104 protein-coding genes, 1 tRNA gene, 2 pseudogenes and 1 riboswitch (2 of these 108 cut by a window edge) are annotated in these 112462 nt (G+C 62.8%); of the genes and pseudogenes, 39 read left to right on the top strand and 68 right to left on the bottom strand.

All coding sequences use genetic code 11. The features are described 5' to 3' along the window. Positions 1 to 1135, top strand: partial view of a SulP family inorganic anion transporter gene (locus tag ACF3ND_RS08215; RefSeq protein WP_394065586.1) — the 3' portion only. The gene continues 326 nt to the left of window position 1, outside the view; 1135 of the gene's 1461 nt are visible here — the last part of the coding sequence; its start codon lies beyond the left edge, outside the window; the stop codon is at positions 1133 to 1135. A 6-nt stretch (positions 1136 to 1141) separates the two neighbouring features. Here ACF3ND_RS08215 and ACF3ND_RS08210 read toward each other — a convergent pair whose 3' ends face one another. The 3 genes from ACF3ND_RS08210 to ACF3ND_RS08200 form a co-directional block, all read right to left on the bottom strand. After that, the gene (locus tag ACF3ND_RS08210; protein ID WP_394065802.1) at positions 1142 to 2422 is read right to left on the bottom strand and encodes a serine hydrolase domain-containing protein; all 1281 of its coding nucleotides are present in this window, start codon (positions 2420 to 2422) and stop codon (positions 1142 to 1144) included. Between the two features lie 96 nt (positions 2423 to 2518). Next, positions 2519 to 2707 carry a hypothetical protein gene (locus ACF3ND_RS08205; RefSeq protein ID WP_394065585.1) on the bottom strand — a complete coding sequence of 63 codons (189 nt, stop codon included), beginning with the start codon at positions 2705 to 2707 and terminating at the stop codon, positions 2519 to 2521. A 126-nt stretch (positions 2708 to 2833) separates the two neighbouring features. Beyond that, positions 2834 to 3076, bottom strand: a complete 243-nt coding sequence (locus tag ACF3ND_RS08200) for a DUF333 domain-containing protein (RefSeq protein ID WP_394065584.1) — start codon at positions 3074 to 3076, stop codon at positions 2834 to 2836. Positions 3077 to 3222: 146 nt separating this feature from the next. Here ACF3ND_RS08200 and ACF3ND_RS08195 point away from each other — a divergent pair, with 146 nt between their 5' ends. Continuing rightward, positions 3223 to 3972: an SDR family NAD(P)-dependent oxidoreductase gene (locus ACF3ND_RS08195; RefSeq protein WP_394065801.1), complete on the top strand. Its 750-nt coding sequence runs from the start codon at positions 3223 to 3225 to the stop codon at positions 3970 to 3972. Between the two features lie 150 nt (positions 3973 to 4122). Next, positions 4123 to 4383, top strand: coding sequence for a hypothetical protein (locus ACF3ND_RS08190; protein ID WP_394065583.1), 261 nt, complete (start codon positions 4123 to 4125; stop codon positions 4381 to 4383). 14 nt (positions 4384 to 4397) lie between these two features. On the opposite strand, the gene ACF3ND_RS08185 is transcribed toward ACF3ND_RS08190, so the two are convergent. The 5 genes from ACF3ND_RS08185 to ACF3ND_RS08165 form a co-directional block, all read right to left on the bottom strand. After that, entirely contained in the window at positions 4398 to 4988 is a 591-nt protein-coding gene (locus ACF3ND_RS08185) for a hypothetical protein (RefSeq protein WP_394065582.1), read from the bottom strand. Between the two features lie 518 nt (positions 4989 to 5506). Beyond that, the gene (locus tag ACF3ND_RS08180) at positions 5507 to 6604 is read right to left on the bottom strand and encodes an Ldh family oxidoreductase (RefSeq protein WP_394065581.1); all 1098 of its coding nucleotides are present in this window, start codon (positions 6602 to 6604) and stop codon (positions 5507 to 5509) included. Continuing rightward, positions 6601 to 7782, bottom strand: coding sequence for a UxaA family hydrolase (locus tag ACF3ND_RS08175; RefSeq protein ID WP_394065580.1), 1182 nt, complete (start codon positions 7780 to 7782; stop codon positions 6601 to 6603). The genes ACF3ND_RS08180 and ACF3ND_RS08175 overlap by 4 nt, the downstream gene beginning before the upstream one ends. After that, positions 7779 to 8081 (bottom strand): UxaA family hydrolase, encoded by a 303-nt coding sequence (locus ACF3ND_RS08170; RefSeq protein WP_394065579.1) that lies wholly within the window; start codon positions 8079 to 8081, stop codon positions 7779 to 7781. The genes ACF3ND_RS08175 and ACF3ND_RS08170 overlap by 4 nt, the downstream gene beginning before the upstream one ends. Before the next feature lie 35 nt (positions 8082 to 8116). Then, positions 8117 to 9094, bottom strand: a complete 978-nt coding sequence (locus ACF3ND_RS08165) for a tripartite tricarboxylate transporter substrate binding protein (RefSeq protein ID WP_394065578.1) — start codon at positions 9092 to 9094, stop codon at positions 8117 to 8119. 111 nt (positions 9095 to 9205) lie between these two features. Here ACF3ND_RS08165 and gcvA point away from each other — a divergent pair, with 111 nt between their 5' ends. Then, the gene (gcvA, locus tag ACF3ND_RS08160; protein ID WP_394065577.1) at positions 9206 to 10093 is read left to right on the top strand and encodes a transcriptional regulator GcvA; all 888 of its coding nucleotides are present in this window, start codon (positions 9206 to 9208) and stop codon (positions 10091 to 10093) included. A gap of 27 nt (positions 10094 to 10120) precedes the next feature. Here gcvA and ACF3ND_RS08155 read toward each other — a convergent pair whose 3' ends face one another. Continuing rightward, positions 10121 to 10906, bottom strand: coding sequence for a hypothetical protein (locus tag ACF3ND_RS08155; protein WP_394065576.1), 786 nt, complete (start codon positions 10904 to 10906; stop codon positions 10121 to 10123). Positions 10907 to 11120: 214 nt separating this feature from the next. Between ACF3ND_RS08155 and ACF3ND_RS08150 the strand changes: the two genes are divergently transcribed. Further along, positions 11121 to 11450: a DHCW motif cupin fold protein gene (locus ACF3ND_RS08150; protein ID WP_394065575.1), complete on the top strand. Its 330-nt coding sequence runs from the start codon at positions 11121 to 11123 to the stop codon at positions 11448 to 11450. 292 nt (positions 11451 to 11742) lie between these two features. After that, positions 11743 to 13161 (top strand): hypothetical protein, encoded by a 1419-nt coding sequence (locus ACF3ND_RS08145; protein WP_394065574.1) that lies wholly within the window; start codon positions 11743 to 11745, stop codon positions 13159 to 13161. Positions 13162 to 13168: 7 nt separating this feature from the next. Here ACF3ND_RS08145 and ACF3ND_RS08140 read toward each other — a convergent pair whose 3' ends face one another. Next, positions 13169 to 13585 carry a GNAT family acetyltransferase gene (locus ACF3ND_RS08140; RefSeq protein WP_394065573.1) on the bottom strand — a complete coding sequence of 139 codons (417 nt, stop codon included), beginning with the start codon at positions 13583 to 13585 and terminating at the stop codon, positions 13169 to 13171. Between the two features lie 349 nt (positions 13586 to 13934). Here ACF3ND_RS08140 and ACF3ND_RS08135 point away from each other — a divergent pair, with 349 nt between their 5' ends. Genes ACF3ND_RS08135 through ACF3ND_RS08125 form a run of 3 tightly spaced genes read left to right on the top strand, consistent with a single transcriptional unit; the run spans position 13935 to position 17413 of the window. Beyond that, positions 13935 to 15278, top strand: coding sequence for a uracil-xanthine permease family protein (locus ACF3ND_RS08135; RefSeq protein ID WP_394065572.1), 1344 nt, complete (start codon positions 13935 to 13937; stop codon positions 15276 to 15278). A gap of 12 nt (positions 15279 to 15290) precedes the next feature. Continuing rightward, entirely contained in the window at positions 15291 to 16709 is a 1419-nt protein-coding gene (locus ACF3ND_RS08130) for an amidohydrolase family protein (protein WP_394065571.1), read from the top strand. Next, the gene (locus ACF3ND_RS08125) at positions 16706 to 17413 is read left to right on the top strand and encodes a sulfite exporter TauE/SafE family protein (RefSeq protein ID WP_394065570.1); all 708 of its coding nucleotides are present in this window, start codon (positions 16706 to 16708) and stop codon (positions 17411 to 17413) included. The genes ACF3ND_RS08130 and ACF3ND_RS08125 overlap by 4 nt, the downstream gene beginning before the upstream one ends. On the opposite strand, the gene ACF3ND_RS08120 is transcribed toward ACF3ND_RS08125, so the two are convergent. Beyond that, positions 17410 to 18438, bottom strand: coding sequence for a LacI family DNA-binding transcriptional regulator (locus ACF3ND_RS08120; protein WP_394065569.1), 1029 nt, complete (start codon positions 18436 to 18438; stop codon positions 17410 to 17412). The genes ACF3ND_RS08125 and ACF3ND_RS08120 overlap by 4 nt on opposite strands. Before the next feature lie 172 nt (positions 18439 to 18610). Between ACF3ND_RS08120 and ACF3ND_RS08115 the strand changes: the two genes are divergently transcribed. Continuing rightward, positions 18611 to 18763 carry a hypothetical protein gene (locus ACF3ND_RS08115; protein WP_394065568.1) on the top strand — a complete coding sequence of 51 codons (153 nt, stop codon included), beginning with the start codon at positions 18611 to 18613 and terminating at the stop codon, positions 18761 to 18763. A 132-nt stretch (positions 18764 to 18895) separates the two neighbouring features. Here ACF3ND_RS08115 and ACF3ND_RS08110 read toward each other — a convergent pair whose 3' ends face one another. Next, complete coding sequence (locus ACF3ND_RS08110) at positions 18896 to 20620, bottom strand: methyl-accepting chemotaxis protein (protein ID WP_394065567.1); 1725 nt, start codon at positions 20618 to 20620, stop codon at positions 18896 to 18898. Between the two features lie 929 nt (positions 20621 to 21549). Here ACF3ND_RS08110 and ACF3ND_RS08105 point away from each other — a divergent pair. The 3 genes from ACF3ND_RS08105 (at position 21550) to ACF3ND_RS08095 (ending at position 23387) form a co-directional block, all read left to right on the top strand. Then, positions 21550 to 21720, top strand: coding sequence for a hypothetical protein (locus ACF3ND_RS08105; RefSeq protein ID WP_394065566.1), 171 nt, complete (start codon positions 21550 to 21552; stop codon positions 21718 to 21720). A 476-nt stretch (positions 21721 to 22196) separates the two neighbouring features. Next, the gene (locus ACF3ND_RS08100; protein WP_394065565.1) at positions 22197 to 22865 is read left to right on the top strand and encodes an SOS response-associated peptidase; all 669 of its coding nucleotides are present in this window, start codon (positions 22197 to 22199) and stop codon (positions 22863 to 22865) included. 120 nt (positions 22866 to 22985) lie between these two features. Further along, positions 22986 to 23387 (top strand): GFA family protein, encoded by a 402-nt coding sequence (locus ACF3ND_RS08095; protein ID WP_394065564.1) that lies wholly within the window; start codon positions 22986 to 22988, stop codon positions 23385 to 23387. Positions 23388 to 23497: 110 nt separating this feature from the next. Here the strand turns inward: ACF3ND_RS08095 and ACF3ND_RS08090 are convergent, their stop codons facing one another. Further along, entirely contained in the window at positions 23498 to 23707 is a 210-nt protein-coding gene (locus ACF3ND_RS08090; RefSeq protein ID WP_394065563.1) for a hypothetical protein, read from the bottom strand. Between the two features lie 408 nt (positions 23708 to 24115). After that, positions 24116 to 24961, bottom strand: a complete 846-nt coding sequence (locus tag ACF3ND_RS08085) for a hypothetical protein (RefSeq protein ID WP_394065562.1) — start codon at positions 24959 to 24961, stop codon at positions 24116 to 24118. Positions 24962 to 25312: 351 nt separating this feature from the next. On the opposite strand from ACF3ND_RS08085, the gene ACF3ND_RS08080 reads away from it, so the two are divergent. From ACF3ND_RS08080 to ACF3ND_RS08070, 3 genes are all read left to right on the top strand, one after another. Then, a complete protein-coding gene (locus ACF3ND_RS08080; RefSeq protein WP_394065561.1) occupies positions 25313 to 25849 on the top strand; it encodes a GNAT family N-acetyltransferase in 537 nt (178 codons plus the stop codon). A 168-nt stretch (positions 25850 to 26017) separates the two neighbouring features. Beyond that, a complete protein-coding gene (locus ACF3ND_RS08075) occupies positions 26018 to 26419 on the top strand; it encodes a hypothetical protein (protein WP_394065560.1) in 402 nt (133 codons plus the stop codon). A 131-nt stretch (positions 26420 to 26550) separates the two neighbouring features. Then, on the top strand, positions 26551 to 26910 hold the full coding sequence (locus ACF3ND_RS08070) for a hypothetical protein (RefSeq protein ID WP_394065559.1): 360 nt from the start codon (positions 26551 to 26553) through the stop codon (positions 26908 to 26910). A gap of 221 nt (positions 26911 to 27131) precedes the next feature. Here the strand turns inward: ACF3ND_RS08070 and ACF3ND_RS08065 are convergent, their stop codons facing one another. The 4 genes from ACF3ND_RS08065 to ACF3ND_RS08050 form a co-directional block, all read right to left on the bottom strand. After that, positions 27132 to 28379, bottom strand: a complete 1248-nt coding sequence (locus tag ACF3ND_RS08065; RefSeq protein ID WP_394065558.1) for a hypothetical protein — start codon at positions 28377 to 28379, stop codon at positions 27132 to 27134. 301 nt (positions 28380 to 28680) lie between these two features. After that, positions 28681 to 29769, bottom strand: a complete 1089-nt coding sequence (locus ACF3ND_RS08060; RefSeq protein WP_394065557.1) for a hypothetical protein — start codon at positions 29767 to 29769, stop codon at positions 28681 to 28683. 501 nt (positions 29770 to 30270) lie between these two features. Beyond that, the gene (locus tag ACF3ND_RS08055; protein ID WP_394065556.1) at positions 30271 to 31545 is read right to left on the bottom strand and encodes a hypothetical protein; all 1275 of its coding nucleotides are present in this window, start codon (positions 31543 to 31545) and stop codon (positions 30271 to 30273) included. Between the two features lie 393 nt (positions 31546 to 31938). Next, positions 31939 to 32397: a hypothetical protein gene (locus tag ACF3ND_RS08050; protein ID WP_394065555.1), complete on the bottom strand. Its 459-nt coding sequence runs from the start codon at positions 32395 to 32397 to the stop codon at positions 31939 to 31941. Between the two features lie 318 nt (positions 32398 to 32715). On the opposite strand from ACF3ND_RS08050, the gene ACF3ND_RS08045 reads away from it, so the two are divergent. After that, positions 32716 to 33156 (top strand): hypothetical protein, encoded by a 441-nt coding sequence (locus ACF3ND_RS08045; RefSeq protein ID WP_394065554.1) that lies wholly within the window; start codon positions 32716 to 32718, stop codon positions 33154 to 33156. Positions 33157 to 33629: 473 nt separating this feature from the next. Here ACF3ND_RS08045 and ACF3ND_RS08040 read toward each other — a convergent pair. Continuing rightward, positions 33630 to 33706 (bottom strand) — tRNA-Val (locus ACF3ND_RS08040). Between the two features lie 380 nt (positions 33707 to 34086). On the opposite strand from ACF3ND_RS08040, the gene ACF3ND_RS08035 reads away from it, so the two are divergent. The 5 genes from ACF3ND_RS08035 to ACF3ND_RS08015 all read left to right on the top strand — a co-directional run bounded on the left by ACF3ND_RS08035 (position 34087) and on the right by ACF3ND_RS08015 (position 40427). Continuing rightward, entirely contained in the window at positions 34087 to 34581 is a 495-nt protein-coding gene (locus ACF3ND_RS08035) for a YkgJ family cysteine cluster protein (protein ID WP_394065553.1), read from the top strand. Between the two features lie 192 nt (positions 34582 to 34773). Further along, entirely contained in the window at positions 34774 to 35820 is a 1047-nt protein-coding gene (locus tag ACF3ND_RS08030) for an NADP(H)-dependent aldo-keto reductase (RefSeq protein WP_394065552.1), read from the top strand. A 318-nt stretch (positions 35821 to 36138) separates the two neighbouring features. Beyond that, on the top strand, positions 36139 to 37272 hold the full coding sequence (gene nadA / locus ACF3ND_RS08025) for a quinolinate synthase NadA (RefSeq protein ID WP_394065551.1): 1134 nt from the start codon (positions 36139 to 36141) through the stop codon (positions 37270 to 37272). Then, entirely contained in the window at positions 37272 to 38744 is a 1473-nt protein-coding gene (gene nadB, locus ACF3ND_RS08020; RefSeq protein ID WP_394065550.1) for an L-aspartate oxidase, read from the top strand. Before nadA ends, nadB begins: the two co-directional genes overlap by 1 nt. Positions 38745 to 38850: 106 nt before the next feature. After that, positions 38851 to 38938: riboswitch (glycine riboswitch) on the top strand. 127 nt (positions 38939 to 39065) lie between these two features. Beyond that, positions 39066 to 40427: a D-amino acid dehydrogenase gene (locus ACF3ND_RS08015; RefSeq protein ID WP_394065549.1), complete on the top strand. Its 1362-nt coding sequence runs from the start codon at positions 39066 to 39068 to the stop codon at positions 40425 to 40427. Here the strand turns inward: ACF3ND_RS08015 and ACF3ND_RS08010 are convergent. From ACF3ND_RS08010 to ACF3ND_RS08000, 3 genes and pseudogenes are all read right to left on the bottom strand, one after another. Then, positions 40372 to 41811 (bottom strand): annotated as a pseudogene (locus ACF3ND_RS08010) (ATP-dependent DNA helicase); the annotation flags it as partial. The gene ACF3ND_RS08015 and the pseudogene ACF3ND_RS08010 sit on opposite strands and share 56 nt — an antisense overlap. A 734-nt stretch (positions 41812 to 42545) precedes the next feature. Next, positions 42546 to 44219, bottom strand: a complete 1674-nt coding sequence (locus tag ACF3ND_RS08005) for a VRR-NUC domain-containing protein (protein WP_394065548.1) — start codon at positions 44217 to 44219, stop codon at positions 42546 to 42548. A 40-nt stretch (positions 44220 to 44259) separates the two neighbouring features. Then, positions 44260 to 44775: a MarR family winged helix-turn-helix transcriptional regulator gene (locus tag ACF3ND_RS08000; protein ID WP_394065547.1), complete on the bottom strand. Its 516-nt coding sequence runs from the start codon at positions 44773 to 44775 to the stop codon at positions 44260 to 44262. 84 nt (positions 44776 to 44859) lie between these two features. Here ACF3ND_RS08000 and ACF3ND_RS07995 point away from each other — a divergent pair, with 84 nt between their 5' ends. Then, entirely contained in the window at positions 44860 to 45729 is an 870-nt protein-coding gene (locus tag ACF3ND_RS07995) for an EamA family transporter (RefSeq protein ID WP_394065546.1), read from the top strand. 50 nt (positions 45730 to 45779) lie between these two features. After that, the gene (locus ACF3ND_RS07990; protein ID WP_394065545.1) at positions 45780 to 46397 is read left to right on the top strand and encodes a nitroreductase family protein; all 618 of its coding nucleotides are present in this window, start codon (positions 45780 to 45782) and stop codon (positions 46395 to 46397) included. A gap of 9 nt (positions 46398 to 46406) precedes the next feature. On the opposite strand, the gene ACF3ND_RS07985 is transcribed toward ACF3ND_RS07990, so the two are convergent. Further along, on the bottom strand, positions 46407 to 47303 hold the full coding sequence (locus ACF3ND_RS07985; protein WP_394065544.1) for a LysR substrate-binding domain-containing protein: 897 nt from the start codon (positions 47301 to 47303) through the stop codon (positions 46407 to 46409). A 142-nt stretch (positions 47304 to 47445) separates the two neighbouring features. On the opposite strand from ACF3ND_RS07985, the gene ACF3ND_RS07980 reads away from it, so the two are divergent. Next, positions 47446 to 48051, top strand: a complete 606-nt coding sequence (locus ACF3ND_RS07980; protein WP_394065543.1) for a short chain dehydrogenase — start codon at positions 47446 to 47448, stop codon at positions 48049 to 48051. Positions 48052 to 48098: 47 nt separating this feature from the next. Here the strand turns inward: ACF3ND_RS07980 and ACF3ND_RS07975 are convergent, their stop codons facing one another. Next, the gene (locus ACF3ND_RS07975; protein ID WP_394065542.1) at positions 48099 to 49406 is read right to left on the bottom strand and encodes an aminotransferase class I/II-fold pyridoxal phosphate-dependent enzyme; all 1308 of its coding nucleotides are present in this window, start codon (positions 49404 to 49406) and stop codon (positions 48099 to 48101) included. A 74-nt stretch (positions 49407 to 49480) separates the two neighbouring features. Here ACF3ND_RS07975 and ACF3ND_RS07970 point away from each other — a divergent pair, with 74 nt between their 5' ends. The 5 genes from ACF3ND_RS07970 (at position 49481) to ACF3ND_RS07950 (ending at position 51971) form a co-directional block, all read left to right on the top strand. Next, positions 49481 to 50281 (top strand): YggS family pyridoxal phosphate-dependent enzyme, encoded by an 801-nt coding sequence (locus tag ACF3ND_RS07970; RefSeq protein WP_394065541.1) that lies wholly within the window; start codon positions 49481 to 49483, stop codon positions 50279 to 50281. After that, positions 50278 to 50550, top strand: a complete 273-nt coding sequence (locus tag ACF3ND_RS07965; protein ID WP_394065540.1) for a hypothetical protein — start codon at positions 50278 to 50280, stop codon at positions 50548 to 50550. The genes ACF3ND_RS07970 and ACF3ND_RS07965 overlap by 4 nt, the downstream gene beginning before the upstream one ends. A gap of 109 nt (positions 50551 to 50659) precedes the next feature. After that, positions 50660 to 50974, top strand: coding sequence for an ArsR/SmtB family transcription factor (locus ACF3ND_RS07960; protein WP_394065539.1), 315 nt, complete (start codon positions 50660 to 50662; stop codon positions 50972 to 50974). After that, entirely contained in the window at positions 50971 to 51318 is a 348-nt protein-coding gene (locus tag ACF3ND_RS07955) for an SRPBCC domain-containing protein (RefSeq protein ID WP_394065538.1), read from the top strand. Before ACF3ND_RS07960 ends, ACF3ND_RS07955 begins: the two co-directional genes overlap by 4 nt. 38 nt (positions 51319 to 51356) lie before the next feature. Next, complete coding sequence (locus ACF3ND_RS07950; RefSeq protein ID WP_394065537.1) at positions 51357 to 51971, top strand: ATP-dependent Clp protease proteolytic subunit; 615 nt, start codon at positions 51357 to 51359, stop codon at positions 51969 to 51971. 132 nt (positions 51972 to 52103) lie between these two features. Here the strand turns inward: ACF3ND_RS07950 and ACF3ND_RS07945 are convergent, their stop codons facing one another. Next, a complete protein-coding gene (locus ACF3ND_RS07945; RefSeq protein WP_394065800.1) occupies positions 52104 to 53426 on the bottom strand; it encodes an MFS transporter in 1323 nt (440 codons plus the stop codon). A gap of 282 nt (positions 53427 to 53708) precedes the next feature. Next, positions 53709 to 54848, bottom strand: coding sequence for an FAD-dependent monooxygenase (locus ACF3ND_RS07940; RefSeq protein ID WP_394065536.1), 1140 nt, complete (start codon positions 54846 to 54848; stop codon positions 53709 to 53711). Between the two features lie 417 nt (positions 54849 to 55265). Between ACF3ND_RS07940 and ACF3ND_RS07935 the strand changes: the two genes are divergently transcribed. From ACF3ND_RS07935 to ACF3ND_RS07920, 4 genes are all read left to right on the top strand, one after another. Then, positions 55266 to 55742, top strand: coding sequence for a MarR family winged helix-turn-helix transcriptional regulator (locus ACF3ND_RS07935; protein WP_394065535.1), 477 nt, complete (start codon positions 55266 to 55268; stop codon positions 55740 to 55742). Positions 55743 to 55820: 78 nt separating this feature from the next. After that, complete coding sequence (locus tag ACF3ND_RS07930; protein ID WP_394065534.1) at positions 55821 to 56984, top strand: NnrS family protein; 1164 nt, start codon at positions 55821 to 55823, stop codon at positions 56982 to 56984. A 173-nt stretch (positions 56985 to 57157) separates the two neighbouring features. Beyond that, positions 57158 to 59098, top strand: coding sequence for a PIG-L family deacetylase (locus ACF3ND_RS07925; RefSeq protein ID WP_394065533.1), 1941 nt, complete (start codon positions 57158 to 57160; stop codon positions 59096 to 59098). A 264-nt stretch (positions 59099 to 59362) separates the two neighbouring features. Further along, positions 59363 to 60796, top strand: coding sequence for a hypothetical protein (locus tag ACF3ND_RS07920; protein WP_394065532.1), 1434 nt, complete (start codon positions 59363 to 59365; stop codon positions 60794 to 60796). A gap of 181 nt (positions 60797 to 60977) precedes the next feature. Here ACF3ND_RS07920 and ACF3ND_RS07915 read toward each other — a convergent pair whose 3' ends face one another. From ACF3ND_RS07915 to ACF3ND_RS07885, 7 genes are all read right to left on the bottom strand, one after another. Further along, positions 60978 to 61868, bottom strand: coding sequence for a dihydrodipicolinate synthase family protein (locus ACF3ND_RS07915; protein WP_394065531.1), 891 nt, complete (start codon positions 61866 to 61868; stop codon positions 60978 to 60980). A gap of 153 nt (positions 61869 to 62021) precedes the next feature. After that, a complete protein-coding gene (locus ACF3ND_RS07910; RefSeq protein ID WP_394065530.1) occupies positions 62022 to 62903 on the bottom strand; it encodes a helix-turn-helix domain-containing protein in 882 nt (293 codons plus the stop codon). Between the two features lie 216 nt (positions 62904 to 63119). Further along, the gene (locus tag ACF3ND_RS07905) at positions 63120 to 63890 is read right to left on the bottom strand and encodes an aldolase (RefSeq protein ID WP_394065529.1); all 771 of its coding nucleotides are present in this window, start codon (positions 63888 to 63890) and stop codon (positions 63120 to 63122) included. Positions 63891 to 63987: 97 nt separating this feature from the next. After that, complete coding sequence (locus ACF3ND_RS07900) at positions 63988 to 64389, bottom strand: RidA family protein (RefSeq protein WP_394065528.1); 402 nt, start codon at positions 64387 to 64389, stop codon at positions 63988 to 63990. Beyond that, positions 64386 to 65837 carry an aldehyde dehydrogenase family protein gene (locus ACF3ND_RS07895; protein ID WP_394065527.1) on the bottom strand — a complete coding sequence of 484 codons (1452 nt, stop codon included), beginning with the start codon at positions 65835 to 65837 and terminating at the stop codon, positions 64386 to 64388. The genes ACF3ND_RS07900 and ACF3ND_RS07895 overlap by 4 nt, the downstream gene beginning before the upstream one ends. After that, on the bottom strand, positions 65837 to 67369 hold the full coding sequence (locus tag ACF3ND_RS07890) for an FAD-dependent monooxygenase (RefSeq protein ID WP_394065526.1): 1533 nt from the start codon (positions 67367 to 67369) through the stop codon (positions 65837 to 65839). The genes ACF3ND_RS07895 and ACF3ND_RS07890 overlap by 1 nt, the downstream gene beginning before the upstream one ends. Before the next feature lie 125 nt (positions 67370 to 67494). After that, a complete protein-coding gene (locus tag ACF3ND_RS07885) occupies positions 67495 to 68187 on the bottom strand; it encodes an ArsR/SmtB family transcription factor (protein WP_394065525.1) in 693 nt (230 codons plus the stop codon). 144 nt (positions 68188 to 68331) lie between these two features. On the opposite strand from ACF3ND_RS07885, the gene ACF3ND_RS07880 reads away from it, so the two are divergent. Then, on the top strand, positions 68332 to 69693 hold the full coding sequence (locus tag ACF3ND_RS07880) for an MFS transporter (RefSeq protein ID WP_394065524.1): 1362 nt from the start codon (positions 68332 to 68334) through the stop codon (positions 69691 to 69693). A gap of 23 nt (positions 69694 to 69716) precedes the next feature. On the opposite strand, the gene ACF3ND_RS07875 is transcribed toward ACF3ND_RS07880, so the two are convergent. The 19 genes from ACF3ND_RS07875 to ACF3ND_RS07785 form a co-directional block, all read right to left on the bottom strand. Beyond that, on the bottom strand, positions 69717 to 70520 hold the full coding sequence (locus ACF3ND_RS07875) for an APH(3') family aminoglycoside O-phosphotransferase (RefSeq protein WP_394065523.1): 804 nt from the start codon (positions 70518 to 70520) through the stop codon (positions 69717 to 69719). A 204-nt stretch (positions 70521 to 70724) separates the two neighbouring features. After that, positions 70725 to 71870 (bottom strand): YncE family protein, encoded by a 1146-nt coding sequence (locus ACF3ND_RS07870; protein WP_394065522.1) that lies wholly within the window; start codon positions 71868 to 71870, stop codon positions 70725 to 70727. Between the two features lie 66 nt (positions 71871 to 71936). Further along, entirely contained in the window at positions 71937 to 72245 is a 309-nt protein-coding gene (locus ACF3ND_RS07865) for a DUF3325 domain-containing protein (RefSeq protein WP_394065521.1), read from the bottom strand. Continuing rightward, positions 72242 to 73885 (bottom strand): PepSY-associated TM helix domain-containing protein, encoded by a 1644-nt coding sequence (locus tag ACF3ND_RS07860; RefSeq protein ID WP_394065520.1) that lies wholly within the window; start codon positions 73883 to 73885, stop codon positions 72242 to 72244. The genes ACF3ND_RS07865 and ACF3ND_RS07860 overlap by 4 nt, the downstream gene beginning before the upstream one ends. Next, positions 73882 to 74154 carry a DUF3649 domain-containing protein gene (locus ACF3ND_RS07855; RefSeq protein ID WP_394065519.1) on the bottom strand — a complete coding sequence of 91 codons (273 nt, stop codon included), beginning with the start codon at positions 74152 to 74154 and terminating at the stop codon, positions 73882 to 73884. Before ACF3ND_RS07855 ends, ACF3ND_RS07860 begins: the two co-directional genes overlap by 4 nt. Positions 74155 to 74159: 5 nt before the next feature. After that, positions 74160 to 76565, bottom strand: coding sequence for a TonB-dependent siderophore receptor (locus ACF3ND_RS07850; RefSeq protein WP_394065518.1), 2406 nt, complete (start codon positions 76563 to 76565; stop codon positions 74160 to 74162). Positions 76566 to 76760: 195 nt separating this feature from the next. Continuing rightward, positions 76761 to 77750, bottom strand: coding sequence for a FecR family protein (locus ACF3ND_RS07845; RefSeq protein WP_394065517.1), 990 nt, complete (start codon positions 77748 to 77750; stop codon positions 76761 to 76763). A 75-nt stretch (positions 77751 to 77825) separates the two neighbouring features. After that, entirely contained in the window at positions 77826 to 78329 is a 504-nt protein-coding gene (locus ACF3ND_RS07840) for a sigma-70 family RNA polymerase sigma factor (protein ID WP_394065516.1), read from the bottom strand. 345 nt (positions 78330 to 78674) lie between these two features. Further along, a complete protein-coding gene (locus tag ACF3ND_RS07835; protein WP_394065515.1) occupies positions 78675 to 79445 on the bottom strand; it encodes a DUF72 domain-containing protein in 771 nt (256 codons plus the stop codon). Between the two features lie 66 nt (positions 79446 to 79511). Next, a complete protein-coding gene (locus ACF3ND_RS07830) occupies positions 79512 to 80117 on the bottom strand; it encodes a GrpB family protein (protein ID WP_394065514.1) in 606 nt (201 codons plus the stop codon). A gap of 77 nt (positions 80118 to 80194) precedes the next feature. After that, complete coding sequence (locus ACF3ND_RS07825; protein WP_394065513.1) at positions 80195 to 80284, bottom strand: hypothetical protein; 90 nt, start codon at positions 80282 to 80284, stop codon at positions 80195 to 80197. A gap of 54 nt (positions 80285 to 80338) precedes the next feature. Further along, on the bottom strand, positions 80339 to 81250 hold the full coding sequence (locus ACF3ND_RS07820; protein WP_394065512.1) for a LysR family transcriptional regulator: 912 nt from the start codon (positions 81248 to 81250) through the stop codon (positions 80339 to 80341). Between the two features lie 73 nt (positions 81251 to 81323). Continuing rightward, positions 81324 to 82334 (bottom strand): xylose isomerase, encoded by a 1011-nt coding sequence (locus ACF3ND_RS07815; RefSeq protein WP_394065511.1) that lies wholly within the window; start codon positions 82332 to 82334, stop codon positions 81324 to 81326. Positions 82335 to 82378: 44 nt separating this feature from the next. Further along, positions 82379 to 83422 carry a Rieske 2Fe-2S domain-containing protein gene (locus tag ACF3ND_RS07810; RefSeq protein WP_394065510.1) on the bottom strand — a complete coding sequence of 348 codons (1044 nt, stop codon included), beginning with the start codon at positions 83420 to 83422 and terminating at the stop codon, positions 82379 to 82381. Between the two features lie 39 nt (positions 83423 to 83461). Then, positions 83462 to 84439, bottom strand: coding sequence for a PDR/VanB family oxidoreductase (locus ACF3ND_RS07805; protein ID WP_394065509.1), 978 nt, complete (start codon positions 84437 to 84439; stop codon positions 83462 to 83464). Positions 84440 to 84828: 389 nt separating this feature from the next. Continuing rightward, the gene (locus ACF3ND_RS07800; RefSeq protein WP_394065508.1) at positions 84829 to 85206 is read right to left on the bottom strand and encodes a DUF4148 domain-containing protein; all 378 of its coding nucleotides are present in this window, start codon (positions 85204 to 85206) and stop codon (positions 84829 to 84831) included. A gap of 134 nt (positions 85207 to 85340) precedes the next feature. Further along, positions 85341 to 86864: an MFS transporter gene (locus tag ACF3ND_RS07795; protein WP_394065507.1), complete on the bottom strand. Its 1524-nt coding sequence runs from the start codon at positions 86862 to 86864 to the stop codon at positions 85341 to 85343. Between the two features lie 8 nt (positions 86865 to 86872). Next, the gene (locus ACF3ND_RS07790; RefSeq protein WP_394065506.1) at positions 86873 to 87961 is read right to left on the bottom strand and encodes an HlyD family secretion protein; all 1089 of its coding nucleotides are present in this window, start codon (positions 87959 to 87961) and stop codon (positions 86873 to 86875) included. Between the two features lie 20 nt (positions 87962 to 87981). Continuing rightward, on the bottom strand, positions 87982 to 89418 hold the full coding sequence (locus ACF3ND_RS07785; RefSeq protein ID WP_394065505.1) for an efflux transporter outer membrane subunit: 1437 nt from the start codon (positions 89416 to 89418) through the stop codon (positions 87982 to 87984). An 81-nt stretch (positions 89419 to 89499) separates the two neighbouring features. Between ACF3ND_RS07785 and ACF3ND_RS07780 the strand changes: the two genes are divergently transcribed. Next, on the top strand, positions 89500 to 90144 hold the full coding sequence (locus tag ACF3ND_RS07780; protein ID WP_394065504.1) for a TetR/AcrR family transcriptional regulator C-terminal domain-containing protein: 645 nt from the start codon (positions 89500 to 89502) through the stop codon (positions 90142 to 90144). A 353-nt stretch (positions 90145 to 90497) separates the two neighbouring features. Here ACF3ND_RS07780 and ACF3ND_RS07775 read toward each other — a convergent pair whose 3' ends face one another. Next, a complete protein-coding gene (locus ACF3ND_RS07775) occupies positions 90498 to 92000 on the bottom strand; it encodes a peptide MFS transporter (RefSeq protein WP_394065503.1) in 1503 nt (500 codons plus the stop codon). A gap of 47 nt (positions 92001 to 92047) precedes the next feature. Then, positions 92048 to 93439, bottom strand: a complete 1392-nt coding sequence (locus ACF3ND_RS07770) for an OprD family outer membrane porin (RefSeq protein ID WP_394065502.1) — start codon at positions 93437 to 93439, stop codon at positions 92048 to 92050. A gap of 1011 nt (positions 93440 to 94450) precedes the next feature. Here ACF3ND_RS07770 and ACF3ND_RS07765 point away from each other — a divergent pair. Both ACF3ND_RS07765 and ACF3ND_RS07760 read left to right on the top strand, forming a co-directional pair. Next, positions 94451 to 94594 carry a GrpB family protein gene (locus ACF3ND_RS07765; RefSeq protein WP_394065501.1) on the top strand — a complete coding sequence of 48 codons (144 nt, stop codon included), beginning with the start codon at positions 94451 to 94453 and terminating at the stop codon, positions 94592 to 94594. A 49-nt stretch (positions 94595 to 94643) separates the two neighbouring features. Next, positions 94644 to 94970: pseudogene (locus ACF3ND_RS07760) on the top strand (GrpB family protein); the annotation flags it as partial. Positions 94971 to 95036: 66 nt separating this feature from the next. On the opposite strand, the gene ACF3ND_RS07755 reads toward ACF3ND_RS07760, so the two are convergent. The 11 genes from ACF3ND_RS07755 to ACF3ND_RS07705 form a co-directional block, all read right to left on the bottom strand. After that, positions 95037 to 95609: a hypothetical protein gene (locus ACF3ND_RS07755; protein WP_394065500.1), complete on the bottom strand. Its 573-nt coding sequence runs from the start codon at positions 95607 to 95609 to the stop codon at positions 95037 to 95039. A 56-nt stretch (positions 95610 to 95665) separates the two neighbouring features. Next, a complete protein-coding gene (locus tag ACF3ND_RS07750) occupies positions 95666 to 96889 on the bottom strand; it encodes a hypothetical protein (RefSeq protein WP_394065499.1) in 1224 nt (407 codons plus the stop codon). Positions 96890 to 97318: 429 nt separating this feature from the next. Further along, complete coding sequence (locus ACF3ND_RS07745) at positions 97319 to 98542, bottom strand: hypothetical protein (protein ID WP_394065498.1); 1224 nt, start codon at positions 98540 to 98542, stop codon at positions 97319 to 97321. 421 nt (positions 98543 to 98963) lie between these two features. After that, on the bottom strand, positions 98964 to 99164 hold the full coding sequence (locus tag ACF3ND_RS07740; RefSeq protein ID WP_394065497.1) for a hypothetical protein: 201 nt from the start codon (positions 99162 to 99164) through the stop codon (positions 98964 to 98966). Positions 99165 to 99278: 114 nt separating this feature from the next. Next, on the bottom strand, positions 99279 to 102284 hold the full coding sequence (locus ACF3ND_RS07735) for a type III restriction-modification system endonuclease (protein ID WP_394065496.1): 3006 nt from the start codon (positions 102282 to 102284) through the stop codon (positions 99279 to 99281). Between the two features lie 84 nt (positions 102285 to 102368). Continuing rightward, positions 102369 to 102983: a hypothetical protein gene (locus tag ACF3ND_RS07730; RefSeq protein WP_394065495.1), complete on the bottom strand. Its 615-nt coding sequence runs from the start codon at positions 102981 to 102983 to the stop codon at positions 102369 to 102371. After that, positions 102980 to 104134, bottom strand: a complete 1155-nt coding sequence (locus tag ACF3ND_RS07725; protein WP_394065494.1) for an AAA family ATPase — start codon at positions 104132 to 104134, stop codon at positions 102980 to 102982. Before ACF3ND_RS07725 ends, ACF3ND_RS07730 begins: the two co-directional genes overlap by 4 nt. A gap of 11 nt (positions 104135 to 104145) precedes the next feature. Further along, positions 104146 to 106065 (bottom strand): site-specific DNA-methyltransferase, encoded by a 1920-nt coding sequence (locus ACF3ND_RS07720; RefSeq protein WP_394065493.1) that lies wholly within the window; start codon positions 106063 to 106065, stop codon positions 104146 to 104148. A gap of 41 nt (positions 106066 to 106106) precedes the next feature. Continuing rightward, positions 106107 to 106907: a DUF4391 domain-containing protein gene (locus tag ACF3ND_RS07715; protein WP_394065492.1), complete on the bottom strand. Its 801-nt coding sequence runs from the start codon at positions 106905 to 106907 to the stop codon at positions 106107 to 106109. Then, on the bottom strand, positions 106904 to 110137 hold the full coding sequence (locus tag ACF3ND_RS07710) for a DEAD/DEAH box helicase (RefSeq protein ID WP_394065491.1): 3234 nt from the start codon (positions 110135 to 110137) through the stop codon (positions 106904 to 106906). Before ACF3ND_RS07710 ends, ACF3ND_RS07715 begins: the two co-directional genes overlap by 4 nt. A gap of 12 nt (positions 110138 to 110149) precedes the next feature. Continuing rightward, a complete protein-coding gene (locus tag ACF3ND_RS07705) occupies positions 110150 to 110734 on the bottom strand; it encodes a recombinase family protein (RefSeq protein WP_394065490.1) in 585 nt (194 codons plus the stop codon). Positions 110735 to 110866: 132 nt separating this feature from the next. On the opposite strand from ACF3ND_RS07705, the gene ACF3ND_RS07700 reads away from it, so the two are divergent. Then, positions 110867 to 111196, top strand: coding sequence for a transcriptional regulator (locus ACF3ND_RS07700; RefSeq protein ID WP_394065489.1), 330 nt, complete (start codon positions 110867 to 110869; stop codon positions 111194 to 111196). Positions 111197 to 111293: 97 nt separating this feature from the next. Here ACF3ND_RS07700 and ACF3ND_RS07695 read toward each other — a convergent pair whose 3' ends face one another. From ACF3ND_RS07695 to trbL, 3 genes are all read right to left on the bottom strand, one after another. Next, on the bottom strand, positions 111294 to 111524 hold the full coding sequence (locus ACF3ND_RS07695) for a type I toxin-antitoxin system ptaRNA1 family toxin (RefSeq protein WP_394065488.1): 231 nt from the start codon (positions 111522 to 111524) through the stop codon (positions 111294 to 111296). A gap of 64 nt (positions 111525 to 111588) precedes the next feature. Beyond that, a complete protein-coding gene (locus tag ACF3ND_RS07690; RefSeq protein ID WP_394065487.1) occupies positions 111589 to 111828 on the bottom strand; it encodes a hypothetical protein in 240 nt (79 codons plus the stop codon). A gap of 4 nt (positions 111829 to 111832) precedes the next feature. Then, positions 111833 to 112462: the end of a P-type conjugative transfer protein TrbL gene (gene trbL, locus ACF3ND_RS07685; RefSeq protein ID WP_394065486.1), read on the bottom strand. 804 nt of this gene lie beyond the right edge of the window; only the last 630 of its 1434 coding nucleotides appear in the window; the start codon falls outside the window, past its right edge; the stop codon is at positions 111833 to 111835.

Raw genomic sequence — 112462 nt, 5'->3', positions numbered from 1 at the left:
CCTGATGCGTTTCGTCTCGCGTTCCGTGGTGACGGGCTTCGTCAATGCCCTGGCCATCCTGATCTTCATGGCGCAGCTTCCGGAGCTGACCAACATGCCCTGGACGGTCTACGCCCTGTGCGCCGCCGGCCTGGCCATCATCTACTTGTTGCCGCGCCTGACCACCGCCCTGCCTTCGCCGCTGGCGGCCATCGTGGTCCTGACGCTGGCGACCCAATGGCTGCAGATCGACGTGCGCACGGTGGGCGACATGGGCCAGTTGCCCGATACCCTGCCCGTCTTCCTGTTCCCCGATGTGCCCTGGAACCTGGAGACGCTGCGCATCATCGCCCCGTACTCGCTGACGCTGGCCGTCGTGGGCCTGCTGGAATCGCTGATGACGGCCGCCATCGTGGACGACATGACCGACACCCCCAGCGACAAGAACCGCGAATGCCTGGGCCAAGGGGCGGCCAACCTCGCCACGGGGCTGCTGGGCGGCATGGCCGGCTGCGCCATGATAGGCCAATCCGTCATCAACACCCGCGCCGGCGGCCGCGGCCGCCTCTCCACCCTGACGGCGGGCGTGATGCTGCTGGTGCTGGTGGTGTTCCTGGGCGATTGGGTGCGGCGCATTCCCATGGCGGCGCTGGTGGCCGTGATGATCATGGTCTGCATCGGCACCTTCGACTGGCGTTCCATCCGCAATCTGCGCATCATGCCCTGGAGCTCCAGCGTCGTGATGCTCAGCACGGTCGCGGTCACGGTCTGGACCCATGACCTGGCCAAGGGCGTGCTGACCGGCGTGCTGCTCTCCGCCCTGTTCTTCGCGCACAAGGTCAAGGACGTGCTGTCGGTGCAGCGTCGGGTCTCGGCCGATGGCCGCCACGAAACCTATGCGGTGCGCGGCCAGTTGTTCTTCGCCTCGGCCGGGCAGTTCATCGACTCGTTCGACTTCAGCGCCGCGCCCGCCGCCGTCGACATAGACCTGGACCGCTGCCACGTCTGGGACATCACCGCCGTGGAGAGCCTGCACAAAGTGCTGGAAAAATACGGCCAACACGGCGCCCAGGTCCGCCTCCAAGGTCTGAACGACAAGAGCCGGCAACTGATCGCCCGACTGTCGGACCAGCCCGAGCGCGTGCTGCAGCCCTGATCGCCGTCAGGGACGATCCGGCATTTGGCGCAGCATCCGCGCCAAAGCCTCGAAGGCGGGCAATGTCACGGGATCATTGGCGGCATTGCCCGCGACCGGATGCGAGGCATAGCGCGCGATCACCATCTGCGCCGCGGGGTCGACATGAAGACGCTGGCCATGCACCCCGCGTGCGCTGAAGGCGCCGCCTTCCTTGTCCGTCACCCACCACATGTCCTTGTAGCTCCAGCCTTTGAGCAAGGGATAGTCCGCCTTGGCGAAGACCTTCCGGTCGCCCCCTTCGCGGATCTGCCTGACCACCTGTGCGGGCAGTATCTGCCGGCCGTTGAACCGGCCTTCGTTGCGCAGCATCTCTCCGAAGCGCGCCAGATCGCGCAGACCGGTATTCAAGCCGCCGCCGGCAAAGGGCGTGCCGATGGAGTCCACCGTCATATAGGCGTCCTGTTCGGCGCCCAGGCGGCTCCAGATGCGCTCGGACAGCAGCTGCGCCACATTCCTGCCGGTCACCCGCGCCATGATCCAGCCCAGCACATCGGTATTGACCGTTTTGTAGGCAAAGGCTTCGCCGTGCCTGCCTTGCGGCTTCACGGTCTGAAGGAACTCGTAGTAGGAGCGCGGCCCCCGGTAATCGGGCGGCGGCGGCAAGGGGCTGCCCGCACGCGCGTGCGCCCATACCTGGGCGTGGGGGTCGGCATAATCCTCGCTGTAATCCAGGCCTGTGGTCATGTCCAGGATCTGGCTCACCGTGGCCGAGCCAAAAGCCGATGCCGCCAGCTCAGGCACGTAGTCGGCCACCTTACCGGCCGGGTCGAGTCGCCCTTCGGCCACCAGCAGGGCCCCCAGCGTGCCCATGACGGATTTGGTGACCGACATGGCGGCGTGCTGGCCGGCTTCGGTCAGTGAGCCGAAATAACGCTCATAGACGATGCGCCCGCGATGCAGCACCACGATGCCGTCGGTGTAGGTCGCATCCAGGGACTGCGCCCAGCTCATGGGCTCGGACGCGCCCAGCGGCGTGAACATCAGGGAATCGATGTCGCTGCGTTCGGCGCGCGGCAAGGCGACCGGCGCGCCCAAACCCCGGGACACATTGATGGTGGGCATCAGCTCGCGGAAATGCGATACGCTCCAGCGCAAGGCGGGAAACTGGAAATAGCTGCCGTCGGCAAAGCGGATGATGCGCTCGGCCGGCGGCGGAAAACCCTGCATCCAGCCCAGTCGGGCGGGATCGCTTGCGGCGGCGCCCGGAGGCGCGGCTGCCGCCGCTGCGCCCAGACCGAACGCCATCAGAACACCGGCGGCCAGAGTCCTCCGGGCTCCATATGCGATCTGCTTCATGACTCGCTCCTTTGCCGGGCATAAGCGCCGGTCGGCACGCTTTCCTCAATACAAGGTCTGCCGCAGGCGCTCGGGCAGTTCGGCGTCATAGCGCCGCCCGTCGATGCGCGCCTGGCTCAGCGCCTCCAGTATCGTTCCCGCGCTCGGCAGGCTGCCCGGCTGCGCATGCGCGTGGCTCTTCCACAAGCGGGCGCGCAAGGTCGCGCGCGAGCACTGGAAGAACACCGTCTCCACCGCATCTCCTTGCGCAACGACGCTTTCGCCGGCTCGCCGTACAACTGTAGCAGGGCTTCATGCGTCCTCACCTCGAACTCGTCCTGGAGGCGGCCAGCCGCCGATGCTTCCTTCATGGCGCGCCCCTCATCCATGCCGGGCGGGATGATCGCGGCGCATCAGCTCCCATTCCTCGACCACCGTGCCATCCGGCAGCGTGCACATGCCCACCTGGCCTTGCGGCCTGGTCACGATCTCCAGGCTGCCTCCCTGCTCCAGGCAATAGGCCGAGGCCGGGTTGGGCATGCCGATCGGGGCAGGCGCCGCGGATTCGCTGCTCGCACAGGCGGTCAAGGCCGCCGAAAGACACACGATTCCCCACTTTGTCATGGCATTCTCCTGGCTGATCACTGAAGGCCAGTGTACTGCGACCGGGCCTGGACGACAGCAAATTCGGGCAATGACGTCTCGCCAGCCCGGCGCAATGCGATAATTTCGGTTTGTCCATTCATGCATCAAGGAGTCTTGCCTTGGATATGCTTCAATCCAGCCAGTCCGTCATCATCGTGACCGGCGGCAGCCGCGGCATAGGAGCGGAAATTGTCAGGACCTTGCACGAAAGGGGACATCCGATCCTCTTCACCTATTCCAGCGCCGAGAGCGATGGCCCTGAACTGGCGGCCCGGCTGAACAACCAGGGGCCGGCCTGCCGGAGCCTGCGCATCGATATACGCCAGGCGCAGGCGCCGGACCTCATTTTCGATGCCGCCCAGGAAATGGGCCATGTCGGCGGACTGGTCAACAATGCCGGCATCACCGGGCCTCTGGGACGCCTGGAAGCGCTGCAGGACGCGGACCTGGCCGGCATCCTGGACATCAACCTGCTGGCGCCTATCCGTTTGTGCCGTGAAGCCGCCCGGCGCTGGAAGGGCCGCACGCAGCGCTCGCATATCGTGAATATCTCATCCATTGCGGCCCGGCTGGGCGCGCCTGATGAATACGTGGCGTATGCAGCCAGCAAAGGCGGGCTCGAATCCTTCAGCACGGGCCTGGCCAAAGAGCTGGCCCAGGAGAACATCCATGTGAACGTGGTCGCCCCGGGGACCGTGCTGACCTCCATCCATGCCCGCGCCGGCGAACCAGGCCGCCCCGAGCGCGTCGCCGCCCGCATACCGCTCAAACGTCCGGGACAGGCGCAAGAAATCGCCCAGGCTGTCGCCTGGCTGATGTCGGGGCAGGCGTCCTACGTGACCGGCACAGTACTGACCGTATCCGGCGGACTCTAGGCGCGACGGAACATCGGCCTTTCTGATCGCGATGCGCCCGGCCTGCCGGCGCGTGCGCCGTCCTCCCCCAAACGGGGGAGGCGCAAACATGGACATCCCAGTTGCGGGGCATAGAATGGAATCGTTCGCCCCCATACCAGATCGCGGATCATGGCCAAGCTCAGAACCCCCATCAAGACCGTCACGATAGGCGGCATTCCGGTCATCGTGACGGCCATCACCCGGCGCGCGGAAGGCCCGATAGACGGCTATGCGCTACGCCCCGAGGGCAGAAAGGTCCTGCGCTGGGACCACGGCGGACACGCCTTGTGCGGCGATGCGCTGCTGGATCTGGACATGGAAAAAGAAGAGCACCGCCTGCTGCGCGGCCCCCTGCCTCGATACATGGCGACCTGGCACCCCCGCTTCTGAGCCCTGGCCGCCGCTCAGTCCAGGACGTCATACAGGCGAAAAATCCACAATACTTTGTAGATCAGCGCCAGAAAGACGAAAACCGCCTGGTAGCGCTTGCCCGGCACGACGATTGCCGCCAGGGCCAGCAGGATCAGGGCGCCCTGCTGCAGCGGATACTCTATGCCCAGGCTCAGGAAATAGGTCTTGCCCTTGAGCGCGGTATCCACCACGTCCATGAACTGCACCAGGACGAACAGGATATAGAAGGAGCGTCGGCGGGCTTGGAAATAGTCCTCGAAATCCCGATATTCGTCCATGCTGGACGGAAACAACAGGGACGCCATCAGCGCGAATACGCTGGTAAAGAAGATCAGGAAGAAATACAGCTCGAAGGACCAGACCTGCACCTTGGCCAGGCTGAACTCGTACCACCAGAAATGGATGATGGTCAGAAACAGGTACAGCACCCAGCCCAGATGGATGGGATATATTTTCTTGCGCTTGGGGTGCTGGATGAATTCGGACAGGCCGACGATCAACCGCGAAAGACTGATGCCGAGCACCATGCCGATGATGATGCGAACGTGGACGAAGTGTTCGGGATGGCTCAACTCTACGGGCACGGGCGATCCTTGCGAAGTAGCGGTCCCGGTCCACCTTACCAGAGGCGCCCGCGCAGTCCAAGAGTGGTCTTCCCTGCCCGGAGCGCTTCCATAGAAACAAAAAGGTTCCTCGAAGAAATCCGGGGGCCGATTGCCCGGTCAATGCCGAACTGTTTTTTTGAAGACGCCGTTCAAGGCGCAGAAAGAGCGGTCGGGGCTGATGGCTTGCCGGCGCGGCGGGCCGGCGGGCGAGTCAGGGCCTTCGCCGCAGGCGGGATGCGGGGGGCGGGAGGCAAGGGGCGTGCTGATCAAGCAGGACGCTTGTGATTCGTCCAGTGGACGAATCACCCTGCGAGTTTACGCCCCGCCCGCCCCAGTATCCTGACCAGGGAACCCGCGCGCAGCGCGGGCGAAAGACCCAGCCAAGCCGGTCTGCCCCGGCCTGCCTTGCGAGAATCCGAGTTTCTCTCTGCTTGGCCCAAACGGCTCGCCAAACACGGAGGCCCCCCCCGAATTCCTCGAAAGACCAATAAAAAGCCCTAGCCGGCCAGGCCTAGGCGGTCATCGCAAACACTGGCGGAGGCTGGAACGGCAGCCGGCAGGGGCACGCGGCGGCTATGCGCCAGCAAGACCAGTTCCTCGTAGATGCTGGCATGTATCGGCAACAGGCCGCTGGCCCGCACCCGGGCTTCCAGCCGCGCTCCGCGCTGGCCGGGCAGGCGCGCCTCCCCGCCGCCCTGGCGACGGTAGCTGTCCGCCCAAGCCCCCATGTATGCATCGAACATCCCCTGGCTCAGGCCTTGCGGATCGATCAACAGCATCCAGGCGCTTTGCCGGCCCATGGCGCCGGCCGTCGGAATGAAAGCGGGTTGCTCCAGGGCTGCAACGCTTGCGGCGCTGGCGGCCAGGCCGCCTGCCAGGCACTCCACCAGCATGGCCAGACCCATGCCCTTGTGCATGGCGCTGGGCAGCAAGGACCCTTGCAATGCCGCCTGCGGATCGGTGGTCGGCCTGCCTTGGGCATCCAGCGCCCAATCTCCGGGGATGGCGGAGCCCTCCCTGGCCTTGAGCAGGATGTGGCCGCGGGCGGCCACGCTGCAGGCCATGTCGAACACCAGGGGATCGCGGCCGGCGACGGGGCTGGCGTAGGCGAAGGGGTTGTTGCCGATGGCCGGTCCCTGGAACCCAGGCATGCCCATCAGGGGCGGCGTGCGTTGGGCCAGCAGGCAGAAGAAGCCCTGCTCGGCCGCCTCCAGCGCATACATGCCCAGGGCGCCCAGGTGACCGCAAGCCTGGATGCGGATCGCCGCCATGGCCTGCTTGCGCAGAAGCGGCAAGCCGTGATCCAACGCCGCCCGCAGGGCAAGCTGCCCCAGGGCTCCATCCGCCTGCACGAGCAGGCCGCCCGCCTCGTCCGCGCTGACGCGCAGGTCCGGCCGCGCATTGACCTCGGCGCTCTCCAGCTTGTCCAGATAGGACGCCAGGCGGGTGATGCCGTGCGTGGCAATGCCCCGGGCGTCCGTGCGCAACAGGTAATGCGCCGCCACGCGGGCCTGCTCGGCGGGCACGCCCGCTGTCTGAAGCATCCGGGCGCACCAGGTCCGCAAGGGCTCGTACTGAACATGCACGACGCTCATGCCTGGGCCGTCCCGGCATAATGGCGCGCGAAGCCCAGCTCGATGCGCGAGATGGTGATTTCCGTATCGCCCAGCACCTCGCTGCGCGTCAGGCTGCCGCAGGCCACGCGCAAGGCGGCCTGACGCAAACGGTCGGCGGCGCCCTCCAGGGACTGTCCCCGGCTGAGGATGGCGCTGACGTCCACGTCGATATTATCCCGGAAGGCCTCGGCGGTACGCGGGTTTCCGGTGACCTTCAATGCCGGGCTCAAGGCATGGCCGATGGGATTGCCCACTCCCGTGTTGAACACGATCAGGTGCGCCCCGCCAGCCGCGATCGCGCATACGTTCTCCACGCCCGGCGCGGGCGCGTCCATGAAGACCAGGCCTTTGCGGCTGGGCTTCTGGCCATAGTCCAGCACTTCCACCAGCGGGCTGGTGCCGCCCTTGCGGATGGCGCCCAGCGACTTTTCCTCCACGGTGCTCAGGCCGCCGGCGATATTGTCTTCGCCCAGGGGCCACAGCTGCAGGCCCTGGAAATCCGACAAAGCCTCCAGCCGCTTGACGGCGCCCAGCAATTGCTGTGCCACCTGAGGGGTGGCGGCGCGTTCGGCCAGCAGGTGCTCGGCTCCGACGATCTCGTCGGTCTCGGACAGGATCACGGTCCCGCCCTGGCTCACCAGCCAGTCCGACACCAGGCCGGTGACTGCATTGGCGGTCAGGCCCGAGGTGGCGTCCGAGGCGCCGCACTCCACGCCTATCACCAGCTCGCTCAGCGCAAAAGGCTCGCGGCGCTGATGCGAGGCTTCGATCACCAGCTCCAGCGCCTGCTGCACCCCGTGCTGCACCGCCAGCACCGTGCCGCCTGCGTTCTGCACGTCCAGGCTGCGCACGGGACGGCCGCTCAAGGCGATGGCCTGCGCGATGCGACGCGTGGTGACGCTTTCCAGCCCGATCACCAGGGCCGCCGCGACGTTGGGATGCGAACCGTAATTGATCAGGACCCGGTCGTGCCGCTCCAGGTCAACGCCGAACTGGCCGCGCCCGTAGGCGGCGCAGACCGGCACCGTGCCCGCCACCTGTTCACAGATGCGGCGCACCACCGGATTCACGTTGTCCATGACGGCGATCACGGCCACATGATTGCGTATGCCCACGCCGCCATCGGGGCGGGCGAAGCCCAGAAATGTCTCGCTCACGATAAATCTCCCCGGCCGCGCCGGCTTTCCACATTGTGCATATGCACGTGCCGGCCCTGGCCGATCGCCGCCGTGGCCACTCCCATGACGGCGCCGTACTTCAGGATCGGATCGCCCGCCGCCAGATCCGACAAGGCAAACTTATGTCCCATCGGTATATCCTCCATCACCGTCAGGGACGCAGCCCTGTGCGGCGCGGCGCAGGACGCAGGCAGGTCCAGCCGCGTGCCCGCGGCCAGGCGCCGCAAGGCCACGCCGACATTGTCCTTGTCGTCCAGCACCAGAAAACCCGGATTCATGCCATTACTCCTTGATTGAACGCCGCGCGGACAGGTCATTGCGCCCGGGCCGCCAGTTCGGCCGCATCGCGGTAGTACTCGGCCTCGGCGGCCAGTTCCCGGCGGAACGCCGCCGCCTCCAGGAAGCGAGGCTCCAGGCCGGCCTGGAGCAGGCGCTCGCGCACCGGTTCCTGCGCCATCACGGTTTTCAGGGCCGTCTCCAGCCGCGACCGGACCTCGGCAGGCGTGCCGGCGGGCGCCAGCCAGCCAAACCAGGTCAGGGGTATCGCGCCGAAAGACTGGTCCAGCGCCTCGCCGACGGTGGGCACGCCGGGCAGCAGGCCCGATCGCTGCGGATTCAGCACCGCCAGTGCCTTGACCTGCCCGGCCTGGATCTGCCCCATGACGGTTCCCAGCGCGACCACGACCAGGTCGACCTGGCCGCCCATCAGGTCAGCCACGGCGCGGCCGCCGCCGTTATAGGGGATATGCTGGGGCGACATGCCGGCCTGGTCCGCCAGCTTGCTCATGATCAGGTGCATGGGCGTCAGGATGCCCGGAGTCGCATAGGTGACGCGATCCTGCGGGTCGCGACTGCGCTGCCGCCATTGCGGCACGGATTCGGGCCGGTCCGAGCGGGCCACCAGCACCATGGGCGCCACCGCGACCTGGGCAAGCGGCGTCAGGCGCTCCAGCACATCTTGCGGCGCAGGCGTTTTGCCCGTCGCGGCCAAGGATATTTCCGAGCTGCCCGACACCAGGGTGTAACCGTCCGGCTTGGCCCGCAAGGCCGCCTGCACGCCCACCGCGCCGCCGCCGCCCGGACGGTTTTCCACCACAAAAGGCGTTTTCAGCTCCTGGCCCATGGCTTCGGCCACGATGCGCGTGGCGATGTCCGCCGTACCTCCGGCGGCATACGACACGACGACAGTGATGGGCGCCTGCGGATAAGGCGTCTGCGCCATGGCGGATGCGGCGGCCGCCGTCAAGACGGCCAGCCCGCATCGGGCCAGGACCCGTGCAGCTCGGTTCATGATGTCTCCCGGTATGGAATTGTTATGCGCCCATTCTAACGTTTGAAAAACCTTCGGCGAATGCAATTGCCTTTAGAATAGCTAACAACCCGTCAAGCTTACCGAGCCGCCATGAAACGACGCCGCCTGCCCCCCTTGAATGCCGTGCGCGCCTTCGAGGCCGCCGCCCGTCACCTGAGCTTCACCGCCGCCGCGCAGGAACTGCACGTGACCCATTCCGCCATCAGCCAACAGGTCAAGCAACTGGAAACCTGGCTGGACATGCACCTGTTCATGCGCCAGAACAGCACCCTGGCCCTGACGGACAAGGGTCATGCCTACTTGCTGGAACTGCGCCAGGCGCTGGACACCATCGACATTGCCACCCAAGACCTGCAAAGCGCACGCCACAATGCCACCCTCACGCTCAGCGTGCTGCCCAACTTCGCCATGCATTGGCTGGTCCCGCGCCTGCCCTCCTTCCAGCAGCGGCATCCGGACATACGCTTGTGCCTGCTGTCAGGCACGCTGCCCCTGCAGCAGCTTTACGAATCCTGCGACCTGGCCGTCCGCCCCTACGGCCACGCGCCCGAATTCCAGTTCGACCATCTCTGCGGCGCCGACATGCTGCCCGTCATGAGCCCCGCCTTCATCCGGCGCCACGGCATACGCGAACCGGCGGACCTGCAGGCCGCGCCCAAGCTGCACATCACTCATTCACCGCAGGATTGGCCGCGCTGGCTGGGCTCCCTGGGTCTGCAGGACCGCCTGCCGCAGGAAGGCATGCTGTTCGATTCGCACGCCGTCGCCTTGCAGGCGGCCATGGCCGGACTGGGGGCGCTGATGGGACAGACGCCCTTCATCCAGGAAATGATAGAAAAAGGATGCTTGCAGGCGCCGTTCCCGCACCGCGTGCAGACGGAACGGACCTGGTATCTGGTGTCGCCCAAGGGGCGGCTGCCCCACAAGGCCGACTGCTTTCGCCGCTGGCTGCTGGAACAGGCTCGCGGCCCGGCATGAAGCCCTCCCGGGTGGCAAGGCCCGCCCTCAATATCGCGGCGGCTGGGCGTAGCCGCCCTTGGAATCGGCGGGGAAAGGATTGGGGGCGGCGGCGGGTTCATGGGTCCGCAGCTCATACAGCACGACCCCTATCACGCCGATATTGCGGGAATCGCCCGCCAGAGCATGGCTGGCATAAGCCCTGTCCTTGCCGGAAAAGCGAAAAGCGGCGACCTCGTCGGCGCTCTTTCGAAAGCCTTCGATGCGCAGGACCGCGCCGGGCTGCAGCATATAGCCGTTATTGCGCCGGCTGCCCGCCTGCCCCGACAGCACATCCAGGCCGTCTACGGTGGTGACGATCTCGTAAGGCGTGCTGCTGCGATTCTCATAGACCAGCACATAGCGCTCCCCGGCCTTGCCCGCCAGCTGGTAATTCTTTTGGCCGGGCGTGCTGTAGATGGGCAGGGGCAAGCCGCGCGCGTCCTGCACCGACCACTCCACATTGCCCCGATCCAGCAGGATGCTGCGCTGCGCGTCCAGCCCGCTTCCCAAAGTCTGGCGGATGCTGCGCTCATCGGAGTAGCGCAATTGCTGCAGATCCCGTTCCGGCTCGATGCGTTGAGCCTGGACGGTATAAATGCGCGACTCGCGTCCTTCGCCCCATTGCGTTCCCAATGTGGAGGCCGCCTGCGGCGCCATGCTTGGGGCCGCCGCGCCGACCGCCTGGCGTTCCGGCGCATGCGGCGTACTGCAGGCCGACAGGACGGCCGTCAGGCAGAGCAGGCTCCAGCGCTGTTTCCAGCGGCCGGCCAGGAATAGTTCGCGTGCGTTCATGTCCTTCCCCTTTGATGTTCCAACCATGCCATGGCGCCCAAGTCGACGCGCAGGCGCTAGTGTCCAATATGCGCGCCGCCCTGGATAGTCAGCAAATTTCAAAATTGAAATGGCTTGTATCTGCTTAGCCCACTGGGCACGCGGACAAAGGGCCGCTCAAGCCCTGCGACTTGGCCTATCATGCTGACATATCCGCAACTTAGGACACGCTCTGATGAACATCGCCAACCTGCCCTTCTGTACCGTCGACTGGTGCGCCATCGCGCCCACTGAACACAAAGGAGAACACGGCATGGCCTGGTGGCGCACGCAGCAATTCGGCCCCATACGCGTGCGCATGGTGGAGTACAGCCCCGGCTATCTGGCCGATCACTGGTGCGTCAAGGGGCATATGCTGCTGTGCCTGGAGGGCACGCTGGAGACGGAACTGCAAGACGGGCGGCGCTTCACCCTGCAGCCCGGGCAGTCCTATCATGTTGCCGACAACGCCGAGGCGCATCGCTCTTCCACTCTTACGGGTGCGCGGCTGTTCATCGTCGACTGAACACGCTGGCGGCGCCTATCCCAGGGCACGCTGACCGGATCGCGTCACAGCCTGCCCTGGCTCAAGCCGCATTGGGCTTTGCCGACGGCAGACGCCGTCCGGCCAGGGGATGTTCGTTGCCGCCCGGTCAGGGAATGTATCGACCAGCGCGTCTGCATCGGCTTTGCAGGCAACTGCAGCATCTGCTTACCGATCCCTTGCCGCGTCCCATTCCGCACCCGGGCCTGATCGCCTACACTGTCGGCGGTCCTGCGGCCGCCTCTTTTTCAAAAACAACAAACCATTCATTACCGTGAAGCCAGCCATCTTGTTTGCCGCCATCGTCGGCGCCCTTGCCGGCGCGGGCGGCGTCGCCCTGACCCACCTGCAACCTTTCTCTGCTCGCCCCGCGCACGAACTGCCTCGTCTGACCCTGGACCAAGGCGCATCGGGCGAATTGACCAGCCAGAGCCACCTGAACCTGAGCGACGGGCTGCGCAGCATGGCGTTCGAGCTCCAGGCCCAGGCAGGGCAGCTGATTTCCCTGACTGCCAGCGGCCCGCTGCAGTCGCAGATCAGCGTGCTGCGCGATGGGCGCCTGGTGGCGCGCAGACAAGCCTGCGAGTACTGCGACGACGAGCAGCAGAACCAGAATCGGGGCTCCACGCTGGGCTTGCGGATCGACCATACCGGTCCCTACGTGGTCGCCGTCAGCGGCATCGATGCCAGCGCCTACGGCCCCTTCCAGCTGACCGCCCGGGCCTTTCCGGCCTATACGGGCGATCCCCTGCAGCCGGGACAGAATCTGACGGACCTGGCCATGGGCAAACTCAAAGCCTACCGCTTGAATATTGTCGAGGACGGCTTGTACACCATCACCATGGACGCCGACCACGTCTCCCTGGATCCCTACTTGCGCCTGAGGGGCCCCGGCAAACGCAGCGAACGGCTGCGCCTCGAGGATGACGACAGCGGCGGGCGGCAGAATGCCCGGATCCGAGCCTACCTGAAGGCCGGCAGCTACATCCTGCACGCCACCTCCGCGACGGACATGTCCACCTTCCAGGGGCCCTTCACGCTGGGCGTCCAGCGCGAAGCCTTGCCGAAGAACCTGGACCTGAAAGACGGCGCCCGGCTGTCCCTGGACAAATTCTCCTACACCGGCCTGTTGACCGGAGCGGAACAGAATTTCACTGTCGCCCTTGAGCAGCCCACCCTGCTCACCCTGGAAATGGATGCACAAGGGGCCGGCGGCGGCTTTCACATGGGCCTGCATCAGTCCTCCACCAGCCGCAGCGATGATCAGATCCAGGTTCTGCGCGCCGTCGTCCCAGCAGGCACCCATACCGTCACCGTGCCTCAAGGCGCTTCTGGCGGCCTGTTTTCCCTGACCCTGGCCGGCGAGCCGGCGCCCGCGAACGCGGGCGGCGGACCGATAGCGGTCGGCGAACGCCGCCACGCCGTACTGCCGGCCGGCGTCAAGCGCGAAATCTACACTCTGGCGATCGAAGAAGAAGGCGAGTACCTGATCGACATGCGCTCGGAGGCGTTCGACAGCTACCTGGTGCTGAACCGGGACGGCCAGGACATCCATCAGGACGACGACAGCGGCGGCGGCTACGACGCCCGCCTGGAAGCCTTCCTCTTTCCCGGCGAATACCTCCTGCAAGCCGTGAGCCTGGACAACAACGACAGCCCGGCCGAATACGAGCTGCAGGTCCGCAGGAACTGAAGCCCGTTCAATCCGGGATCAAACGGCGCCCCAGGCAGACTACGTCGTCCTGCCGATAACCCAGGCGATGGTAGAAATCCAGCACCTGCCGGTTCGAGCTTCGGACCAGCAGGTTGACCTTGGGGCAGCCGCGCTCGCGCAGCCGTTCTTCTATCCGCTCCATCAAGGCCCTGCCGTACGAGCGCTGACGGTGGGATGGCGCCACCGCCAAGTAATAGACCCAAGCCCGATGCCCGTCGAATCCCGCCATCGCCGTGGCCATGACAGTGCCGTCCAGCTCGCCGATCAGAAACAGCTCGGGCTGCTCGCCCATTTTGCGCTCGATGTCCCGGACAGGGTCATTCCAAGGCCGGAGCAGGTCGCATTGCTTCCATAGCGCGATGACTGCTTCCTCATCCTGCGCGCGATAAGAGCGTATCTTCATGAGCTCTGCATCCTCATCAATCAATTAAAAGCAGCAGGTATCGGCAGAGCAGGCTGCCGCCCGCCCAGCCGCCGCGCATTTCGCCAGCGATGTTCTTCGTCGATTGGAACATCGTACCGGTTCGCCGGCCAGCCCCCCACGAAGCAATACCTCCTCTCTTGTTGCAAACGTGATAGTGACTATCACCGCGACCCAATGCCTGCTCGTTTAGCGAAACTTACACTACCAAAACGTTTTGGTTATCGATAAAATTCAAACCAAAACGTTTTTAACCAAGAACTTCAATGACAAGCCCACAAGGACCGCGCAGCGGCATTCCCAGGCGCAAGGCGCGGCGCAGGAGACAACTATGAAACACACGCAATGCGCGCAGGTGGACGAATTGCATTCGCCCCAGCGCATGATCGCCTTCGGGCTGCAGCATGTGCTGGTGATGACCGCTTCACCCATCGCCGCCGTTTTCCTGATGAGCAAGGCCCTGGGCCTTGACGCTTCCCTGACCACCCAACTGCTCAGCGCCACCTTCCTGGTATGCGGCATAGGCACGCTGATCCAGTCCTTCGGCCCCGGCGGGATAGGCGCGCGGCTGCCCTTCGTGATGCTGCCTGGCGGGGCGCCCATCGTCCTGTTCATCCTGATCGCGCAGCAAAGCGACTTGCCCACCGCTTCCGGCGCGGTGATCCTGGCCGCCGTGCTCTACTTCCTGATCGTCCCCATCTTCAAGCGCTTCCTGCGCTATTTCCCGGCCCTGGTCATCGGGACCATGCTGCTGCTGGTCGCCGTGAACTTGGCCCAGATCTCCGGCAAGCTGATCGCCGGCGCGCCCGGCACGCCGGAATTCGGCAATACCGACAACCTGCTGCTGGCCCTGGTGACGATCGCCGCCACCGTCTTGTTCGCGCGCCTGCTCCAGGGCATGTGCCGCCAGCTGGCCATACTGCTGGGCCTGATCGTCGGCGCTCTGGCCGCGGCGCTGATGGGCCACGTAACGATAGGCGATCCGGGCGCCGGCCCCCTGCTGGCCCTGCCCTCTCCTTTCCCCTTCGGTCCGCCGCGGTTCGACCTGGTCGCCGCCTTGCCGCTGCTGCTCTTCACGCTGATCTCCATGGTGGAGGCCACAGGCCAGACCATTGCGCTCAACGAAGTGCTGGGCAAGGAAAGCGAGGCCGAGCAGCAGCGCGAAGTACCCAACACCATACGCGGCGACGGCCTGGCCTCCCTGCTGGGCGGCATCTTCGGCACCTCCCTGATCATCACCAGCGGCGAGAACATCGGCATCATCCGCGCCACCCAGGTGCGCTCCCGCTACGTCACGGCCGTCTCGGGCCTGTTCCTGATCCTGTTCGGCATTTTCTCGCCCCTGTCCGCACTCATCAGCGTCATTCCCGGCGCGGTGATCGGCGCCACCGGCCTGGTCGTCTTCGCCATCGTGGGGACCATGGGCATAGACATGCTGCGCAAGGTGGACCTGCGCAATCATTCCGCCATGTACGTGGTGGCCACCGCACTGGCCGTGGGCCTGCTGCCCATCGTGGTGCCCGGCATCTACGACCAGCTGCCCTCCCAGTTGCGCCTGCTGCTGGCCAATGGCGTGGCCATGGGCGCCGTCACGGCCGCCGTGCTGAACTACCTGTTCGTCCATCTGGGCCGCGGCGCCGCCCAGCCTTCCGCCGCCCCCGCACCTCACCCTTGATCGAGCTTCACCATGACCATGTCCCCCGCATTTGAACCTGTCTCCCTGTCCCAGGCCCGGATTCTCGAACCCGACCATCTTCTGCTGCCCGAAGGGCCGGTGCGCGGCCACGCCGTGGTGATCGACGCCGGCCGCTTCGCCGACATCGGCCCGGCGCAGGACGTCATCGGGCGCCACCCCGGCCTGCAGCGCCTGGCCCTGCCCGGCCACCTGCTGATGCCCGGCTTCGTCGACGCCCACCACCACCTGACGCAGTCCTATGGCAAATCTCTTGTCTATGGCGAACCCTCCGAAATCTTCCGCCGCGTCTGGGTGCCCCTGGAGAGCACGCTGAACGCGCGCCATCTGTACGTGTCCTCCAAGCTGGCGGCCCTGGAAGCCCTGCGCGGCGGCTTCACCACCGTCTGCGACGCCGGTACGCGTTCAAGCGAAGGTCTGGACGCCATCGTCCAGGCCACGACGGACGCCGGCATACGCTGCGTGCTGGGATTGATCTGCAACGATCGCCAGGGCGACGCGCTGCTGGAGGCCGCCCCCATCCTGTCCCGGGCGCAGACCCATCTGCGCCAGTGGGAACATCACGACCTGATCACCCCCTCGCTGGCCATTTCCATACCCGAAGCGGCCAGCGACGCCATGCTCCATCGCATCTACGCCATGAGCGCGGAGGCCGGCCGCATATTCCAGACTCATGCCAACGAGCACCTGGTGGCAGTGGAGCGCTCCCTGAACGCGCATGGCCGCCGCCCCATCGAGCATCTGGCCCATATCGGCGCCCTGGGGCCGGCCGCCCTGCTGGCGCATGCCACCCTGGTCACGCCAGGCGAGCTGCGCCTGCTGGCCGACCTGGACGCCGCCGTCTCCTACAACCCGGTCGCCAGCGCCTGGAAAGGCAATGCGGTGGCGCCCGCGCAAGCCATGCTGGCCCAGGGCATACGGTTGGGCATGGGTACGGACGGCACCCGCAGCGATGCCTTCCGCATGATGGATTACGCCGAGGCCGCGCAACGCTTTGCTTTCGGCATGATGGTGGGCGACTCCTCCTGCGGCGCGGGCTGGACCTGGCTGGACATGGCCACCCGCGGCGGCGCCCAGGTATGCGGCCTTGGCGCACAGACCGGCCAGGTGCGCGTGGGCGCGCAGGCCGACTTCCTGCTGGTCGACCTGCGGGTGCCGGAGATGACGCCCTCGTGGGACCTGCCTTGGGAACTGGTGCGCGTGGCCGCGCGCGACCAGATACGCGCGGTGGTGGTCCAAGGGCGGCTGCGCCTGTGGGAAGGCCAGCCCGTGGACTGGGATCCTCAGCCCCTGCTGGACGAGGTGCGGGAGCTGGCCCGCCACGCCATCGCGCAGGCGGACATCCGCAAGCTCCATGCGCCGTCCACCGAACACCTGGCGCGGCGCGCTGAACGCGAGCAGGTCTTGGCATGACGGCTGGATTGTTCGCCGCCTTCGCGGCCGTGCTGGCCGGCGCCTTTATCCAGGGCGCCAGCGGCATGGGCTTCGCCCTGATCGTCGTTCCCGTGCTGGCCCTGGTCCACCCGCAGGCCATTCCCGGCGCGCTGCTGTTCCTGATGCTGCCCCTGAACGCCTATGTAGCTTGGCGGGAACGGAGCGCCGTCGACCGCCGCGGCACCGCCTGGATCACGGCGGGACGCTTTGTCGGTACCTTCGCCGGACTGGGCATTCTGCTGGTCCTGTCCACCTACTGGCTGAATCAGTTCGTCGGCATCAGCACGCTGCTGGCCGTGCTGGCCTCCGTGCTGGCGCCCAGCTTCACACCTGGCCGCAATGCCTTCATCGCCACGGGCCTGGTCACGGGCATCACGGAGACCGCCACCGGGATCGGCGGCCCGCCCCTGGCCCTGGTCTACCAGCACGCCCCGGTCGCCACCCTGCGCTCGACCGTGGCCCTGTGCTTTCTGGTCGGGGAAGTCATTTCAGTGGTGGTGCTGGGGCTGTCGGGCTCTCTGGCCTGGTCGCACCTGAGCTATGCCTTGCTGTGCGTACCCGCCCTGCTGCTGGGCATGGCGCTCAGCCATCTGGTGCATCATCGGCTGGACCAGCGCCGCCTGCGCCTGGGCGTGCTGCTGTTCGCCACGGTGTCGGGAATTGCCGTGATGGCGGCCGGCTAGGCGGCTGCCTGGGTGGAGGCGCGAGCCCTGAGTTCAGGCTCAGGGCCCGCCGCCCGCAAACGACTAGTATTGCCGGACAGGTGTTCGAAAAGCAGGTCCACCGCCAGGATGGCCACCTGCTCCAGGTGCAGGTCCACCGCCGTCAGCGCCGGTTCCGCCGTACGGGCCCGCAGGCCGTCATAGCGGGTCGCCACCATCACATCCTGCGGCACCTTTCGGCCGGCCTGCCGCAGGGCTGACAGGGCCCCTACGGCGAAGGCGTCCACCGGCACGCACAAGGCGTCCGTGTCCGGGTATCGGGCAAGCAGGGCCGCGCAGGCGGCCCGGCCGCCCTCCTCGCCCTGCGCCTCGTCCACCTCCGCATAACGCGGCGTCATGCCTCGCAAGGCCGCGAACGCGTCATAGACCTTCTTGTGGCTGGCGTAGGAATCCCGCGCCGCACTGCCCTGCACCAGGGCGATATGCCGGCGCCCCTGATCCCACAGATGTTCCAGCAACAGGCGCGCCGTTGCCGTGGACTGAAGATCCACAAAAGGGATCGTATCGGCCGTCCCGCCCTGGCGCCCGATGGACACCAGCGCCACGCCGCGCTCCTGCAGCAGTCGCACGTTGGGATCCTGAGCCAGCGGTTCGATCAGAATGGCGCCGTCGATGTCCAGTCCTTCCAGCAGGGCTTGCGCGCTCTCCAGCGGCGGAACAAACACCAGGGCCAGGCCGCGCCGCATGGCGGCTTCGGCGGCGATGCCGGCCACCTCCATCATGAAGCCCAGCCGCGACACGCCGCCCGACACGGCGAACGGCATGGACGACACCAGCGCAATGCTGTTGGCCGCTCCCGAGCGCAGCCGCTGCGCGCGGACATTAGGCCGGTAGCCCAGCTCCGCCGCCACTTGCTTGACCCGCGCCCGCGTTGCCGGATCGACCACGCCGCGGTCATTGAGCGCATGGGAAACCGTGGTCAGGGACACCCCCGCCGCCTTGGCGACGTCGCGGATGGTGATACGGCGGGAGATGGAAGAAGTCATGTCTGCTTGGGTCGAACAACAGGCAGCCGACGCGGCGGCTGGAAATACACGAATTACGCAAGGTGTCGTATTATCGCTGCTCCGTCGCCAGGCGTGCATTGTCCGCCGCCGCGTCCACGAGCCCAGGCGCCAAAAGCGCAATACCCGTCACTTTACCCCGCCGACCGGAATCATGCCCATTCTCGTCCTGTTGCCGCTCATCACCCTGCTGGCCATCGTCCTGGCCTGGCGCACCCAGGGCGCGAACCGCGCGCTCAGCCTCATCATCGCCGCGGCGGGCCTGGGCGCGAGCGTCTGGTACATGCAGGGCATCCCGGCGCTCTGAGCCGCGGCCGGCTCGTGCCGTGCTCGCCTCCATGCCCGCCGGGGCCCGGGTAGCCAATTCCGCGGCGAAATCGACAGGTGGGCCCGGAACAGCCCCGTCCCCGGCCCCATGCTTAACCTTGGCGCAGCAGGCTCAGAAGCTTTCCCAGTCCTCGTCCGGGGCTCCGGCAAGGGCGGGCGTGGCCGGCGTCGCCTTGGACATGGCGGACATCCTGGAAAGCCGTCCGTGGCCTGACTTGGCCAGGGCATAGGCCCGGGGAGCGCCTGCCTGGGCCTGGGCAGTCACGGCAGCAGCGGGCTTGGCGGCGCCCTCCTGCTGGGCGGCGATGCGAAAGACCGCCACGGCCTCGACCAATTGCTCCGCCTGATCCTTCAGGCTGGCGGCGGCCGCGGCGCTTTGCTCCACCAAGGCGGCGTTCTGCTGGATGGCCTGGTCGATCTGGGCGACGGCCTCGCCCACCTGGGCCACTCCCACGCTCTGCTCGTTGCTGGCAGCGCTGATCTCGCCCACGATGTCCGTCACCCGGCCTATGGCCTGCACCACCTGGTCCATGGTCTCTCCGGCCTTGTCCACAAGCGTCGAACCCTGCTCCACCCGTTCCACGCTGACGGTGATGAGCTGCTTGATCTCCTTGGCCGCCTCGGCGCTGCGCTGCGCCAAAGAACGCACCTCGCCGGCGACCACCGCAAAACCCTTGCCCTGCTCGCCGGCGCGCGCCGCCTCCACCGCGGCATTGAGCGCCAGGATGTTGGTCTGGAAAGCAATGCCGTCGATCACGCCGATGATATCGGCGATCTTGTGGCTGGAGTCATTGATTCCATGCATGGTCTCCACCACCTGGCTGACGACCGCGCCGCCCTGCGCCGCCACCGTGCTCGCCGTCAAGGCAAGCTGATTGGCCTGGCGCGCATTGTCGGCATTCTGGCGCACCGTCGCTCCCAGCTCCTCCATGGACGCAGCCGTCTCCTCCAGGGCGCTGGCCTGGCTTTCCGTGCGGGCGGACAAATCCTGATTTCCCTGCGCGATCTGCGCGCTGGCGGAGGCGACGCTTTCGGCATTGGCGCGCACCCCGGCGACCACCTGCCCCAGCCTGCCTTGCATATGCCGCAGCGCATCGAGCAGGGCCGCCGCTTCGTCCTTGCCGCTGCTGCGGATAGTTCGGGTCAGATCCCCTTCGGCGATCCGGCCCGCGCTGTCCACGGCCTGGCGCAAAGGCGTCGTCACCGAACGGCTCAACACAAAAGCGGCGCCAGCCCCGATGAGCAGGGCCGCCACCGTGACCGCGATCAGCACGACCTGGCTTTGAGCCGCTGCGGCGGCCGCCTCCACGCGAGCGTTCTCATAAAGCATCCGCTGGCGCTGCTCCAGCGCCAGCAAGGCTTGGCTGTAGGTCTGCGCCAAAGGTTTCAAGCGGCTCTCCAGCAGCGCCGACACGTCCTCTCCCGTCGCCTTGCGCTTGAACGCCTCGGCGCGGGGCGAACGATACGCTTCCCGGGCCTTGTCGATGTCCTGGAGCATACGCCGGCCCTCGTCGGACTGGATCAGACGCTCGACCGTTTTGCGCGCGTCCTGAACCGCTTCGGACGTCTTGTCCATTTCCGCCTGCCATTGCGCCAGATGGCTGCCATTGCTGTCGAGCAAGGCGGCGTAGGTCCGCACCCAGTTCAGATCGATGGCGTGGCGCCACTGCACCGCAGCCTGCAGGCGCTCATTGTCGGCACTGGTCAACTGCTCCGTGACATCGGCCAGGCTTTGCAGTCGCCAGATCCCGATGGAAGAAATGATCATTGTGATACAGAGCACCAGGCCAAACGCCAGACCAAGGCGACTGCCAACCTTCATGTTGCTGAGAAACATGCGCGTCTTTTTCCTTATTCACATCGTCATGAGCAAGACGCCGGGCAGCACGCGACTGGCACAGCCTGCTCATAAAATGATAAAAACAGCCCAAATTTGAAACTTAAGTATCATATTGTTATTTATTGCGTTATAAAACTGAAACATTGCAAACACCGGAGACCGTGTGGCAAACAGGCACACAAATGCCGCGCATCAGGCGCATCCAAGGGACAAGAGTCGGAATCGCCGCCCACACGCGCTCCCGGTCGGCGGCGCGTCCCGCGTCCCATGAAAAAGCCGCCTTGAAGGCGGCTTTTTCCGTCACAAGCCTACTTTCTCGCAGGCATGTAATCCTCGGGCTTGTCATGCTTGCTTGGAAAATCGCTGGGCCATCTCATTGGTTCCATATCAAACCCTCCTACATTTCCATCCCTACATTAATCACACGGCGAAACGCCTGCCATAGGCCGAACAGCTACCGCCCTGTACAAAATAATGACGGGACCACCGTAAATAGATCCGGCGCATATTAATGAGACCTCCCGCATCCGAAAAAAATCCCTGCCGAAGCCTAATAAGAGCGAGGCATGCGCGTACAAGATGAAACGCGCCTGCAAGCGCTCCTGGATCAGGACAAGCCGACGGCGTCGCACCGGAGGCACCACCGCCCCCTAAAGGAACGCGCTACGGCTACCGTAAAAAAATGAAGGCATTGGGCAACCATGCCGGTTCTCGCTTCTTCCCCGCCATGACCTGGCGCTTCGCTTGATGCAACACAAACACAAGAACCGCAGGCATTCAACTAGCGAGGTGCCCATCAGCATCGTTGCCGATTTGCACATGCGGCCCAATACGCTTTATGAACGTCGTTACCGGATTTGACGCTAAGGAACCATAAGCGCCACCCGGCCAACAGATGAAAAACCATAAATAAGAGGACAAACACCATGATGCGCAGCACTACAGCATTTGATGATCAATTTATTTTGCATCCTGATGATGAGTTGCAGACTCAAGCTTCCATGCCGATGGTCCGGGCCCAGCCGAGCGACGAACACCAGCGCGCGGGCAAAGCGTCTATGGAATGCAAAGCCAATAATTCCAAACGACAGTATTGACCTGTTCGACGGCAGTGCCATCGACGCGCTGCTGAATGCCACTCCGCTGCTGGCTATGACACCGGCCAGCCGGCCACCATAGCCCCCGCCCGCGAGGAGTCCTGTCAGTGACCGAGACCATCATAGCTATGCTTGCCATAACCGCAACAGATTGGAACCTGCCCAGCCCGGTGCCGGGGTTTCAATGGAAAAGATTTCCATTCTACGAAAGAACCACTCAATGGCAGGCAGCTACAGGAGGGCTGTTGCCGTTTATCCCGAAGCGGTCCAGCCTAAGGACGCGCTCTTTGGCCGCGTTTCATTCAACCCGCAGGCTTGGAGGAAATGAAACAACGTCCGCCGCCAGCCCATTCGCTCCAGATGGCGCCAATACGAGAGAATGACTCCGCCATATACAACAGGCCCGCAGCCGAAAGTTGACGCCTGGAATAAGCAGGCATACCGTTTAATACTAGCCCTTTACCAGGGAGAGCGTTATGTGTGGACGTTTCAGTCAGCGAGCCGCGGTCGAGACCTATGCAGCCAAGGCGGGATGGAAGCCCGCGCGGCTAGAAGTGGGAGACGGTCTGAAATACAACATTCCCCCGGGCGCCTGTCCCATCGTCCTGCACCGCTTGGGCAACGGCCACGACCAGGTCGACAGGCTGTTCTGGGGCTATAAGCCGCGCTGGTATTGGCGCGGGCCCGAAATCAACGCGCGCCTGGACAAGATCCTGAAAAAATCGCGGATGTGGCGCAGTTTGCTGAATCGACGCGTCATCGTCCCGGTGGACGGCTGGTTCGAATGGCCTGGAAATCAGAAACGGCGACAACCCTGGTACATACATGCCAAAGACGGGGAGCCGATTTTCTTCGCCGCAATCACGGCCTGGGATCCGGGGGAAAATTACGACGTCAAGCATGGTTTCGTCATCGTCACGGACGACGCCGTGGGCCCGATGCACGGGCGATACAAGCGCCGACCCATGGCGCTGACGCCCGACGCCGTACGCGAGTGGACCTCGCCCGATGTCAGCGTCGAAGCCGCCTTGGAGCTACTCTCGACGGCGCGGCCGGAAACGGCCTTTGAATGGCATCCCGTCACGCCGCAGATGAACAATGCAAAATACCAGGCGCCGAACGCCAATTACCAGATCGTGGACTGAGACTGCGGCAGCGCATCCTTCAAGCGCAGAATCAGCGCAGCGCCAGCCCTCCCTCCACGATCCTTGATGGACTGATGCGTCCCTATGCCATTGAACTCAGTCTTGGTCAGGAGCGTGCTGATGTATGAAGGAAGTTGCCTTTGCCAGGAGGTCCGCTACCGACTCACTCAAGAGCCGGGCGAATTTGGCTATTGTCATTGCGCAAGCTGCCGCAAGGCCAGCGGTTCGAGCCACGCAGCCAACGCACCGGTGAAACGCGAGCACTTTCATTTGCTTGAGGGTGCGGCCCTATTGCGAGAGTTCGAATCTTCGCCGGGAATGTTTCGGGCCTTCTGCTCCAACTGCGGTTCACCTATTTATGCGTTCCGGGCGGAGCGGCCGGAATTGCTGGGCATTCGGCTTGGCTCGCTGGACACGCCCTTTTTTAAACTGGCGAAAGAGCACAGGTACGTGGCCGAGAAAGCGCCTTGGGAAGTGATCACGGACCAGCTTCCACAGTACCCGGGCCCGCACACCGGCTAAAAACCGGCAAAAGCTTGAACCAGGAGCTGTCTGCCACGCAGCAAATGTTCAATACGCGGTACCAGGCATGACCTGTCAACCATCCATTTATCAACCGGCGGTACCGGACTTTAGCTATGACTCATGAGGAACTGCAGACGCTTGCCAGCCTGCTGCGCATTGACCAAGGTGTCATCACGGCCGCGAGCCTTGTTCTGGTCGAAGGCCAGCAGGTGGCTGACGCGGCTCGCGCCCACGGCGTCGACGCCGCCCTGCTCCAGCAAGCCGTCGCCAGTATCGTAGATGCAGAACTTCAAGTTCGCGCTACGTTCGTGTGCCACTCCCCTGGTTGTTGGGAAGTAGTCGTGGGCCATAACGACAGCCACCGAGCTCCTGGGCTGATCTCGCTTGACATTGATGATGAGGTTCGCCTGATATGCGCCAGAGTTGGCGTGATGGTGCCTGTACGGGTCACCCGGCTTCCCGGCACGCCCCGCGGCTACTACAGGGGCGTCGTGCTCGACCTGGAGCACTCGAGCATGCGTTATCGACGAGGCGACGGGGTCATGTTCAGCGACGACCAGGCCGTGCTGCCGGCAGGGGCTCGCCGCTCGCGACGGCCGATACCAGTGTGAACATTTGCTTTTCCAGGCTGGCAGCGGCTGCAGAAGCCAGGTGTGAAGCAGGCCTTGCGGCAGCGGAAGCTGAACGATGCGACCATGCTGTAGCCACAGCCAAATGGATGCCAATCAAATTCCGGCGAACACCGTGGCATCCGCAATCTCTTTCCGTATGGAGGACTCCATGGCCGACTTGCCGATTGCCTCCTCCGAAATTCGGTTTATTGCGTCCATCATCCATAGTGGCGACTGGTAATGCATGACGACATTCTCAACAAGGCGGGACAAATCGACCTGGATCGCCTGTCCGGTCCGGCTTGTTTCTCTCTCTATATCCACATTGGGATTATACAGAATCGCCCTGACCTCTTTTTCCGATTCGAAAGCACGTGACTTCTGCAAGAACAATGTGGCATTACCTTTTATGTCATGGATTGCACTTGATTTATCAACATACTTAACATCCTCCAGAATAATCTCATGATCGACAGGCAGAATCAGGGAGTCTTTAAGCCTGTCCACCGATGACAGCATCATGACAGATCCAGCTCCAGCCCCATAGGCTCTCCACATATCGACTCGCTCATGATCAAACCTGTTCCAGCACCATATATCCACCCAGGATGCCATTCTTTCCACATCTTTTGAATACCCGCTTTTCGGCCTTTCGCCAAAAAGACTCTGATATGAATCTTCTTTCCTAATGATATCTTTCTTGCTGTTTTCGGTTTTTTCCACCGAAGGCCAAAGATAGTCCATTGCCAAATCAAGAATTTCCGCTCCACCATTTCTTAAAAGCAGATCGCAAGGGCTCCACCTTCCTTCCAGTGGATCGCCTTCGTTGCCATTGACATTCCGAAGCCCCCTTATATTCGGAAAAAATGCATAGCCGAACTCCATCAAGTAAAAGAATTTCTCGAAGCTCATGTAGCGAGCCACCCGCGTATCCGACCTCAAGCTGGTAAGAAAAGACATGGACCTGATCCAGTATCAATGGTTTGAGTTCCACACATCACTGCGTGTTTGTGCATAGACCATGGCTGGCCATGACAGCCCCATCCGAACAGCCCCCGGTCCGGCGCATCAACCACAGCCACCTCCAGGATTTTGGGCAAGCCCAAACGGACTGATGCAGCGCCTCCGAGCGCTACAGCGAGGCCATCAATCCGCAGCCCTGCCGGGAAAGAAGTGATGGATGGGTTTGTCTGGGGCGGGCGGTAACAAATTTCATGCCCAAGCGCTCCGGGCCCTGCTTGGGAAAACTGGTCTGCCGATTGTTCAAGCCCGTTAGAATGACGGTTTTAATCGATCAACCAGCACTCCAGCATGAGAATCGAACCCGTTCCTGACTTAGCTTATCCCGGAGTATCACTTCGTCAGCTTGAACGCTCGGATGTGGACGACTGGTATGCATACCTGACATTACCTGCCGTGTTCGAGCACACGAGTTGGGATCTGCAATCCCGAGAGGAACTCTTGGCGATGTTTGACGAATTCGAGGCAAATGCGGCTCAATCCAGCCGGCGGCTGGCAATTGTAGAGAACACTGGCCAAAAACTGATAGGCACGATCGGATTCCATACCATCTCCAATGTGAACCGTACTGCAGAGATTTCTTATGATCTTTCCCCTGCGTACTGGGGTAAGGGAATCGCACGCACTGTATGCGACGCTGTCTCTGCGTGGTCATTTGAAACATACGGTTTTGTCCGCATCCAAGCTACGGTATTGCCCGACAATTCGCGTTCAGTACAAGTTCTACAGCGTTGCCGATATCAATATGAAGGTCTACTCAGATGCTTTCGCATGGTGCGCGGCACGCCCAGGGATTTTGCTTTGTACTCACGGCTCATGAGCGACTGAAGTGAAGCAGCGCCACTCTTTGACGCCAGCTCACAGCAAATGTCATAGGCTTGATTTTCGAACGGAACAGCAGCATTCCTTCGATATTGTTCTGACGAGTACCGAAGTACATCAAATCCGCAAACGCAGGCGCCGGAATCAAGAAAGCCGCCCCTCAGGGCGGCCACGTTGATTGGTTTTACCCGCTCACAAACTGATTGTGATGGTCATGTTTGCCAGGGAAGGCACTGGGCCAATTCATGGGCGTGTCATTCATGTCCTATCCTCCTTCATTCGGTAATCGAGGAAAGCGTAGAACTGAACCTTATCGTAGCAGGGCTGGAAATAAAAAAATACTTAAATCAAAAACAAGCGATAAGCATGCTGTTCCGTCAGACAGAGATCAGCGCACGGCCGTTTGCGCTGTTTGGCGGACACGTCCTGAACAATTGCGTGGAGCTGGCGCGGATCAAAGCGGCAGCCGGATTTGCCAGGAAGATTGTCAGCCGCTCTGGATTGCGGCAGCGTTCGCCACGAACTGCACGCCAAGCGCAAACGCATCAGCACGAACCGGACAAAAAACACGCATAAGCACATGACAGCGCAGGAACTGAAAGCGTTTAAGCGCTACTGAATAGATACATCTCTTTTTCGGGGGTTTTCTTAAGCATTGTCGCCGGCATCGCATTCTGGATCGAAATCATCACTATCTGGAGGCAGTCATGACCACAACGATTTTTGTCAACCTGAATGGCAATACGGTCCGCATTGACCCGCGCCGTGGCTCAACCAGTCACCTACGCTTGACCGTAGCATCCAGGCAGGCATACCGTGAAGACCCTGACGTGCGCATCGTGCGCAGTCAGGTCGACGAACTGGCAAAGCAATCCAGAAAGAGCAGCGCCATGATCGACAGCGAGCTCGGCTTGATTCGTCCCCCACAACGAAGCCCTTATGACGGCGCTGGCGGATGGACGCCCGGCAGCAGCAGGATACCGCGCACAGCGTGGCTCGGCGTCACCCTCTTTCTGATCGTCTTCATCGGCATCTTCGCGAACCTGGGCGCAGCCGCCGGCTTCTGACTTCGCAACCAATTCGCCTAGCACGGCCCCGGGCAAAGGAATTCAACATGACAATCATGCTTCACCTCTTGCCAACATCCGATGGTTCAGACGCCGGAGCGATACGCCCGCCTTCATGACCCGCATTAGCGACGGGAATTCCTGAGCCTGCAGTCATGCGGCTCGCGTTCATCAAAGATGCATTTAAATTGGGGCTGGTCGTTTCTGAAATCGGGGCAAGCTCAGTACAGCTCAGACTCCACCTCCAGCCCAAAGCTGCGCAAGACCGGGAAGGCGGCGCCCAGATTCGCGCGCATGCCATCGTCCAGTCTGCTTAGGGAGTTCCCATTGAGCGGGCCAACCGGATTGGCCTGATGGTCACGAAGCTGGTCCATGCTTTGATCGATCAATTCGCGCACGCGCTGATCCACCAAGTCAGGCAGTGCTCCGTAGGTTGCGAAAGCCTCATTCACCCTGACGCTCAATTGGCGCAAACAATCGCATACGCTGGCTTGATGCCCCATACCCAAGGACATGGTCAAGTTGGTCTCCGCCATATTCATATATGAGTCGACCCGTTCATGAAACTCGTGAGAAAGTGCAGAACGGACACTATCCATGCTGGCCAGAGCCTGCTGTTTGGCACGGGCTTGGTCCGGCGAATGAGCGATGATATCGTCTAGAGCCCGTCGAGCGTGATCCGGACTCCCGGGAAGCAATGCGCGCAGCATCTTTTTGAACTCATCCGCGGGCAGCCTTCTGAAATAAGCCTCCAGCGTAGCGCTATTGTTGGAAATCCTTATCAATTGCGCGCACAGCTTTTGCCCATCCACTCGGCGAACATTCAGCAGATCGACAACGTGCCTCAAAGGCTCATGCACGTAACGTCGAAATATCTGATGAGTCACGGCTTTTTCGACGTCCATCAACGCCCAGTCCGACCGGGCGCGCAACGCATCATAAGGATGAGTCGAAATCCTGTTCAGAACATCTTCGCGAGCTTTCCCGTGGCTAAGTACGGCACGACTCAGCGCAACAATATCGAATTCTTTTAGCTCATCCAGATAAGTATTCAGGCAGTACATCGCACCCTTCAATGAATACAGACTGCCCGTCGCCGGTATGTTCAACCCTCTCAATGCCTGGGCGATTCTGGCCTGGCCCTGGAGATCCGTAGTGGGGGCCGTCAGACTGCCCAGCAAACTGCCGATGAGATGACTATTCATGCGGACCTGGATCAAGTCCTCGCGCTGCGCCCTCGCGTGCGAGGACGTGCATGTGCGAAAAAACGCGTTATCGGCCAGTGTTCGGCGTTTTTCCCACAATAGCACCCTGACACTGCGAGCAGGCGCTGTCCCGCCCTGTTCTACATTGAACTGCAGATTGCCGACGGTCCCCAGGGGACAAGGCGCCAGATCCTTCCGCTGCAGCACCAGCTCCCGCTGCTGGCCTTCCATCCGCTTAGAGGCGTTATGGCTTCGAACATTCATGATCGTCGTCCTCGGTCAAATACGTCCCCCGCACCCAAACCAGGATCAGGAACGGTTATCGTCACAAACCCAAGCACATAGTCGCCACGACACGGTCGCCGACAACTCAAGGAGTCGTGAACGACGAGCGCCCTGTGTTCCTTTGCCAGCATACCGAATGCGTTGCCGGTTCGGGCATGTCCCAAAAGAAACAAATCAGCCTGCAGCGCGCCGCCCGGGTCTACGGCACACGCGCATTCATCCCGCTGGGCCGAACGCCGCCCCCAACCCTGAGTGCTACAGGCTCAAGGAGAATCACCGATCAGCAAACACGCAACTCAGGGTCCAACTCCAACCCGAAGCTGCGCAAGACCGGGCCAGCGGCGCCGAAATTCGCACGAATGTTTTCATCCAGCTTGCGCAGGGAATGCCCGTTGAGTGGACCCTCCGGATTATTCTGCCGATCCCGGAACAGGTCCATGCTGCGCTCGACCAATTGCTGCACGCACTTCATCGTCTTGTCGGGCAGCACCTCCCAGACCTGGCAGGTTTCCTCCACCGCGAGGCTCAAACGATACAAAGCCTCGGACACGGCAAGCCTATTGCCCGCGCGCCAAGCCCTGTCCAAATTCTGTTGTTCGACCCTCAGGCTAAGTGGAGCCCGTCTATAATTGAACTCCCAATCTAAGGCGGATTTCAGTTCTTTGAAAGAATGAGCCTTCAACAGGGCCTTTGGGACGGTCTTCAGATTTTGGGGCTGCAGTGCACCCAGCAGCGCCTTGAACTCGTCCGTGGACAAGCTCTCACAATAGCGCTTCATCGTTATCCAATCGTCGGTGAGCATCAATAACCGCGTATGCAAGTCTTGCTCATTCACTGGATCAACAGCCAACAGCTCGACAATCCTCGTCAAAGGTTCATGCACGGTATAGCGGAGCACTCGTTGATTCACGGCTTCTGCAATATCTCCCAGCAAACGGGATACCTGCATACGCGACGCATCATCAGGACGAGTCGAAATGCACCTCAGCATAAAATCACAATAGCCCTCGCGCCTCAAAACCCCAGAGCTCAAAGCAAGGAGATCACGTTCTGTCAATTCATCCAGATAAGTGTTCAGACAGTACTTCGCTCCCTTTAGCGAGTACCAGTCGCCCGCCAAAGGCAAGTTCAGGGCCATCAACGCATGGATGGGTCTGAATTCGTGCTTCGCAAATTCATCCGGTATCGTCAGACTGCCCAACAGATTGCCGATAAGGCGACTGGTGGCACGGATCTCGTTACTGACCTCGACCCGCTCCCTGCGCTGCGCTCGCGCTTCCGCAGGCTCGCCGGCGAAGTAAGATTTCAAGACGGTTTTCAGATCAGTCCATTTTTCGGCCAGAGCGCGACGAATCTCCGACCAAGCCACGCCAGCGCGGCTGGCGCGAGCCGTACCGCCCTCCTTTACCGTGTAAGTCAGGTTGCCGTGGGTCCCTAGAGGGCAAGACCCCAGGTCCCCCCGCGTGAACGGCAGATCCTGCGGGCTATCCATCGAGCTGAGAGGGCTGAATCGACTCGGGCTAAGGCAGCCAGGGATGGTAAACGGTCTTAGGTTCATGAATATTTTCGTCGAGGCGATTAAGCCCTGGCCTCAAGACCAGGATCAGGAACGCTGACGGGCTTCACCGCGAATCAAAGCGCATGGCTGCCACAACGCAGTCGCCGTCAATTCAAGGTTTGGTAACCAACGAGTATTTGGCGTTCCTTTACCCGCGCGTTGAGCGCGTTGCGGGCTCGGCCATTCCCCTTACCTACAGAAACGAATCGGCCTGCAGCGCACCGCCCAGGTCTACGGCGCACGCGCATTCATCCCGGTGGGCCGAACGCCGTGCGCAATCCTGGCTACTACAGTCTCAAGGAGAATCACCGATTAGCAAACGCGCAACTCAGGCTCCAGCTCCAACCCAAAGCCGCCCAAGACCGCGGCGGCGGCGCCGAGACTTTTGCGCCTGCCGTCATCCAGCTTGCGCAGGGAATGCCCATTGAGCGGGCCAACCGGATTATTCTGATGATCACGAAGCAGGTCCACGCTTGACTCGACCAGCCGCTGCACTCGCTCAACCTCACTTTTGGGCAGCGCTCCCCAGGTCTGATAGGTGTCCTCCACCACGCGACTCAAACGACACAAAACATCGGTTACGGCGAGCACGCTGCCCGCGCCCAAAGCCAAGGTCAGATTGACTTGTTCGTTCCGCAGGCTACGCGAAGCCCGTCTACTAAACTCGAGTTCCAACGAGTGCACCAGCCCGATGAGAGAATTCGCCTGCCGATAATCCCCAGTCTGCCACAGTGCCTGTCGGACGGCATTCAAATTTTTGGAGTGCAATGTGCCCAGCAGTCCCTTGAACTCGTCCGTAGACAACGTCCTGAAATAAAGCTTCTGCGTGTTCCTATCGTCGGAGAGCATCGACAATTGCGCGCCCAGTTCTTGCTTATTCACTGAGTCCGCTGCCAGCAGATCGACAATCCGCAGTAAAGGCTCATGCATGGCATGCCGGGCCGTTTGCTGATTCACGGCTTTTGCAACTTCCTTCAACAATCGGGAGGCCTGCATACGCAACGCATCGTCAGGACGAGTCGAAACCCCGTCCAGAACCGCTTCACAAGCATTTTCATTGCTCAGCACCCCACCGGTCAGAGCCACAAGATCGTATTCCGTTAGCTCCTCCAGATACGTGTGCAGGCAGTACTTCGCTCCCTTTAGCGAATACAGACCGCCCTCTGTCCCGGACTCATTCAGCTCTGTCAATGCTCGGGCGGATCTGGAGCGATCATGGGCATCGACGAACCGGCCTTCCTTATCCACCTTGGCCGTCAGGCTGCCCAACAAATTACCGATGAGCAGGCTGTTGGCGCGGACCTCAGCACGAGCCTCGGTCAATGCCTCGCGCTGCGCCCGCGCTTGCGAGGCCTCGCAGGCGAGGTCAGCGTTCATATCAGCACGTCTGTCGACCAACGACTGGTTCATCTCCGACAATATCCCCCCGACCCTAGGGGCAGGCGCTGTCCCGCCCTGCTCTGCATTGAATTGCAGGTTGCCGACGGTCCCCAGAGAACAAGGTTCCAGATCTTCGCGCCGCAGCTGCAGCACCAACTCCTGCTGGCCATTTATTGGGACAGCAATGTCAGAGATTTGAGTAAACATGATCATCGTCCTCGGTCAAATGAAAGCCCGGCGCTCAAACCAGGATCAGAAATACTAATGGTCTTCTCCACGGATCAAAGCACATAGCTGTCAAGACGCCGTCGCCCTCAACTGAAGGTTTGGTAACCGATGCGTATCCAGCTTTCCTTGACCGGCGCGTTGAGCACGTTGCCCCCTGTAAGAATCGGTCAATTGCCTCCGTGAAAAAGGGCAGAGATTCCTGCCCTTCCTGCAACGTGACCAGATCCTCTGCGATAGTTCGCTTGACGGCATCAGCCTTTGAACGAGTCTGGACTGGGCTTTGGAGCCGCTCGCCAAGGGATGAGACTGCTCAGTAAATTGACGGCGCCAGGGCTGTCCTCGCGGAGCTGAAGCCCATTCCCGCGCCCGGTGTCAGTCCGAGGGCGAGCCGACGAAACATGATTTCAGGATGTCACCTAGTTTGGCCAGCGAACTGCATATGCCCGACGCAATCATACCGACGCGGCTGGAAAAATTCGTGCCGCTCCGCTGCTCCGCAGTGAACTGCGAATTGCTCGTGGTTCCCAGGAGGGGTGTATCGACGCTGCTAGAACAAGTCGTGCCGCTCTGCTCTGTGATGAACCGCAAGTGGTCCAAGGTCTCCAGGTGAGGTTGTCCGACGCGGCTGGGAAAATTCATTGCCATGAACCGCAAGCTGTCCAAGGTCTTCGCGGAAGATGCACCGACGCGGCTGGAAAAATTCGTGCCGCTCTGCTCTGCTGTGAACCGCAAGTTGCCTATGCTCCCCAAGGAACGCTGTGTCAAGCGTGCCGGCACCAGCTCCTGCTGGCCAACTGCTCGGACAGGGATGCCAGAGGTTTGAGTAATCATGATCGTCTTCCTTAAGCAAATTAGACCCCCGCACCTAAACCAGGATCGGGAACGCTAACGGTCTTCGCCACAGGTCAGAGCACTTGGCTGTTCCAACGCGGTCGCCGTCAACTCAAGGTTTGGTAACAGGCGAGCATTGGGCGTTCCTTTGCCCGCGCGTTGAGCGCGTTGCCGGCTCGGCCGTACTCGCTTCCCACAGAAACAGACCAGGCTGCAGCGCGCCAGCCAAGCGTACGCCGGGCTGGCGTTCATTCCGATCACGTCAAAAGCCCCTTTCCACCCCAATTCCAACTAACACCTTCCAAAGGAGAAATGCGGATGAGCAGCATCAACACCCAAGCGCAGGCCTGCGTTGCTTGTGAAGGCCGGCCGTCACCAGAAAATACGCCCTGCGCGGTGTGTGGCGCCGGTCAGCCGGCAGCGAGCGCGGAGCCAGTGGCGTGGTTCATAGACTGGCCAGATGAGCCTGACCTTGCTCATTGCCTGGCCGAAGCGCCTGTTGATGGTGCGCGATGTCGCGCACTTGTTTTCCACGACGCCGCCCCCGTTGCCGCCCAGGCGCAGCAGGAAGCCGACAAGACGGATGCGGAGCGGTATCGGGCATGGGGCGACGCGAGAATCACCGGGAGAACCTCGGAACACGACTTTATTCGCCTGGCGGCCGGCAGCCTGTCGACAAGTGTGGGAATGAGCAGGCGGACGACCGCTGCAGAATGGGACGCCGCCATCGACGCAGCCTGTAAGGGGACAGGCCAGTGACCGGCACCATCGCGGACATGCTCGCCGTGACCGCTAAAGAATGGAATCCGCCCGGCCATGCGCCGGGTTTTTGATGGAGAAAATCACCATGCCACAAACAAATGACTCAATGGCAAGCAGTACCCAAAGCGCACCCACTATTCATCCACGAACTGCACTGGGCGCAGTGGAGTGAGATTGAGCGGCAACTGGCGCACCGCGATAGAAACAAGGTCCGACGCGCATACAACCACGCACTGTACCTGGAGGAGCGCAAAAAGCTGATGCAATGGTAGTCGGATCATCTGGATGAGCAGCTCAAGAAAGCCACTTCAATTCCATGCCCCCATTTCTGTTACACCATACCCCCATCCATACCCCAAAACGGTCTGGGACTGGCTTGGCGCAGCTTGGAAGACGAGCAGCAAAAAAGCCCCAAAGCATTGATCTTTGGGGCTTTTCTTGGCACAGTTTGGAACTGTGCGCATGTATTCTGGTAGGCAGTACTGGATTCGAACCAGCGACCTCTACGATGTCAACGTAGCGCTCTAACCAACTGAGCTAACCGCCTGCTGTGAAGAAATGAAATAGTAGCTCTTCATTGAAGTTGCTGTCAACACCTTTCTGCGTTTTTCTTCAAAAAATGTGAACTTTTTTCTGCCGGCGGTTCGAGCAGGCGCCGGGAAAGACTTGGGAAAACCCCTAGCTCATTGTTAACAAAGGAATATTGAGCAGTTCCGCTTGGACTTTGCTCAGGCGGTGGTTTTTCATGCATCCTGGCCAAAGATACACAAAGACACAATCTACCTGTCTCCGCGCCGCATCATAACGCCGACGGGGCCGCAGATTTTTCTATCCAGGATCGCGGCGCAAAAATAAAATATCTGCTTTACGCTCTGGATGCGTATCGGGCCTGACCGGGTGCGCGTCTGTACCGGGACACCCTCGATCATGACTTCCTCTCATCTGCCCCCTCTCCCGACCGATTTGCGTGATCTGCCCGGCGTGCAGGAAAGCCCCTTGGACGCCGTCCGCTACGACCCGCCCAATGACGAGGTCTTTGACGAAAATCCCTGCCTGAGCTGCGGCGTATGCTGTTCGCATTTTCGCGTATCCTTCTACAGCGGCGAGCTGGCCGGCGAGACCGGAGGTACGGTGCCGGTGGAACTGACCACGAAAATCGGCCCCTTGCGCGCCTGTATGAAAGGCACCGAACAAGGCGGCGGGCGCTGCATCGCCCTGCGAGGCACGCTGGGCCAGCCCGGCATCCATTGCGCCATCTACCCTGACCGCCCCAACCCCTGCCGCGACTATCAAATCTGGGAAGCCGACGGCAGCCCCAACCCGGACTGCCAGCGCCTGCGCGCCAAGCACGGATTGCCGCCCCTGCCCCATCGTCCCGGCCCGCAGGCCCCCGCCGCTCCCGAACATGACAAGGCGGCCTGATCGATGACCACAAGCTCCTGCAACGCCGGCTCGCCAATGAGCCGGTTTTTTTTCGCGCTTCTCCAGGACAAAACGCAGTCCGCAAAAAGCCATCGCGCCCCAGGGACAAGGGCCGGGCAGCTCATGAAACACGCTACCATGGTCCTTTTTGTTGTAGGGCCGCCCGGCCCTGCGTTTTCGGGAGTGGATGCAATGAAATACCGCAAGCTGGGCAATACCGACCTTGACGTCAGCCTGATAGGCCTGGGCACCATGACCTATGGCGAGCAGAACAGCGAGGCCGACGCGCACGCGCAGCTGGACCTGGCCCTGGAACTGGGCGTGAACCTGGTGGACACCGCGGAGATGTATCCCGTGCCGCCATCGGCCGCCACGCAAGGACTGACCGAGCAATACATCGGCACCTGGCTGGCCAGGAGCGGGCGCCGCCAGGACATCGTGCTGGCCAGCAAGGTGGCCGGCCCCCAGCGCGACCCCAAGCGTCCCGGCCATATCCGCGACGGCGCCACCAGCCTGGACCGCAAGAACCTGGAGCAGGCCCTGCACGACAGCCTGCGCCGCCTGCAGACGGATTACCTGGACCTGTACCAGTTGCACTGGCCGGACCGCAGCACCGTCACCTTCGGCCAGCGCAGCTACCCCTGGAAAGAAGAAGACACCGTGCCCATCGAAGAGACTCTGGAGGTGCTGCAGGAGTTCGTGCGCCAGGGCAAGGTGCGGCACATCGGCGTATCTAATGAAACGCCCTGGGGCGTGGCGCGTTTCCTGGAACTGGCCCGCCACCGCTCGCTGCCGCTGATCGCCACCATACAGAACCCCTACAATCTGCTCAATCGAGTGTTCGAGGAAGGGCTGTCGGAGTTCTGTCATTACGATGGCCTGGGCCTGCTGGCCTATTCGCCCCTGGCCATGGGCGTGCTGACCGGCAAGTACGACCACGGCGCGCGTCCCGAAAAGGGCCGCCTGACCCTGTACGAGCGCTTCAGGCGCTACGACGGCCCCAACGCCCGCGAAGCCGCGCTGGCCTACAACGAGCTGGCGCGCCGGCACGGCCTGACGCCCACGCAACTGGCCCTGGCCTGGGTGAACCAGCAGGCCTTCACCAGCAGCAATCTGATCGGAGCCACAACGCTGGAGCAATTGCGCGAGAACATCGCCAGCGTGGACGTGACGCTGGACCACGAGCTGATCGCGGCCGTCAACGACATCCATGGCCGCTACCCGAATCCAGCTCCCTGAGCATGCTTCTTCGTACAAGCCTCGCCGTCCTCGGCCAGGCCTGCGCCCGCAATGTCGATGCCGCTGGGCGCCCCTGCTTCAGGGTGAAGAAACTCCGGCCATACGACCGGGGCATCGTGCCGCTTTCAGCCGCTGCGCTTATGCCCCGCACCGACGGGCTCATTGCCACAATGTATGAAACACCGCTTGCACCGACTGTTTTTTCCATTTATGCTCAAAAAAAGCATAATGAAAATCGGGAAACAGCCACTCTGAAGCGAACTGGTCCGCCGGTTTTTTTTCACTTAATTATGCTCAATTTGAGCATCAAGGAAGAACATGCCTCAGCACTACCCTATCGACGTGTGCCAGCCGGCAAATGGCGCGGCCCTGCACCGTCACACGGCCTGGCAGGCCGTACCGGCCGCGTCCGCCAGCCCCGGGGCCGACCAGCCCCTGAAAGCGGAGCTGATCCGCTTGCTGGACGAACAGGACGCCGTTCTGGTGGCCCATTACTACACGGATCCGCAGCTACAGGACCTGGCGCTGGAAACCGGCGGCTGCGTGGGCGACTCCCTGGAAATGGCGCGCTTCGGCCAGGAGCATCCGGCGCGCACCGTGGCGGTGGCCGGGGTGGGCTTCATGGCCGAATCAGCCAAGATTCTCAGCCCCGACAAGCGCGTGCTGGCAGTGCACGACCAGGCCACCTGCTCCCTGGACCTGGGCTGCGCACCCGAGGATTTCGCTCTCTTCTGCGACGCCCATCCTGACCGCGTGGCGGTGGTGTATGCCAACACCAGCGCCGCCGTGAAGGCGCGCGCCGACTGGGTGGTCACCTCCTCCATTGCGCTGGACATCGTGCGCCACCTGCATGCCCAGGGCCGCAAGATCCTGTGGGCGCCGGACCGTCACCTGGGCGCCTACATCCAGCAGCAGACCGGCGCCGACATGCTGCTGTGGCAGGGCTCCTGCCTGGTCCACGACGAATTCAAGGCGGACGCGCTGCAGGCGCTGAAGCAGGCCCATCCGCATGCCATGGTGCTGGTCCACCCGGAGTCTCCGGCCGGCGTGATCGCCCTGGCCGATGTGGTCGGCTCCACCACCCAATTGATCAAGGCTGCCTGCCGGCATCCCGCCGACACCTTCATCGTGGCCACGGACCAGGGAATCCTGCATGCCTTGCGCCAGCAGGCGCCGGGCAAGACCTTTCTGGCCGCGCCGACCGCGGGCGAGAGCGCCGCCTGCAAAAGCTGCGCGTATTGTCCCTGGATGGCCCTGAATTCCCTGCACGCCCTGAAGGCCAGCCTGTTGCAGGGCGGCCCCGGCATACAGATAGACCCGGCCCTGGCCGCGGATGCGCGCCGTTCGCTGCAGCGCATGCTGGATTTCGCGGCACAGCGCCAGACCAGCTTGCGCGTGCGGGCCGACCTTGCCGAACACGCCGCCCTGTTTCAGGACGTGGGAGCCGCCTGATGCAGACGCACGTACTGATCGTGGGCGCCGGCCTGGCCGGTGTGAGCCTGGCCTTGTCCCTGCCCCGGACCATGGCGGTCACCGTGCTCAGCCAGGCCCCCCTGCCCTGCGGCGCCAGCCCCCAGGCCTTGGGCGGCATCGCCGCCGTCCTGGACGCCGAGGACAGCCTGGAACAGCACGTGGACGACACCCTGGCCGCCGGCGCCTACCATGGCGACCCGCAAGTCGTGCGCCACATCCTGCAAGCCGCGCCGCAAGCCGTGCAATGGCTGCTGGACAGGCAGGTGCCCTTTGACCGCATGTCGGACGGACGGCTGCATCTGACCCGTGAAGGCGGTCATGCGCGGCGCCGGATTGCCCATGCGGCCGACGCCAGCGGCATGGCCATCATGCAGGCCTTGCTGCGCGAGCTGGCGCAGGCCCCGCATATCCGCCTTCGCAGCCACTGCCAGGTGCTGGACTTGCGGCGCGACGAGCAAGGCAGCGCCGCCGGCGTGGACCTCTACGATCGCCGCCTGGGCACCCGCGAAACCCTCAGAGCGGACCACGTAGTGCTGGCGACGGGCGGACTGGGACGGCTTTACGCACACAGCACCAACCCCGCCGGCGCGCATGGCGAGGGCGTGGCCCTGGCCTGGCGCGCCGGCGCCCGCATCCAGGACCTGGAATTCGTCCAGTTCCATCCGACCTGCCTGCGCAGCGACGCCGCTCCTGTGCTGCTGACCGAAGCCTTGCGCGGCGAAGGCGGCCATCTGCTGGATGCCCAAGGACGGCGCTTCATGCCCGACTACGATCATCGCGCCGAACTGGCTCCGCGTGACGTGGTGTCGCGCGCCATCGTCGAACAGATGCGCCGCGACGGGCGGGACCATGTCTGGCTGGACGTGCGCCACCTGGGCGCAGAGATCTTGCAAGCTCATTTCCCCCGCGCTCTGCAACAAGCGCTGCAGCGTCGCCTGGACCTGCGCCGCGACCTGGTTCCTGTCGCACCGGCAGCGCACTACAGCTGCGGCGGCGTATACACCGATCTGCACGGCCGCAGCTCGGCGCCCGGCCTGTACGCGGTGGGTGAAGTGGCCTGCACCGGCCTGCATGGCGCGAACCGGCTGGCCAGCAACTCCTTGCTGGAGTGCGTGGTCATGGGCCGGGCGGCGGCGCGGGCCATCGCCTCCAGCGAACAGAAAGCGCGCGCTCCCCTGACGCCCCCGCCCGCCGCCACGGGAACGGGCCCGCGGCCGCCGACCCTGCCCGCCCTGCAGGCGCTGATGCAGGAACATGTCGGCCTGCGTCGCCGGGGCGCCGGGCTGACCCGGGCCGTGAAGACGCTGCAGGACTGGCGCGCGCTGTTGCAGGAAGGCGCGCCCACGCCCGACCGGCAGGCCATGGCGCTGCGCGTGGACACGGCCTGGCTGCTGGCACAGGCGGCGCTGGAGCGGCCTCTGAGCCTGGGCGCGCATTTCCGGCTGGACTGACTTCGCGGCCTGCTGCCGCGCCGGCAAGGCAGAAGGCGCCGCGGTGCCACCTTGGTTTACCCTGATTGTCCTTAGGGCCGGCCAGGATTAATGTAGCAATGTCATCACAGGCGGTATGAAAGAGACCTGTTCGCTCAGGCGCCGACGGAGCAACCACCCCGGAATCTCTCAGGCAAAAGGATCGTACCAGCCCGACAATCTGGAGAGCGGCGCAATGCGCCCACCGAAGGAGCCCGGCGCCCGGCCGGATAAACTCTCAGGTCACAGGACAGATGGGGTATTGCCGCCGACCGGCGGCAATTCACCTGTCAGGAGCCTGCCATGTCTCACATCGCCGTCATCGGCGCCGGCATCACCGGCGTCACCACCGCTTACGCCCTCGTGCGCCAGGGTTTCCAGGTCACCGTCATCGACCGCCTGCGCTACCCCGCCATGGAAACCTCGTTCGCCAACGGCGGCCAGCTGTCCGCCTGCAATGCCGAAGTCTGGAACAGCCGCGGCACCATCATGAAGGGGCTGAAATGGATGATGCGCAAGGACGCCCCCCTGCTCTTCAACCCTCGCCCCAGCTGGCACAAGTACAGCTGGATGGGCCAGTTCATGCGCGCGATCTCGGGCTACGAGCACAATACGGTGGAAACCGTGAAGCTGGCCATCGCCGCGCGCGAGCACCTGTACCAATGGGCCGAGGACGAGCATATCGACTTCGACCTGGAAAAGCGCGGCATCCTGCACATCTATCACACGGCCTACGGCTTTGAATCGGGCAAGCGGGTCAGCGAACTGCTCAAGCGCGGCGGGCTGGAGCGCCATACCGTCACCAACGAGGAAATCCACCAGATCGAGCCCACCTTGCAAGGCACCTATTATGGCGGATTCTTCACGCCATCGGACGCCACGGGCGACATCCATAAATTCACGCGCGGCCTGGCGCGCGCCTGCGAGCAGCGCGGCGTGCGCTTCCTGCAGGACACCGAGGTGCTGGGCGTGCGCTGCGGCCCGCCCCACCAGATCCAGCTGCGCACCGGCGAAGGCGCCGAAGCGCAGAACCACAGCCTGCAGGCGGACGCCCTGGTGGTGTGCGCCGGCGTGGGCAGCCGCCATCTGGCCAAGCTGCTGGGCGACTACATCAACATCTACCCGGTCAAGGGGTATTCGATTTCCGCGTATCTGGACACGCCCGAAAGCCAGGCGGCCGCTCCCTGGGTCAGCCTGCTGGACGAGGAAGCCAAGATCGTGACCAGCCGCTTGGGCAAGGACAGGCTTCGGGTCGCCGGCACGGCCGAATACAACGGCATGAACAAAGACATCCGGGCGGACCGTATCGCCCCGCTGGTGAACTGGACGCGGCGCAACTTCCGCGACGCGGCCACGGACCGGGTGGTGCCCTGGGCGGGCCTGCGGCCCATGATGCCCGACATGATGCCGCGCGTGCAGGCCGGCAGCCGCCCCGGCGTCTACTACAACACCGGACACGGGCACCTGGGCTGGACGCTGTCCGCCGCCACGGCCCAGCTGATCACCGAGCTGATCGTGCAGCGCCAGCGGGAAGCCGAGCCCGCTCGATCCGCCACCAGTCCGGCAGCAGCTGCTGCACCCGCCGCTGCCCGTAGCGCTCATCCAGCAGATGCACATAGCCCCGATCCTGTTCATCGCGAATCACACGGCCCGCGGCCTGTGTGACCTTGCGCAGGCCCGGATACAAGTAGGTGTAATCGTAGGCCCGGCGTTCCCCGAACAGCCGGGCCATGACTTGCCGCACCGACTCGTTGACCTCGTTGAACTGCGGCAGCCCCAGCGTGGCGATGAACGCCCCCAGCAGGCGGCGCCCCGGCAGATCCACGCCTTCGGAAAATGCGCCGCCCAGCACCGCCAGCCCGATGCCCCGCCCCTGGGGCGTGAAGCGCGCCAGAAAGTCGGCGCGCTGCTCGTCCGTCATGGACGGCGTCTGACACCACAAGGGCAGCTCAGGTGAACGCTGCTGCAGCGCCTGGCGCACCTGGTTCAGGTAGTCGAAGCTGCTCAGAAACAGCAGGTAGTTCCCGGGCTGCTCGGCATAGGCCTGCGCCACGATGCCGCACAGGCTGTCCAGGCTGGCCTCGCGATCGGCATAGCGGGTTGAAAGACCCGCATACTGGCGCACCTGCAACTGCTCGGCCTTGTAGGGCGAAGGCACCTCCAGGATGGGGCTGCGTTCGGGCACGCCCAGGAGGTCGCGGTAGAAATCCACAGGAGTCAAGGTGCCCGAAAACAGCACGACGCCGTGCGCATCGCCATAGCGCTCTTGCAGGAACGGCGCCGGCACGACATTGCGGATGCGCAGCGTGACGCCATCGCGCTCCGCCAGCACATCGAACAGGGAATGAGCGCCGAAGCGCTCCGCCAGGTCGGCAAAGAACAGAACTGAAAAATAGGCTTGCAGCAAGGGGCTGTTCTGCGGCAAAGGATGGTCGGCCACATGGCCGCCCAGGCGCGCCGCCAGCTGCTCGCATTCCTGCAGCAAGGCCGCCGGCACGCTGTCCAGGCCCATCCGGGCGGCGCCCTCTTCCGACAGGCAGTCGTCCATGGCGCGCATCAGGCGGCCGAAATGCCGTTTCAGGGCCGACGGAGCCGCCTTGCGCGCGCTGCGCAGCTCCGCCTGCGACAAGTCGGCCGAATACATGCTGCGCGCCCGATCCAGCAGATTGTGCGCCTCGTCCACGGCCACGGCGCTGCGCCATTGCTGGGCCAGGGTCTGGCCGTGCAGCATGGCGGAAGTGTCGAAATAGTAGTTGTAGTCGCCGACCGCCACGTCCGTCCAGCGCAGCATCTCCTGGCTCAGGTAATACGGGCAGACGGCGTGTTCACGGGCCACGGCCTGCAGGGCATCGCGATCCAGCACGGCCACTTCCACGGCCTGCCGGCGCGCCGCCGGCAGGCGATCGTAAAAGCCTTGCGCCAGGGGACAGGATTCGCCATGACAGGCCTTGTCGGGGTGCACGCATTGCTTGTCCCGCGCCACCAGCTCCAGCACCCTCCAGGGCGCCGGCGCGGCGGGCGCAAGGCGCCCCAGGGCGTCCAGTGCCATCTGTCGGCCGGAATTCTTGGCCGTCAGGTAGAAAAGCTTGTCCAGGCCTGCCTCGGGCATGGCTTTCAATCCGGGAAACACCACAGCCAGCGTCTTGCCTATGCCCGTGGGCGCCTGGGCCATCAGGCAGTGGGCGTCGCGCTGCGCCCGATAGGCCGCCACCGCCAGCTCGCGCTGGCCGGCGCGAAAGCCTTCGAAAGGAAAACGCAGTTCGCGGCAGATCTGATCACGCGCCTGCCTGTGCCTCTGCTCCTGCCGCGCCCACTGCTGGTACAGCCGGCATTGCTGCTCGAAGAATTCCTGCAACTGGGCGCGGTTGGCATACTCCGCCAGCGCCGTCTCCTTGTGCTTGTCCACGTGGTAGTACACCACGCTGACGCTCAGGCCCTGCAGATCGCGCTCCCGGCACAGCATGGCCGCATACATCATGGCCTGCGCGCGGTGCAGGCGCCGATGATGTTCCGGAATGCGCTCGAAGGCGCCCCGGTAGGTCTTGATCTCCTCCAGTCGCAAGGCCTGGGAATCGAAGCCGTCGGCGCGACCGCGCACCAGCAGGCCTTCGAACTCCAGCTCCAGGGGCACTTCGGCCTGATAGTGCTGCGGGCGCTGCAGCCGCACTTGTTCATGACCTTGCATGCCCTCCCGGGCGCTGGGCGCCGGCGTGAAGCGCAAATCCAGATCGCCGCTGCGCGCGGTGAATTCGCACAAGGCGCGCACGCCTACCGCAAGCGCGTTCATGCCTGCGGCTCCCGGCTGACATGACACACCCGCGCGGGAATGCCATGCTGTTCGAAATAAGCCAGCCAGCGGCGCTGGTTGTCCTGGAGGCGATCGCCCGGCCCTTTGACCTCTATCAGTTCGTACCAGCCCTGGGCGGGCAGGAAACGGATCAAGTCCGGGAGACCGGCGCGGTTTTCGCGCCAGTCCAGCAACATGCGCTGGAACACCGCCTTCAAGTGGCGGGCGGGAATGCAGCGCAGCGCCAGCTCCAGTGCGGTTTCTCCCAGGGCCGGCCAGGCCAGCAAGGGGCATTGCATGCCCATTTTCTCCCGCCAGCGCCGCCGTATGCTGTCTTGGTAGGACTGGCCGTCCAGCATGGCCAGGGCCTGGTCGAACAAGTCCTGGCGCCGCGCCACGAAATCGGGACTGCCCCAGTCGGCCGGGCTGCTCTGGTAGGGGTGGAAAAACGCCCCTGGCAGGGGTGCGAACACGGCGTCCCAGCACAAGAGCCCGAACAGGCCCGGCAGCAGCGTGTTTTCAACGTAGTGCACGGGCGCCAGGTCGGAATGAAGGTGCGCCAGGACCTGCCATTCCACACGCTGGCCGTCCTCGGGCAGAGTCAACTGAACGAGCTGCGTGCGCGCCAGCGGCCGGGTCGGCTCCGGAGCCGGTTCCAGTTCGGCCGCCTGCGGCGCCAGCCGGCGCAGGCGCGGCAGCATGCGCGCCAGCTTCTGCGCTTCGGCTTCGCTCTCGGGCTGGGCCCAGGCCTCTTGGAACAAGGGCCAGGCGGCCGCCCCGTCCTGCCGGCGCTCCAGCACCCGCAAGAGCCTGTGCCGCGCCCCCGGCCAGGTGCTGCGCCGGTACGCCTGCTCGGCCAGTTCCCACCAGGCCTGGCGTTCCGCCTCCTGGCCAAGCTGGAACACGGTCTTGTCCTGGCGCCGGCGCAACCAGTCGCTGTCCGTGACGATGTCGAGCACGGCCCGCAAGCGCTCCATCCATTGCTGCGCGTCTGGCTGCTCGGGCGCCTCCCGCAGGCTGGACAGGGTCTCGTACAGGCGCACATCATCCAGGTGCCGGAAGGCGCGGCTGCCTTCATCCAGTACGATGGCCTCGTAGCGGTACAGGCCCAGGTCGCTGAGCACGAACTCCGACCAGTCCTGGTACTGATTGCCGAAAAACAGCAATTGCAGGCGCTGCGCCCATTGCGAGACGGCCTGCGGCAGGCGCAGCAATCCGCCGGCGGGATGAACGGCGCAGACCCATGCCGGATAAGGCCGGGCCTGCATGCCTTGCCGCGCCGCCACCCAGTCCCGGCATTCGCCCTTGCGCGCGCCCGAGGGCAAGGAATCGAACATCGCACGCAACTCCGGCAGGGTATGCAGATGGAAGAGCTCGTCCAGGTCCAGTTGCGGATCGGCCTGGGCCAGGCCTGCATCGGATAGCTCCTGCACGGCCGCGGGCAGATCCGGGATTTCGGCATAGCGCAGCTTGTCGGACCGGAACACGTCCGCCTTGCGCATGATGAGCCGCACCAGCAGCGCCTGCGCCGAAGTCGATACCTGCAGGAAGGCGTCACCGCAGGCCTGCTGGCCGGGTTCGAGCAGGTCCAGGCTGTGCTGCCGCACCCACCGCAGAACCTGGTGGAAATTATGCAGATAGTAAAAAGGAGGAAGTTCGGGAGCGGCCATGGGCTGGACTGGGTATTTATCCAGCCATTCTAACACCGGCTCAGGCGAGACGCGACTCCAGGTGATGCAGCCATAGCCTCAGCAAATCGTTCAAGGACTGTCTTTGAGCCGCATCCAGCCCCGTGAGCAGGCTGTCTTCATTGGCCAGATGGTCAGCGACCACCAGGTCCACCCGTTCCAGGCCCGCGGCGCTCAGGCGCACCAGCATGCTGCGGGCGTCTTCCGGGTCGGGGATGCGTTCCACCAGGCCGCGCTTCTCCAGTCCCTGCAAGCGATGCGTCATGGTGCCCGAGCTGACCATCAACATGGAAAACAAAGCCGTGGGCGCCAGCGTATAAGGTTCGCCGGCGCGCCGCAGGCTGGCCAGCACGTCGAATTCGCCCAGCTGCAGATCATGGCGGCGAAAGCACTCGGCCATTTGCTTCTGTATCAGCAAGGAGCAGCGCGTCATGCGGCCCAGCAGCGCCATGGGCAGCAAATCCGGCAGGTCCGGGCGTTGTTCGCGCCATTGATCCACAATTGCATCAACGGCGTCTCGGTGTTCGGTTCCGGTCACAAATACCTCTGAGATTCTGTTTTACCTTGATATTAAGATATATGCGGCGTAGACTGCGAATTATCTCGACATCAAGATAAAGTCATGACCCGCCTGCAACTCTGGCTCCTTACGCTCCTCACCGCCCTGGGCCCCGCCATCTGGGGCTCCACCTATATCGTCACCACCGAAATCCTGCCGCCGGGCCGGCCATTCATCGCTGCCTTCCTGCGCTGCTTTCCCGCCGGGCTGATGCTGTTGCTCTGGATGCGGCGTGCGCCCGCACGCGGCGACTGGGGCCGGGTGCTGATCCTGGCCGCGCTGAACATCGGCGTCTTCCAGGCCCTGCTCTTCATTGCCGCCTACCGGCTGCCCGGCGGTCTGGCGGCGGTCGTGGGCGCGGCCCAGCCGCTGGTCGTCATCGCCCTGGCCTGGGCCATGGAAGGCAAACGGCCCGTGGCGCTGGCCCTGATCGCCAGCGTGGCGGGCATTGCCGGCATGGGCATTCTCCTGCTGTCGCCGCAAAGCCGGTGGGACGCCTGGGGCATGGCCGCCGCCATACTGGGCGCCCTGTGCATGGCCTGCGGCACGTATCTCTCGCGCCGCTGGCGCAGCGGCCTGCCCGTGCTGGCCTTCACCGGCTGGCAGCTCCTGCTGGGCGGGCTGATGCTGGCGCCGCTGGCCTTATGGGTGGACCCGCCGCTGGACAGCAGCCTGACCTGGTCCCAGGCGGGCGGCTACGCCTATCTGTGCCTGGCCGGCGCCCTGCTGTCGTACGCCCTTTGGTTCCGCGGCATCGCGGTCCTGCCTCCGGTCGCCGTGTCTTCGCTGGGCCTGCTCAGCCCCATCACCGCCGTCATCCTGGGCTGGCTGCTGCTGGGCCAATCCATGACGGGCGCCAGCCTGGCCGGCATCATCCTGGTGCTGGGCAGCGTGCTGACCGTGCAATGGGCCAGCAGTCGCGCCCCTTCCTGACAACTCCTAAAATAAGCCCTCGATTCCTCAAGCAGCATAGGACAGTTTCGATGAGCAACCTTACCCACGACCTGATCAAGCAACGCGTTTCCACGTCCTTCTACGATCGCGACCGCGCCCTGGATCCGTCCGCCATCACCGCCCTGATCGATCTGGCGACCCGTGCGCCGTCCGCCTACAACATGCAGAACTGGAGCTTCGTCGTGGTCCAGTCGGAACAGGCCAAGCAGCGCCTGCTGCCCATCACCTACGGCCAGCAGAAAGTCGTGGACGCCGCCGCCACCATCATCGTCTGCGGCCGCCTGGACGGCCACACCCGCCTGCTGGACAAACTGCAGCCTGCGCTGGATCAAGGCGTGGTCCAGGAGGAAGTGGCCCGCAAATGGGCGGACGTGGCGCACCAGAACTACCACGACAGGGCGCAGCGCCAGCGCGACGAAGCCATCCGCTCGGCTTCCCTGGCCGGCATGACGCTGATGCTGGCCGCGCAGGCCCAAGGCCTGGCCACCGGCCCCATGATAGGCTTCGACGCCGACGCCCTGGCGCGCGAATTCGGCCTGGACGAGCAGGAAGTGCCCGCCATGCTGATCACCGTGGGCTACGCCTCGGAAGGCAACTGGAGCCAGAAACCGCGCGTGGACGTGCAGTCCGTGCTGCGTTTCGTCTGAAGCACAGCCTTACTGGAGCTGCGCCGGCAGATGCCGACGCAGGTGGCGCACCAGCAGGCCCAGGGCCGGCATGCGCCGCAGCTCCGGCGCATACAGCAGATGCACGGGCCGCGCCCGCGGCGTGAAGGCTTCCAGCACCGGCACCAGGCGGCCCGCATCCAGGTCCTGCTGCAGCAGGACCTTGGGCTGCATCAGCAGGCCCGCCCCGGCCACCGCCGCGCGGCGCAGGGCCTCGCCTTTGTTGGCCGCGAAACCGCGGTGCGCCGGCCAGGACACGGGGCCGCCGGGCCCCTGCAGCTGCCAGGCCGAGCGCCCGCTCCACACCTGATGCCACAGGCATTGATGGGCCGGCAGCTCCTCCAGGGAGACGGGCATGCCGCAGCGCTCCAGGTAGGCGGGCGCCGCGCAGATCACCATCTGGTACAGGCCCACGCCATGCGCCACCAGATCCAGCCCGGCGGACGGCTCGCCCACCCGCAAGGCCAGATGCACCTGGCTTTGCCGCAAATCCGTCAGCGCATCATCCAGATCCATTTCGATGCTCACCCCTTCATGCTGCACACAGAAGCGCGCGAGCTCAGGCGCCAGCACGCACTCTCCCAGGGTGACCGCCGCCGAGATGCGCAGCCGTGCCTGCGGACGGTCGCGCCGGCTCTCGACCACGCGCTCGGCGCGGCGCACGCCCGCCAGCACCGCATAGGCTTCGGCCAGGTAGGCTTCGCCCACCTCGGTCAATTGCTGGCGCCGCGTCGTGCGCAGCAGCAAGGGCGCGCCCAGGCTGTCCTCCAGCGCCTTGACATACTTGCCCACCATGACGGCGGACATGTCCAGGCGCGCCGCGGCGGCGGCGAAACTGCCGGCTTCCGCCACGTCCGCCAGCACCTGCATGGCACGCAAGACGTCCATGATGACTCCCTATCAAGAACAAAATCGAAGTAAACAATAGCAATTACTAACTACTGATTAGTAAAACACAAACCGCCGTCTACTGGGCGCTTCTGGCCCGAACGCGCACACTGGGGCTGTCCATCATTGAAAGGAGTTCATCATGAAAATCGTATTAGTCGGCGCCAGCGGCACGCTGGGCAGCGCCATTGCCCAAGAGCTGTCGGGAGATCATGAGCTGATCCGCGCCAGCCGGAGCGGGCAGGATGAGCAGGTCGACATTCTGGACGAGGCCAGCATACAAACCTTGTTCGAGCGCGTAGGCCCCTTCGACGCCCTGATCTCGGCCACGGGCTGGGTGCATTTCGGCTCGTGGGAACAGGCGCAGCCTCAAGATATGGCGGCCAGCCTGGACAACAAGCTGATGGGCCAGATAAGGCTGACGCTGCTGGCCAGGCCCTTCCTGAACCCGGGCGGTTCCGTCACCCTGATCAGCGGCATCGTGGGCGACGGGGCGTACATCCGGGATGGCCTGGAAGCGGCCACGATCAATCAGGCCCTGCAGGGTTTCGTACAGGCCAGCGCCCTGTATTGGCGCGAAGGCCGCATCAATCTGCTCAGCCCTACCGCATTGCGCGAGTCCATAGCCGACTACGGCCCCTACTTTCCGGGCTTTGAGCCCATACCCGCCGCGCAAGCCGCCAAAGCCTGCCGCCGCAGCGTGGAAGGTGTGGAGACGGGACGCATCCTGCGCGTGGGCTATGCCTAGACTTGCCAGGCGTCACCCACGAAAGCCGGCGCACTGAGGACGGCCTCCTAGGCCGCCTCGCCCAGCACCTGGGCCAGATCGGCAGCAAAACGCTGCGCCTGTTCGGCGCCCAGGCTGGCAAAGGTCAGCCTCAGGCCCTGCGCGGGTTGGTCCACGCCGAAGACCTGGCCGGAGCGCACCAGCCAGCCCCGCGCGGCCAGGCCCGCCAGCACGGGCTCGGCTTCACGGTCCAGCGGCACCCACAGATTGAAGCCGTCGTCGCTGTCCCAGAAAGTGATGCGGTGCTTTTTCAGCGCCTGCATCAATTGCTGGCGAGCCTGCGCATAGGCGACCTGCGCGGCTCGAGTCTGCGCCGTGAGGCCGACGTCCGTCAGGCCGTGCACCACCATCTGCTGCAGCAAGTGGCTGACCCATTGGGCGCCGGAAGCCAGCCGCTGGGACAGGCGCTCGGCCGTCTGCGTGTCCGAAGCCACCAGGGCCACGCGCAGATCCGGCCCCAGTCCCTTGGATACGGAACGGATCAGGGCCCAGCGCAGGTGCCCCGGCGGAATCACGTTGCGATAGGGGCTGTTGGCCAGCATCCAGAAATGATCGTCCACCATCAGCAGCACGTCCGGATAGCGCGCCAGGATCTGCTCGATCTGGCGGGCGCGTCCGCGGCTGAGCGAACATCCGGTGGGATTGTGCGCGCGCGGCGTCAGGATCAGGGCGCGGGCGCCGTCGGCCAGCGCCTGCTCCAGCGACTGCGGCGCCATGCCCTCGGGATCCACGGCCACGCCCACCGGCTGCAGGCCCAGGGTGCGCACCGAATTGATGCTGTTCAGGTAACCCGGGTCCTCGATCCCGACCTTGTCGCCAGCCAGCAGGAACGCCTGCAGCAGGCGCTCGATGGCGTCGACCGCGCCATAGCTGACGTGATAGGCCGTATTCAGCGGCGTATCCTTGTGAAAGACCTGCTGGCAGACGGCGCGCAGCTCGGGCATCAGCGGATCGGCGCCATACAGCGACTGGGCGCCGCCGCGCACGCCTTGGACCAGTTGCGCCGGCGTGGGCAGATGCTGAGGCGATGGGTTGCCGCTGGCCAGGTCCTGCAGCACCGAGCTGGCTCCGTGGCCCTCCCGGGCCAATTGGCGTATGGATTCGCGGATGCGCGTGCCGCGCCGGCCCTGGGCGTCCGCCACCCCGGCCGAGACCAGCCGCTTGTAGGCCAGCGCCACCGTGTTGCGGTTCAACCCCAGCGTCTGCGCCAGTTCGCGCACGGGCGGCAGCACCTGTCCCGGCGCGATGTGCCCCAAGGCAACTTGCTGGCGGATATCATCGAAAAGTTCCTTCGCGTTGGTTCCCTGGATATTCATTTTGACCTATGACATAATGGTTGATGCGGCCCTCAGGGTCGTGCCTGTCTTCATTCATTCCCTTCTGGTGCGCCATGTCCGACTCCGCCCCTGCCCTGCTTCATACCGAACATTATCCCACCTCCACCAGTGTAGAGGCATTTCGTCAACGCATTGCCCTGGTACAACAACGAATCGATCAGGCGTGCCTGCGCAACGGCCGCTCCGCCGGGGACGTACGGCTGCTCACCGTCAGCAAGACCTTCGGCACCGACCGCATCCGCCTGGCCTATCAGGCCGGCTGCCGCATGCTGGGCGAAAACAAGGTACAGGAAGCCGAACGCAAATACGAGGAACTGCACGAGGAACTGCCGGACCTGCAATGGTCCGTCATCGGGCACCTGCAAAGCAACAAGGCCAAGTCTGTGGCGCGTTTCGCCTCCGAGTTCCAGGCGCTGGACAAACTGAAGACCGCCGAGATCCTGGACCGCCGCCTTCAGGCCGAAGGCCGCAGCCTGGATGTGTTCGTCCAGGTCAACACCTCCGGCGAAGCCAGCAAGTTCGGCCTGCCGCCCGACCAGGTGCACGCCTTCGTGCGCGAACTGCCGCAATTTTCGGCGCTGCGCGTCAAGGGCCTGATGACCCTGGCCCTGATGGACGCCGACCCCGACCGCGTGCGCCCTTGCTTCGCGCTGCTGCGCACCCTGCGCGACCAGTTGCGCAACGATATCGCCCATGCCGAAGGCATGCGCGAGCTGTCCATGGGCATGTCGGGCGACTACGAAATCGCCATCGAGGAAGGCTCCACCGTGGTGCGTGTGGGCCAGGCCATCTTCGGCGCGCGTTCCACGCCCAACAACTACTACTGGCCTGAAACCCAAGCGGAGACTCCATGAATCCCCTGCGCCTGATCATTCGCCTGAACGGCAAGGAAAGCGGCCGCTTTCAATCCAGCCCTTGCTGCCCGCCGGACCAGTTGCGGCAACTGGCACGCCATCTCCAGACCCTGCCCGGCTGCGAACTGGAACTGCAGCAGTCCTGCGGCGAACGCCGCATCCTGGACAGCGGCCCCGCCGGGCTGCGCGTGCTCAGCGCCGAAATCCTCTACGAAACCGCCGACCTGGACGCCTGGCTGCGGGAAGGCCAGGAAGCCCTGACGGCCTGATCCGGCCCCCGCCGCGCGCGGGCTACGCATTCGGCCATACACGCATCTCGTTTTTCCGGCAAAGCGCACGCTGCTTGCACAATACATAAGCAAATGCTAATGTGTTGTCATGATTGAAAACGACATCTTCAAGGCGCTGGCCGATCCAACCCGCCGCGCCATCTTCGAAAAGCTGGCTCAAGGCAGCATGAACGCGACGGCCTTGCGCGCCGGCATGGATATCAGCCAGTCCGCCATGTCCCAGCACCTGGCCGTACTGCGCAATGCCCGACTGATCCAGGAAGAGCGGCAAGGCCGTTTCGTCAATTACGAAGTCAATCCGGACGGCCTGGCCTCCATCGCGCAATGGCTGTCCCGATACCGCGCCTACTGGCCCGCGCGGGTGGATGCCTTGAAGTCCCTGCTCAAGGACATGGATCAATGACGCCCCCCGTTTCCCCGCCCTTGCACGAGGAGCTCGTGCTCGAGTACGAGCTGGACGCTCCGTCACAAAAAGTCTGGCGGGCGATCAGCATTCCCGAATATCGCGAGGCCTGGCTGCCCGGACGGGCTTTGGCGCAGGCCGAGCCTGTATCCTCGGAGGCTCCCGAACAAATCCGCTACCGGCTGCGCGACCCCGCGCCCCCCTTTCTCGAGAGCCAGGTCACGTTCCAGATCAGGCCCAACGACTCGGGCGGAACCACGCTCACCATCATTCATGAGCCACCCGGCACGACTTCGTCCGCGGCGGCAAACGACGACGCCCCCTATCTTCTGCTCGCCGCCTGATGCCGCAGGCCGCAAACCTTCATTTCCAAGGAAACATCATGAACGACGTCATGCAGCTCGTACCCATGGTCGTAGAACAGACCGGCCGCGCGGAGCGATCCTTCGACATCTACTCCCGGCTGCTGCGCGACAGGATCATTTTCCTGAATGGGGAAGTCAACGACGCCGTCGCCGCCCTGGTATGCGCGCAGCTGCTGTTCCTGGAATCGGAACATCCCGGCAAGCCGATACAGCTCTACATCAACTCCCCCGGCGGAGTCATCACCAGCGGCCTGGCCATCTACGACACCATGCAGTTCATCAGCCCGCCCGTGCATACGCTGTGCATGGGAACGGCCCGCTCCATGGGTTCGTTCCTGCTGATGGCCGGCGAGCCGGGCGAGCGCACCGCCCTGGCCAATGCCAGCGTGCACGTGCATCAGCCCCTGGGCGGGTTCCAGGGGCAGGCCTCGGACATGCTCATCCATGCCGAGGAAATGCAGCGAACCAAGCAGCGCATCACGCGACTGTATGCCCGGCACTGCGGCCGCTCCTACGAGGACGTGGAGCGCGACCTGGACAGGGACCGCTACCTGACCGCCGAACAGGCCCGGGAATGGGGCCTGATAGACCGCATCATCACTCATCGAAGCGGCGTGAACCGGGACCGCTGAGGACCGCGCCCATGCGGCGAACCTTGCGGCCCGTCTTGATCCAGATGCAAAAACACCCCGAAGGCCGGGCTTGCGCCTGCCTTCGGGGTGTGTCGTGCACAGGGCCTGGCCGGCCCCGGCAATGAATGGAACTTAGCGGTTGACCTGCTTGGCGGGCAAGGCGTAGGCCAGCAGGCAGCTCAGCAACAGGCTGCCGGCGAACAGCCACAGCGCGGCGCTTCCCGAACCGGTCAGATCGGTGACCCAGCCGATCAGCGAATTGCTGATCAGGCCGGCGATGTTGGCCAGCGAGCAGGCCAGCGCAAAACCGGTGGCGGCGGCAGTGCCTTTCAGGAAGGTCGCGGGCAGGCTGAAGAAAACCGGCACGGCGCCCATGATCACACCCGAAGCCACGGTGAAGCACAGCACGGTCATCCAGGCGTTGTGCGTCACATAGGTGCTGGCCACCAGGGAAATGGCGCCGATGGTCAAGGGCACGATCAGGTGCCAGCGACGCTCGCGGCGGCGGTCGGAACTGGCGCCGATCCACAGCATGCCGACCACGCCGGCCAGGGACGGAATCGCCGTCATCAGGCCGATCTGGAAGGGATCCTGCACGCCGGCGGCGCGGATGAAGGACGGCATCCAGAAACTGATCGAATACGTGCCCAGCAGGATGGAGAAGTCGATCCCGCCCAGCATCCACACCTTCAGGTTGAAAAAGCCGTCCTTGAAACTGTGCTTGACGCCCTTGCCTTCGGCGTCGTCCGCCTTCAGGTCGGCAGCCAGGCGGGCTTTTTCTTCCGTGCTCAGCCACTTGGCCGAATGATAGTCGTTAGGCAGGGCCCAGAAGGTCAGGATGCCCAGCAGCACGCTCGGGATGGCCTCCAGGAAGAACAGCCACTGCCAGCCGCGCCAGCCGTTCAAGTGGTCGAAATGGCCGATGATCCAGCCCGACAGAGGGCCGCCGATCACGCTGGACAGGGGCAGGCCGATCATGAACAGGGCGATGATCTTGCCGCGCCGGTACGTGGGGAACCACAGCGTCAGGTAGTACAGCACGCCGGGCAGAAAGCCCGCTTCGGCCGCGCCCAGCACGAAGCGCAGGATGTAGAACTGTGTAGGCGTGGTCACCATCATGGTCAGGCCCGACAGCAGGCCCCAGGTGATCATGATGCGGGCGATCCACAGCTTGGCGCCGACCCGCTCCAGAATCAGGTTGCTGGGCACTTCGAACAGGATGTAGCCCAGGAAGAACAGACCGGCGCCCAGGCCATAGGCGGTCTCGCTCCATTGCAGGTCCTCGAGCATCTGCAGCTTGGCGAAGCTGACGTTGATGCGGTCCAGATAGGCGGCCAGATAGCAAAAGCACAGGAAAGGGATCAGCCGCCAGATGATCTTCTTGTACAGGTCCTGATTGTGTGTCGCGTCCACCGCGACCGCAGGACTGGTAATGGATGAATGCACCTTGTAAATCTCCAGATAATTATTGATTTGCCTGGTAAACCAGAAAACTCCGCATGGACAGCGCCACCCATTGACACAGCGCCACACTAAAGCCTTGCCGCCCCCAAGACAGCAAGCAGCATCAACTGCCCGCAACTTCACACTTGCGGCCGGGCCGGCACAGCAGCTGTACCGATCCGGCCAGACGGCTCCATGCCCGGCGCCTCCCCCAAGAAGGACGACCAGGCATGAACCGCGCGAGAATCCCGTGCCGACGGGCGGGCCGCTCCCGCCCCCCGGCACCCATCAGGCTCAGGCGGACTTCAGTTCCTGGCCGTACAGATCGTAGCCATAGACCCAGGCCGGATCTTCCTGCGTGCGCAGGAAGGTATTGGCGTTGGACACGGACTGCACACGGGTGGCGCGCTCCTTGCGGTTGGCTTCGTACAGCTCGAATGCGCTGCGGTAGTCGCCCAGGCCGGTTTCCTGCAGGCAGCGGGTCAGCATGGCGGCATCCTCGATGGCCATGCAGGCGCCCTGGGCCATGTGCGGCTTCATGGGGTGGCAGGCGTCGCCCAGCATGACCAGGCGGCCGCGGCTCCACAGCGGCAGCGGATTGCGGTTGCGCAGCGGCCACTTGGTGATGCTCTCCGTGGACTTGATCAGCTTCTGCACGGTCGGATGGTAGCCTTCGAAGGCGGCCAGCATCTCTTCCTGCGAGCTGTCCACGAACGCGCCCTGGAAGTCCCAGGCTTCGTGCGGAACGCCGGTCACGAAGTAGTATTCGTCACGCTTGCCGGTGGTGTAGTACACCATCATGTGGCGATCGTCCGTCCACCATTTCACACAGTCTTCGAAATCGTCGGCATACTGGGCCAGCTTGTCGCCGCGGATCAGGGCGCGGTGGGCCACCCAGCCGCTGTAGATCGGGTCTTCCACGCCCAGCAGGGTTTCACGAATCTTGGAATGAATGCCGTCGGCGCCGATCACGATGTCAGCCTTGACCCGGGTGCCGTCCGCGAACTCCAGGCGAACGACATCGCCTTCGTCCACGATGGTTTCCAGGCGCTTGCCGAAATGGACCGTACCGGGCTTGATGCTGGAGATCTGCAGGGCGTGCATGTCGCCGCGGTGCACGGTGATGTAGGATGCGCCGTACTCCTTCTTGGCGAATTCACCCAGCGGGATGCGGGACAGGTAGTCGCCCGTCTCGCCGTCGCGGCTGAACCAGAAGTCGGGGTGCGAACCCATGTCGTCCAGGGCTTTTTCCAGGCCCATGCGGCGGAAGATCTTCATGACGTTGGGGCCCACGTGGATGCCGGCGCCCAGACGCGAGAACTCGGGCGCCTGCTCGAACACTTCCACGTCAAAGCCTGCCTGCTGCAGCAGAGTCGCTGCAGCGGCTCCGCCAAGACCTGCTCCCACAATCGCAATCTTGACCGTTTTTTCCATTTATAAGCTCCTGATCACGGCGTCTGGAGAATGACGCCTCATACACGTTTTTTAGTAGTGTACACACTATTTATAGGGATGAAAATAATGTATCGCACTAGGGTTTGCACTAACTTGTCAAGCCACGAAGATTGATTTTTATCAAGAAAATATCTTTCGCTACCCCCTGTAAATCAAGGATAATTCAAAAAAAGCCAGCGCCTGACCCAGGGCCCCACCGCCTTCTTGAGGAATACTGAAAAGTCCCCGTAATTTAAGCGTATAGACTAATTTAAAACGCAGCACACTCTATATAGGAACTTTCCTGGAACAAACGCCGACTGATCTGGACCAAGCGCTGGCACGCCGCGCGCAGTTATACTTGAATATTGGATCAGCGCCAGGCCTGCCCACCATAAAACAACATGCACAATGACTATGCAGCCCAACAACTCCCTCCCGGACGCCGACGCCCTGCCCTATGACGTGACCGAACAGATCGGCCACCTGCTGCGCAAGGCGGGCCAGCGGCACACCGCCATTTTCCAGCAGCACGTAGGCGACAATCAGCTCACCGCGATCCAGTTCGTGACCCTGTGCGCCTTGCGCGATCATGGCGCCAGCTCCCAGACCGAACTGGTCGAGGCCACGGCAGTGGACCAGGCCACCATACGCGGCATCATCCAGCGCCTGAAATCCCGGGACCTGATTGAACTGGCCCCGGACAAAGACGATCGGCGCAAGGTCATCGTGGACCTGACCCAGGAAGGCCGGGCCCTGCTGGATCGCGTCATTCCGCGCGCCAAGAAGATCAGCGAATTGACCATGGGCAACCTGAATCCGGCCGAACGCGTCGCCATCATCTACCTGCTGCGCAAAATGATAGACAGCGACCTGGAACCGCAGAGCGACTGACCCGCGAAACAGCCTTCGGGCTGTTTTTTATTCGCGCCATAAGATATATTTAAAATACATCTTAAATTGCATTCAGCCATGATCCCCCTGCACACCTCAGCCGCATCTTCCCGCCCGCAATGGCGCGCCTTCCTGGAACTGGGCTTTCGCCCCCTGTACCTGCTGTCCACCCTCTGGGGCGCGGTCAGCATCGCCTTGTGGCTGTATGCCCCCGGCTGGCTCGCCCGGGCGCCCCTGCCCGGCCTGTACTGGCACGCCCACGAAATGCTGTGGGCCTTCATCGGCACCATCGCCGTCGGCTTTCTGCTGACCGCCAGCGCCACCTGGACGGGCCAGCGCACGATGCGCGGCCCCGCCCTGGGCATTCTGTGCCTGATATGGATCGCGGCCCGCTTCTGCCTGCTGGCGCCGGGCGGCCTGCCGCTCGCCCTGGTGCTGGACGCCCTGTTCTTTCTGGCCGCCGCCGTGGAACTGGCGCGTGTCATCCTGCTGGCCCGCAACCGCCGCAACTACGGCATCCCCCTGGCCATGCTGGCGCTGGGCGCCAGCCACGCCCTGTTTCTGTACAGCCTGCTGCGGGGGCGGGACCCCATGCCCTACTTCTACAGCGGCTTCTGGACCATGGCCCTGATCACGCTGCTGATCGCGCGCCGCGTCATTCCCTTCTTCGCCATGCGGGCCATCCCGGGCCTGGCCATTCCCATGCAGACGCGCAGCGGTCAGTGGCAGATGGGTCTGAGCGTGCTGGCCATCGCCTTGTCCCTGATGGCCTGGCGTCTGCCTCTGGCCGCCGCGCTGGCCGCGCTGGGGCTGATCGCGCTGGTGCAATGGGTGCGCTGGCGCCCCTGGGCCAGCCGCCGCACGCCGCTGTTATGGATCCTGTACCTGGGCTATGCCGGCCTGGCGGCCGGCCTGCTGTGCGCCGCCGCCTACGAGGCCGGCCTGATGCAGCGCGCCGCCTGGCCCGTGCACGTCCTGGGCCTGGCCGGCTTCAGCGTCATGATCATCGGCATGCTGACGCGCACCGCCCTGGGCCACCTGGGCCGCCCCCTGAAGTCCTCGCCCCGCCTGGTGCTCGGCTATGCCTTGCTGCTGGCCGCCACGGCGCTGCGTCTGCTCGCCCTGGTTCCCAGCGCCTGGAGCCTGCCGCTGCTGCACCTGGCCGGCCTGTGCTGGATCCTGGCCCTGCTCAATTACCTGCTGCAGTTCGCTCCCATGCTGATACGTCCGCGCCTGGCCTGAACGCAGCGCGCACGCCACACCAGAGGCGGCAAGACGGCCGGGCCGCGCGGGCAGACCTTCCTGCACGGCCGGCGCCTGCTTATACTGAACGGGCACGTCGGCCTGCCATTTCCGGTCCGGCCCGACGCGGGAAGGATCCATCCGATCCCTGATTGTCTCCTGCCTGCCCCATCATGCCTGCTTTCACGGCCCGCGCCCGCCTGCGGCGCACTCCGCTTCTGGGCCTTGCCGCCCTGCTGCTTCCCCTGTCCGTCCAGGCCGCCGCGCCCGACTGCCATGCCATCCGGGACCTGGCCTTCGTGGGCCATATGGACGACGACCTGCTGTTCATGAACCCCGACCTGGCCAACGCCATCCAGGCCGGCGGCTGCGTGCAGGTGGTCTACCTGACCGCCAGCGAACGCAAGGACGGCCTGGACTATATGTACAGCCGGGAGCGCGGCGTGCGGGCCGCCTATGCCTACATGGCGGGCCAGCCGGACGAGTGGGACGAAGAACGCCTGGCGCTGGGCCATTACTCCCTGGCCCATTTCACGCTGCGCGGCAATCCCAGGATCCAGTTGAGCCATCTGCGCCTGCAGGACCCCTGGCTGGGCAAGGGCTGGGGCAGCCTGACGCCTCTGAGCCAGGCCGAATCCATTCCCGGACAGGTCGTACGGACGCTGGACGCGCCTGAACAAAGCTACACGCGGGACGATCTGGTCCAGACCCTGTCGGCCCTGATCCGCCGGTATCGCCCCACCACCATACGCTACCTGGACGATACCAACCCCGTCCCCTACACCAAGCTGTGCTGGCGTTGCCCGGGCCATGGCCATCCCGATCACATCGCCAGCGCGCGCCTGGTGCGCGACGCCATGGCCGCCGTGCCCGGCAACTATGCGCAGATCGGCTACCTGGACTATCCCACCCAGGAGCACGACAGCAATCTGAGCGTGGCGGAAATCCAGAGCAAGACGGACATCTTCCGCCGCTATGCATGGAAGGACGGCCACTATTGCAAAGGCCCCGAAAATTGCCAGGAGCCCGCCGGACCAGCCGCCGCCTGGGTGCAGCGCGCCTACTACGCCAGCCGCCACAATTCGGGCGCCGACCTGCTGGTGGACGCCTCCGGCCAATTGTCGCTGTTCGCCGCAGGCGAGCAGAACGATGCCGTCAACCAATGGGATCCGGCGCTCAAGCGCTGGAACACCCTGGGCGGCCGCACCGCCGATGCCTTGACCGCCTTCCACTACCCCGACGCCGCCCCCGGCCTGTTCGCCCGCGACGCCACCGGCGGCATCTGGGTCAACCGCCAGCAAGGCAACGGCCAATGGCTGGGCTGGCAGGCCGTGGCCGGCGCCCGCCTGCTGCATGTTCCCGTCGTGGCCAGCGGCCTGTCCCTGGCGCTGGGCATGGGCACGGACGGCCTGTTCCACTGGAGCGCGCCCAACGGCCTGGACCACGGCTGGACACCCTGGCAGGCCCTGCCCGCGCTGGACCAGGCCTACAGCCAGGCCGCCATCGTGGCCGACGGGAACGGCTTGCCGCACGTCTTCGCCGTCACCCAGAACGGACGCCTGTTCCAGACCCGCCAGAACGAAGATCGCCAATGGCGCCCCTGGCAGGCGCTGGCCGCCCCGCCCAGCAATGGCGGACTGGGCGCCATCCGCAATGCGCAGGGCCGCATCGAGCTGTATCTGCGCGACAAGAACAGCCAGCACCTGTTGCGCCTGACGGAGCAGGCCGGATCGTCGGCCTGGAGCGCCGCCCATGACATGGGCATACGCTACGTGGGCCGCCCGGCGCTGGTCCTGGATGAACACAAAGACGTGGCCCTGGCCGTGCTGGAGTCCCCGGGCGGGGCCATCCTGCTGGCCGACAAAGACGCGGTGACACGCCTGGAAGAGCATGCCGCCTCCCAGCCCGCCCTGTACGAGCAGCACGGCGTGCTCTACCTGGCCAGCCGCCCTGTGGGTCCCGTGCAAAGCTATCGCCTGCAGGCCCGCCGCCACGGCGAATGGTCGCAGACCGCGCTGATCGACAAGCTGCCAAGCGGAGGCGGCGCGTCATTCGCCCCCGTGGCCGAACCCACACTGCGCGCGCAGGCTCAAGCTCCGGTCCGCAACCCTTGAACACGTCCTGACGCCTTGAATATAGTCATTCGTAACAAAAATGCCAGACCTGGGCAGGCGCCCGTCCTCAAGAGGGCTCATAGACAACGGCGGCCGAATGCGGCCCGGCGGCGAGCGGAACGCACAGAGATGTAACAGCGGATCGACGTTTCGGGTTGCATTCTGTTGCCTGCCCCTGCGACGCCAAACGCCACTCCAGTACAATCATGGCCGCCGGCGTCCGTCATTGGGGCCGACCGATTTATTCTTACTCATACAGAAACCATGAAGCCTTCCACTCTATTTGCCGCCATTCTCGGGGTTCTCGTCGGTGCCGGCGGCGCTGTCTATTATTACCAGAACCAGGCCGGCGTCGCTCCCCAGGCCAAGCCGGCCGCCATGTCCGCCGCCGACCCCGCCGCAGCCCTTGTCCTGGACCAGAAGACCGGCGGCGAACTGACCAGCCAGAGCTTCCTGAACCTGAGCGACGGCGTGCGCAGCGCCCTGTACGAGGTCAAGGCCGAAGCCGGCCAGATCGTCAAGATCTCCGTAAGCGGCCCGCTGCGCGCCCAGATCAGCGTGCTGCGCAACGGCGAACTGCTGACCCGCAGCCCACGCTGCGACGAATGCCCGACCAGCGCGGAGAAGGACAAGACCACCACCCTGGGGTTCCGGGCGGATTTCAACGACACCTACCAGATCGCTGTCAGCGGCTACGACACCAGCGCCTACGGCCCCTTCCAGGTCGTGGTCACGACTCTGAAATCCTATGCCGGCGAGCCTCTGACGGCTGGGCAGAATATCAGTGACTGGGCGCTGGGCGGCCAGAAGCGCTACCGTCTGAATATCGAGAAAGAAGGCCTGTACAGCATCGCCATGAAGGCCGAGCAAAGCAGCATGGACCCCTACCTGACGCTGATGGACCGGCGCGGATCCGAGCTGGTATCGGACGATGATGGCGGCGAGAACATGGACGCCCGCATCCAGGCCTACCTGAAAGCCGGCGAATATATTGTTCAAGCCTCCTCCGCCAATGGCGCACAGAGCTTCCAGGGCGGCTTCAGCCTGGAGATCCAGGCTCACGACATCGCGGCCGAGCCGGACCTGAAGAACGGCGACACGCTGAACCTGGACCAAGCCAGCCGCAACGGTCTGTTCACCGGCCAGACTCAGACCTACACGCTGAAGGTGACCGAACCCACGCTGGTCACCCTGCTGATGGATACGCAGGGTTTTTACGCCGACTTGCATATGGATCAACTCAGCGGCGTGCATACCGGGGACAACGCCAACCAGCAGCGCATCCGCGCCGTCCTGCAGCCCGGCGAACACCGCGTCAGCATCTCGGGCTCCATGCAAGCGGGCCTGTTCACCTTGAGCGCCTCGGGCCAGCCGGCGCCGGCCAACGCAGGCGGCGGTACGCTGCGCGTGGGCGAGCCCCGCCAGGCCATCATGCTGGAAGGCGTCACCCGCGATACCTACAAGCTGAACGTGCGCCAGGCCGGACGCTATGTCATCGACATGACCTCGCCGGTCTTCGACACCTACCTGGTGCTGAGCCAGAATGGCCAGACCATCCTGGAAGACGACGACAGCGGCGGTGACATGAACGCGCGCCTGGAAGTGGACCTGCAGCCCGGCGAGTACGAGCTGCAAGCCGTGTCGCTGGGCGACAGCAGCCGCGACATGGAATACGAGATCGTCGCGCGACGCAAGTGATGCCCCTGCCTGGAGCGTCCGAATGAAAAAACGGCCGGAAAGATCTTCTTTCCGGCCGTTTTTCCTATCCGTCGCTGTAACGAAGCCGCCAGGTGCGCGATGAGCCGGCCCTCCGCCTTGCTGGATCGCCATATGCACGAGAACCCCGACACCGAACGAACAAGCCGTTGCGCAAAGCCCGTCAGTATAGCCCCAGCCTCACCAGCACGGCCTTGAGTTCAGCTTGCCCCGGCTCATCCAGGACCTGCAAGGGAGCGGGCAGGCAGGAGGGGCCGGCAAGACCGATCAGCTCGGCCGCCGTGGCCACCACCCGCAAACTGCCATATCGCGCATTCAGATCCCATAGACCCTGCCAACGGTCGGCCAAAGCCTGGGCCTGCTGTCCCCCTCCGGCCTGCGCCACCTTGCAGATGGCCAAGGCGTCCTGCGGGAACAACCCGCCCAGGACCGAGCACCATGCATCGCAGCCAGCCGACAGGCCGACTACGGCCGACGCATCGCCGCTGACGCCAAGGCTGACATCGGCCGGCAGCAAGGCGCGCAGGCGGCCGACCCGTTCCTGCGCCTGTTGGGATTGCAGAGGCACGGCGGGTATCTTGATGGCGCCCACCCTGGACAGGCCGGCCAGCCGGCCGAGCAAATCGTCGCTGCAGGAAAAATGTGTGGTCGACGGATTGTCGTAGATCACCAGAGGCAGGGACGATGCGTCGTTGACCGCCCTGAAGAGTTCGAAGACCTCGTGATCGCGCAGGATCTGGTAGGACATGGGCGAGAGCATCAAGGCGCCGGCGCCCGCTTGCTGGGCGTCTTCCGCCAGCGCCAGCACCTGGCGCGCGGCCAGGGCGCTGATGCCGACGATCACCGGAATCCCATCCGCCGCCTCCACCGCCAACTGCGCAATGCGCCGGCGCTCCTGCCTGTCCATATAGGCGAAATTGCCGGTGGACCCCAGCACGCAGATGGAATCCACCCTCGCCCGCCGCAACCGGTCCACAAGGCGCCCGAACGAGGCCTCGTCCGGCCTGCCCTGGGCAAAGGGCGTCAAGGGATAGGCGCATAAACCCTTCAGCATCTCAGATACTCCATGCATAAACCATTATTTTGTCATAGAACAAAATAAAAAAGCATCTGGGAACCGACAATGCGCGCAGTGCTCGAGCTGATGCGATTTTCGCGGTGCCCGTCGGCGGCCTGCCCGGCGGAAAGCCAACGGCGGCCCCTCGTATCAAGCACGTATCGTCGGCACATGAATTTTGGTAAAAACCTCCGGGATACGCCCGTCCATGTGAATGAAGGCCTGTTCGCTCTTTCTTGCCGGCAGAGTCTGAACTCCGGCCAGGTAACGGGTGGGCGTGGTGCCCAGGGTGCGGCGAAACATCGTGATGAACGCGCTCAGGCTTTCATAGCCCAGATCAATTGCGATATTGGTCACTGACTCACCGCTGGCCAGCTTTTGCAAAGCCAGGCGTATATCCCACTGTTGCAGCCAACGCCCGAACGACATTCCGGTCTCGCGCAAAAACAGGCGGCTCAAGGTACGGTTGCTGACGCCAATCAAGGCCCCCCATTGCTCCATGCTCAGCTTGAGTCCCGGTTTTTCCGTGAGCACATCCACCAGCCGCCTGAGACGCCGTTCGGTAGGTATGGGCAGGTGCAGCGGCTCCCACGGCGCCGCTTCCAGTTCGTCCATCAGTACGGAAACCAGCCGAGTTTCCCGAATGCGGCTTTCAACAGAGCTTTCCGCGGGATGCACCAGACGCAATATCAGTTCGCGCAGCAAGGGCTGGGCAAACAAAATGCCGCATTGGGCCAGGCCAGCACGATGCTGCTGCGGCTCCATGTAAAGATTGGCCACGCTGGCCTGACTGGTAGCCCGGGCAAAATGCATCACCTGACCCGGTATCCAGATGGCGCAATGCGGCGGTACGGTCCACAGGCCCTGCTCGGTCTGTACCGTGATCAGGCCCCTGATCACATACAGCAACTGATCTTTGCGATGCTTGTGGGGTTCAGTATCGCCGACGAAAACCAGCTCAACCTGCAAGCCGGTCACAGGCTGCTGTGCCTGATCGAGATATTCCTGGACGCAGAGAATGGCGTTATTCATAAATCAGTCGCAGGCGTGCACATGAGGCGGCTGAGGCCACGCCGAACAAGAGCCGAAAACCTCAACGTAACACAAGCGTGCCTGCAATCCGTGCTGGATGCCGCCATATGTTGTCGCAATACGGCCATATATCCGCAAGCAGCGCCCCGGAATAGTCAGGCCAGCCTTCCCCGACGCGTCTCCAGGCTGCGGTTGCGCAGGCGCGGGCAGCGACGTTCACAGCAGAACACCGCCGTCCGCGCGCACCGCGCGTCTGGCGAAATTGGCGAATGTCAGCTCCAGCACCTTGGGTCTACGCAGAAAATCACGCGACTCTTGAGCCAGCGCGGCATCGATCGCCTTGACGGGACCCAGCGCCCGGGCGCGCAATTGCATGTCGGCGGCCTGCTCCATCCAGACAGCCAGCATGCAGGCTTCTTCAATACTGCGGCCCGCCGCCAGCAAGCCGTGGTTGGCCAGCAAAATCGCGTGCTTGTCCCCCATGGCGGCGGCAATGATCCGCCCCTCTTCGTCGCCGATGGGCAAGCCCGGCCATTCAGGCAGAAACGCACAGTCATCGAACAGCGGCGTGGCATCCATATGGGCCACGGTCAGCGGCTCGCCTGTCATGGACAAGGCGGCGCATGCGGGCGGGTGGGTATGCACAATGGCCTGAATCTCCGGGCGCTGCGCATAAATCCAGGCATGAAAACGCACTCCCGGATTGGGCATGACACTGTTTCCCAAAGGCCGCAAATCCTGATCGACCCGCGCCAGGCGGCTGGCGCGGGCCTCGTCAAAGCCTACCCCGAAACCCAGCGTCAGCATCTCCGAAGAGCCGTCCACACGGGCTGTCATCTGCCCCGCCAGACCGCGCCAATGGCCTTCTTCATGCAGAATGCGGCAGGCCAGGGCCAGCTTCTGCCTGTCGGACCAGCCTCCGGTATTCAAGGATTGCATCTCTTGGTTCAGGCGCTGGGAAATATGTTTTTTTGCTTGAATCTTCATTGTCTCTCGTTGGGTCGATAGCCCTGGATCAGCCAGGCAGCGGCAGCTGGCCTGGCCGCCACCCCCCCACCCAATCCTCCGTAGGGGCCGGGCATGGTCAAAGAACGGCCACCACTTGTACTTCCACCAGAAAACCATCCGCGAACAAGGACTGCACTCCCACGACCGTACTGCTGGGCGGGACAGAGCCGTCAGGCCTGGCCCGCGTCAATGCCTGGATCAGGTCGGGCGCCTTGGATGCGTCATAGTCGACGATGAAGATCGTTTCATTGATCACCCGAGAGCGGGACGTCCCTGCAGCCTTCAGGACATGGTCCACATTCTGATAGGCGCGCTCCAACTGCGCCGCCATGTCGCCGTCCACCAGCGCTCCGTTTTCATCCCACGATAATTGCCCCGAGGTATACACCAGACCGGCCTTTTCCAGCACCACCCCATGTGAGACCACTCCCGGCAATTTCGGCAAGTTGTCCGGATTGATCGCGTAACTATTCTTCATCTGCACCCTCCTTTTGGATATGCGTTGCCGGCCTCGTTCTTGATATTGATCACTTGCGCTTGAGTGAACTCCAGCAGACCTTCCTCGCCCAGTTCGATCCCGAAGCCAGACCGCTTGGCGCCGGACTGCGGAATATGCGGCCCTAGATCGATGTGCTGATTGATCCACACGGTTCCGGCCACCAATTGGTTGGCCACGGCCACAGCGCGTTCTGTATTGGATGACCATACCGAGGCGCCCAGCCCGTACTGGCTGTCGTTGGCGCGAGCCACGGCCTCGTCCAGATCGGTATAACGGATCAAGGGCAGCACGGGCCCGAACTGCTCCTCGTCGACCAGCCGGACGCCATCCTGGACGTCCGCCACCAGCGCGGGGCGGATGAAATACCCTTGGCTGTCTGGCACAGGTCCGCCGCAGAGAAGCCGTCCGTGCCGGCAGGCATCGCCCAATAGTTCACTGACCTTCTGATACTGCTGCTGATTTTGCAAAGGCCCCTGCATGGTCATCGGATCCAGGCCATCACCCAGAACAATGGCCTCTGCCAGCCTGACCAGTTCTTCACATAAGCGGTCGTAAAGCGAACTGTGCACATACAAGCGCTTCAATGCGATGCAGGCCTGACCACTGTTGAAGAACGCCGCCCGGATGATGCCAGGGGCGATACGGACGGGATCGGCATCGTCCAGCACAATGCCCGGATCGTTTCCGCCCAACTCCAGCGTCAGCCGCTTCAGGGACTTGGCGGCATTGGCCATGACCTTGTAGCCCGTAGCGGTAGAGCCCGTGAACGAGATCTTCGCCACCAAAGGGTGACTGGTGAGCAGGTCGCCCAGGTCGTTTTTATCGCTGACGACATTAATGACGCCCGCAGGGACTGTATCCGCAATCAACTGCCCCAGAAGCAAGGTGCTCAGTGGAGTCGTGGCCGCCGGCTTGATCACTACCGTATTGCCCGCCAGCAAAGCATGGGGCACTTTGAATGCCAGCAGGAGCAAGGGAAAGTTCCAGGGCGTGATCACCGCCACCACCCCGAGAGGCCGACGAAGCAGAACCGCATGCCGGGTGTCGCTGTCCTCCAGCGTACGCGCCCCGAACTGCGCCTGGGCCGCATAGCGGAAAAACGCGGCGCTGCCCTGCACCTCGTCCAAAGCATCCTTCAGGGGCTTGCCCTGCTCTTGGGTCAACAAGCGCGCCAGTTCTCCGGCATGCCGCTCAATCGTATCGGCAATGCGGCGCAGCGTTTCCCGCCGCTGCTCCAACGGAGTCCGCGACCACATGCAGTAGCTGCCGCTGGCTGCCAGAATGGCCTGTTCGACCTGTTCCTCCGAGGCCCGGGGGCTGTGCGCCAGCACCTGCCCCGAACTCGGGTTGATCACCGCCATGGAACTGGCTCCCTCCGTCAGGACGCCGTTGATCAGCATCCTGAAAGGTCCGGTCTTGGTCTGCATCAAGAAGCCTCCGACACGACGGCGGAAGCGCCGGGCAGGTCCGCTTTCGTCCACAGGAAAGCCAGTTCATCATTCATCTGAGTGCGCAGTTCATGCAAGTCCTGCTCATCGCTGGCCCAGGCCACATACCCGTCGGGTCTGATCAGCGCCGCTGTCAGCCCATCCCAGGCCGTACCGGTCGGCGCCAGGCCGGCGCGCTGAACGATCAGGCGCGTCTGTGCGACTGCCCCGGAAGCGGCGTCCGGGCTTGCCCGACCCGTCAGATCCAGCAGCACATGGCGACCAGAGGACAGCAGACTGAACAAGCCCTGCTTCGTGCCGTTGAAGCTCAGCTCCGGAGCCCGTTTACCAACCAGGGGATGCGCTCGCGGATCCAGGGAGGGATAGGCCACATGCAGGCCCGACAAGCGTTCGGCCAGCGCATTTTCCAGAGGCGGCAGCTCCTTGATCAACTTGTTCAAGAAAGCGCGCAGCTCTATCCCTTCCTGGGTGAAACAGCTCATCAGCGCTGTCTGCGCCTGCGTGTGCTCGAGCAGATCCTGGCCCACCGGATGCCGTTCCTGGTGGTAGCTGTCCAGCAAGGAATCCGGCGCCCAGCCATGCAAGGTGGCCGCCAGCTTCCAGCCCAGGTTCATGGCATCCTGGATCCCGATGTTCAAACCGACCCCGCCCGCGGGCATGTGCTGGTGGGCGGCATCCCCGGCCAGCAAGATACGGCCTTTGCGGTAGCTTTCCGCCTGCCGGCTGGCATTGCTGTACCGGGACAGCCACGAAGGGCTGTGCAGGCCGAAGTCCGTGCCGAAAATGGCGATGACTTTGGCGCGGAGCTCGTCCAGAGCCAGTTCACCCGGCCAGGCGCGATTCACATCATCCGGCGAGATGCCGACCAATCTATGCTGGCCATCGGGAAGTTTCGCCACCATGGCCGTGCCGTTCAGGCCCCATTTCCCTATCATGACGCCCTCGGGCGGCTCGGCCAGCGTCGCGTCGCCCAGCCAGCCCAGCACCGTGGCGTCAGTGCCAGGAAAGGGAATGCCCGCCTGAGTGCGTACCGTGCTGCGCGTCCCATCACACCCTGCCAGCCACTGCGCCTCAGCCGTATATGTTCCACTGGGGCCCTCGATGGCGACCGACACCGAATCGGGCCCTTCCTCAAAATGAGAGACACGCTCTCCCCGCCTGATGTCCGCACCCAGGGCGCGGGCCCGTTCCTGCAGGATGGCCGTGATACGGGCCTGTGGAATCGCCAGCGTAAAGGCGTACTCGGTATTCAGGGGTTTGAAGTCCAGCCTGTGGTCCAGGATGCCAAAGTGCCCGCTGGGAATACGCACGGCTTCCCGCAGCATGGCTTCATGGGCCCCGCGCATGGCAAAAACTTCTATCGTCCTGGGGTGGATCGTGAGCGCCCTGGACTGCGGACTGATGGCGGGCGTCTGCTCGATGACCAGGGTCTGGATGCCGGCCAGCTGGAGTTCGCAGGCCAGCCAGCAGCCCACCGGCCCCGCCCCTGAAATAATGACTTGATAGCGCACTGCCGTCTCCTTACTTTTTTGTTCTGTAATGGAGCAGTCATTTTGTCACTCGCGCATCCAGGCTCGTCTTGTCGAAACGGACGACTTATTGCCTGAAACGGCCATATTTCGGACAGAGGGGCTTTCTAGGGCAGCATCACGCCCAGGGTTTCCCTGAGCCCGGCCGCGCCTGCGGGTGTGAGCAGAACGGCGCGCGAAGCGTCGGACCGTCGGAGCCAGCCTCGCTCGCACAGCAGGCTCATGAACTGTACGCCCAAAGGCCCGGCCAGATGCGGTACGCGTTCCGTCCAGTCCAGACATTGCCGCGCCAGGCCGCGGCGAGTCGGCCGTATGGCTTCGACATCCATCCCCAGATCGCTGAACCAGCGCGCGCCGGCCGGCGTGAGGATGAAGCGTCGGTCCTCCCCCGGCCGGAGGTAATCCTGGTCCAGCAGGGCGCAGGTGACAGCCACCCCGACCTGTCCCGCCAGATGATCGTAGCAACGTCGGCAGAATCGCAAACTTCGTTGCTGCGGGCTAAGGGCCATCGGCCTGGGCGTCGCGCCAGGACGGATCGCCGCGAGCTGCTCCAGCGCCTGGGCGACGTGGGAATCGGCCAGACGGTAGTACCGATGCCGCCCCTCGGTCTCGACCAGGACCAGTCCGCCCGCGCGAAGCTTGGCCAGATGCGCGCTGGCCGTCTGCGCACTCACCCCCGCGGCGCGGGCAAGCGCGCCCGCCGGATGCGCGCGTCCGTCCATCAGCATCGTCAGCATGGCCGCCCGGCTTGGATCGGCGATCAGAAAGGCAGTCGCGGAAATGTTGAAGAAAGTAGACATGGCTGTCTCCTGCTCGGCAACTGAATGCTAACCCATCGGCGTTGCCGCATGGTTCGCCACGCATCGAAGCATTGCCCGAGCCGGGCCTGGTACTGTGCTTGCGTACGGACGGCGCCCGTCCATTCGACTCCCACCGAGCCCGCCATGACCTCTTCCCCTCTCCGACTCGTATTGACGACGCTATGCCTGGCCGTCCTGGCGGCCCAGATCGACACGGCCGTGGTCAACCTGGCAATGCGCCCCATCGGCCTGGACCTCGAGGCGGACATGCGCGCCCTGCAATGGGTGCTGGACAGCTACAACCTGGCCTACGCCGCCTTGCTGCTGACAGGCGGCCTGCTGGCCGACCTCTATGGCCGACGCCGGACATTCATCGCCGGCTCGGCAATTCTCAGCGTCGCGACCTTGATGTGCGCCGCCGCGCCGTCTGCGGAAATCCTGATCGCCGCCCGGGCCTTGAGCGGACTGGGCGCCGCCCTGCTCGTACCCGCGTCGCTGGCCATCATCCGCGTGGCATGGCTCGAACCCGCCGAACGCAGCCGGGTCCTCGGGATCTGGGCGGCCTGCAACGGCCTGGCGATGGCGCTCGGTCCGACGCTGGGCGGAATGCTGATCGAATACGCCGGCTGGCGCAGCATTTTTCTCGTCGTCGCCCCCATCGGCGCGACGGCGGGCACGCTGGCCTGGTCCTGCATCCCGGAATCGTCCGATCCGGGGAAGCGGCATTTCGACGGCACCGCCCAGTTGTCCGGAGCCGCCGCCCTGGGCATGCTGGCCTTTGCCGCCATCGAATGCCGCGAAGCGCCGTACAGGGCGTTGGCAGCCTTATTGGCCGGCGCAACCGCCCTGGCCGTGTTCGTCCGCATCGAGGCTCGTCAAGGCTCGAGCGCCATGGTGCCTCCGGCCTTGTTCCGATCCCGCCCATTCCGCGGCGCCATGGCGGCAACGGCGGGGATGACATTCGGCATGTATGGCGCCTTGTTCCTGCTGCCCCTGGCCTGGCAGGACGCCGGACGTTTCGGCCCTCTGGGCGCAGGTATTGCGCTGATGCCCACGGCGTTGACATTTGTCGCCAGCTCGCCCTGGTCGGGCTTGCTGGCCGTCCGGCATGGAACCCGGCCCCTGGCCGCAGGCGGCCTCATGCTTGCCGGAGCAGGCCTGCTGCTCATCGGCGTGGAAGCGCGGTCGCCTTCCATCCTCGCACAGGAGATCGGCCTGGCCCTGACCGGCCTGGGCATGGGCCTGGCCACCGGCCCTTTGATGGGGGCGGCGGTCGGCGCTGCACCTGCGGAACGATCCGGAACCGCCAGCGCCCTGATCAACGTCGCCCGCATGATGGGAGCCAGCCTGGGGGTCGCCTTCCTGGGCGCCCTGTTTGCCATGCCGTCGCATCCAACCGACGGGCTGCGCGCCGCCATGCTGGCCGGCGGCGCCATCCAGATCGCCTGCGCCGTCTTCACCTGGCGCGCCATTCCTGCGCAGGCACGCAGCCCACAGTGCGCCTGAAACACGACGGCGCGGCGCCGGACTCAGAAGAATTCATCCAGCAGGCGATAGAACTCCATCCGGCCTTCATCCGCTTCCAGACCGTATTCGTGGAAGAACACGTCCACCCACTGCGGACCGAAATTGTGCTCGATGCTGCGCGCCGTCAAGGCCAGGTCCTGGAAACGGTCGGCCACGCCCAGGCGGCCGCAGTCGATGAAGCCCGTGAACCATTTGCCTTCCAGCATCAGGTTCGGCAGGCAGGCATCGCCGTGCGTGACGACCAGATCCTGCGTGTCCGGCCGGCTGGCCAGCAGCTCCTCCCACACCTGTGCGGCGCTCCATCCCTGGCGCGGGCCGTCGAAGGCCGACTCGTCCACCAGCCCGGCCTGCAGACGCCGGCCCGCATCGGCCAGCCTATGTTCCAGGCGATGGTCGAAAGGACAATCCTCGATCGGCGTCTCGTGCAGGATGCGCAAGGCCATGGCGGCCACCCGCAGCACCAGGGCCGGCTGCAGGTCGAACGCGGTCGCCATGTCCTGGCCGGGCACCGCGCTCATCAGCAGGTAATGCCGGCCCTCATGCCGCAAGGCATCGAGCACCGCGGGCGCGGGCAGGCCCACCTGGGCCATCCAGCGCAAGCGTTCGATTTCGCCGGGCAGTTCGCTGAGAGCCGTTGCCGGCTCCGTCTTCAGGAAGACATCCGGCTGGCCGGCGCGCACGATGCGGAACACATCCGCTCCCGACGCCCCAATGGTCTGGCGTTCGAAGCAGGCCTGCGTGAATTCCATGCGCCACGGCGGGGGCACATATTCCTGAGCCTGCTCTTGGGACACCCATACGTTCATCTGACTGGATTCCTTCGACGCCGTCACGGCGCCTTGTCGTTCTTCATGCGCCCGGTACCTCGGGCCTTGCCCCCGGAACGAGGCAGTCGAACATGCTATCGCCATGTCATGACGAAAACAAACGATCAATTCTGGGGGTCGTTGAACAGCGCAGCTTATCCATGACGGCCGGCGGCATCGGCCCGGCGACCCGCCCGAGCCGACTCAGAACGACAGCCGGACCACGCTCTCGGGGCTGCCTTTGGGCTGGTCGCGCCCGTTCTTGACGCTGACGTACAGATCGCCGCTGCGCCCATCCAGAGCCAGACTGTTGGGGTGGGTCGGCAAGGATACGGTCTGCAGCAGCTCATAGCGGCGACTGTCATAGACTTGCACCTGGCCGGATTCCCGGCTGGTGACGTACAGGCGTTCACGATCAGGATCGAGCAAGAGCGCAACGGGCCCCTTTCCCGCAGGCAGGCTGCGCAATAGAGCGCCCGTGGCCGCGTCCATGACCAGCACGCGGTGCCCTTCCCCGCGCCGCTGGTAATCCAGACCGCCCTGCTCCTTGCGCATGCCATCGATCAGCGCCTCTCCCTGGTCCGTTGCGAGAATCCTGCTCTGCTTGCGGTCGAACGCCAGGTTCAGCAACTGGTCCCCTCCGGTTTCAATCACGCGCTCCACTGTCAGGCTGCGCGTGTCCACGCGATGCAGCTGTCCCTGCAGATTGGAGACATACAGCACGCTGCCCGAATGATCCAGCGTCACGCCGGCGACCAGGAAGCCAAAGCCCGGCAAGACGCGTTCGAGGGCCAGCGCGCGCGTGTCCACCACGTACAGGGCGCTGTCGGTGAACCAGGCGCCGGGCGCATACAGTCTGTGATTGCGCGTATCCAGCACCAGCTCGCGCAAACTGTGCGCATAACGCTCTTCGAGTTTGCCGTCCATGCCGCGCGCCTGGATCTTCCGGGCCAGCTGGATGATCGCGATCACCTGGTTGCTGCGCGTGTCGATCACGGTAATGGACGCGTCCAGACCGTTGCCCACATAGAGCCGGTCCGCCGCATCATCCAGGGCCACGCCGAAGCCTTTGCGCTCCAGAGGAATCTCGGCCTGCACGGCCAAGGTCCGCGGGTCCAGGCGCAGGACCTTGGAGGACTCCCCTTTTTCGCCCTGACCGCCGGCCGACACCACAAACAGGGCATCCTGACGCTTGGACAAGGCCAGTTCATACAAGGCAGGAGCCAGGACCTGGCGCTGGATCCTGAGCTGGCCGGCCTGCACGCTGTCGCGGGTCGCGCCGGCCTGGTCTCCGGTCGCCGGCGCCTGGGCGCAAGCGGACAAGGCCAAGGCAATTGGAACGATATACATTAGTCTGGACTTCACTTTCATGGTCATGAAACCTCTCTGCTTGAAAAACGAGAACGGCCTGGCTCCTCATTGCCGGAGCCGAATGCGATTGGCCGCCAGCAAACCGACAAATACCGCTGCGGCCGCCGCGCTGGCATGCCCGCTGCAGGCCACCAGGCCGAATCCCCAACCCATGCTCCTCACGGCCAAAGCCATGGCCAGACCCAGCAGCAACCAGCCCGCCCCGCGCAAGAGACCGGCGGCGCGCCGGCTCAATACCCGCCCCCACCTGTCTTGCTGATGCCTGTCCATGGACAGCGCCAGCCCGGTGAAACCCAGGCAGCACGCCAGGAAAATCCCTATGTGATCCAGCCAGGTGATGTTCAACGCGTTCATGACGCCCCCTCGCTCCGGGCGCCGCCTTCGCTCAGCGGCGCGTGGCGCGCCTTCCTGGCCGGCGCGTGGGCTGGGCGATGCCGGGCGACGCGCAGCGCCAGGCAGGCATGCAGGACCGCGAAAGCCCATAAGGCCAAGTCAAAGCCGGCGAACAGCCAGTCGCCCGCCGCCAGGCTCCCGGCCAGGCCGCGTCCGGCGACAAGCATGTTCAGCACGGGCAGCAGCGCCATCAAAAGGCAGGCCAGCCACAGCAGTTCGGTCCAGGCCCGCCGGGCGGACCGCAGCAGGGCCCAGGCCAGAGTCGCGGCCCAGGCGAGGAAGAAGCCGTGAATCTCCCACTCGGCACGCTGCGCCATCGAGACGGGCAGCAGCCGGTTGAACCAGAAGAAAGCAGGCGTGGCCACAGAAAGACCGGCAATGGCGGCGATATTCAGGCGCTCCACCAGCCTGAAGCCGAAATGCGGTTTCCGCGGGTCCGGCAAACGGGCGCGGCGCTTGACCGTCCACAACACCAGCCCGGTGCCCACCATCGCCGTTCCAGCCAGGCTGAGCAGGAAATACAGCCAGCGGGTCGCCGTGTCGGCGAACCTTCCCAGATGCAGGCCGTACAGCACGCCCTGGGTGGCGGCCGCCGGCCCGGAACCGTCCTTGGCGCGCAGAAGCTCGCCCGTGACGCCGTCGAACAGCAGATACTGCGGAGTCGTGGCGATGCGTTGCGATTGCCGGCGCGCAATGGCCACACGCACGGCCGCATCGCCCGGGTGGTTGATCTGGACAATGCCCGCGCCGCCCGGCCCCCAGCGCTGTTCGGCCTGCTGGATCAGGGGCGCCAGGGCCGGCAGCGGCGCGGGCACGCCGGCTGGCTGACCCGCCGGCAGGAAAAACCGCATCTCGCTGGTCACGGCCTGTCGATCCGCCGCCGAGGGCAAGGCTTGAAGGCCGAAGGGCATGTACATCACCATCAGCGTGACCAGTCCGCTCCAGGTGATCATGAAATGAAACGGCAGGCCCAGCACCGACAGCGCGGCATGCGCATCCAGCCAGGAGCGCTGCCCCTTGCCCCAGCGGAACGTGAAGAAATCCGTGAAGATTTTCTTGTGGGTGATCACGCCGCTGACGATCGCCACCAGCATGAACATGGCGCACAGGCCGGCTAACCAGCGCGCCCACAAGGCCGGCATGTAATGGAAATTGAAATGGAAGGCGTAGAAAAAATCGCCTCCGCGCGTCTCGCGGGCCTGCACGGCCTGCCCCGTGGCCGCATCGAATACGCCGCTGCCGAAACCGCGGCCCGGCAAGTCGGGGCTGCTCCAGAACGCGGAGGCGGCGGGCTGGCGCCCGGAAGGCAGGCTGATGCTGATCTGCCGCAGCGTCAGTCCTTGCTCGCGGACGGCATCGAGCACGTTCTGCACCGTCTGGGCCGGCGCGGGCAGACTCGGCGTCCCGACCAGTTCCGGACGCATGTAGCGCGAGACTTCATCGCGGAAATACGAAATCGTTCCCGTCAGGAACATGGCGTACAGGATCCACCCGACCAGCAGGCCGGTCCAGATGTGCAGGTCGGACATGGTCTGGCGTATGCCGCGAGGCTTGCCTTTCGGGGCCCGCCCCTTGGCTTCCTGGTTGACGGCGCGGCTCATGCGGCCTCTCCCAGCCAGACCCAGGCGGCGGCCGGCAGCAGCGCCAGCGCAACCACGCCCAGTCCCAGCCAGGCGCGCACGGCCGAACGCACGGCGAATACCCAGACCACCGCGCCGGCATGGATCAGGAAGCTGCCCGTCATGCCCAGCAGCACCGCCTCCGAAGGAGCCATCGGCAAGGCGATCACCGCGACGCTCGACAAGGCCGCCAGGCCATAGCCGCCTGCCAGGGCGGCCGTAATGCGCATCAACAAGGAAACAGTATTCATCCGGTTCAGAAGTCCATGGTGGCGGAAAGCATGACCGTGCGCGGCGCTCCCAGGCCCAGGCTGGTCCATTGGGGCATGGCCCAATACGCCTTGTTGCCGACGTTGGCCACACTGGCCCGCAAGGTCAGCGGACGGCCGGACACCTTGGTCGCATAGCGCGCGCCCAGGTCATAGATCGTCCGGCCGGGAACGGACTGGGAGTTGTCCGCGTTGATGTATTGTCTGGATACCGAGGTGGCGTTGGCCGTCAGCGTCAGGCCCTGCGCACCCGGCACGTCCCACTCCAGGCCCAGCTTGGCCTGCAGCCTGGGCAGCCCCGCGGCCATATTGCCCTGGTTCAGGCCGCCTGCGCTGCGGGTCAGCTTCGGATCCAGGTAAGCTACCCCGCCCATCAGGCGCAGCCCTGGCGTCAGGGAGCCGAAGAACGTCCACTCCACGCCCCGGTTGCGCTGCTCGCCCCCGAAGGAAAAGACATTGCTGTACGGATCGGTGTAGCTGCTGGGCCGCTTGATCTCATAAAGGCTGAGCGTATGGGCGAACTCGCCCAGGTCCAGTTTCAGGCCCACTTCCTTCTGCCTGGTCTTGAAAGGCGCAAAGACCTCGCCGGCGTTGGCGGCCGTCATGGGCGCCGTGCTCCCCTGGCTCAGGCCCTCGATGTAATTCATGTAGAAAGAAAGCCGGTCCGTCGCCTGGACCAGCAGCGCCACGGCCGGCGTGGTGGCGCTCTGGTCGTAGCGCGATGTGCGATCGCCGGTGCGCACGTCGAACGTGTCGCTGACCACGGTCTGATGTCGCAGGCCCAGCGTCAACTGGACTCTGTCCTGCGCAAAAGACACGGTGTCGGCCAGGCCCACGCTGTTCAGCCGCAGCTTCGTCTTGGAGATCGCGGGCGCGCTGAAGCTTGACGGCGCCGGCCCCCAGGCCGGATCGTAGATATTGGTGACCCAGTCCGCTCCCAGCACATTGCGGCGGCCGAACTGCTCATCCGTATGCGCATAATGCGTGGCGCTCAGCGACCACTGATGCCCGATGGCGCCGGTCTGGAAACGGCCTCGGACGCCCGCTTCGGCGGAACGCTTGTCCACTTCGAAGAGCAGGTCGCTGGCATTGGTCCGATAGTCGCCGGCGGCATTGAACACCTGCACGGTCTGGACGCTGGTCGTCTTGTATTGGGTCTTGCTGGCCCCGGCGGCCGCATAGACCGTCAGGCTTTCGTTCACGTCGAACTCGCCGCGCACCATGGCGCCCTGATCCCTGGTGTCGAAGAAAGCCCAGCTGGGGTTGAGCAAAGTATCAGGCCTGGGCGGCTTGGGAATGTCCACGCCCGGCGCCAGATTGATGCCGCGGGTCGGGCCGTCGACGCGCTCCTCGCTGGCGTAGAGGTCGGCCGAGACACGCGTGCGCTCGCCGCGCCAATCCAGGCCCAGCGAAGCCAGCTGCGTCTTCTTGTCCTGCTGCTTGATGGCGCTTTCCCCTTCGCGGTACACGCCATTGAAACGGATGCCGAACTGCTTGTCCTCGCCAAAGCGGCTTCCCAGGTCGACGTGTCCGCCGAACTGGGAGTTCGCCATGTATGAAGCCGTCACGCTGGCCAGCGGCTCCTCGCCGGCGCGCTTGGGCACCAGGTTGACGGCTCCCCCGACCGAGCCGCCGGGCGGCATGGCATTGAGCAAGGCCGAGGGCCCCTTGAGCACCTCGATGCGCTCGAACATCTCCGGCGAGGCCCGATAGAACGGCGACACGCCGTACAGCCCATTGAAGGACACATCATTGGTGCTGGAACTGAAACCGCGGATCGAGTAATTTTCCGCGATGATGCCCGTCACGCCCGTGGCGAAGACAGCCGGATCCGTGGCGGCGATGACATCCGTGATGTCGCGGGCCTGCCGGTCGGCAATGAACTTTTCCGTGTAGCTGATGGTGCTGAACGGGGTTTCCATGAAGTCCTTGTCCCCCAGCAGCCCTACCCGGCCGCCCGCCGCCACCTGCCCGCCCTCGTAGACCTGGGGGAGGCTGTCGCGCCGGCCATGCACGGTCACGGCCTCCAGCTGGGTGGCGTCGGACGGGCGGGACAGGGATACGTTCCTGCCGGCGCGCCGGAATTCGATCCCCGTGCCGGCCAGCAGGCGGCGCAAGGCCTCATCCGGCGACAACTGTCCCGACAGCGGCCCGGCCTGGCGCCCATCCACATCGGCACGGGAGAAGAAAATCTGCAGATCGGCCTGCTCGCCCAGCTGCAGCAGGGCGCTGGCCAGCGGCTGGGCGGAAATCTGGATAGCCGGCGGCGTCTGGGCCTGCGTCTGGCCTTGATGAGCGCCCAGAGCCAGAGCCACTGCCATGACCAGTGTGGACAGTCCGCCGTCCCGAGCCCTGGCGCACACAGGCGCATGCAGCATTCTTGTCTTCTTCATTTCGTGCTTCTTCCAATAATGAAGGCGCGCCGCGCGCGCCATACGTCCATCCACGGCGCCCTGCCCGCGCGGCAGGCGCCTCCCTTCATAGAGATAGACGATGGCAGGACGTCAACATCGGAATGAAAATGCGAACCATTATCGTAATAAGATGTTACCAATCCCGAGTGGCGCTGATGAACGTTCATGAGATGCTCAGCGCGCCACGATGCGAGCCCGTCCGTCGGACAGACGATAGACCTGCACGGGCGCGAACTCCGGCAACAGATCCAACAGGGACTGGGCGTCATCAATATTGAAAATCCCCGCAATCCTATGCTGGCGCACCGCCGGGGACTCCAGCCGCGCCGGCTGCGGCAGATAGCGGTTGATTTCGGCAATCGCCTGCTCCAGCGTGGCATCTTCGAACACGATCTTGCCGCGCGTCCACGCCAGTTGCGCATCGATGGACACGGGCCGCACGCCGCTCAGCAACTGATCGGCGCGCCCCTCCACGCCCTGCCCCCGGCTCAGACTCTGCCGGCTACGCCGCCACCAGGGTCCGCTGCTGACCTGCACGGAGCCCGATTGCACAATGATCTGCACGTCGCCTTGTTCATGGCGCACATTGAACTGCGTCCCCGTCACCAGCACATCGGCATCTCCCGCCTGCACCCGGAACGGGCGGGACGGATCAGACTGTACGGAAAAAAACACCTCGCCGCGGCGAAGCTGCACCTCGCGCCGGTCGGCATACAGCCGGACCCGGGCCTGGGTCCCTGAATTCAGGAGCAGCACGGAACCATCTTCCAGGGTGACTTCCCGGCGGGCACCCCGCTCCACGACAAGCAACAGCTCCTGACTGGGCGCCTGCAGCCAGCTTGACCGCCAGATCCCTGCTCCCGCCACGGCGGCCGCGCACGCCCCGGCCATGCCCAAGGCAAAGCGCCGCCGGGCCGGTTGCAACACAGGAGGCGGCGCCACCAGGGCGCGCAGCCGCTCCTGGGGCACATCCAGCGTGGCCTGCCAGATCTGCTCCATATTCCGGTACTGCCTGTCATGCTCAGGATGCTGGTCCCGCCACGCCCGGCACGCCTGGCGCCCTTCGGGCGTCGCATCCCCGGACTGCATGTACGCGAACCAGGCCGCCGCCGCATCCTGGACGTCGTCAAGAGTGTCTGAAGAAATATTGACAGAAGGCTTCATGGACAGATACCGGTACGGCTCCATTCCCGTTCGCAAAACCATGCAGAACGGCAAAGCCGGATCGCGCGGGAATGGTCAGGGCGCATACTTCTGCAGCCTCGCATTCAAATGCTTCAGGGCGCGCGTCATGTGTTTCTCCACCATGTCGCGGGAAATGCCAAGCGATCGGGCAATCTCGGCATGCGTCCAGCCTTCCAGGCGGTGTCGGATATAGACCTGCCGGCAGGGCAAGCTCAACTCCTCCAGGGCTGCAGCCAGGTCATGAACCAGGCGCGCCGCGCGGACATGCGCCTCCACGCTGCCGGCCAGGGGGTGCTCGTCCTCCTCCAGCTCGTGCAGGGGCATGGCCTGCGTGCGCTGGCTGCGCCTATGGCGGTCGATCAGGCCATTGCGCACGCTGCCTTTCAGGTAGGCCAAGGGGTCCTCCACCTGCGCTGCGCCATTTTCCAGGATGCGCACCACGGCATCCTGCATGGCATCTTGCGCATCTTCGTTCGCCGCCGGGCGCCTGCACCATGACCCGATCAGCTCGCTGTAATGAGCGAGCCAGGCTTTGACGGGAGAACGACGGCCGGACATGGGAAGGCGAGCATCAAGACGACATGATAAGGGCCCACATAATAGCAATGATTCTCATTTATAAATAGTTATTTTGCCGCTTGACCATATTGCCTCTACGGTTGATCCGCCTGGAGGCGCACCCCGACCACCGTGCCCACGACGGTCGTGCCCATGCCCGGGGCAGCGTGCAAATGCAGGGGAAGAACGGGAAGAAGCCGCCTGCGCCGCCGTGGCAGCAGCGGATGTAGAACGAACCATGACTGATCAGCCTTATCGTTTGCCAGGACGGCAGTCAGGTCGACACGCCGCCCTGTGGTGCAGGATTGCGCGTTGATTGACGTAAACGCTTACGGCCATTTCAGTTCAACGACCCGGCTTCCCGGAGTCCAGCCTGTGCATCAAGGACAAGGCGTTGGGTATGGCTTGTCCCGCCGCGGTATTGTCGAAAATGCACCAGACCCTTTGCCCCGCCCGGCGGGCAGCGGCGATCCGCGCCGCCGCCGCGGCGATGAACGCCTCGTCATACGCCGAATAGTACATTTGGGGCGCGCCGTGCAGGCGCAGGTAGAGGATATCGGCCTCGCCGACAGGCTCGACTCCAGGCACGGGCGCTGGATGCGCATGAACACAGGCAATGCCCTGCTGCCTGAACATCTCCCCCGCCGCCGCGGTGAACCAGCTTGCATGACGCGGTTCGCAGACGATGGGAACGCTGACCTGTCCGCGCAGCAAGGCAAAGAAACGCGCCGCTTCCAATACATCCAGGCGCAGGCTGGGCGGCAGCTGCACGAGCAGGCAGCCCAGCTTCTCGCCCAGCGACGCAAGCTGGTCCACGAACCGGAGCAGGAGGTCGTCGACGTTGCGCAGCCTGCGCTCGTGGGTGATGGTGCGCGGCGCCTTCACGCTGAACCGGAAGGCGTCGGGCACGCTCGCCGCCCAGCGCGCATAGGTCTTGGCCTGGTGCTCGCGATAGAACGAAGAATTGATCTCCACGGCTGGAAACACCTGGGCATAACGCTCCAGATGGGTGCCCTGCGCGGGGAAATGGGCAGCCGTCGTGGAGGACAGCGCCCAGCCGGCGCACCCCACCAGAACCGGCGACTCCGCAGAAAGGTTCTTTTCATACCCAGGCATCCTTCCCTCCTTCACGAACCTCGGCCGCTCGGACTCCATAACCGGGGCAGAGCGCGAATCCGCGGCTTACGCCAGACCATGGAACTCGAACAGCGCCGCATAGATCCGCCGGATCACGGCCTGCTTGTTCTGGTTGTAGTCCAGCACGGTGCCCGCCCCCACCCTGGCCTGCAGCTTGGCCTGGGCATAGGCCTCGCGATCCTGCTCATGCCCGCGCAGCCAGTCGCGAAACAAAAGATGCCGCACATGCTCGGGGCATTCCGGGCCGAACACATGCAGATTCACGCGCGGCGCATGATGGCGCAGCATGCGGTGCCCGTACCAGGAGCGCTCGCGTATCGTCAGCACATAGCCCAGCTCCGCCAGAGCCGGCACGTAGGACTCCTCCTGCTCCGGATCGGCCACGATCAGATCGATGTCGATCACCGGCTTGGCCGCCAGGCCCGGCACCGCCGTGGAACCCACGTGCTCGATCGCCAGCGCCGCCTCGCCCAGAACGGCGCCGATCTGCGTCTTCAAGGTCTCGAAGCGCTGCGCCCAGACGGGATCATACGGCTCGATGGCAATGTCCTCGCGCGTGGGCTTGTCCACCACCCAGGGATTCTCATCGGGGTCGCCAGCCTCGAAATAGGTGATGCCTTCAACGTGGCGCCAGGGAAATTCTTCAGCCATCAACGGTTCCTTTATATCTTGCCCGCCAAAGGGTGTTCGTGTTCATGAAGTTCTTTTCAGAATGCGGCGCGACTCGTTCAACACGCGGGCGGCCAGGCAGGCTGCTGCTGAGTAAGGCAGTGTATGCCGCCCCCGCCATGAGCAAGGTAAGTGATTTTTACCGGCACGATTTCACATGCATCTGCTTATGCCACCCATGCCGCACGATGCTGTCCGGCCAATCAGAACTGCTCCCCCTGCAGCCGCGACAGCTCTTCCCGCAGGATCGCGACCACGGCGTCCACCGCCGGCGGCAGGGAGCGCGCCGAACGTATGCACGCTTGCAGGCGGACCCGAATCACGGGCGCCTTCAAGGGAAGATAGGCGAGCCGCCCCGTCGCACGCATTTTCGCCAGGCCTATGGATGTCTGGAACGCCACGCCATGCCCGCGCATGGCCAGCTGGCGCATCAATTCAATGGAATTGGTCTGCGCGATCAGCCTGGCCTGTGCGCCGTGCTTTTCCAGCAGCGGCGCCACCAGGGCGTGCAGCGCCAGGTCCTCGGAGGCCAGGATCAGCGGATAGGCCGCGCATTGGGCGAATGACACGGAGCGGCGGCCGGCCAGGGGGTGCCCGGCCGCCACGATGGCGCCCAATGTGAACTCCCCCTGGCCGACACTGCTCAGTTCGGGGTGCGCCGGCAAGCCAAAGCCGATGCCGATATCCACGTCGCCGGCGCGGACCTGATCGGCGATGTCCGCCGAACCCATGGTGCAGGTATGGATGGTGATCCCGGGATGCCGCTGCATCACCCTGTCCAGCACCAGGGGCAGGAAATCGAGGCTCAAGCCCTCGACGGCGCCCAGCTTGACCTCGCCGCCCTCGATGCCCATCAGGCGCTCGATTTCCGCTTTTGCCCGCTGCTCGTCCTGCAGCACCGTGAGCACATGCCGGGTGAATATCCGGCCGGCTTCCGTCAAACGCAAACCGCTGGGCAGGCGTTCGAACAAAGGCGTACCGATCTCTTCCTCCAGGTTGAGCAACTGCCGGTTCACCGCCGAGCTGTCCACATGCAGTTGCCGGGCCGCTTCCCGTATCGATCCCGCCCGTCGGATGGCATCAAAATAGCGGATGGATCGGGCATGTATGCTCACGTTGGCGCCTTGTCTGAACAGGGAGGAAGCGGCGGGTCGCTGCCGCCCCATCATTTAACTGCATTGGCGGCGCCTAGTACATCACCGCGGGACCGGCCGCCGCGGTCTGCCTTTCGCGCTTGATCTGCTCCCAGGTGCGCTTGAACCATTCGGCAATGGCCACGTTCTGTTCGAACAAGGAGTACTTCACCCCGCCCCCATAGTCAGGCATGTCTATCATGTCCGTGGTGATGTAGCGCAGCGGACAGTCCGGCGTGTCCCGGTGGTGACGCAACACGCGCCGCACCACTTCCTTGCACGGCTCCACGCGGTAGGCGTTCCAGTGCAGGTGCCACTGGCCCGGCGCGGGCTTGAAGAATGGATACTGGCAGGCCCGCCCGTACGTGCCGCCCTCCTTGAGTTCCCAGGGATTCTTGGGGCCATTGGGCGACACCGGCCGTATCTGGAGCCAATGCGTCATGTTCATGCCTATCCACTCATCGATCACATTGCCTTCCTCGTAAGGATCGATGATGAAGGTTCCGGCTTCTATGTCACCGCGGATGCCGCTGACATCCTGCTCTTCGGGGTTGTCGACCTTCAACAGCACATGGCTGTGGTCCAGCACGAAGTTGAAGGGCGCGCCGCGCCGGCGCACCTGCTCGGCCACCGGACTGATACGCCGCAGATCCTCCGACCACATGTAGATGTGCACTTCGAAGCCGATTTCGATGCCTATCCTGCGGCCCAGATCGTAGGCGTGCAGGTAGAAGTCGACCACCTCCTGGTCGGTGAGCACATGGCCTTGCGCATGGCGCGCGAGCAGCATGATGTTATGGAATTCGCCCCCCGCTTCCTTGCACAGGCGCAGGTTCTTCTCCAGCAGGCCTTCGTCCCGGCCCGCCGTGTAGGACCACAAGCCGGTGCGTATGGGAATGCCGTGCTTGTCGGCGGCCCGCAGGTACTCCTTCTCCGCTCCCGGTTGAGGCATGCGATCGAAGTGATCGAACACTCCCGACTCCTTCAGCATGCGGAACTGCTCATCCACCGACACAGGCTTCGTATGCTGTATGCCCCGGCCATTGCAGCCAATGGAAAACTCCATGCTTGATCTCCTTGAGTACTGGTTTTTTCTTTTGCCGGGACGGACTATGCCCCGGCCTTGTCGGCAGCGCCTTCTTCAGCCTGCAGACGCTCTATCATTTTTCGTATGCGCGCCGGCGCATTGTCTATCCCCAGCCGGGTGTACTCGCGCACGCCGGTGCGCTCCTGCTCGCACTGGATGCGAGCCAGAATCTCGGCGTCCTCCTCGAAGGTCAGCGTCATGAAGCGCACGACATCGTCCGACACCTGCGCATCATCCGGATGATAGTTGCGCACGTGCAACCAGAAATAATGGGTCGTGGACTCTGTTTCCGGAGTCAGGAAATTGAAGCTGTAGGACCGGAAGCCCTGGTCCTTGTTGTCCTCGGTCGGCTCGACGCCGGCATCCACACAACCGAAATCGACACAGGAAACCGAAGGCAGGTGCAGATAATAGTATTGCCAGCGATCCGTCATGCCCTGGAAGTCGGCCATGCGCTCGACCAGCGGCACCGGCGGCGCATTCCTGATCCATCGATAGGCCAGTACATGAGAGTCGCCCTGCTCTATCTTGACGCCGACGTTCTCGCCGGCTGAATTGCCGATGGTTTTCTTGTGCACATACGTCGTATGGGCGGGATCGACCAGGTTGTCGGTGATGTTCAGGTAGTTGGTCTTGAAATGCAGGTACTGCCCGTCCACCAGGCCCCAGCCATCCTCTTTGTAGCGAGGCACGTCGACGATGGCATGATGGTGCGCCAGGGCCGGATCGCCCATCCAGATCCAGACCGCGCCGTACTTCTCCTGCAAGGGGAAGGAGCGCACCCTGGCGGTGGGCGGGATGTTCTGCTGTCCGGGAATGCGCACGCAAGCTCCGGAACAGTCGAACTCCATGCCGTGATAGCCGCATTGCACATGATCGCCCTGCAGCTCGCCCAGCGACAAAGGCGCCAGCTTGTGCGGGCAGCGGTCCGCCAGCGCCGCGGGCGCGCCGTCCTCGCGACGGTACAGCACCACCTGCTCGCCCAGAATGGTGCGCGGCAACAGCCGGCGGCCGACCTCTTTGCTCCAGGCCGCCACGTACCAGGCATTTTTTACAAAAGTCCCCATTCACGTCTCCATTTTTTAGAAAGGCAGAAAAGACCGGACTCACGCATCCAGCACCAATTCGTCGCTTCGAGCCCGGGACACGCACACGCACATCAGGCGGTCCTCTTCGCGATCGCTGTCCGACAGCGCATAGTCGCGGTGCTCGGGCGTGCCGGCCAGCACGCGCACGGCGCACGCGCCGCATTCGCCGCGGCCGCAATCGAACATCGGATCGACGCCCGCCTCGACCATGGCCTCGAGAATCGACTGCCCTGCCGGAACGTCCAGCGTCAAGGCGCTGCGCTGCAGCACGACCCGGCAGGGACGATCCTGCTCCCGGGACGCCGGTGCGCCGAACAGTTCGAAATGCACGTGACTGGACGGCCACTGCAAGGCCTTGGCTGCGGCGATCACCGCATCAATGAGAGGACGCGGGCCGCATACATAGACATGCCGCCGCGCCGCCGGCTCGCCCAGGACCTGCATGACGGACAAGCCTTTGCTTGGTTCGCCCTCATCGAAGTACAAACTGGCGCGCGGGCCGCACAGCGCCTGCACGACCTCCTTGTAGGCCATGCCCTGCGGGCTGCGCGACGCATAATGCAGAACATAGGGCATGCCGCTCGAGGACAGCGCATGCGCCATCGACAGGATGGGCGTGATGCCGATTCCCCCGGCGATCAGGACCGCTTCATGCTCCTGGTCGCACAAGCCGAAGTCATTCCTGGGCAGTCCCGCCTTGAGCCTGTCCCCCACCTGAAGCGCATGCATGAAGCGCGAACCGCCGCCTCCCTGGGCCTCGAGCTTGACGGCAATCTCATACTGGCCGGACTGCCGGGTGCTGTTGATCAAGGAATAAGAACGATGCTTCACCGCGCCGCCGTCCGGCGCCACGTTCACCATGATGTGCGCCCCAGCCGCAAACACGGGCAGGGACCCGCCGCCGGCGGCGCGCAAAGTGATTGCCTTGATCTGTGCAGTCAGCGATTGAACATCGCTCACCACCAGCTCCAGCGGCCACTCAGAAAAACTGGACATGCGTTCTCCCTCGATCCGGTGCACAAGAGCGCCCGGACCCTGCTTCAAAGAAAAATCAAACTCTTGGAAAAAGCCGGCGTTCAATCAAGCGGCAGCGGTGTCTTTCATCATGGGCTCCTTGTGTTTTGCTTCTGATTTTTGTGATCAGTATAGTGAGCCGGATGCGCTGTTCATATTGGCAAATAAACAGCATAGCGCTGCAAATTTTGCAGCATTCGGAACGCGACCTGTTCTTTCGTGTGGCGACGCACGGGGCCGGCCCGCAGGCACAGCTTGCCGCAGCCTGCATAAGAAAACGCCCCGTCACTGTCGAATCGCGGACGGGGCGAAAAAGCGGCGCCCTTGGAGCCTGCGCCAAGCGGCAATGGCGCCCGGGGCGCGCCGCACCCTCAAGGTTCTACATGACGCAGCAAGCCCCGGACGCGAGCCTGTTCGAGTTCACGCAGGACCTCGTCGCGCGACTTGCCCGGCCCTTGTGAAATGACGACGGGATAGTCACTGTCCGCCACGTTCAACAGCCCTTGGGCTCGCGCTTGCTGCAGTTCGCGCTCCACCTGCTCGCGCGACTTCTCCGGCCCGCTCCGATCCAGGATCGGATAGTCGCTGTCTGTCACGGGGATCAGGCCCCGGCTGCGCGCCTGCTCGAGCTCCGCCCTCACCTGCTGGCGCGTCAGACCGTCCTGGCCATCCGTACCGGCAGCCTGTACCCAGCTCGCAGGCAGGACAAGCGCGGCCACCATGCTTGCGGCCATGATTCGTACTTTCATCTTTCAACTCCTTTTAAAAAACGCTTTCGGTCTCGGCGGCTCCAGGACGTTCCTTTCCCGCCCCAACCGTGCGCATGACAAGAAAAACAAACTAACAACGTTAGATTAAAAGCAAAAAAATAGCGGCTGACGGCTCAGGAAACCGGCGCCGCGAACGGCGGCACAATGGGATTGGGCGGCGATGAACGCAGTCCCATTGCCAGAAGCAAAGCCGTCAGGCTGGTCCAGAACACCAGGTTGAAGCCGTCGATATAGGCGATGACCTGGGACTCGCGGGCCAGGACCTGAGCAAGCTGCGCCAGTCCTGCGCCCGCCCTTTCGATCGCCAAGGGCGATCCCGCCTGCACGTGCAAGTCCAGGGAAGCCCGGCTCAGATCGCCGGCGATGCGCAGCCAGGCCGTCATCACGGTGCCCGCCAGCACCGGCGTCAAGACACGCGCCACCGGCACGTAGGCGCCCAGCGCCGCCGCATGGACCGGATTGAGATTGGTGACGAACGCCGCGATCAGACCGATGAGCATGATGCACTCGCCTACGGACTGCAGGATCAGGATTCCGACGAACTGCTCGACCCGCCAGTCATGCGAGAGCTGCGCGCCCATCCGGGCCACCAGCGCAATCACGATCAGTCCGGCCATGATCAGGAACCGAGGCTCGATCCTGCGGCCCAGATAGACCGCAAGCGGCGTGCACGCCAGGTAGGCGGCGAACGCAATCAGGGCGGCCGTGCCCGTCTGCATGGGCTTCAACCCGCCCATCAGGCCCAGAAATGCCGGGATCAGCAGGGAGGTTGGAGTCATCAGCACGCCGAACAGGCAGGCGATGGCCAGGCAGATGCGGATGTTCCTGTTCCCCAGAGGAGCCAGGGCGCCGAACAGGGACGGATGGCGCGCCGCGCGCAGGACGGCGGCCCCGAACAGGATCAGGCCGCCCGCCAGGCTGGATGCCACCAGGCCGGAATCCATCCAACCCAGGCGCTCGGCCGGCTCCACGCCCAGGAAGATCAGCCCCAGGCCGCCGCAGAACAAGGCCATCCCGCCCCAGTCGGTCCGGCTCAAGCCGTCCTGGTCCACGGGCGCCATGGGCACCGCCTTCCAGACCAGCAAAGCGATCAATGGCCCCACACCTGCGGCGGTCCAGTAGATCCAGCGCCAGTCCAGCTCCTCGACGAACCACGCAGACACGCCCATGCCCGCGTCCATGCCCGTCGATACCCGCAGGCTGTACGCCGCCATGACGAGCAGCCACAGTCCGGGCCGCACGCTGCGCAGCGCCAGCGAGGCCGTCAAGGGCAGGTACACCCCCAAGCACAGCCCCGCAAGCAGATGCAGGGCCACCAGGGCGGGATAGTGGTGGGCGCAGAACGGTATGGCCAAGGTTGCGGCCCCCAGGACCAGGCTAGGGATGCACAGCACGCGCGCGGGCCCGATCGTCAGGGCCAGCCAGGGCACGACGGGCATGGTCAATAGCTGCGCCCCGTTCAAGGCCGTTCCCAGCCAGGCGGCTTCCAGCACGTCCAGCCCGAACTGGCCGCGCAGGTCGGGCAGCGCGGCGGAAAACAGCCTGCCCTGCAGCGTGGTGAGCACGGCGCCCAGGAAAATGGCGGCCACGGTCAGGGAGGGGCGCGCAACAGCGGCATTGGCAAGAAGACGAGGCACGCGCGCCATCATCGCCGCCCTCCCGCCGCCGCCTGCGCGAGCGAACCCTGGTAATCGGGGACCACGTCTCCCCGCGTGTCGATACGGGTCTCGACCGACATGCCCGGCCGCAGGCTGTCCAGTCCCTCCTGGCCCGGTTCGAGCTCGATGCGCACCGGAATCCGCTGCACGACCTTGGTGAAATTCCCCGATGCATTATCCGCGGGCAGCAGGGCCGACTTGGCGCCGCTCATGGGCGCCAGCTCCCCCACCCGGCCGCGGAAACGCCGCCCGGGCAAAGCGTCCACCGCAATCTCCACGGGCTGGCCGCGGCGCACATGAGCAAGCTGGGTTTCCTTGTAATTGGCCATCACATAGGCCTGGCCGGACGGCACGATGGACACGACCTGCGTTCCAGGCGACACCAGACCGCCCAGCTGCACATGGCGCCGGCCCAGCACGCCGTCGAACGGCGCCACCAGACGCGTATGCTCCAGCTCGCGCTGCGCCAGCTCCAGGGCCGCCTGCGCCGCCTCCACATCGGCCTGGCGCAGGCTGCGCTGGCCTTGCAGCACCTCCAGGGTCTTGCCGGCCAGCTCCAGCTGGGCCTGCGCCGCATCGCGCAGACTCACGGCATGGTCCAGTTCAGCCTGGGCGCGCTCGAACAGTTGGCGCGACAACGCGCCCTCCCGGACCAGGTCCGCCTGCCGGGCGGGATCGCGGCGATACTGGCGCACGCGCACCTGGGCGGCGCTCAGCCTGGCGCGTTCCTGGGCGACGCCGGCCTTCTGCTGAGCCAGCTCCGCATCCAGATTGTCCAGGCTGGCCTGCGCCCGGTTCAAGGACGCCCGGGCGGCGGACACTCGCGCCTGCGCGTCGCCATCGTCGATGCGCGCCACCAGCTCCCCCGCCTTCACCGGCTGATAGTCGCCCACCGGCAAGGCCCGGACGTAACCGGACACCCTCGCGCTGAGAATCGCCGCGTCCGATTCCACGAAGGCATTCTGGGTTGTCTGGACGGTGCGCCGGCTGGTCCACGCATCCCATTGGCCGGTCGCCGTCGCAACCAACGCGACCATCGCCACGCACGCCGCCCAGGGCGCCAGGCGCCGAATCATCGTCTTTCGTTCCTGCCTACTCATTCTTTTTCTCCTGCCACATCATTCGTGGCGTCAAACCCGCCCCCCAATGCCCGGATCAACTCCACGCCCAGCGCGGCGGAACGGACCTTCAGGTCCAGGCTCCGGCGGCGCTCCTGCAACAGCGCATCCTGGGCGTTGAGCACGGTCAGGTAATTGCTCAGCCCTCTTTCATACTGGCGACGGGCCAGGTCGAACGCCGCCTGGCGGGCGTCCAGCGTTTCTTGCTGCGCCTGTTGCTGCGGAGCCAGGGAATCGAGCGAGACCAATTGATCAGCCACGTCCCGCACGGCGTTCAACAGTGCCCGGTTGTAGCTTTCCACTGCGGCATCCAGTTCCGCGCTGCGCGTCTTCAAACGCGCCCGCAGGCGGCCGGCATCAAAAATCGGCAGGCTGATCGCCGGCTCCACGCCGTAATGGCGGCTGCCGGCGGCCAGCCAGTCCCCCAGGCCCAGGGACAGGCCGCGTCGGGCGAGGCCGGCAAATGCGCGCAGGCTGATATTCGGATAGAAGTCCGCCTTGGCAGCCTGGGCGGACTGCGAAGCGGCCTCGACCCGCCAGCGGGCGGCCACGATGTCCGGCCGCCGGCCCACCAATTGCGCCGGCACCAGCGACGGCGCCTCATCCGCGCGCATCGTCGTCAAGATGGGTGCGGCATCAGACAGAGCGTCGACGGGCAGACCCGCCAGAGCCGCCAGGGCATGGCGCTGCAGGCGCGCCTGTTCCAGCAGGCTGCTGATGTCTCGCCGGCTGGACGCCACGTCGGCCTGCGCCTGCCGGTACTCGACATCCGTGTCCAGCCCGGCTTGCCGCCGGTGTCCCACGATCTGCACAGTCTGCTCGCGCAGCGCCAGCGCCTGCTCCGCCTGGCCCTGCGCCTCCACCAGACGGGCCAGTTCGAACCAGCCCTCCGCCAAGCGGCTGGCCAGGAGCAGCCTTGCCTCATGGACTTCCGCCTCCCGCGCCGCCGCCTCGCCCAAAGCCGCCTGGAACGCCGCGCGCTGCCCGCCCCAGAAATCAAAGCTGTGATGGATCTGGGCGCTGACGACGCCTGTGGTTCCATAAGAGCCCGCCAAAGGGGGGCCCGCATCATATTCTTGCGCGAAGCGCTTGCGCTGCACGCTGCCCGTCGCATCGAGTTGCGGTCCGCGTTCCGCCTGGACCTGATCGGCCAGCGCGGCGGCCTGCGCCAGCCGCGTCTGCGCCATGCCCAGATCCGGACTGTGTTGCAAGGCCTGGGCAATCAACTGGTTCAGCATGGGATCCTCATAGCGCTCCCACCACTGGTCCTGCGGCCAACGGACTGCCGCCTGCCGCCGGGCGCCGAACGATTCGGCGGAATAAATGCCTTTTCGGGGGCCTTTGTCCACATCCCCCATCCCGGCGCATCCCGCCAGCATCGCGCAGAGCAGGCTGGAAAAAATGATTGGCTTCATAGCAACCTAACAGTGTTAGTTTATTTTCAAATGATACACTAACATCGTTAGATTCAAAACTCATTTTCAGGAAGGCGTTGCATGAAAGCACCCAAGATCCAACGCGACCATGTCATCCGCACAGCGCTGAATCTGCTGGACCAGGACGGGCTCGAAGGCCTGACCATGCGCAAACTGGCCCAGGCGCTGCAGGTCCAGGCCCCTTCCCTGTACTGGCACTTCAACAGCAAGCAGGCCCTGATCGACGGCATGGCCGACGCCCTGGTCGACTCCGTCGCCCGGTCCTTCCCAGACGGCCAGAACTGGGATGCGCGCGTGCGGCAGGTGGCCGGCGAACTGCGCCAGGCGCTGCTCAGGCACAGGGACGGCGCGCGGGTCTTCGCCGGGACCTATGTCGTGACGGACAATGTGCTGCGCACGGGCGAAGCCATGATCTCCGCTTTCATCCAGGCCGGCGCCGCTCCTGACCTGGCCGCCGCTTCCAGCTTCAGCGTCACCTACTTCGTGCTGGGCCTGGTCACCGAAGAGCAGGCGCTGGGCCCGGGAAGCACGCTGGACCTGGTCACGCGAAAACAGGCCTTCCTGGCCTGCGCACAGGAAAAATTCCCCCAAAGCTGGACAGCCCGCGACGCCATCTTTTCCGAAGACTTCAACAGCCGCTTCACGACGGGGCTGGACCTGCTGATCAGCGGCTTCAGCCAGCGCATCGCAGAAGCGCAGCCGTAAAGATCCGCTCAAATGGAAAACGCCCGCCGGTTCTTGCCGGCGGGCATTGGGTTTCGAAACGCGCTATCAGGCTGGCTGGCGGAATGCCGCTTCGGTCAAGCCTGTGCTGTATGTCCTTCAGGCAATGAGGCACGGTAATGCGGGAGCATCTGGAGCGCAAGTACGGCCTGCAGGTTCTGGTGCCGGATGAGACGAGTCGGGCCGAAGTGCACCGCATCAATCTATGAAGGATTGTGCACGGGCATGGTCCAGGATGAGTCACGCCGGACCTACCAGCGCGCCAGTCGCCCCCCTGGCCAGAGGCGGGAATGTCCCGTCCAATGGCCGATCATGCAGCGGGGCCCGACCGGGCATCAGGACCCGACCGCCCTTGTCGGTTCCGCCTCCCCTGCCCCATGCCGGGCGGAATAACGGGCCAGAATGGGTAGCAGCGCCACCGCCACCACGGCGCATCCCGTGGCGGCAAGACCCAGGATATTGAACAGGCGCGTATAGACCGGCAGCGTCTGCACCGGATCGGTCAAGGCCGCGGGTATGTGGGCAATATTGGCGACGACGCTGCCAAGATACTGCGCTACCCCTGTCGAAATGAAATAGACCCCCATCATGAAGCCCGACATGCGCGCAGGCACATAACGGGCGATCATGGCCAGGCCCAGCGCACTGACAAGGATTTCTCCCATCGTGTAGAAGAAATAGCCTGCCACCATCAGCCAGGAAGATACCGTGCCTCCGTCGTCCGCCAGATGCTCGGAGGCGCCGAACACGAAGAAACCCACAGCCACGGACACGAAGCCCAGGAAAAACTTCACGGATATCGGCGGATCCATCCGGCGTCGGGCAAGCCAGGCATAGAGTATTGCCATGGGTGGGCTGGCGACAATGATGATGAGAGGATTCAATGCCTGGAACTGGGCTGGCGAGAAGTCAAATAGATGCACGCCCAGAATATCGAAGGCGGGTCGGACATTACGCAGGGCGAACAGCGTCAGCGAGGTCGCCATTTGCTGGTAGAAAATGAAGAAGAAAATACTCTGCAGCGTAAGAATCAGCGCCACCGTCAAGCCTGCGCGTTCAGGTCCCGCCGTCTTGCGGATCATATTGCCGAAAATGAACAGGACGATGACGCCTGCCGTATATATGCATATTGCCGCCAGATCGCCGTGCTCCAGTATGAAGACTACCACGGCGACGATCACTGCGCCGCCGGCCAGCACAGCCGATATTGCCTGAAGGCGCAAGGGCTTTGCGTCCGAAGGAGATTTCACTCGCGCCAGCGTTTGACGCATGAATGCATAATTGACCAGGCCCAGCAACAAGCCGGCCAGGCTTACGGCAAACGCCTGGCGCCAGCCCCAACGCTCCTGTATCCACGGCGTGGCCAACATGGATAAGGTCGACCCGACATTGACCGCCATATAGTAGAACGTGAATGCACTATCCAGCTTTTCAGGCGTGTCGGCAAAAATCTGCCGCACGAGATTGCCCGCATTGGCTTTGAACAGGCCATTGCCCACGACGATGACGCCCAAGCTGACAAAGAGCGCCGTCACGCCGTGGCCGCCGGCAGCGAGCAGAAAGTAGCCAAGGGCAAGGACCATCGCCCCCAGAATCATGGTGCGCCGCGTGCCCAGCACCTGGTCGCCGATCCAGCCGCCCACCGCAGGCATGGCATAGACCAATGCGCCAAACACGCCCCAGGTCAGGTTCGCCTGGATGTCGGGAAAACCCAATCGGCCCACCATGAACAGCACCATCAATGCGGCCATGCCGTAATAGCCGAAGCGTTCCCACATTTCTATGAGCCACAAAGTTGAAAAAGAACGGATTCGTGGTGAAAAAGTGGCAAACAACATGTCTCCTCCATTCTGCCTGGGGCAGTGCAAGCAGCAAACGCCGTGGCTTAGAAAAATTGCAGCGGCACGTTTATCATCAAGCGGACGGAATCGCTCGATGCATCCGAGTAGTGTGCCGAGCCGACGTGATGCATCACGGAAAGCGCCACCGTTGAGCCTTTCAGCGATGACGACTGGACGGTGTAGGCGGGAATCACCCCGACTTCGTAATGGGGTCCATGCACCGGTTCGCCGTTGGACCAGTACAGATCATGTCCCGGAGTCTCGGGAGACATGCGGTACGCGGCATTGCTGGCGTCCGCGCCCCAGCCCTTCACCCCCCAGAGTGTGATGTTCAAGCCCGGCGCGCCGTAAGCCTCCATATCAACGGCATAGCGCAGTTGAATGGAACGCTCATGCGGCGCGTTGTAGTCCACGTCCATGGAGTTGGCCAGACGGATGTCGGCGGTTTCTCCCAGATAATCGAAGAATTGGTCGCTCAGTATCTGCTGGAAGGCCAGCGTCACGGCATGCGCTCGATGGCGGGCTGTCAACGCGATGCTGTAGGCGTCATTGCGGATGTCCCCGCCGCGCGCCTGCCCGGTATCCTGGGTGTGGTAGTAATCCGCGCGCCCCGTCCACTGCAGATCCTCGGGATTGCCAATGCTGTGCTGAGCGCTGACATAGAACCGGTTCCATACGTCGCGGGCCTGATTGGCGCTCACGGTGAACTGGGTATCCTTGCCGGCCTGGTACGTGCCGCCGACATAGGAAAATCGCGAAACAGGCGCCCGGGTATATTCCGTGGTGAGCCGTTGCAGCCTGTCCTGGCCGCGGGGCACGACCCTGTCGACGCTGCCCGCCGTCAACTTCAAGCCCGGAATGTCCTCGCTGACGAAGGAGCCGCCCCTGAATGTCGGAGGCAGAGCGCGGTTGTCATGCGGCGCCAGGTAGTGGGCATCCGCCTCGGGCAGCAACAGGCCGTACTTCAGCAGGCTGTCCTTGGCGCGGGCCTGCACGTCCCATTGCCCGATATAGGCCCACCCACGTTGTTTCCAGCTATCCGGCGAACCGGCGTGCGCCATGTTTCCCGCATGCTTGTCGGCCGCGAGCGTCAGCGCGGAGAACAAGGACGCGCTGGCGGCAAACCCGATCGGCCCTGGGGTCCAGCCGGATGAAACCCACGGCCGTGCGCCGAGCACCGAGGCGCTGCGTTCAGGTTGACCTTTCATGTTCAGGTAGTCGTTGTAGCTGCGCAGCTTCAGGCCGGCGTGGCTGCCCCGGAAGAACCCCTGGTCATCGGCCGGCGGGCCGGACTCCCCTTGCGCTTGCAAGGGCAAGGCCAAGGTCAACGCCCAGAGCGCAAAAGCAAGCGCACACAGACGGCGCCGGTGAAATAAAAAGTGAAAAGGCCAGCAGTGGCTCATAAAGGCCTCCTTGCGCGACTGATCGTCCGTCACGCTTCCAAAACCGGCGGTTCACGGTAACGCCGCCGGAATTTCTGGCAAAGAAATGGCACCTGTTGACGCCAGCATTGGATTGTCATCATTTTTGATGACCATTAATCCATGGAAAGTAAATTTACTCCTAAGCTTTTTTTATGGCACTCTGGATTACCCTGACAATGCAACTTGTTTTTTATTAACCAGCCAAGCTCATCAATAAATTTTCTTTTTCAGCATTAACATCAAAAAAATGAGCTCTCAAACATGAATAGGTCCAATATCTTCCAAATGTAATTTTTGAACGCTGTGTTAGAGCCAACACCAAATCATCTCCGGATATTAACAAGCAAATACATATGAATAAGTTATAAACCCAGAAAAAACCATTCAAGCATAAAAAATATATGGTGTGTACGTTTTTTTGTTATTGATTCGCCTCGGTTGGTGTTTCTGGGCCGCGTCGTGTTCAACATCTTGGCGCCACCCTCGCCGGCCCCTGCCAGATGCAGCCTGTCCGCAAAATATCATGCCCGTCCACGTGTGCTTGAGCAAATTGACTTTGCCTTCAGCCGGCACTCGGCATGTAGCCATCCGAATGATTTATATGCGCATTTGTTGCACTTAACTGCATCCAACTGGAGAAAAAAACAACCATATGGTCTTCAATAGTTTTTTTATAAATTCACAAGAAATAAAAAAAATCAGTGGCAAAGAAAATTTTCATCAAACAAACCCCTGTCATTACAGAGAAAACAGAAAACTTCAATTTGAATATATACGGTTTTTTTAGCCACGAATTCAGATAAATTTACTAATATCCACGAAATAATCGTTAACCCCCAATTCAACCGCCCAAACCCGATCTCTAATTTTTTCCTATTCTTAACCGCACCCATCAATATCAACCAACAATTCAATTAATTTACAAACATCAAGTTTAGAATAACAAATAACTCTCAACGCTCAAGCTCTCCGAGCAAATATTTTCAAGCCGAACGAAGAGCAATTTTTTCATGAGGCTCAACCATGCCGGGAATCGAAGAGTCTGTGCATCTCCTGAGCCACAGGCCTGAATGGCGTATCCAGGCGAAAGCAGAAGCCTTTCGGATCTCCAAGGAATTAGGCATACCCGTTTCAGACATCGAGCACATTGGAAGCACAGCAGTCTAGGGCTTGGTGGCCAAGCCAATCGTCGACCTGATGCTGGGTACAAGAAAACCGCCGACCGAAAAAATTCCACGCTGCGCTCGCGGCGCTGGGCTATGAATGGCTAGGCGACCTTCCTGGACGTTCGTACTTTCGCAAGAGAGGCGAGCGCGGCTTCAATGTGCATGTCGTCATGAAAGATGGCGATCACTGGAAGAACAATCTCCTGTTCCAGGATTACTTGCGTCGCAATGAAGCTGCCCGAGCACGGTACGCCCAGGCCAAGCAGGCCGCCATTTCATCCGGTCACGGCGCGCTGCTGTCTTATTCGGCCGCGAAAGAACCAATACTTTTATCCTTGTTACAAGATGCCCCCGCTCTCCACGAGAAGGACCAGTAACGCCATCTATTCCATCGGTTTTTTGCACAGATGGTGCTTGCCGCGCCAGGCGCTGGCGGAAACGAGCTAGTCCCGCCTCGGTCTCACGTCGACGACCGGTTCCAGCCTCAGTCCTAAAGCATGAAGACTTGATGCGCGACGCAGGTTTCGGGCAATAGCCTCGTCCAGTCTGCGCAAGGACTCCTCATTCAATGGACCATGGGGATTTGAAACAGGATCACGGAACACGTCCAGGCTGACGCTGACCAGCTCCCGCACGTCTTCAGACATTTCCTCGGGCAGCCTTCCATAGATCTGCTTGATACCGACCACCAATTCGTCCAGGTCACATAGAGCCTGGGATGCGGCGACCAGATTCTCGGCGTATACCGCCTGAAGCAGAGAGAGCTCCAGTTTCACCAGCGAAGGCTGAATTCGCAGATAAACCACATGGCCCACTGATGCTCGAAGTCGGTCGACGATGGAACGTGGATAATATTGCTTCAGATCCATTTTGGCCTCCGATGGAGCTTTCTCTTGATTGCTGATAGAGATCCATGGATAGGACACCTGCCGGTGGTCAGCGGATATCGCCTTCAGGCGAATGCAACCGTGGATCGGTGCGCGCCTGACATTCCAGTGGCCGTCGGTCGGGCCCATCCAGCACGTCCGCATTGAACACCTTATTCGTTCATGCCTTCCACGATCTGCCAGCGTCACATTTCAAACAGCCTCCAGCTCGTCTCATTAGCGACATCCAGGACCAGCCCATAACGGCTCAGATGCCAGGCGGCCTCACGTAGGTTCTGCAAGGTGGCGTCATCCAGTTTGCTCAGCGAGGCGGCATTCACCATCCGATACCGATACTTCGGGTCGTCCTGAAATATAGGCAGGCTCTTGAAGATCAGTCTGCGCACTGCTAGAGCCGACTCTCCAGGCAAACAGCCATATGTAAGCTGCGTTTCCTCTACCAGGGAAGCCAGATTGAGCAATTGCCGGGATGCCGCAAACTGATCTTTTGCCAGCCCGGCCTGAAGCAAGGCCTCATTCAAGGTATTCATAAGCGGCTGAAGCCGTGTGTGAATCTCGTGCTCCACTGATTGCTGAATACCGGCCAGCGCCTTAAGTGCCTGTTCCTTTTCCAATTCATTATCGATTCTCCCTATTACTTCTCGGGTAGAGGCCATTGTCGGCAACTTGAACACGAGTGACAAATTCGGCAGGTCAGCCTGTGGCAATGAGCGGAGATAGATTCTCAGCATCTCCTTCTCTGGACCAAGAGTGATCAATAACTTTGCCAGATCCTTAGCAAGCACAACGGGAGCGTCCAGCATCATGGCGCAAAGCTGATGCAGCGGTTCCTGCATGATGCCTTGAGCTAAACGCTGACTCACAGCACTCGAAATCTGATTCAGCACCCCAGCCGCCTGTGCATTCAAGTTCCGCGAAACCTGATCAAGCACAATCGCTCGGGCAGTCCGATGGCCCAGCACCCCGTCCCGCAGGGCGAGAAGATCCACACGCGTCAATTCGCCCACGTAGAAAAGCAAGGCTTGCGTGGCGCCCGGCAGATTGGCCAAATCACCCTGCGCCAGAGCGGCAAGCTGCTCCAGTTCCCGAATGACTCTCGCCTGAGCTCTGGCATCCTTCCTTCGGGCCGTCAGCAGGCCCAGCATATTACCGATGCGACGGCTGTTGTCGAGCCACTGGATCATGTTGTCATGCTGTTCCCGTACCTCAGCAGAGGCGCGATTGAAGCGAAATTTCAATCTGACCCATGCACTGCGCAAGCCCGTTGGTACGGCGCGACGACTGGCACGCGCCGTGCCGCCTTGCTCTGGCTGGAACCGCTGATTGCCGACGGTTCCCAGAGGTCCGGGCGCGAAGGCTTGCAGATGCAGACTTTGAGCAATCGTCTGACTAGTGGGTTGCACATTCATGGTGAGTTCCCTCGAAAAAAATCGCTCTCGCATGAAATCTCAGTAACCAGCCGGCCTGCGATGTTCCCTTGCCCCCGAAGTCTGCATGCCGTCACCTCGACCATGCTACGCGAGTGGTGCGCGCAGGCTCGGCCCGATTCTTAAACCACGGGTGCGCCATGAACTCACCAATCCGCCTTAAGGGACGGACCGTCAAACCCTCCGTGGGGGCCGCGCGTTGCCCCGGCGCGCGTAAAGACCCTTGGCGGCGTTCCACTGATGGAGAGAGACAGGCGTCCGATGGTGTTCAGCAACAAGCGCCGCCGCCAGGCCCATGCATTCTTAAAACGGCGACCGCCTAAGGTTCCGTTGCCCGCAGAACCTGCCCGTCCGCCCCCCATCTTGAACAACTCGTCGAGGCGACCCCTCGGCCATCTGCCAGCGCCAACCTTAGAACAACCGTCTCCTGCGCATGTCGCGAGGCTCGTCCAGTTCCAGTCCGAATCGACCCAGATACCAGGCGGCCTCGCGCAGATTCTCCACGGTGACGTCATCCAGCCGGCTCAGCGATGCGTCATTCAGTGGTCCTTCCGCATTATCCGGAATGTAACGAAACAGAGGCAGGCTCGATTCAACCAAGCCACTCACCTCTTGAATCGTGGTGTCAGGTAATTGCCTATAAGTGCGCCAAGCCGTGCTTATGAAAATGCCCAAGCCGATTAAAGCCTGCGAGGCGGCGAACTGATTACCTGCCTGGCTCGCTTGACGCAAGTTCTTGCGGAGAGCCGTCAGAGGTTCGCTAAGCCGCGCATAAATTTCACGCTTCAGTATTTTGCGGATATAAAGAATCATTTCTTGAACCTGCTTCTTTTCCTTGACGCTAGCGACCTCCTGTACTGCCAAATTAATTCCAACGGCCTCTCCCTGAGAAAACACAAGGGAAAGACTCGCCAAGGAACTTTCGGGCAAAGTCCTAAGATAAATGTGCAGCATGCTCTTTTCATGAAACAGACTGATCAACTGCACTGCCAGCTTCTGTGCAACATCCACCGATAGGGACAATTGCATCAGCTCGTAAATGTTCCACAATGGGCCCTGCACAACTTCTGGAGCCAGACGCTGATTCACCGCATCCGAAATCTGAAACAGCACCCCTGTCGCCCAGGCGCTGGAATCAAACGAAATCCGACTCAGAACTGCCCCTCGGGCTGTACGGTCCCCCAGCACCCCGCCCCGCAACGCATCGAGATCGTTACGCCTCAATGCACCCATGTAGAAAGACAAGGCTTGCATCGCGCCCGGCAGATTGGCCAGATCGCCTTGCGACAGTTCGGCAAGCTGCTCCAGCTCCCGACCGACTCTCGCTTGAGCCTTGAGGTCATTCGTTCGAGCCGTCAGGAGGCCCAGCATGTTGCCGATGCGTCGACTGTTGTCGCGGCGCTGGATCATGTCGTCATGCTGTTCTCGCACGTCAGCAGAGGCGCGATTGAAGCGAAACTTCAATTTGGTCCACGCATCGCGCAGACCTGTAAGCACGGCGCGACGAGGGGCACGCGCCGTGCCGCCCTGCTCTGGCTTGAATCGCAGATTGCCAACGATACCCAGAGCGCCGGGCGCAAAGCCCTGTCGCTGCAGTTCTTGGACATCCGTCTGGCCTGAGGGTTGAATGTTCATGGTGATTTTCCCTTAAAAAAAATCCGCCCCGCATGAAACCTCAGTAACCGGCAAATGCCGCGTGTTCCTCCACTCGGCTTGACGGTGAACGCTTGCCTGTAAAGCCTCGAACTCTCCATGAGCGAGTCATGCAGCGCCACCGACGCAAACGGCTGGAGCGCCACATCAACAGGCATATCGGTGTTCCTGCCTATAACAGCAAGGCTTTTCCAAACAAAAAGCCCGCAGTTACGCGGGCTTGGGGGTCTTTTTGTGCTCTTTGATGCCGGTCTATGCCGGACGCGGGATCATTCCCACTCTATTATCATCAAGAGAAAAATATCTTTATACATCAACATCTTATTTATATTCATGTTTATGATGCCATGAAAAGTACCACGCAACGCCAAGAGAGATTAAAGTAGCCACTCTCTGATGGCGCTCAACCTCCAGCCTTGCGCCGCTTCTCCCGTTCTGCGTGGGCGAGGTCGCCGGGCCACCTCGCCAACTCGTCATCGGTGAGGCCCGCAAGGATTTGCGGCAGGTTCATGGTCCGATACGGAGGGGTCGACAGGTCATTGGACGGCGGGCCGTCGGTGATGAAACACGGCTCGGCCGAGTCGGTTAGATTCAGGTGCGTCATACTCACTCTTCCGGTCTAGTGGCTAGAAAATGTACGCCTCAAGCATCCGTTGCAGGACGCTTGAGGCGCTTGCTGATCGGGTGGTTTCTTCATCTCGCCATGACAGCGAAAAAATTACCCCTTTGCCGCCTCGGCCAAGAGATCACTAACCGAGCGCGCCACTACATATCGGGCTGGGTTCTCACCAACGGCCAGCGCGTTGAAATGCGCCTTGCCGCATTCGATCTTGGCGCTCTCCTTGTCGCGCAGGTCGTCGGTGAACAGGCTGCTCTTGGTTTCCACTACAAAGTACAGGTGCTGGGTGCCGTCCTCTTCCACCAATACGGCCCAGTCGGGGTTGTAGGTGCCCAGTGGCGTGGGCACTTTGAACCAGCCTGGCAGCTTGGCGTAGAGCTTGATGTCGCCGTTCTTCTCCAGCCCATCGGCGAAATCCCGCTCGGTGGACGAGTCGTACACCACATGCTCATAAATTGACTTCTGGGTATCCAACAGCATGTTCTTGAGATAGCCGGTGAGCTCTTCCTTCTCGAACAGCTCCTGCGCATAGACATGCTGGTCGCCGAGCTTCTGGTACTTGATGCCATCGACCAGGGCCAAGCGCTTGCAGCGGTTGATGGTCTCGGCCGTCAATTCGATGAACTGCTGCGGGTTGCGCTTGAAATCATGAAGGCGGCCGCTTCCCGTCAGAATGCTGACGATGGTGCGGCGGGTGAGCTGGGTGCGGTCTTGCAGATCTGTCAGCAAATCCGGCAGCTCGATATCCGCCTCGTCCAGCACCACGGTCGCCGCACCCGCTTTTTCCGTCGCGGCGACACCCGCCTTGCCGATAGAGATGTCGGCCTTGCGCCATTGCAGCCGTGCCTTGGCAATCACCGGGGCCTTCTGCAATGCTGCGATGCAATCCGTCACCAGCTTGGCGTTGTCGAACTGCACGCGGTACGTTGTCTGGTGCTTGATGCGGTCCCACAGTGCCTTGAACTCGTCGCTCAGATAAACGACCTTGCCATCCTTACCCTTGCGCAGCGGCACTTGCCTGCGCTCATCGGCATTCTTGATGTCCAGCCGGCCAGACACCTTGCGCAGCACTTCAGCAATCTGGGCTTTCTGCGCATCAAACTCGGCCGGCAGTTCCAAAGTGCCGTTCTTCAGTGCCGTTTTCAGTGAATCCTGCACCTTGCCCTTGGCGTCAATATGGCCGGCGGCTTTCAAGTGCTCCCACAGTGCCTTCGATTGCTCGATGCCCAGCGGTGCGGCATGCCCATCAGCGCCAGTCACGGCAATGGCGGCAAATTGGTGCTGCTCCACGATGCCAAAGCGGATGCCTGTGTCTTTCTCGATTTCCTTCTGCAGGTTCTCTGCAAACTGTTCGTAGTTTTCCGTGGCCACCACGGTCAGGGTGTTGACCTCGAAGCCACGTACCCGCTCGCCATCCTGGTTGACGCACAGGCGCAGGCCACGGCCAATGGTCTGGCGGCGCTCGCGCTCGGTCTGAATGTCGCGCAAGGTGCAAATCTGGAACACGTTGGGGTTGTCCCAGCCTTCCTTCAGCGCTGAGTGGGAAAAGATGAACTTCAGCGGCGTGCTGAACGACAACAGCTTCTCCTTCTCCTTCATGATCAGGTTGTAGGCGCGCTCGGCATTCTCCCGGTTGCCCGCATTGTTCTCGGCGGTGTCGGTCCAGCCGCCCTTCTTGTCGATGGAGAAATAGCCGTTGTGCACCTCCTCGGCGGCGGACGCCAGGTCGATCTCGGCAAACAAGCTCTGGTAGGCCGGCAATTTGGCGGCACGGCGATATTCCTCCTCGAACATCTGCGCATACACGCCCTTGATCGGCTGGCCGTCCCCATCGTACTGACGGTACTTGTCCACCGCGTCGATGAAGAACAAGCTCAACACCTTGATCCCCAACGGGCGCAGGCGCATCTCCTTGTCCAGGTGCTCGCGGATCGTGCGGCGGATCATCTCGCGTTGCACGGCCAGCGCATCCACATCACCGTGGGCCTGACCTGGCTGCAAAAATACCTCGCCGCCGGGGTAGCGCAGCTCCATGAATTCTTCGCCCTTGGCCGTATTGATCTCGCCCACCCGAAAATCGGCGTAGATCGCGCGGCCATCGGCGCTCTGCTGGAGGTCGTCGCCATCGCTGACCGTCACCTCAACCCTTTGCACGCCAGTGGCGGTCTGTTTATCCAGCTCAACCTTGGCGCTGATGCGGCCGCGCTTGTTTTCCACCTTCACCAGGCGCACGAACGGCTTGTTGTGCGCGTCCTCCACCGTGGCCGAGGCCACCTCGATCTGCTTGACCAGCTTGCGCTCATAGGCATCCACGGCATCCAGGCGGAACACCATGTGATGCTTGTCCACATGGGTGGCGGAGTAGCGCAGCGTGCACAGCGGATTCATTGCGTCCAGCGCGGTCTTGCCCGCCCCCGTCAGGCCGCCGTCCACGCTTTGCGGCTCGTCCACGATCACGATGGGCCGGGTGGCCTTGATCAGGTCGATGGGCTTTTCGCCGCCGGTTTTTTCGCTGTCCTTGTAGAGATTGTTCACATCCTTCTTGTTGATGGCACCGACGGTGACGACCATGATCTGGATGTTGGAACTGGTAGCAAAGTTGCGCACTTGGCCGAGCTTGGCCGAGTCGTACAGAAAGTAATCGAAAGGCACGCCCGCGTAGAGCCCCTTGAAGTGTTCCTCGGTGATTTGCAGGGTTTTGTAGACACCTTCCTTGATCGCCACCGACGGCACCACGATCACGAACTTGCTGAAGCCGTAGCGCTTGTTCAGCTCGAAGATCGTGCGCAGGTACACATAGGTCTTGCCGGTGCCGGTCTCCATTTCCACCGTGAAATCACCGGAAGTCAACGAACCAGAGGGCGGCAGGCCACCACGCAACTGGATGTCCGCAAGATTCTTGAGCAGTTCATCGTCCAGCAGGGTCAAGCGGTTGCCAACGCCCAGGTCGGACTGCGCCACGCCCAGTGACATCTGCGCTTCATCGGGCAGCTTCATGCTCACCGTAAATTCGGTGCGGCAGACCTCCTGACCACGGAACAGGTCACACACGGCCTCGATGGCCTGCATCTGGTAGTCGAGATTGGGTTCAAAGTGCAGCTTCATACGCTTTCCTGTTTTTTGTGGAGTCTGCAACTGACACAAACACATTTGTGGAGTCTGAAACAGATTTCAGACTCCACAAAATGGCTAGTTGGCCTGCATCACTCTATGAGCAGCCTTGCGCATGGCATTTCTGGCCCGCGAAAGGCTTGGTGAGCGGCCCGCGGCTCTTTCCGGAGACCACTCGGCCTGCACCCAGTCCACCAAGCGGCGGTTATAGCCAATCCCCTGCCTGGCAACGGCTCCTTGCTGAGCAACCAAATCTTCCCTAACCGCTCTGGGTGCTCTTTGAGCCAGTCCTAGCAGATGCTGCTTGGGGTCTGGCAGAGTATCCGGTTGTACCGGAAATCGTGCTTTACTGCCCAGCAGCTTTCCAAGTGCTTCGTGATCCGCAAGTAGCCATGACTCAACCTCTCGTTCGGCAATGCGCAACAGCAGATTTTCGGGGTGTTTCCGATCAGCACCCAGCCAGTCGTCAAGCAGTATCAATGGGCAGGCCAGCCTGTCCAAATCGGTCAAAACAACCACAACCTGGCGGTTGGCCATCTGTCGCCAGCTGTCCATGCGTGAGCGCAAGTACCCGAAACCATTTTTTCTCAGCAGCATCGGCGAGGTTTCTGTCAAAACCGGATGTTCTGATAACAGCTTTATACCTACCGCCTCACTGAGTTCATCTTCAGTGGCCAAAGCAACCGATGTCATTCCCACAACCCCAGCTGATTGACAGAACTGGGGCGTGTCTTTGGCAGTACCACCTCGGCTACAGATAGCCCTGCTTCGAGTGCTGACGCTTCATCCTCCTTCAGGGTTCGCCCGATTGAACCATCAGCCGTGGCTTCCAGCAGCAGAACCCCACGGCCATCGATCCCCGGATTACTGAGCAGTGCCTCGCTATGGGTACTGATCAGCACTTGCCGCTTTGGTTTGCGGTTCTTTTGCAGGCGCTGAATGATGAGCGGTATTTCTTTAACTACTGCATCATTGAGTGAGATTTCCGGCTCCTCGAGCAGCAGCATGGAACTTCCATCGAGCAGCGCCCACAACAGCCCAAGCAGCCGCAAGGTTCCATCAGAAAAATGCTCTTCTGATTGCCATCCGGCGTTGGGCCTGTGATGCGAATACAGGGCTTCCAGATGAGGATGACCTGAATCGTCCTTGACGAACCGCAGCTCCTTGAATTGCGGCACGGCCAATGTCAATGCTTCACCGATCTTCTTCAATCGCGTATTTCTGACACGTTCCGTTGTTTTGGAGATCCGCTCCAGAAAACTCTGACCAAACGGATCATTTTCCAAAGGTCGACCACCCAACTGATCCGCGAACTTCAACAGCTGCGGCACCAGATGCAAGTAGGTGATCGAACCGAAGAACTCTGCAAGCTCCCTGAACTCTGCATTGGCAGCAATTTGCTCAAGGCGCGTTTGAGTCAGCAGAACAGAATCCTTGTTGTCGTCCTTATCAGGTCTCGAAAATAACTGCTTACCTTCGCGCCAAACCTCTTCCTTGGATACCAGAATACGTTGCGCACCCTTACCTTCCGATTTGAACCCCAGCACATAACGCCATTTGGGAACTTCATCATCCGGAGAGTCTGACAGCTCCACCTCAATGCATACCTCCGGGTCACGGCGTGCATGAAGACAGCGCAGCTTGCTGATCCCGCCCCGGCCGAGCACCGCAGCCTGAAGCCCACCCCCTGCGGGTTTACTGACATCACGCAAGAAACGGAACACATCCAGTAAGTTGGATTTGCCGGAAGCGTTTGGGCCGAGGATATAAGTTACATCACGCATCGGCGCATCAAATACTCTGAAGTTGCGCCAGTTTTTCAGCTTGATTCTTGTAACTTGCATCGCTGATCTCCTTAAAGACTGCGCACGTTGGCAATGCCGTGCTGCTGCAGGATGGCGGCCATATTGGTTTTGGCTACGTCATCGGCAAAGGCGCTGTCGCGGAACACGCAGGTGCTTTCTTTGCCAGCCGGGCCAGCCGGTGCCAGCTCCTTGTGCCAGGCAATGATGCCTTGGGCGAGTGGCTCCACCTGCTCATGGGTGATTTTTTCGGCCAGGCAGGCCAGCAGCACGCCGCCGCCCACGGCATGCACATCCAGCCATTCGATGCTGCGCTTTTCGATGGGCACGCACAGGTCGAGGCCGAGTTTGAGCAGCAGTTCGTAAAGCACATCAGCCTCGCTGCGGCCTTCGAGCAGGTGATCCTGATGGTCGAGCAGTGTGGCTTCCAGGTCATCCGGCTTCGGATTCCAGGCGCGGATATTGGAGGTGTCGAGCTTGAAGACGCGGAAGCCAGTGTCGCCCTGCCAGTCGGGGTTGTCGGCTTTGACCTTGACTCCGGCGCGGCGCAGACGTTCCTTGGTTAGCTCAGCGATGGTGCGCGGCTTACCCAGCCGGTCGCAGAACTCGGCTGCCACTTTCTGATCCTTATCGTCTGCATCCAGTGGCTCGGGCAACTGTACCAACACATAGCGGCGATTGCCGCCATCGGCAGCGTTTTGTGCCATGACGGCATGACCGGTGGTGCCGGAGCCAGCGAAGAAATCAAGAACTAGGTCCTGCGCTAGAGTGTCTGTCGCTAGTGTGAGAGTCTTCTCACCAAGACTCACAGGCTTCGGTGTATCAAAGGGAACATCCCCGAACAGCTCCTTCAGTTCTCCATTGGCTTGGCGCGTAGTGCCTGCAAACTCGGCCAACCAAAGATTTTCGGGGGTTCTTCCTTCTTGGTCGGCGAGATAGATCTTGCGAATGATCCTAGCTTCGTCGTCCGCAAAGACAATTTCGCCCGACGCAATCTTCTCCTTAATGCTCGCCTCACTCCACCGCCAGCCATTGTCTGGCGGTGGAATCTCTTTGCCAGATGGGGTGACAATAGGAAAGCGCAGCGTTTCCCTATAATTGGGACTTCTTACATCGCCAGCTCGCCACTCGCCTCGCGGATCGTTATCCGGATTTGAGTAATTTCGGTTGTTTTCTTCTGTTCGATCAAACCGAAAGTTCTCAAGGCGCTCGCTCTTGCGAACCACGAGGACTTGATTATGGTGTCTAGAAAAATATCTTTCGTCATTCTTGCTTTGCTTCGTGTGATTCCACACCACGTTAGCAACGAAGTTCTCTTGACCAAAGATTTCATCGAGCATCTGCCGAACATGAAAACCCTCGTTATCGTCGATGGTGATGAAGATCGCTCCGTCATCACGGAGTAGATTTCTTGCCAGCTTCAATCGCGGATACATCATATTCAGCCAATCCGTATGAAACCGCCCACTGGTTTCGGTATTGCTGCTGATTTTCTGCCCGCCTTCAATTTGGCCAGTCAATTCCAGATAGTTCTTGATGTTGTCCTGAAAATTGTCCGGGTACACAAAATCCTTGCCGGTGTTGTACGGCGGATCGATGTAAATCAGTTTGACCTTGCCGGCATAGCTTTTTTGCAGCAGCTTGAGCACTTCGAGGTTGTCGCCCTCGATCATCAGGTTCTGCGTGGTATCCCAGTCCACGCTGTCTTCCGGGCAGGGGCGCAGGGTGCCGGTACTGGGCGTGAGCGCCAGTTGGCGGGCACGACGCTTGCCGTGCCAGTTGAGACCGTACTTCTCGTCGGCATCGGTGACAGTGGCATCGCCCACCAGCGCCTTGAGCACGTCCACGTTCACGGCCACGCCGTTCGCGCCCTCGGTGATCAGCTTCGGAAACAGCGCCTTGAGCTGTTCGATATTTGCTGCCACCAAGTCGGCGGACTGGGCTTCGGGGCTGGCTGCCGTGAGTTTTTCCATGGTCTTCTCCGTCATTCGTTCAATCTTCAACGCTGGCTGTTTCAGAGTTTCAGGCGCGCAGCGGCCAGTTCGGCCTGGATGCGCTTGAGCGTCAGGTTCAGTTCCACCTGGCGCGCCAGTTGTTTTTCCTTGGCGGCTTGTGCTCGCAGGCGGCCGATCTCGTTCTCCAGTCGCTCACAATCAGCCAGCGCCTGCCACCGGGCAGCCGCTTGTTCCGGGGTTGTTTCAGCCTGGTAGGTGCCCATCAGCCGTGCAGCCTGCAAGGCCCACACGCATGCCATCCAGCCCTGGTACAGGGCATGCAGCGTGGTCTGGGGCTGGCGCGCTATCGACAGAGACTGCACGAAGGCGCGCTCGGTCTCGGGGACTATTGAGTCTTCCACTGCGGCGGCATCTTCGGTGATGCGGGACAGCGAAACAGACGCTGGATCGCCATCAAGCACGACCTTGCCTGCCTCGTTCTGCGCCCAGCGTTTGTGCGCCAGCGAAAGGGTAAATAGCGGACCTTGCATCAGCAGCAACACGGGATACGGCACGGCCCGATGCGCCAATTCGGCGAGACGCGAAAGGCTGGCGGGCTTGACGGTGCCACGCAGGGTCACGGCCAGCACGGCGATTTCCAGGTATTCACGCTGCGCGTCCCGGTAGCTGGGTACGCCAATGGTGTTGGGCTTGAGTGCGGCAAGCCACTGGATTTCTTCAATCGCGTCCGTGATCAGACGCTTGTCGGATGCCGTGGGCGCACCGTTCTCCAACAACAGCTTCTTGGGCACGCGCTGATCCACCCGTGCGCTGTCGGGGATTTGCAAAGCAGCGATGACGGTGGCAGTCATTGGTGTCATGCGGCCTCGCTTTCGGGCAACACAATCAGGAATGCAACCACCTCGAAGTCGCCACTTCCGGCGAACTCACCTTTCATGGCGTGCGTGCCGCCAGGTGTGAAGAGGCTGGCAACGGCCCGTTCCTCATGCTTGCCGGCGACGGATGCCACGGCCGCCGCGAGCAGCTTCTGGGCGTGGCGCATGTCCTCGCCGCCTTTGGTTGCCTTATCGAAGCGCGCGCAGGCACTGTCATCCGGCCGTTCGCGCCCCAGCGCCAGGCGCTTGAGGCGATCCAGGATGCGCTTGGCCTGCGGGTAGGGCAGTAATACGTGTCCGTCATCGCCGACATGCACCAGGTAGTGCGGCGCGAGCGGGTAGTCGGACGACGCGGCGGATTTTGCCGTCGGGCCGCAGGCTTGCAGGCAAAAGATCACGCCAGGGGGAATGTCGGCATCCAGCGTGGTGGTGACCGCAAAAGCCCCCAGCGGCTGGGTGTCGAGCTTGCCGGGGTGGCTTTTAAGGAACTGCGCGAGGTCGATGCGGAAGTCGGTCAGGGTGAGGTCGGTGATCGCCACGCCGGTGGACAGATCTTCCATGTCGATCACCGTGTCCTGCAGCTTGAGCAGTTGCTTGCGCCGGTACTCCAGATCGTTCATGGCGTTGCCGGACTGTTGCTCGATCAGGTTTTCTTCGCCGGTGGCCGAGACATCGAGCAGCACCATTCGGCCGCTGACGCGCTGTTCCAGATTGATGTATTCCTCCAGTTCCATGTTGGGCCAGAAGTTCACGAGCTGGATGCGTTGGTTGGGCGAGCCTATGCGGTCGATACGCCCGAAGCGCTGGATGATGCGCACCGGGTTCCAGTGGATGTCGTAGTTGATCAGCCAGTCGCAGTCCTGGAGGTTCTGCCCCTCGGAGATGCAGTCGGTGGCGATCAGCAGGTCGATCTCGCCTTCATCCGCCATCTCTTGCGGACGCTCCTTGGCGCGCGGCGCGAAGGCTGAAAGCACATCCCCCATGTTTTTGCGCAGACCCGGCAAGGTGGCCTGAATGCCGGCACTGCCGGTAACGACCGCCGCGTGCATGCCCTGCGTATCCCTGGCCCAAGAGGCAAGTTGGGCGTAGAGATAGTGCGCCGTGTCCGAGAAGGCGGTGAACACGATGATCTTGCGGTTGGCTTTGCCGTCGTGGGTGTTGATGGGTTCGGCGCATTTGCGGGCAATCATGTCGCGCAAGGCCGCCAGCTTGGCATCACGGGCGGCATCCACTTGGCGCGCTGCAGCCAGCAGAGTCGCCAGGCGGTTGCGGTCTTCCAGTAGGTCCTGCTTCCAGCGGATCAGATCCACGTCGCCCAGCAGCACCTTGACTTTGCGGCCGACCAGCAAGGTCTCAAACGCCGGGTCGTCGATATCGACGTCGGCAATGTCGATTTCCTCCAGTGCTTCGGCATGGGATTCGATGCGTGCCAGCGTGTTCTCTACATCCTTGAGTTGGCGCTGCACGGTCAGGGTGAAGGCCGCCACGCAGCTTTCCATGCGTTTGAGCACGTTCACGCGCAGCAGGTGGATCAGGCTTTCCTCACGATCCACCTGGCGGAAGAAGCTTTCGCCACCACGCACCTGGGTGCTGTACTTGGCGTCGTAGGCGGCTTGCTTGTGAGGCAGCACATAGCGCAGCGGCGCGTAGCTGGCGAGCGTGAGCCGACGGATTTCCTGGTTGATGTCGCGGATGGCACGGAATTCGCCCGCAAGGTCCACGTCGGCCTTGATGTTGATGGGCGGCAGTCGGTCGGGGAAGCGGCCTGTTTCGCTGGTGCCGTAGTACTTCTCCACATGCCGCCTGGAGCGGGCAATGGTGAGATGGTCCAACAGGGTGAAGTAGTCAAAACCCAGCATTTCTACCAACTGACCGGGGGTCTTTTCAGCGTCGTCCAGCGCCAGCCAGCGATTGAATTGCTCCTGCGCCTTGCGGGTTGTGGCCTCGATGCTGGCGATGCCATGCTCCAACAGGGCGGTGTCATCGCCTTCGGTGACAAAGGCAATCTGGTTGCGCAGGTCGGCCAAGCGGTTGTTCACCGGTGTGGCGGAGAGCATCAGCACGCGGGTCTTGACGCCCTCACGGATGATGCGTCGCATCAGGCGGTCGTAGCGCGATTCTTTGCCTTTGTGCGTGGCCTTGTTGCGGAAATTGTGCGACTCGTCGATCACCACCAGGTCGTAATTGCCCCAGTTCACATGAGACAGGTCGATGTCACCCGACAGGCCGCCATCACGCGACAGGTCGGTGTGGTTGAGCACGTCGTAGTTGAACCGATCAGCCGCAAGGATGTTGCGCTTGTCGTTAGCCTTGTAAAGCGTCCAGTTGTCGCGCAGGCGTTTGGGCGCCAGCACCAGCACGCGGTCGTTGCGCAGTTCGTGATATTTGATGATGGCCAGGGCTTCGAAGGTTTTACCCAGCCCCACGCTGTCAGCAATGATGCAGCCGCCAAAGCGGTTCAGCTTGTCGATGGCACCCACCACACCATCGCGCTGAAACTTGAAGAGCTTTTTCCACACCACGGCATTGCGGATGCCGGTGGCAGACTTGACGATGCGCTCCTCATCCATCTCGTCACCGCTGTCCTGAAACAAGCGGTGCAGCATCAAGGTGTAGATGGTGAACGGGTCACGGTGTTCGCCAATGGCTCGCAACGCCTCAAGAACAGATTCGTGCTCTTCTCCCTGACCCTCGGAGTCGGTTGAAGCAGCAGTTTGCAAGGCTGCCCACTGGTGATCGAACCATTGGGCGAGCTGCGCGGCTTCGTCGGCCGTTTCTGATGCCTGGATCAGGTTCAGCGGGTTGCCCGGCGTCAGGCCAAGGCCAGACGTGTTGAAGGCAAAGGAGCCCAGAACCACTTGTGCAGGTACCCCGTCCGGGCCGCGCATGACAGCAGCCCCCTGTGGCACCGACCTTGATGCCCGCCGAAGCTCCACTGTCTCGCTGATCCATTTCGCGCACTGATTGGCCAGCCAACGTGCCTGCAGACGATTGCGCGCAGCACGGTCGCCCTCCGTGCCCAGGAGTTCGAGCGCCTCGTTATCGGGAGGCACGATCAATTGGACTCGATCCAGAGCGGACAACGCCTCCCGGATTTCTGCGAAGGCGTAGAGAGAAAACGAAGGCGTTACACAGTCGAGCCGGTTGCCGTGCTTGAGGTAGGGCCTCATCAAGTCGATGACGCGCTGTGTTCCGGTGTTTTGGATTAGCTTCATGGACGCCTTCGCTCACTTCTGACTATTTTTTTCGCGAGGCTTAATCACCCCTGCATACTTGTAGAGCGTGGTGCGAGAGATTCCGTACCGACGCGCCACTTCCGAGACCTGAATGTCAGGATCGCGTAAAAGGGCTTTGATCTCCCTCACTTGTTTCTCCTCCAGCTTTGGCTTGCGTCCACCGACACGACCTCTGGCACGAGCGGCAGCTAGGCCTGCATGCGTCCTCTCCCGAATCAAGCCACGCTCGAATTCGGCAAGCGCAGCAAACACATGGAAAATCAGCTTTCCCGCCGCACTGCTTGTTTCGATTTTTTCTGTCAAACTTTCAAAACCGACGCCACGCTGCTCAAGATCGTTCACGACATGAACAAGGTCGGGTAGGCTGCGCCCGAGTCGATCCAACCGCCATACCACCAGGGTGTCTCCGACCCGCAGCGCCTTGCGACACTGCTCAAGCTCAGGACGTGCTGCGCTCTTGCCGCTAGCCGCTTCCTCGTAGATCACGCCGCATCCAGCCTGCATGAGCGCGTCGCGCTGCAGATCTAGGTGCTGATCATCGGTAGATACGCGGGCGTACCCTATACGTTGATTCATGGACGCAATCAGGACATTGAAAAATTGACGGTTATATTAACACTCGTTAACGACTTTTCACGATAGAAAAATGCGGTGTGTTCCCCGTTCAGAAAACCACCGTTTGATGAACAGTCACCACAAGGAGCCGACATGGGCAAGAAGGAAACCGAGGAAGCAATTGAAGACAGCCGCGCCGGCCGCGTGACGCGGGCTGGCTCCGTGGCCGAGCTGTTGGTCGAGCTGAACGCGGACGATGTGCTGGCCGAGGCCACGTCCGCCGGCGCGTATCCACTGCCGCCAGAAGAACGCGAATGGGCCGATACGCCAGCCGTTGGCCGCGAATTGTTGGTCGAGGACTTGCAAAGCGCGGAAGCCATACATGCGTATCTGGCCCACGCTGAGGCCACTGGTGACGTGGCCTATGTTGAACACGCCCGCGAAATCGCTGCCCAGGCGAAGATCAGATACGGGATTGAATAGCAGAAAGCGGCCACCTGGCCGCTCTCGTAGTTACTGCCGGGCTGGGTAAGACGGTAAGAATAATAATCTTCTTATTATTCTTACCTGCCCCGCCGGGCTACGCCTGCGGCAAAGATCGGCGAATTGCCTCCAGGGCTTCGCAGAAGTCATTCCGAGTCGCACGGCCTGTTTCGGCCTGGTAGTACACCACCATGAAAGCATTCGCCACGGCCTCGGCCACCGGCCCCATGCGCCGCGCCGCGCCCTGGTCGATGTACTCCAAGGAAGCAAGGATAGCGGCCGCCTGGTGCACGACCTGGCCCGGTTCGATAAGATGCTGTGTTGTCATGATTCACCTCTCAGACAGGTGTTGATTGAAAGTACCGGGCGGGTTACCGGCCCGCCCGGTGCGCCTACAGGTACAGCCCCGCCGCCTCAGCGAATGCTGACCGTTGATTACTGCCGCCCTTTACCTCGATGCTGACCGACTTGGGTTCGATCCCTCGTGCAGGGTCTGGCCGCGCCACAAAAGCCGCTGTTTCTGCTGCCGCATCAACCTCAGTCGATTGATCGCCCAGCGGGGAAACAAATTCCTGAACTTCCTCTTGGCGTTCATCCAAGGCCGCCAATGCGGCCATATAGGGTGTTGTCATGGGTTTAGCTCCTGCCTTCGTTGTTATCGGTGTCACGGTTCACGACTGAGGCCACTTCGTCATTGCCTTGGGTGCCGCCCAGACTGTTGCCCTCGAACTGGCCCGTTTCTTTTGACTCCATGCTTTCGCGGATCGAGGCGGCCACCTTCCCGCCCGCCGTTTCATTCACGCGCTCCTGAAATCCTTGCTTCATTTGGGAGCCGGCACGTTTGGCCAACTCCGATGCCGTGCCTGTGGCCAGTTTCGCGGCCCTGGCAAAACTGCCGCCGCTTGAGCCGGAATCGCTTCCGCCAATGCCGGCGGCCTGTGCAAACGGCGAGCTACCGGCCGTGCCGGCTGCACCACCACGGCTGCCAGCACCCGAGTTGCCACCCATGACCGATCCCATGCTGGGCATATCCCCGCCGGTACTCATGCTGGCCGACGCTTTCTGAAACGCCGCCTGAATGGCTGACGCACCACCCGTAGCACCTGCTGCTCCGCTAATTATGGCCTTGCCAGCCATCGCCGCGCCGCCTGTGGCCATACCTGCCGCTGCCATCGCTGCGCCCATCGCCGCGCCCGCCCCAAAGTTGCCAATGCCGCCAGCACCCCCGACGCCCGATCCGGTAATGATGCCGGCGACCAGAGGGGG

Source organism: Alcaligenes sp. WGS1538, from assembly GCF_043187505.1.
GTDB lineage: Bacteria > Pseudomonadota > Gammaproteobacteria > Burkholderiales > Burkholderiaceae_B > Alcaligenes.
This window is presented reverse-complemented; position numbering and strand designations above follow the sequence as displayed.

What these genes read in the sequence shown, in the direction of transcription:
- ACF3ND_RS08210 (WP_394065802.1), bottom strand. Translation starts at nt 2,422, where the DNA reads ATGGCGTTCGGTCTGGGCGCAGCGGCGGCAGCCGCGCCTCCGGGCGCC.
- ACF3ND_RS08200 (WP_394065584.1), bottom strand. Translation starts at nt 3,076, where the DNA reads ATGACAAAGTGGGGAATCGTGTGTCTTTCGGCGGCCTTGACCGCCTGT.
- ACF3ND_RS08195 (WP_394065801.1), top strand. Translation starts at nt 3,223, where the DNA reads ATGCTTCAATCCAGCCAGTCCGTCATCATCGTGACCGGCGGCAGCCGC.
- ACF3ND_RS08190 (WP_394065583.1), top strand. Translation starts at nt 4,123, where the DNA reads ATGGCCAAGCTCAGAACCCCCATCAAGACCGTCACGATAGGCGGCATT.
- ACF3ND_RS08180 (WP_394065581.1), bottom strand. Translation starts at nt 6,604, where the DNA reads ATGAGCGTCGTGCATGTTCAGTACGAGCCCTTGCGGACCTGGTGCGCC.
- ACF3ND_RS08170 (WP_394065579.1), bottom strand. Translation starts at nt 8,081, where the DNA reads ATGAATCCGGGTTTTCTGGTGCTGGACGACAAGGACAATGTCGGCGTG.
- ACF3ND_RS08165 (WP_394065578.1), bottom strand. Translation starts at nt 9,094, where the DNA reads ATGAACCGAGCTGCACGGGTCCTGGCCCGATGCGGGCTGGCCGTCTTG.
- gcvA (WP_394065577.1), top strand. Translation starts at nt 9,206, where the DNA reads ATGAAACGACGCCGCCTGCCCCCCTTGAATGCCGTGCGCGCCTTCGAG.
- ACF3ND_RS08155 (WP_394065576.1), bottom strand. Translation starts at nt 10,906, where the DNA reads ATGAACGCACGCGAACTATTCCTGGCCGGCCGCTGGAAACAGCGCTGG.
- ACF3ND_RS08150 (WP_394065575.1), top strand. Translation starts at nt 11,121, where the DNA reads ATGAACATCGCCAACCTGCCCTTCTGTACCGTCGACTGGTGCGCCATC.
- ACF3ND_RS08140 (WP_394065573.1), bottom strand. Translation starts at nt 13,585, where the DNA reads ATGAAGATACGCTCTTATCGCGCGCAGGATGAGGAAGCAGTCATCGCG.
- ACF3ND_RS08135 (WP_394065572.1), top strand. Translation starts at nt 13,935, where the DNA reads ATGAAACACACGCAATGCGCGCAGGTGGACGAATTGCATTCGCCCCAG.
- ACF3ND_RS08130 (WP_394065571.1), top strand. Translation starts at nt 15,291, where the DNA reads ATGACCATGTCCCCCGCATTTGAACCTGTCTCCCTGTCCCAGGCCCGG.
- ACF3ND_RS08125 (WP_394065570.1), top strand. Translation starts at nt 16,706, where the DNA reads ATGACGGCTGGATTGTTCGCCGCCTTCGCGGCCGTGCTGGCCGGCGCC.
- ACF3ND_RS08120 (WP_394065569.1), bottom strand. Translation starts at nt 18,438, where the DNA reads ATGACTTCTTCCATCTCCCGCCGTATCACCATCCGCGACGTCGCCAAG.
- ACF3ND_RS08115 (WP_394065568.1), top strand. Translation starts at nt 18,611, where the DNA reads ATGCCCATTCTCGTCCTGTTGCCGCTCATCACCCTGCTGGCCATCGTC.
- ACF3ND_RS08110 (WP_394065567.1), bottom strand. Translation starts at nt 20,620, where the DNA reads ATGTTTCTCAGCAACATGAAGGTTGGCAGTCGCCTTGGTCTGGCGTTT.
- ACF3ND_RS08105 (WP_394065566.1), top strand. Translation starts at nt 21,550, where the DNA reads ATGATGCGCAGCACTACAGCATTTGATGATCAATTTATTTTGCATCCT.
- ACF3ND_RS08100 (WP_394065565.1), top strand. Translation starts at nt 22,197, where the DNA reads ATGTGTGGACGTTTCAGTCAGCGAGCCGCGGTCGAGACCTATGCAGCC.
- ACF3ND_RS08095 (WP_394065564.1), top strand. Translation starts at nt 22,986, where the DNA reads ATGTATGAAGGAAGTTGCCTTTGCCAGGAGGTCCGCTACCGACTCACT.
- ACF3ND_RS08085 (WP_394065562.1), bottom strand. Translation starts at nt 24,961, where the DNA reads ATGTCTTTTCTTACCAGCTTGAGGTCGGATACGCGGGTGGCTCGCTAC.
- ACF3ND_RS08080 (WP_394065561.1), top strand. Translation starts at nt 25,313, where the DNA reads ATGAGAATCGAACCCGTTCCTGACTTAGCTTATCCCGGAGTATCACTT.
- ACF3ND_RS08070 (WP_394065559.1), top strand. Translation starts at nt 26,551, where the DNA reads ATGACCACAACGATTTTTGTCAACCTGAATGGCAATACGGTCCGCATT.
- ACF3ND_RS08065 (WP_394065558.1), bottom strand. Translation starts at nt 28,379, where the DNA reads ATGAATGTTCGAAGCCATAACGCCTCTAAGCGGATGGAAGGCCAGCAG.
- ACF3ND_RS08055 (WP_394065556.1), bottom strand. Translation starts at nt 31,545, where the DNA reads ATGTTTACTCAAATCTCTGACATTGCTGTCCCAATAAATGGCCAGCAG.
- ACF3ND_RS08050 (WP_394065555.1), bottom strand. Translation starts at nt 32,397, where the DNA reads ATGATTACTCAAACCTCTGGCATCCCTGTCCGAGCAGTTGGCCAGCAG.
- ACF3ND_RS08045 (WP_394065554.1), top strand. Translation starts at nt 32,716, where the DNA reads ATGAGCAGCATCAACACCCAAGCGCAGGCCTGCGTTGCTTGTGAAGGC.
- ACF3ND_RS08035 (WP_394065553.1), top strand. Translation starts at nt 34,087, where the DNA reads ATGACTTCCTCTCATCTGCCCCCTCTCCCGACCGATTTGCGTGATCTG.
- ACF3ND_RS08030 (WP_394065552.1), top strand. Translation starts at nt 34,774, where the DNA reads ATGAAATACCGCAAGCTGGGCAATACCGACCTTGACGTCAGCCTGATA.
- nadA (WP_394065551.1), top strand. Translation starts at nt 36,139, where the DNA reads ATGCCTCAGCACTACCCTATCGACGTGTGCCAGCCGGCAAATGGCGCG.
- nadB (WP_394065550.1), top strand. Translation starts at nt 37,272, where the DNA reads ATGCAGACGCACGTACTGATCGTGGGCGCCGGCCTGGCCGGTGTGAGC.
- ACF3ND_RS08015 (WP_394065549.1), top strand. Translation starts at nt 39,066, where the DNA reads ATGTCTCACATCGCCGTCATCGGCGCCGGCATCACCGGCGTCACCACC.
- ACF3ND_RS08005 (WP_394065548.1), bottom strand. Translation starts at nt 44,219, where the DNA reads ATGGCCGCTCCCGAACTTCCTCCTTTTTACTATCTGCATAATTTCCAC.
- ACF3ND_RS07995 (WP_394065546.1), top strand. Translation starts at nt 44,860, where the DNA reads ATGACCCGCCTGCAACTCTGGCTCCTTACGCTCCTCACCGCCCTGGGC.
- ACF3ND_RS07990 (WP_394065545.1), top strand. Translation starts at nt 45,780, where the DNA reads ATGAGCAACCTTACCCACGACCTGATCAAGCAACGCGTTTCCACGTCC.
- ACF3ND_RS07985 (WP_394065544.1), bottom strand. Translation starts at nt 47,303, where the DNA reads ATGGACGTCTTGCGTGCCATGCAGGTGCTGGCGGACGTGGCGGAAGCC.
- ACF3ND_RS07980 (WP_394065543.1), top strand. Translation starts at nt 47,446, where the DNA reads ATGAAAATCGTATTAGTCGGCGCCAGCGGCACGCTGGGCAGCGCCATT.
- ACF3ND_RS07975 (WP_394065542.1), bottom strand. Translation starts at nt 49,406, where the DNA reads ATGAATATCCAGGGAACCAACGCGAAGGAACTTTTCGATGATATCCGC.
- ACF3ND_RS07970 (WP_394065541.1), top strand. Translation starts at nt 49,481, where the DNA reads ATGTCCGACTCCGCCCCTGCCCTGCTTCATACCGAACATTATCCCACC.
- ACF3ND_RS07965 (WP_394065540.1), top strand. Translation starts at nt 50,278, where the DNA reads ATGAATCCCCTGCGCCTGATCATTCGCCTGAACGGCAAGGAAAGCGGC.
- ACF3ND_RS07960 (WP_394065539.1), top strand. Translation starts at nt 50,660, where the DNA reads ATGATTGAAAACGACATCTTCAAGGCGCTGGCCGATCCAACCCGCCGC.
- ACF3ND_RS07955 (WP_394065538.1), top strand. Translation starts at nt 50,971, where the DNA reads ATGACGCCCCCCGTTTCCCCGCCCTTGCACGAGGAGCTCGTGCTCGAG.
- ACF3ND_RS07950 (WP_394065537.1), top strand. Translation starts at nt 51,357, where the DNA reads ATGAACGACGTCATGCAGCTCGTACCCATGGTCGTAGAACAGACCGGC.
- ACF3ND_RS07940 (WP_394065536.1), bottom strand. Translation starts at nt 54,848, where the DNA reads ATGGAAAAAACGGTCAAGATTGCGATTGTGGGAGCAGGTCTTGGCGGA.
- ACF3ND_RS07935 (WP_394065535.1), top strand. Translation starts at nt 55,266, where the DNA reads ATGCAGCCCAACAACTCCCTCCCGGACGCCGACGCCCTGCCCTATGAC.
- ACF3ND_RS07930 (WP_394065534.1), top strand. Translation starts at nt 55,821, where the DNA reads ATGATCCCCCTGCACACCTCAGCCGCATCTTCCCGCCCGCAATGGCGC.
- ACF3ND_RS07925 (WP_394065533.1), top strand. Translation starts at nt 57,158, where the DNA reads ATGCCTGCTTTCACGGCCCGCGCCCGCCTGCGGCGCACTCCGCTTCTG.
- ACF3ND_RS07920 (WP_394065532.1), top strand. Translation starts at nt 59,363, where the DNA reads ATGAAGCCTTCCACTCTATTTGCCGCCATTCTCGGGGTTCTCGTCGGT.
- ACF3ND_RS07915 (WP_394065531.1), bottom strand. Translation starts at nt 61,868, where the DNA reads ATGCTGAAGGGTTTATGCGCCTATCCCTTGACGCCCTTTGCCCAGGGC.
- ACF3ND_RS07910 (WP_394065530.1), bottom strand. Translation starts at nt 62,903, where the DNA reads ATGAATAACGCCATTCTCTGCGTCCAGGAATATCTCGATCAGGCACAG.
- ACF3ND_RS07905 (WP_394065529.1), bottom strand. Translation starts at nt 63,890, where the DNA reads ATGAAGATTCAAGCAAAAAAACATATTTCCCAGCGCCTGAACCAAGAG.
- ACF3ND_RS07900 (WP_394065528.1), bottom strand. Translation starts at nt 64,389, where the DNA reads ATGAAGAATAGTTACGCGATCAATCCGGACAACTTGCCGAAATTGCCG.
- ACF3ND_RS07895 (WP_394065527.1), bottom strand. Translation starts at nt 65,837, where the DNA reads ATGCAGACCAAGACCGGACCTTTCAGGATGCTGATCAACGGCGTCCTG.
- ACF3ND_RS07885 (WP_394065525.1), bottom strand. Translation starts at nt 68,187, where the DNA reads ATGTCTACTTTCTTCAACATTTCCGCGACTGCCTTTCTGATCGCCGAT.
- ACF3ND_RS07880 (WP_394065524.1), top strand. Translation starts at nt 68,332, where the DNA reads ATGACCTCTTCCCCTCTCCGACTCGTATTGACGACGCTATGCCTGGCC.
- ACF3ND_RS07875 (WP_394065523.1), bottom strand. Translation starts at nt 70,520, where the DNA reads ATGAACGTATGGGTGTCCCAAGAGCAGGCTCAGGAATATGTGCCCCCG.
- ACF3ND_RS07870 (WP_394065522.1), bottom strand. Translation starts at nt 71,870, where the DNA reads ATGTATATCGTTCCAATTGCCTTGGCCTTGTCCGCTTGCGCCCAGGCG.
- ACF3ND_RS07865 (WP_394065521.1), bottom strand. Translation starts at nt 72,245, where the DNA reads ATGAACGCGTTGAACATCACCTGGCTGGATCACATAGGGATTTTCCTG.
- ACF3ND_RS07860 (WP_394065520.1), bottom strand. Translation starts at nt 73,885, where the DNA reads ATGAGCCGCGCCGTCAACCAGGAAGCCAAGGGGCGGGCCCCGAAAGGC.
- ACF3ND_RS07855 (WP_394065519.1), bottom strand. Translation starts at nt 74,154, where the DNA reads ATGAATACTGTTTCCTTGTTGATGCGCATTACGGCCGCCCTGGCAGGC.
- ACF3ND_RS07850 (WP_394065518.1), bottom strand. Translation starts at nt 76,565, where the DNA reads ATGAAGAAGACAAGAATGCTGCATGCGCCTGTGTGCGCCAGGGCTCGG.
- ACF3ND_RS07845 (WP_394065517.1), bottom strand. Translation starts at nt 77,750, where the DNA reads ATGAAGCCTTCTGTCAATATTTCTTCAGACACTCTTGACGACGTCCAG.
- ACF3ND_RS07840 (WP_394065516.1), bottom strand. Translation starts at nt 78,329, where the DNA reads ATGTCCGGCCGTCGTTCTCCCGTCAAAGCCTGGCTCGCTCATTACAGC.
- ACF3ND_RS07835 (WP_394065515.1), bottom strand. Translation starts at nt 79,445, where the DNA reads ATGCCTGGGTATGAAAAGAACCTTTCTGCGGAGTCGCCGGTTCTGGTG.
- ACF3ND_RS07830 (WP_394065514.1), bottom strand. Translation starts at nt 80,117, where the DNA reads ATGGCTGAAGAATTTCCCTGGCGCCACGTTGAAGGCATCACCTATTTC.
- ACF3ND_RS07815 (WP_394065511.1), bottom strand. Translation starts at nt 82,334, where the DNA reads ATGGAGTTTTCCATTGGCTGCAATGGCCGGGGCATACAGCATACGAAG.
- ACF3ND_RS07810 (WP_394065510.1), bottom strand. Translation starts at nt 83,422, where the DNA reads ATGGGGACTTTTGTAAAAAATGCCTGGTACGTGGCGGCCTGGAGCAAA.
- ACF3ND_RS07805 (WP_394065509.1), bottom strand. Translation starts at nt 84,439, where the DNA reads ATGTCCAGTTTTTCTGAGTGGCCGCTGGAGCTGGTGGTGAGCGATGTT.
- ACF3ND_RS07800 (WP_394065508.1), bottom strand. Translation starts at nt 85,206, where the DNA reads ATGAAAGTACGAATCATGGCCGCAAGCATGGTGGCCGCGCTTGTCCTG.
- ACF3ND_RS07790 (WP_394065506.1), bottom strand. Translation starts at nt 87,961, where the DNA reads ATGATTCGGCGCCTGGCGCCCTGGGCGGCGTGCGTGGCGATGGTCGCG.
- ACF3ND_RS07785 (WP_394065505.1), bottom strand. Translation starts at nt 89,418, where the DNA reads ATGAAGCCAATCATTTTTTCCAGCCTGCTCTGCGCGATGCTGGCGGGA.
- ACF3ND_RS07780 (WP_394065504.1), top strand. Translation starts at nt 89,500, where the DNA reads ATGAAAGCACCCAAGATCCAACGCGACCATGTCATCCGCACAGCGCTG.
- ACF3ND_RS07775 (WP_394065503.1), bottom strand. Translation starts at nt 92,000, where the DNA reads ATGTTGTTTGCCACTTTTTCACCACGAATCCGTTCTTTTTCAACTTTG.
- ACF3ND_RS07765 (WP_394065501.1), top strand. Translation starts at nt 94,451, where the DNA reads ATGCCGGGAATCGAAGAGTCTGTGCATCTCCTGAGCCACAGGCCTGAA.
- ACF3ND_RS07755 (WP_394065500.1), bottom strand. Translation starts at nt 95,609, where the DNA reads ATGGGCCCGACCGACGGCCACTGGAATGTCAGGCGCGCACCGATCCAC.
- ACF3ND_RS07750 (WP_394065499.1), bottom strand. Translation starts at nt 96,889, where the DNA reads ATGAATGTGCAACCCACTAGTCAGACGATTGCTCAAAGTCTGCATCTG.
- ACF3ND_RS07745 (WP_394065498.1), bottom strand. Translation starts at nt 98,542, where the DNA reads ATGAACATTCAACCCTCAGGCCAGACGGATGTCCAAGAACTGCAGCGA.
- ACF3ND_RS07740 (WP_394065497.1), bottom strand. Translation starts at nt 99,164, where the DNA reads ATGACGCACCTGAATCTAACCGACTCGGCCGAGCCGTGTTTCATCACC.
- ACF3ND_RS07735 (WP_394065496.1), bottom strand. Translation starts at nt 102,284, where the DNA reads ATGAAGCTGCACTTTGAACCCAATCTCGACTACCAGATGCAGGCCATC.
- ACF3ND_RS07730 (WP_394065495.1), bottom strand. Translation starts at nt 102,983, where the DNA reads ATGACATCGGTTGCTTTGGCCACTGAAGATGAACTCAGTGAGGCGGTA.
- ACF3ND_RS07725 (WP_394065494.1), bottom strand. Translation starts at nt 104,134, where the DNA reads ATGCAAGTTACAAGAATCAAGCTGAAAAACTGGCGCAACTTCAGAGTA.
- ACF3ND_RS07720 (WP_394065493.1), bottom strand. Translation starts at nt 106,065, where the DNA reads ATGGAAAAACTCACGGCAGCCAGCCCCGAAGCCCAGTCCGCCGACTTG.
- ACF3ND_RS07715 (WP_394065492.1), bottom strand. Translation starts at nt 106,907, where the DNA reads ATGACACCAATGACTGCCACCGTCATCGCTGCTTTGCAAATCCCCGAC.
- ACF3ND_RS07710 (WP_394065491.1), bottom strand. Translation starts at nt 110,137, where the DNA reads ATGAAGCTAATCCAAAACACCGGAACACAGCGCGTCATCGACTTGATG.
- ACF3ND_RS07705 (WP_394065490.1), bottom strand. Translation starts at nt 110,734, where the DNA reads ATGAATCAACGTATAGGGTACGCCCGCGTATCTACCGATGATCAGCAC.
- ACF3ND_RS07700 (WP_394065489.1), top strand. Translation starts at nt 110,867, where the DNA reads ATGGGCAAGAAGGAAACCGAGGAAGCAATTGAAGACAGCCGCGCCGGC.
- ACF3ND_RS07695 (WP_394065488.1), bottom strand. Translation starts at nt 111,524, where the DNA reads ATGACAACACAGCATCTTATCGAACCGGGCCAGGTCGTGCACCAGGCG.
- ACF3ND_RS07690 (WP_394065487.1), bottom strand. Translation starts at nt 111,828, where the DNA reads ATGACAACACCCTATATGGCCGCATTGGCGGCCTTGGATGAACGCCAA.